This window comes from Rhodopirellula sp. J20-39 (assembly GCF_057365095.1).
This window is the reverse complement of sequence record NZ_CP195123.1, coordinates 1488945-1604287: the sequence shown is the minus strand read 5'-3', so window position 1 is coordinate 1604287 and position 115343 is coordinate 1488945. Positions and strand designations below refer to the sequence as shown.

At 54.1% G+C, this 115343-nt stretch carries 69 protein-coding genes and 1 pseudogene (2 of these 70 cut by a window edge); 33 read left to right on the top strand and 37 right to left on the bottom strand.

Annotation, left to right across the window (positions count from 1 at the left end; genetic code table 11):
- Positions 1 to 605: the 3' portion of a Gfo/Idh/MocA family protein gene (locus ACR3ZL_RS05790; RefSeq protein WP_486173270.1), read on the top strand. It extends 802 nt beyond the left edge of the window; the window shows 605 of its 1407 coding nt (coding positions 803-1407); the start codon falls outside the window, past its left edge; its stop codon occupies positions 603 to 605.
- Positions 606 to 768: 163 nt separating this feature from the next.
- The gene (locus tag ACR3ZL_RS05785; protein WP_473648833.1) at positions 769 to 1908 is read left to right on the top strand and encodes a leucine-rich repeat domain-containing protein; all 1140 of its coding nucleotides are present in this window, start codon (positions 769 to 771) and stop codon (positions 1906 to 1908) included.
- 14 nt (positions 1909 to 1922) lie between these two features.
- Here the strand turns inward: ACR3ZL_RS05785 and ACR3ZL_RS05780 are convergent, their stop codons facing one another.
- The 4 genes from ACR3ZL_RS05780 to ACR3ZL_RS05765 all read right to left on the bottom strand — a co-directional run bounded on the left by ACR3ZL_RS05780 (position 1923) and on the right by ACR3ZL_RS05765 (position 18106).
- The gene (locus tag ACR3ZL_RS05780; protein ID WP_473648834.1) at positions 1923 to 3140 is read right to left on the bottom strand and encodes an aminotransferase class V-fold PLP-dependent enzyme; all 1218 of its coding nucleotides are present in this window, start codon (positions 3138 to 3140) and stop codon (positions 1923 to 1925) included.
- A gap of 5 nt (positions 3141 to 3145) precedes the next feature.
- Positions 3146 to 11602: a hypothetical protein gene (locus ACR3ZL_RS05775; protein WP_486173269.1), complete on the bottom strand. Its 8457-nt coding sequence runs from the start codon at positions 11600 to 11602 to the stop codon at positions 3146 to 3148.
- Positions 11603 to 11789: 187 nt separating this feature from the next.
- Entirely contained in the window at positions 11790 to 16223 is a 4434-nt protein-coding gene (locus ACR3ZL_RS05770; protein ID WP_473648838.1) for a hypothetical protein, read from the bottom strand.
- A gap of 380 nt (positions 16224 to 16603) precedes the next feature.
- Positions 16604 to 18106, bottom strand: a complete 1503-nt coding sequence (locus ACR3ZL_RS05765; protein ID WP_473648839.1) for a carboxypeptidase M32 — start codon at positions 18104 to 18106, stop codon at positions 16604 to 16606.
- Between the two features lie 575 nt (positions 18107 to 18681).
- Between ACR3ZL_RS05765 and ACR3ZL_RS05760 the strand changes: the two genes are divergently transcribed.
- On the top strand, positions 18682 to 20727 hold the full coding sequence (locus ACR3ZL_RS05760; protein WP_486173268.1) for a flagellin N-terminal helical domain-containing protein: 2046 nt from the start codon (positions 18682 to 18684) through the stop codon (positions 20725 to 20727).
- Positions 20728 to 21072: 345 nt separating this feature from the next.
- The gene (locus tag ACR3ZL_RS05755) at positions 21073 to 21663 is read left to right on the top strand and encodes a flagellar export chaperone FliS (RefSeq protein WP_473648841.1); all 591 of its coding nucleotides are present in this window, start codon (positions 21073 to 21075) and stop codon (positions 21661 to 21663) included.
- Between the two features lie 570 nt (positions 21664 to 22233).
- Here ACR3ZL_RS05755 and ACR3ZL_RS05750 read toward each other — a convergent pair.
- Complete coding sequence (locus ACR3ZL_RS05750; RefSeq protein ID WP_473648842.1) at positions 22234 to 23451, bottom strand: polysaccharide biosynthesis/export family protein; 1218 nt, start codon at positions 23449 to 23451, stop codon at positions 22234 to 22236.
- Between the two features lie 819 nt (positions 23452 to 24270).
- Positions 24271 to 24940 (bottom strand): annotated as a pseudogene (locus tag ACR3ZL_RS05745) (hypothetical protein); the annotation flags it as partial.
- A gap of 1519 nt (positions 24941 to 26459) precedes the next feature.
- Here ACR3ZL_RS05745 and ACR3ZL_RS05740 point away from each other — a divergent pair.
- The 4 genes from ACR3ZL_RS05740 to ACR3ZL_RS05725 all read left to right on the top strand — a co-directional run bounded on the left by ACR3ZL_RS05740 (position 26460) and on the right by ACR3ZL_RS05725 (position 33070).
- On the top strand, positions 26460 to 27161 hold the full coding sequence (locus tag ACR3ZL_RS05740) for a PilZ domain-containing protein (protein WP_473648843.1): 702 nt from the start codon (positions 26460 to 26462) through the stop codon (positions 27159 to 27161).
- Between the two features lie 342 nt (positions 27162 to 27503).
- Positions 27504 to 28265, top strand: coding sequence for a 5'/3'-nucleotidase SurE (surE, locus tag ACR3ZL_RS05735; protein WP_473648844.1), 762 nt, complete (start codon positions 27504 to 27506; stop codon positions 28263 to 28265).
- 983 nt (positions 28266 to 29248) lie between these two features.
- Positions 29249 to 31603, top strand: coding sequence for a PSD1 and planctomycete cytochrome C domain-containing protein (locus tag ACR3ZL_RS05730; protein WP_473648845.1), 2355 nt, complete (start codon positions 29249 to 29251; stop codon positions 31601 to 31603).
- 3 nt (positions 31604 to 31606) lie between these two features.
- Positions 31607 to 33070 (top strand): DUF1501 domain-containing protein, encoded by a 1464-nt coding sequence (locus ACR3ZL_RS05725; RefSeq protein WP_473648846.1) that lies wholly within the window; start codon positions 31607 to 31609, stop codon positions 33068 to 33070.
- 117 nt (positions 33071 to 33187) lie between these two features.
- On the opposite strand, the gene ACR3ZL_RS05720 is transcribed toward ACR3ZL_RS05725, so the two are convergent.
- Entirely contained in the window at positions 33188 to 34582 is a 1395-nt protein-coding gene (locus ACR3ZL_RS05720; RefSeq protein ID WP_473648847.1) for a sulfatase family protein, read from the bottom strand.
- A gap of 142 nt (positions 34583 to 34724) precedes the next feature.
- Between ACR3ZL_RS05720 and ACR3ZL_RS05715 the strand changes: the two genes are divergently transcribed.
- Positions 34725 to 35000: a hypothetical protein gene (locus tag ACR3ZL_RS05715; protein ID WP_473648848.1), complete on the top strand. Its 276-nt coding sequence runs from the start codon at positions 34725 to 34727 to the stop codon at positions 34998 to 35000.
- A gap of 59 nt (positions 35001 to 35059) precedes the next feature.
- On the opposite strand, the gene ACR3ZL_RS05710 is transcribed toward ACR3ZL_RS05715, so the two are convergent.
- From ACR3ZL_RS05710 to ACR3ZL_RS05700, 3 genes are all read right to left on the bottom strand, one after another.
- Positions 35060 to 38881, bottom strand: coding sequence for a 3-keto-alpha-glucoside-1,2-lyase-like domain-containing protein (locus ACR3ZL_RS05710; protein WP_486173267.1), 3822 nt, complete (start codon positions 38879 to 38881; stop codon positions 35060 to 35062).
- Between the two features lie 348 nt (positions 38882 to 39229).
- Positions 39230 to 39412, bottom strand: coding sequence for a hypothetical protein (locus tag ACR3ZL_RS05705; protein WP_473648850.1), 183 nt, complete (start codon positions 39410 to 39412; stop codon positions 39230 to 39232).
- A 152-nt stretch (positions 39413 to 39564) separates the two neighbouring features.
- A complete protein-coding gene (locus ACR3ZL_RS05700; RefSeq protein WP_486173266.1) occupies positions 39565 to 40791 on the bottom strand; it encodes a DUF1559 family PulG-like putative transporter in 1227 nt (408 codons plus the stop codon).
- A gap of 239 nt (positions 40792 to 41030) precedes the next feature.
- Between ACR3ZL_RS05700 and ACR3ZL_RS05695 the strand changes: the two genes are divergently transcribed.
- Together ACR3ZL_RS05695 and ACR3ZL_RS05690 are read left to right on the top strand one after the other, a co-directional pair.
- Positions 41031 to 41735, top strand: coding sequence for a sigma-70 family RNA polymerase sigma factor (locus ACR3ZL_RS05695; RefSeq protein WP_473648851.1), 705 nt, complete (start codon positions 41031 to 41033; stop codon positions 41733 to 41735).
- A complete protein-coding gene (locus tag ACR3ZL_RS05690; protein ID WP_486173265.1) occupies positions 41735 to 43492 on the top strand; it encodes a LamG domain-containing protein in 1758 nt (585 codons plus the stop codon). Before ACR3ZL_RS05695 ends, ACR3ZL_RS05690 begins: the two co-directional genes overlap by 1 nt.
- A gap of 132 nt (positions 43493 to 43624) precedes the next feature.
- Here the strand turns inward: ACR3ZL_RS05690 and ACR3ZL_RS05685 are convergent, their stop codons facing one another.
- Complete coding sequence (locus ACR3ZL_RS05685; protein WP_473648854.1) at positions 43625 to 44965, bottom strand: DUF1552 domain-containing protein; 1341 nt, start codon at positions 44963 to 44965, stop codon at positions 43625 to 43627.
- A 12-nt stretch (positions 44966 to 44977) separates the two neighbouring features.
- Complete coding sequence (locus ACR3ZL_RS05680; protein WP_473648855.1) at positions 44978 to 47425, bottom strand: DUF1588 domain-containing protein; 2448 nt, start codon at positions 47423 to 47425, stop codon at positions 44978 to 44980.
- 660 nt (positions 47426 to 48085) lie between these two features.
- On the opposite strand from ACR3ZL_RS05680, the gene ACR3ZL_RS05675 reads away from it, so the two are divergent.
- The 3 genes from ACR3ZL_RS05675 (at position 48086) to ACR3ZL_RS05665 (ending at position 51977) form a co-directional block, all read left to right on the top strand.
- Complete coding sequence (locus ACR3ZL_RS05675) at positions 48086 to 48673, top strand: response regulator (protein WP_473648856.1); 588 nt, start codon at positions 48086 to 48088, stop codon at positions 48671 to 48673.
- A 235-nt stretch (positions 48674 to 48908) separates the two neighbouring features.
- A complete protein-coding gene (locus ACR3ZL_RS05670) occupies positions 48909 to 50264 on the top strand; it encodes a sensor histidine kinase (RefSeq protein ID WP_486173264.1) in 1356 nt (451 codons plus the stop codon).
- Between the two features lie 108 nt (positions 50265 to 50372).
- Complete coding sequence (locus tag ACR3ZL_RS05665; RefSeq protein WP_473648858.1) at positions 50373 to 51977, top strand: ABC transporter permease; 1605 nt, start codon at positions 50373 to 50375, stop codon at positions 51975 to 51977.
- 113 nt (positions 51978 to 52090) lie between these two features.
- Here ACR3ZL_RS05665 and ACR3ZL_RS05660 read toward each other — a convergent pair whose 3' ends face one another.
- Positions 52091 to 52807, bottom strand: coding sequence for a YceH family protein (locus ACR3ZL_RS05660; protein ID WP_473648859.1), 717 nt, complete (start codon positions 52805 to 52807; stop codon positions 52091 to 52093).
- A gap of 240 nt (positions 52808 to 53047) precedes the next feature.
- Here ACR3ZL_RS05660 and ACR3ZL_RS05655 point away from each other — a divergent pair, with 240 nt between their 5' ends.
- On the top strand, positions 53048 to 55336 hold the full coding sequence (locus ACR3ZL_RS05655) for an AMP-binding protein (RefSeq protein ID WP_473648860.1): 2289 nt from the start codon (positions 53048 to 53050) through the stop codon (positions 55334 to 55336).
- 98 nt (positions 55337 to 55434) lie between these two features.
- On the opposite strand, the gene ACR3ZL_RS05650 is transcribed toward ACR3ZL_RS05655, so the two are convergent.
- Together ACR3ZL_RS05650 and pdxH are read right to left on the bottom strand one after the other, a co-directional pair.
- The gene (locus ACR3ZL_RS05650) at positions 55435 to 55992 is read right to left on the bottom strand and encodes a DUF4416 family protein (RefSeq protein WP_473648861.1); all 558 of its coding nucleotides are present in this window, start codon (positions 55990 to 55992) and stop codon (positions 55435 to 55437) included.
- 10 nt (positions 55993 to 56002) lie between these two features.
- Positions 56003 to 56659: a pyridoxamine 5'-phosphate oxidase gene (gene pdxH / locus ACR3ZL_RS05645; RefSeq protein WP_473648862.1), complete on the bottom strand. Its 657-nt coding sequence runs from the start codon at positions 56657 to 56659 to the stop codon at positions 56003 to 56005.
- Between the two features lie 190 nt (positions 56660 to 56849).
- Between pdxH and ACR3ZL_RS05640 the strand changes: the two genes are divergently transcribed.
- Positions 56850 to 57692, top strand: coding sequence for a YqgE/AlgH family protein (locus ACR3ZL_RS05640; RefSeq protein WP_473648863.1), 843 nt, complete (start codon positions 56850 to 56852; stop codon positions 57690 to 57692).
- A gap of 43 nt (positions 57693 to 57735) precedes the next feature.
- The gene (locus ACR3ZL_RS05635) at positions 57736 to 58173 is read left to right on the top strand and encodes a cold shock domain-containing protein (protein WP_473648864.1); all 438 of its coding nucleotides are present in this window, start codon (positions 57736 to 57738) and stop codon (positions 58171 to 58173) included.
- Between the two features lie 194 nt (positions 58174 to 58367).
- On the opposite strand, the gene ACR3ZL_RS05630 is transcribed toward ACR3ZL_RS05635, so the two are convergent.
- From ACR3ZL_RS05630 to ACR3ZL_RS05595, 8 genes are all read right to left on the bottom strand, one after another.
- Positions 58368 to 59201 carry a sugar phosphate isomerase/epimerase family protein gene (locus ACR3ZL_RS05630; protein WP_473648865.1) on the bottom strand — a complete coding sequence of 278 codons (834 nt, stop codon included), beginning with the start codon at positions 59199 to 59201 and terminating at the stop codon, positions 58368 to 58370.
- A complete protein-coding gene (locus ACR3ZL_RS05625) occupies positions 59194 to 60279 on the bottom strand; it encodes a DUF6807 domain-containing protein (RefSeq protein ID WP_473648866.1) in 1086 nt (361 codons plus the stop codon). Before ACR3ZL_RS05625 ends, ACR3ZL_RS05630 begins: the two co-directional genes overlap by 8 nt.
- Before the next feature lie 362 nt (positions 60280 to 60641).
- Entirely contained in the window at positions 60642 to 63317 is a 2676-nt protein-coding gene (locus tag ACR3ZL_RS05620) for a glycosyl hydrolase (protein WP_486173263.1), read from the bottom strand.
- Between the two features lie 127 nt (positions 63318 to 63444).
- Entirely contained in the window at positions 63445 to 65040 is a 1596-nt protein-coding gene (locus tag ACR3ZL_RS05615; protein WP_473648868.1) for a rhamnogalacturonan acetylesterase, read from the bottom strand.
- A 322-nt stretch (positions 65041 to 65362) separates the two neighbouring features.
- Complete coding sequence (locus ACR3ZL_RS05610) at positions 65363 to 65551, bottom strand: hypothetical protein (RefSeq protein ID WP_473648869.1); 189 nt, start codon at positions 65549 to 65551, stop codon at positions 65363 to 65365.
- An 87-nt stretch (positions 65552 to 65638) separates the two neighbouring features.
- Entirely contained in the window at positions 65639 to 66802 is a 1164-nt protein-coding gene (locus ACR3ZL_RS05605) for a DUF1559 family PulG-like putative transporter (RefSeq protein ID WP_473648870.1), read from the bottom strand.
- Positions 66803 to 67085: 283 nt separating this feature from the next.
- Entirely contained in the window at positions 67086 to 68528 is a 1443-nt protein-coding gene (locus ACR3ZL_RS05600; protein WP_473648871.1) for a FecR domain-containing protein, read from the bottom strand.
- Positions 68525 to 69064 carry a sigma-70 family RNA polymerase sigma factor gene (locus ACR3ZL_RS05595; protein ID WP_473648872.1) on the bottom strand — a complete coding sequence of 180 codons (540 nt, stop codon included), beginning with the start codon at positions 69062 to 69064 and terminating at the stop codon, positions 68525 to 68527. Before ACR3ZL_RS05595 ends, ACR3ZL_RS05600 begins: the two co-directional genes overlap by 4 nt.
- 452 nt (positions 69065 to 69516) lie before the next feature.
- Between ACR3ZL_RS05595 and ACR3ZL_RS05590 the strand changes: the two genes are divergently transcribed.
- The 4 genes from ACR3ZL_RS05590 to ACR3ZL_RS05575 all read left to right on the top strand — a co-directional run bounded on the left by ACR3ZL_RS05590 (position 69517) and on the right by ACR3ZL_RS05575 (position 75734).
- Positions 69517 to 70845, top strand: a complete 1329-nt coding sequence (locus tag ACR3ZL_RS05590) for a right-handed parallel beta-helix repeat-containing protein (RefSeq protein ID WP_486173262.1) — start codon at positions 69517 to 69519, stop codon at positions 70843 to 70845.
- Positions 70846 to 71323: 478 nt separating this feature from the next.
- Positions 71324 to 72517 (top strand): FIST signal transduction protein, encoded by a 1194-nt coding sequence (locus ACR3ZL_RS05585; protein WP_473648874.1) that lies wholly within the window; start codon positions 71324 to 71326, stop codon positions 72515 to 72517.
- Positions 72518 to 72570: 53 nt separating this feature from the next.
- Positions 72571 to 74307, top strand: coding sequence for a putative bifunctional diguanylate cyclase/phosphodiesterase (locus ACR3ZL_RS05580; protein WP_473648875.1), 1737 nt, complete (start codon positions 72571 to 72573; stop codon positions 74305 to 74307).
- Positions 74308 to 74552: 245 nt separating this feature from the next.
- The gene (locus tag ACR3ZL_RS05575) at positions 74553 to 75734 is read left to right on the top strand and encodes an endonuclease/exonuclease/phosphatase family protein (RefSeq protein WP_473648876.1); all 1182 of its coding nucleotides are present in this window, start codon (positions 74553 to 74555) and stop codon (positions 75732 to 75734) included.
- Between the two features lie 150 nt (positions 75735 to 75884).
- On the opposite strand, the gene ACR3ZL_RS05570 is transcribed toward ACR3ZL_RS05575, so the two are convergent.
- From ACR3ZL_RS05570 to ACR3ZL_RS05560, 3 genes are all read right to left on the bottom strand, one after another.
- A complete protein-coding gene (locus ACR3ZL_RS05570; RefSeq protein ID WP_473648877.1) occupies positions 75885 to 77069 on the bottom strand; it encodes a hypothetical protein in 1185 nt (394 codons plus the stop codon).
- A 90-nt stretch (positions 77070 to 77159) separates the two neighbouring features.
- Positions 77160 to 78251: an S-methyl-5-thioribose-1-phosphate isomerase gene (mtnA, locus tag ACR3ZL_RS05565; RefSeq protein WP_486173261.1), complete on the bottom strand. Its 1092-nt coding sequence runs from the start codon at positions 78249 to 78251 to the stop codon at positions 77160 to 77162.
- The gene (locus ACR3ZL_RS05560) at positions 78251 to 79792 is read right to left on the bottom strand and encodes a Gfo/Idh/MocA family protein (RefSeq protein WP_473648879.1); all 1542 of its coding nucleotides are present in this window, start codon (positions 79790 to 79792) and stop codon (positions 78251 to 78253) included. Before ACR3ZL_RS05560 ends, mtnA begins: the two co-directional genes overlap by 1 nt.
- Positions 79793 to 80397: 605 nt before the next feature.
- Between ACR3ZL_RS05560 and ACR3ZL_RS05555 the strand changes: the two genes are divergently transcribed.
- The 3 genes from ACR3ZL_RS05555 (at position 80398) to ACR3ZL_RS05545 (ending at position 83575) form a co-directional block, all read left to right on the top strand.
- Positions 80398 to 81048 (top strand): class I SAM-dependent methyltransferase, encoded by a 651-nt coding sequence (locus tag ACR3ZL_RS05555; protein WP_473648880.1) that lies wholly within the window; start codon positions 80398 to 80400, stop codon positions 81046 to 81048.
- 129 nt (positions 81049 to 81177) lie between these two features.
- Positions 81178 to 82764 carry an anthranilate synthase component I family protein gene (locus tag ACR3ZL_RS05550; RefSeq protein WP_473648881.1) on the top strand — a complete coding sequence of 529 codons (1587 nt, stop codon included), beginning with the start codon at positions 81178 to 81180 and terminating at the stop codon, positions 82762 to 82764.
- 169 nt (positions 82765 to 82933) lie between these two features.
- Positions 82934 to 83575 carry a DUF3467 domain-containing protein gene (locus ACR3ZL_RS05545; protein ID WP_473648882.1) on the top strand — a complete coding sequence of 214 codons (642 nt, stop codon included), beginning with the start codon at positions 82934 to 82936 and terminating at the stop codon, positions 83573 to 83575.
- A gap of 54 nt (positions 83576 to 83629) precedes the next feature.
- Here ACR3ZL_RS05545 and ACR3ZL_RS05540 read toward each other — a convergent pair whose 3' ends face one another.
- Entirely contained in the window at positions 83630 to 85030 is a 1401-nt protein-coding gene (locus ACR3ZL_RS05540; RefSeq protein WP_486173260.1) for a dipeptidase, read from the bottom strand.
- Positions 85031 to 85254: 224 nt separating this feature from the next.
- Between ACR3ZL_RS05540 and ACR3ZL_RS05535 the strand changes: the two genes are divergently transcribed.
- Positions 85255 to 85623 (top strand): ATP-dependent Clp protease adaptor ClpS, encoded by a 369-nt coding sequence (locus ACR3ZL_RS05535; protein ID WP_473648883.1) that lies wholly within the window; start codon positions 85255 to 85257, stop codon positions 85621 to 85623.
- A 9-nt stretch (positions 85624 to 85632) separates the two neighbouring features.
- Positions 85633 to 86943, top strand: coding sequence for a tRNA (N(6)-L-threonylcarbamoyladenosine(37)-C(2))-methylthiotransferase MtaB (gene mtaB / locus ACR3ZL_RS05530; RefSeq protein WP_486173259.1), 1311 nt, complete (start codon positions 85633 to 85635; stop codon positions 86941 to 86943).
- Between the two features lie 5 nt (positions 86944 to 86948).
- Here the strand turns inward: mtaB and ACR3ZL_RS05525 are convergent, their stop codons facing one another.
- From ACR3ZL_RS05525 to ACR3ZL_RS05505, 5 genes are all read right to left on the bottom strand, one after another.
- A complete protein-coding gene (locus tag ACR3ZL_RS05525) occupies positions 86949 to 87086 on the bottom strand; it encodes a hypothetical protein (RefSeq protein ID WP_473648886.1) in 138 nt (45 codons plus the stop codon).
- A 90-nt stretch (positions 87087 to 87176) separates the two neighbouring features.
- Positions 87177 to 89273, bottom strand: coding sequence for a sulfatase-like hydrolase/transferase (locus ACR3ZL_RS05520; protein WP_473648887.1), 2097 nt, complete (start codon positions 89271 to 89273; stop codon positions 87177 to 87179).
- Positions 89274 to 89598: 325 nt separating this feature from the next.
- Positions 89599 to 90915, bottom strand: a complete 1317-nt coding sequence (locus ACR3ZL_RS05515) for a sulfatase-like hydrolase/transferase (RefSeq protein ID WP_473648888.1) — start codon at positions 90913 to 90915, stop codon at positions 89599 to 89601.
- Positions 90916 to 91194: 279 nt separating this feature from the next.
- Positions 91195 to 96354, bottom strand: a complete 5160-nt coding sequence (locus ACR3ZL_RS05510; protein WP_473648889.1) for a glycoside hydrolase family 2 TIM barrel-domain containing protein — start codon at positions 96352 to 96354, stop codon at positions 91195 to 91197.
- Positions 96355 to 96395: 41 nt separating this feature from the next.
- Entirely contained in the window at positions 96396 to 96881 is a 486-nt protein-coding gene (locus ACR3ZL_RS05505; RefSeq protein WP_473648890.1) for a sigma-70 family RNA polymerase sigma factor, read from the bottom strand.
- Positions 96882 to 97201: 320 nt separating this feature from the next.
- On the opposite strand from ACR3ZL_RS05505, the gene ACR3ZL_RS05500 reads away from it, so the two are divergent.
- The 5 genes from ACR3ZL_RS05500 (at position 97202) to ACR3ZL_RS05480 (ending at position 107961) form a co-directional block, all read left to right on the top strand.
- Positions 97202 to 98440 (top strand): DUF1559 domain-containing protein, encoded by a 1239-nt coding sequence (locus ACR3ZL_RS05500; RefSeq protein WP_473648891.1) that lies wholly within the window; start codon positions 97202 to 97204, stop codon positions 98438 to 98440.
- Between the two features lie 57 nt (positions 98441 to 98497).
- A complete protein-coding gene (locus ACR3ZL_RS05495) occupies positions 98498 to 98662 on the top strand; it encodes a hypothetical protein (RefSeq protein WP_473648892.1) in 165 nt (54 codons plus the stop codon).
- 159 nt (positions 98663 to 98821) lie between these two features.
- Entirely contained in the window at positions 98822 to 103105 is a 4284-nt protein-coding gene (locus tag ACR3ZL_RS05490; RefSeq protein WP_473648893.1) for a sulfatase-like hydrolase/transferase, read from the top strand.
- A gap of 340 nt (positions 103106 to 103445) precedes the next feature.
- Positions 103446 to 106682: a hypothetical protein gene (locus tag ACR3ZL_RS05485; RefSeq protein WP_473648894.1), complete on the top strand. Its 3237-nt coding sequence runs from the start codon at positions 103446 to 103448 to the stop codon at positions 106680 to 106682.
- 490 nt (positions 106683 to 107172) lie between these two features.
- Complete coding sequence (locus ACR3ZL_RS05480) at positions 107173 to 107961, top strand: hypothetical protein (RefSeq protein ID WP_486173258.1); 789 nt, start codon at positions 107173 to 107175, stop codon at positions 107959 to 107961.
- Between the two features lie 46 nt (positions 107962 to 108007).
- Here ACR3ZL_RS05480 and ACR3ZL_RS05475 read toward each other — a convergent pair whose 3' ends face one another.
- The 5 genes from ACR3ZL_RS05475 to ACR3ZL_RS05455 all read right to left on the bottom strand — a co-directional run bounded on the left by ACR3ZL_RS05475 (position 108008) and on the right by ACR3ZL_RS05455 (position 112814).
- Positions 108008 to 108931, bottom strand: a complete 924-nt coding sequence (locus ACR3ZL_RS05475; protein ID WP_486173257.1) for a dihydroorotate dehydrogenase — start codon at positions 108929 to 108931, stop codon at positions 108008 to 108010.
- A 22-nt stretch (positions 108932 to 108953) separates the two neighbouring features.
- The gene (locus ACR3ZL_RS05470) at positions 108954 to 109574 is read right to left on the bottom strand and encodes a phosphopantothenoylcysteine decarboxylase domain-containing protein (RefSeq protein ID WP_473653396.1); all 621 of its coding nucleotides are present in this window, start codon (positions 109572 to 109574) and stop codon (positions 108954 to 108956) included.
- Positions 109575 to 109588: 14 nt separating this feature from the next.
- Positions 109589 to 109996, bottom strand: coding sequence for a tellurite resistance TerB family protein (locus ACR3ZL_RS05465; RefSeq protein WP_473648897.1), 408 nt, complete (start codon positions 109994 to 109996; stop codon positions 109589 to 109591).
- Between the two features lie 149 nt (positions 109997 to 110145).
- Positions 110146 to 111999, bottom strand: a complete 1854-nt coding sequence (locus ACR3ZL_RS05460) for a hypothetical protein (protein ID WP_473648898.1) — start codon at positions 111997 to 111999, stop codon at positions 110146 to 110148.
- Positions 111999 to 112814, bottom strand: coding sequence for an ABC transporter ATP-binding protein (locus ACR3ZL_RS05455; protein ID WP_473648899.1), 816 nt, complete (start codon positions 112812 to 112814; stop codon positions 111999 to 112001). The genes ACR3ZL_RS05460 and ACR3ZL_RS05455 overlap by 1 nt, the downstream gene beginning before the upstream one ends.
- Positions 112815 to 113149: 335 nt before the next feature.
- Between ACR3ZL_RS05455 and ACR3ZL_RS05450 the strand changes: the two genes are divergently transcribed.
- Positions 113150 to 114427, top strand: coding sequence for an MFS transporter (locus ACR3ZL_RS05450; protein ID WP_486173567.1), 1278 nt, complete (start codon positions 113150 to 113152; stop codon positions 114425 to 114427).
- A 426-nt stretch (positions 114428 to 114853) separates the two neighbouring features.
- Positions 114854 to 115343 carry the 5' portion of a TIGR03546 family protein gene (locus ACR3ZL_RS05445; protein ID WP_473648901.1) on the top strand. 416 nt of this gene lie beyond the right edge of the window, so 490 of the gene's 906 nt are visible here — the first part of the coding sequence; it begins with the start codon at positions 114854 to 114856; its stop codon lies beyond the right edge, outside the window.

The following is a 115343-nucleotide window of genomic DNA, read 5'->3' as shown; positions in this document are numbered from 1 at the left end:
GACGTTGGTGGGACTTCGGGCAAGGAACGCTCGGTGACATGGGTTGCCACTACATGGACTTGCCATTTTGGGCACTGGATTTACACCACCCGATTTCATGCGAAGCGGAAGGCCCAGAGTTGCATCCCGAAACCTGCCCTTTGGGTTTGATCGTACGCTACAAGTTCCCAGCTCGAGGCGAGATGCCACCGGTCGACCTTACTTGGTACGACGGACAACACACTCCTAAAACCGTCGCCGGACAACGCGTCCCCGGCAGCGGCGTGATGTTCGTCGGCAGCGAAGGCAGCATGTTTGCTGACTACAACAAGTACAAGCTATTCCCCAAAGAGAAGTTTGCGGACTTCCAGCCACCGCCCCAAACAATCGAAAACTCAATTGGCCATCACGCCGAGTGGATTAAGGCTTGCAAAGAAGGCACGCCCACCACATGTAATTTCGACTATTCCGGCACCCTAACCGAATCTGTCTTGCTTGGAAACGTTGCGTTCCGCACTGGCAAGAAACTGGATTGGAACGGCGAGAAGATCCAAGCGACCAATTGCCCCGAAGCGGATCAATATCTGCGCAAGGAGTATCGCGAAGGTTGGGAAGTGATCGCTTAATACGGTCCGCTCCCAACGATTCCCAACATGACGGCGATCTTCGGGTCGCCTATAAATCGACACTGTATTGCCCAATGTTTGCACGACGCTCGTTTGTCCGTGCAAACCGGCTGGGCTATTCTTGACGCCACCTTTGGCCACCCACCTACACACGAGTTTTTCGTTGCGACATTCATTTTTGGTTTTCGCTGGTATCAGCGTCTGTTGTCTGACACTCTCACTGGGTTGCAATTCACGGGTTGCCGAACCGGACGGCGCACAATCCGATACTAAGGTGACCGCCCCGGCGGATACCAAGTCTTCGGTGACACCTACAGATCCTGCCGATACCGTCGAAGCACTCCAGTCGCTGTCGGCGAAAACGCGTCAAGACGGTAACGGATCGATCATCGAAGTCGATCTGCGGGGCACAGAGGTTCAAGACAACGATTTGAACTCGCTCTATACGTTGCCACGACTTCGCTCACTACTGCTAAGCGGAACGCCCGTGACGGACGCCGCCATGACGGCGGTCGGCAAAATCTCTACCCTCGAAAACCTCGACCTTCGTGACTGCGCGATCACCGACGACGGACTTGCTCCACTGGAGGGATTGGCGAAGCTAAAAGCCCTACGACTTTCGGGAAAAAGCGGTGCCTGCGATGTTGGCGATGACGGCATGGAACACGTCGCGAAACTATCCAACCTGAAAGTCCTGGCCGTTGATTTCCTATGGGTCAGTGAGGATGGCCTAGCCGAAATCACCGGACTGAAGAACCTACAAGAACTCTACATGGCGGGCACGACGATCGGCGACGACGCAATCGGGTTGCTGGCCGAATTCCCGAACCTCAAGAAGTTACGAATTTCCGGTACAGGCATCGGCACCGAGGGAATGAAATCCCTTCCCAAGCTGACCCAGCTCGAAGAGTTGGACCTAAGCGAATGCTCGCAAATCTTGGACGAAGCGATGCCACCCTTGGCTGAGGTAACCACCCTTCGCAAGCTAAATGTGTGGCGATTGAATATCTCCGACGAAGGAATCAAGCCGGTTCGCAAACTGACCAACCTGCAGTGGCTAAACCTGGATAACACAAGGCTCTCCGATGCTGGCATGCCCTATCTAACCGATCTGAACAAGCTGACGTTTTTGCATCTCGGCTCGACCTTGATCACGGATTCCGGACTAGAACACTTACAGGGTCTTACCACACTTAAGGACCTTAAGGTCACGCGTACCGCAGTCACGGCCGAGGGCGTCGAGTCACTTCAAAAATCACTTCCCGAAACCAACATCCAGCTTAAGTACATCGCCGGACAGTAGTGGCTGACTAAGCGTCAGACAGGGAATGAAAGCGACGATGCAATCTCGGCGATCGCGTTAACGACTCGGTCGATATCGGCGTCCGTTGTGGTATGCCCGCAACTGATCCGCAGCGTGCCGCCGGACTGGGTTCCCAAACAATCGTGAATCCTTGCGGCGCAGTGGAACCCCGCTCGCACATCGATACTGAAATCGTGATCGAGGATCGCGGCGGCGTCCGACGGTGGCAGCATCGGTCCGAAATCGATGCTAGCGATGGGCAGGTCATTGGATTGACCACTCTCACGACCACACAGGACGCGCACGCCAGCGATAGAGGCTAAACCGTCGAGCAACCGGGCTGCTTGTTCGTCGAGCCTCGCCGAAACTGATGGCCAACTGGCGGTAGCATCAACATCGACAAGGGCCGCGTTCCAACCGGCGATTGCGGGAATGTTCATTGTGCCCGGCTCCAATCGGGATGGCATCTCTGTGGGCATCGTTTCCAATAGCCCATCGTGGCCGCTGCCACCTTGAATTAGCGGACGGATTGAAGCATGCAGCGACGGATGAACATACAACGCCGCAATCCCAGACGGGCCACCACATCCCTTGTGGGCTGGCACGGCCAATAGCTGGACTCCCAACTCACTCACATCAACTGGCAGATAGCCGAAGGTCTGGGCCGCATCACACAACACCACAATTTGACGATCGGCCGGCCGGTCCAGGTTTAGCTTGGTAACCTCAGCCGCTAGCTTGCTCACGGGCTGCACAATCCCGGTGACGTTGGACGCGTGTGACAATGCAATCAGGCGAGTTGAATCACGAACCGAGCTAACAATGCGGTCCACCTGCATAAGTCCATTGGAATCGCCGGGGACGATATCGTGATGCCTTGTGGCAGCAAACATCGGTCGCAAGACAGAGTTGTGTTCCACCGCTGATGCGATCACGTGATCGTCGGGACGAACGATTCCATGAATCGCAACATTCAACGCCACCGTGCAACCGGGCTGGAACGATATGCATGTCGCATCTTCGGCATTCATAGCCTTGGCCAACCGATTGCGAGTTTGCTGAACGAGCGAACTCGCTTGCCGGGCCATCGCATATTGACCTCGCGACGCGCTGGCACCGCACTCCGTCATGAAGGTGGCCATCGCCTCGATCACCCCCTCACGCTTAGGCCAACTGGTGGATGCGTGATCGAGATACAGCCGCTGCGATGAACGGTCGTTAGAAGCGGGCATCGAGGTCATGATTTTTGAAAGGGACGCCAATCACGCCACAAACCGGTCCCGAGCTGAAAACCTCCCAACACGATTCCTGCAAGCATCAACCCTAATGCCATCGGTATCGGCATCGACACCAAACCGACCGCCCCCAGGACGAACAGCCACGACGCAGGGTGCTGCAACGAAGCGAGCAACGTTTGTCGCCGTCCTGTTCGGACTTTCTTAACCGATGAGTCTGTTTCGCTTCGCAAGTCATCATCGCGATCATTATCGAGAGTAGACACTCGTCGAGACACTGGGCTCGGAAACAATGCTGACACAAGCACGAATCCGGCAATGGCAACAAACAAGAAAGCTCGCAAGATTTGCTGTCGGGTTGATTCAGGAAGCGGCAGATGATTTTCAGCCAGCCGGGTGACTGGCACAAACGGTTGGTCCCATTGAAACGTCCAACGCGGGGAATAACCAGGTGGCGGCATAACTGATAAGAAATCAGCCCACGTTGCATCGGCCTCGGGATCCATCGCCATGACTTCGACTCCCGCTTTTTCGGCATCCGCAAACGCTTCTCGCTCAGCAGAAAAATAACGCGTCTCTTCGTTTAAAATATAGCCATCCATGTCATCCCAGTTCAGCACGGAATCATCGTCTTCGTTGATAATGGCGGCAAATGCGATCGCCCCCGCATCGGAAGGCGATGCTTGGTCACCGGGCAACCTGCCGACCGAGCGAGCAAGCATTCGGTAGCGAGCGATCCAGGTTCGCATCCAGGCGGCGACTTCCTCGTCTCGCCGTTCAGCCAATGCATCCGACGAAGCTGCAATCGCTCGAACGACGCTCGACGCGAGTATTTGGCAACGTTGCTCAGTCGAAATCGGCGAGTGTATCCATGATGACGTTTCAAGACGATTATGCGTATGACCTCGCGTCGGAATTTCGCACCAGTTCACCGTTACGTTGGATTGGGAGGATTGCGAAACAGGCGAAGTCATCCCAAGCAATTCCGGCAATTGATACTGCGAAAACTGGCCTGCAAAAGCTTTGCTGGCCAGATCAATCTCCGTCAAAACCTCGACGCTTTGGCTAAGTCGACTGTAGGGAAGTGAAACCTCCCATTGCGATGGCTCCATGTCTTCTACTTCTCGAGGTCGCAGACTTGCTGGTCGCCCCGCCGCCCACACGCCTTGCAGCTTAGCGGAATCCGAAACCAGCAAACGCAATTGTGTTTGATCACCCGGCAATACATCGAACCGACTAACAATCACTGCGGTTGCATCTTGGGGACGTACTAGAAATCGGTGATCGGTGTGCAACAGTTCGGCACGTCGATCGGTGCGTGGCAACGTCTCTAGATCAATCGACCAACCAGGACCGGTGATGGCGTACACCGACAATTCCACATCATCGGCGGCCTGTTTCGTGGCATCGCCAGACCAGACAAAGTCCGCTATCCGCCAACGCGGCTGCTCAATTGGCCCAGCAAAGTTGCTACGCCAGCGAACTTGTTCATTCGTCAGCCGGGTGGGAACCACAACATCAATTCGGTGTCGTCGAGCATCGAGCACTCGAATGCCCGGCACGCTCACCCGAGAAATTTCGCTGACGGCCAATCGTCCAATCAGCCGGAACTTTCGCACCGGATCCCCGCCCGGTGTGCTGGGCTGCAAATCGATTCGCATGACCTGCAAAGCAGGATCCAATGTCGGCTGGCGTGACGAGACACACTGCGGTTCGATCTGAAGCGAATCACACCATCGTGTTGGAATAGCGATATCAATAAAGTCAGGACAGTGCGGGCTGGTGATCAGACAATCCGTTTGTGCCGTCCAACGTCCCTCGTCCCAGCGAAGTGAAATTCGCGAATCGAGATCCAAGGGCTTGGTGATTGTCTTCACACGACAAGTCGGCTTGCCCAGTGCTGTTTCAATCGCACCGGTCCCAGTGACTCGCTGCACGAGGACTTTACCAGCGGTTAACAACGATGCATCGTCTTTGCCGCTGTCTTCGACCAATTCACCTGAAAGTGCCTGATCCCAATCCAGCGTAACGTTCACCGCACGTGTTACCTGGACATCATGGATATCCAAGTCTTGTGAGTCCTTCGACTCGGCGACACGCCGCAACCTTAACCATCCTAACGAAACGGGCTTCCCGCCCGTTAGCTGACGCTTGCCAGCCTCTTGACTCGAAGCCGAATCTAGCTGCCCCGATCCATCGGTCAGGTTCAATGCCTTAGGGTTTCGATTGGCAACCGGATGCGGCATCGACGCGTCTACTTCGACAACAAATCCACCCGCCGGTCCGACTAAGTAAAGTATCGTTTGATCGTCTTCACGTACAACACTCCAAGGATTAACACCTCCACTGGTCGACGTAGGAGTCGATGCGTTAGGCGTGTCAACATCCGTCGGATCTACCGATGGCGATACCGTACCGGTTCCCTGCGCCGCGTAACGCCAATCCAGTAAACGAGCCCCTTTCGGTAATCGCAACTCGTAACGGGTCGCCGATAAATCATCATCATTGGCAACCGCCGGTGGCTTTACCTCGGCCAGGTATTCGATGTGCTGTTCAGTGGGCGTGATGTGAATGTCATGGCGTGTCAAACACTGCGGGCTGGAAACACTCACCGATTGCAGCACCAACTCTTCAACCCGCCCCACGGTGGCCCGGTCAATCGAGCGCAGATAGCCAGTCCATTGAGCATAAAACTGGTCGACCGATAGCGGTTCAAGGCTCACCATCTTTGCCCAATCGGGACGGACGTCATTCGCGAACGACCAAGCAATCCAAGGCGGCTCATTGGAAGGCGTTCGAGCTACGCCAGCGTCTGCAGCCCCAAGAGTACTTTTACTGGAACTGCTAGCGGAAACCGCGGATCGCTTCGCAGCGGAACCCGCACCTGATTCGACTCCCGAACCTGGGACGGCCGCGTTCCGATCTCGGCCGTCATCACCGATGAATGTTTGCGGTAAACGAACAACCCAAGATCTCGACTTCGCCGCATTGGCTGCGTTGGAGTCGGATTCAGTGGTTTGATTTGCCGGGCTTGGATCAACCTGCGTCCGAAGATCGTCGGCTAAAACGACCTTTCCAGCAGTCGAATCAGAGCCGCGTCCACCTGCTGATTGCTGCTTGCTCGAAATAGTCCAACCCAAACGAATGGGGCGAATCGGCCATGACAACGCGGTCAAACGAAGCACCTGATCACCTTGACTCTTTTCCTCCATGGTCCCATTCACATTCTTAGAATCGGACTGCGGAACGATTTCGTTTTCCTTCCCGATTGCATCGCCATCGATGGGTGAGATTCGCCAATGTTCCGACAATAGCCTTGCATCGCCACCACGCGATCGGATCGTGACCATCGCCCCCGGGGGCAATGAAACCGTCGGCTGCATTTCACATTCGACGACTGACATATCCTTTTGCACATAGACCCAGTACCGAGTCTTCCAAGCGGAAGAACGATCCCAGGGCAATGTCACTTTCTCGTCGTTGGTAAATTGAAAACGCAGGTCAAGACGCTTCATCGTTCCCAACGGGATCAGCTCACTGTCTTGAGCAAACGGGTCTACTGTTGAAGGACGATCCGTCGCCACCGACCAACTCGAAAAGCCATCCTGCATCAAAATGCCACCGATCCCACGCTGTCGCTGGACAACAAGATTCGAAACGGCCAACGAAGGAAGATCGACTTCCACAGATGCCCAGGGATCTTGCCAGTCAACTCGACAACGCAATGCAATTTCGACGTTCAACGAATCGGCACCACGGGTTTCAATCCATTGCCATCCATTTTCGTCAGGGCCTGAACGCAGCCTCGTTTCGGTCCCTTCATGCTGAAACGCGCGGATCAACAAGACATCATCCGCTTGATAGGGCAAACGTACCCGGCGTGCGTTCTTCGGAATTCGAACACGCAGTTGCACCGTCAAACGGACGCTCTGATTCCGCTGCATGGATTCCAACACTGACTCGGGCGGCCCAGTCGCCTGCACCAAAATCGGACTGAGTTGCAAACGGTAGTTTGCTCGCTCAATCATCGCTGATTCTATCGGTGGCCCCGGTTGCTGAAAGAACAACTCGTTGAAAAACGCTTCAGGAATATAGACCTTGTCCCCTAAGACCTGACCATCCGGTTGCAACGGCACCAGTACATCGACCGCTCCACCGGACAGGTTCTCAGGCGAAGTCGACGACGGCGTTCGAGACGCATCGGATGTCGTCCCGTTCGCAACTCCACCGCTCTCATCTCTACCGGAACTATCCGACGACGTGTTGTCTCGTGAGGTTGTCTGCGCAATCGCGGTTGGCCCCCCCAGAGTCAAAATAAGTAACAAGAGGGTTCGCATTACGGCCGACGTTGAAAAGTCACTGTCGGTATTGTCGCGTCCCAGTTCTACGTTTCGGCTACTCTTGACCGGAGCCTTTTCAGCTACTCCAGGATCCGTGGGGCCGGAATCCACTGGCTTGGACTGCCTCAACCAGGTTGACGTGGTCATCTGCATTGCCGCGATCGTTAGCGGTAAAGCGATAAAAGTAGCCATGGCGACCAAAGTCTTTGGCCAAAGCAATCCGGCAATAAACGCCAACACGATCCCAAGGGCGATGATACGCATTCCATCGATGCCAACCATCCGCGCCATGCCCAACAACACCAATGCCGCGATCCACCCCACGCCGCCCAGAAACCCGGTTGGAACTAGCAGCACGATGGGACTGCCCGGTTGTCGCCAGCTTATCGCGGTGTCCGTCAACAAGGAATCGGAATTCGACTCCTGGGATGCGGTGAAGTATCGCGACCATTCCAACAAACGACCCAACAATTGCAGGTCGGGAGTAAACAACTGGGTTCCCGCGGCAGCGACAATTTCGTCGCTCGCATCGATCACCAACTCATTGATTTGAATTCGTGGTACTGAGTAGTACCGAAACCAACCATTGTGCCTGGAAGACGCTACCCACTCCATGCTGAGCAGTTGCCAACGGTTCAACTGATCCGAATCGAAAGGAATCAAGACTTCACTTTCGCCACCTAAGTTCGTCCGTTCAACCCGCTGCAAATCTATACGCTTACCATCGACTTGGACTTGCATCAGATGCAAATGGTTAGGAAAGGTGACACTCACTTGAGAATCCGCTTGCACCAAACAAGTCATCTTCAGACTGTCCGTGCCACTGACCGAAGCTAAACTTCGCAATCGCTGTCCAAGCACCAAACCCTGGGGTGGGTTGTGCAAACGTTTCGTCACCACAATGGAGGGCTGGTCGTCTGCTTCGTAACGATATCGTGAATACTGGTTATCTGAAGTCTCCAATGTGGGCACGCCGACCAATGCGTTGAGGTGGTGATCCAATTGCAAATCGGAATCAATCCAAACCTCTGCCGCTTGCGAGACAGCCTCGGGAATGTTCGGCAAACCAATGACAGCAGACCTTTGGTCCAGTTGGTTATCAGCATCGCCCCATCGAATCGCGCGTCGCCCTACCAACCACGATTGATGCGAATGCGATGTAGGCAGCGAGATCCGCATTTCCCAGACGCCTAATGACTTGATCCATCTCTGTCGAACTTGGTTCGCCGCAATTGGCAACTCCGGATTCCCCGGAAGCACGCGAATCGACCAATCGAATTGGGGCGGACTCTGTTCGCCCTGACTGTCACCAGCAACCCGCAACCGCATCACGGAAATCGTTCCAGAGGTACCTTCTGTCTTGACCTCTACGGTTTGTCGCACGCCAGGCGATTTCGTTTGCTGAGCCTTACGCAATGAACCCTTCGTGGCTCGCGAAACCGGCTTCGCGGTGGGCAATAATTCTAGCGTAGTTCGAATCGATACCGACAAATCGACATCCGGTCGTTCTAACTCGATTTGCGGCGTTTCCTCGATCGTGTTCCCCAGTACGATTGCATCGCCAGGAAGTGGAGCAAAGAATCGTCGCTGCCCCGCTGTTAATTCCGAAAACTCCATCCGCGCCGGGTGAATCGCCGCCCTCGCTGTCCAACTTAGATCCGCAGGCGGAATGATCGTAGCCAAAAGTTGCCCCGGGCAGTTCGCGACCCGCATCATCCACAACGGACGTACGGTCTGGCGCACGTCATTGGACGCCGTAGGACTCTCACCCGATCGTGGCCTTTTGGCATCCTGACCGCTCACTGAATTGGCTTGTGGTTTGGACCGCAAAGCCGACACGCTTTCGGTAACGGAAGTCGAAACGAGGGTGCTCGCATCCGATTGGCCTGAGCTTAAAAAGCCGTTTATCTCGGCCAGCGGTGGGCTTACCGAGGGTTGCGAAACACTTTCCGGTTTATCCAACTGACGGCGGCCAATTTTCTGCACCCGTTCCGGCGAATCTGCTTTCCTACTGGAGCCCAACACCGCCCGTCTTGCTTTCGCGGTTGCATAGATCGTCACACGCCCATCGACAATCTCACTTGCATCGGGCCAAATGATAAGCCGTCCTCGCTCATCCGCGTTGAGCTGAGTCGTTGCGTTGCGACGGCTTTCTCCCACGCCCACAAACTGAAACTGAAATCCAGGTTGCGTTTCCAATTCAATCGGTTGGATGGAATTCGGAGGCAGTTCGACGATCAACTTTCCGCGTCCCTGAATGAACGTTTCATCCATTTCAAAACGAATTTGATGACGCGCAAAAACCAAGTCCGACTGCCGGCGGATCGCAATCGACCAAGGATCCGATGGCGTGAGAGCAGGACCAACGCCCACCCAGCGATTCATCACCGTCTGCTCCTCAGCGGACCGGGAATCGGAAACCCGCGCATCTTGCAAACGCTGATCCGTCGCATCGACCACCGCCGCTGCAGATTCCAGTCCAAGTTGATCTTTCGCTGCTGCCCGTACAGCCCAATCCTCTGGCGTCTTCCAATCGGTGACGTCGAAAGCGGCTGGCATGTCCAGTTGCAATTGCCAAACCTGTGGCGGTACCAGCCACTTGTCGCTCGGAAAGAGCGGCGTCGGTAGCGAGACGCGAGACTCATTCGGGTTCGGAATTGTAACACCTTGGTAGGTCAAAATCGTTGAAGTGGAACGGGGCTGGGAAGCACGACGGTCCGCCGCCAACAACGCACCTGTAGACTCCGACGCGTTCGCGAAATCTCTTCGTGGCGCCCCCGGCACCATTGCTTGGCCGTCCTGGGTAACGCTCGTGACCTCACCGTGATTCCAACGCACATCAGGCAGACGATCTTGGCGATCAATCGTCAACCTTGCCGTCCATTGCAAACGATCGCCTGCCCACCGGGCCGAGATACGGCAACCTCGAACAACCGCCAATGCCGTCGATTCCGCCGTCTCGGGTCGCACCGTCAATGTCCACAGCCCAGCCGGCTTTGGCTCCACGCGGTACCACCGACCTTCCATCGCCCGCTTACCGAAATCCAAATCGACCTCGTGCATTCGAGCCTGTTTTTGGATGAACGACGAAGTTACCTCGACGGCAAGTTGACCGTCGACTTCTACAATCTCTTGGTCACCAACCTGCAGATAGAACTCCGTCACACTTGATTCAGGTAGTCGGACATTCCACTCATGTCCGCCATCAACCAATCGAGACCGCAACGTCCAGTCCAAGTCGACGATCGCCCCCGGCTTCGCCGACAAAAACAATTCACCAGTTTGGCTAGAGATCGCAGCCTGTTGACCTTCTGCAATAGCGGTCGACGCACCTTGCCGAGGAACGTAAGTTTCATAAACAGGCTCAACAGCCAAGTTGACCGGCCCAAGCCGATAGCGTTCCAAACCTGAACGCGGATCCACAGCCACCGATGACACCGCCACCCCGGAACTGCTCATTGAGCCTGTTTGCTCAGGACAAATCAACTGGGTCGATAGACTTCGAAGCGTCGCGTTGACCTGGGCTCCTCTCGAACGACCGGCGACGGATTCTAGGGATAGGTCGCGTTCAGAATCCGGCGATTTCTCAATTGATTGAGCGAGAGCACGAGGATGCTCCACAGTGGCAAACACACGACAGACTGCAACCGGCAAAAACGTTTCACGTTGCCCTGTTGTGCTGCTCTGTTCGATCGCCGCACCGAGTTCTTTGATCGAGATTGGCCGAAAATCAAACGGCACCAAATCCGCAATCTGCGAACCATACATCCCGATCCATCGCGGTGTACGGCCTCTCCATTTGGGAGCCGCCAAGCGGTTTGGTGGAAGTTCCACCGTCGCCGGAACCGGGGCGATGGTTGATCGCGACTCGCTTTCAGAATCTTCTACGTTCGCCTCGTCCCGAATTTCCTTACCATTGTCGGACGTTTCATTTGCCATGTCGGTATCGTCACCAGCGACAACTTCACCATCGCTTGAATCATCACCCTGCTCGCCAGCGGTTGCACCCGCGGGTTCATCAAGTGGTACCTCGCCTGACTTCTCTCTCGATCGTTCGGCTGAACCATTATCTTTTGAGCCATCATCATTGGAACCGCTAACCGGTGACGAGTCCGGCACGGATGCTTCCGCGCTGCTTGAAGTGACTGGATCTTTCCCGTCAACCTCTTGAGCCCCCACCGACATTCCCCACCCGGGAATCAGTATCCATAACAAGCATATCGCTACGCGCACCCTTAGCAGGCACCCTCCGGCATTTCGCTGCGATTGTTGAAAAAAACGCAGCGACAGAACATTCCGCTGTGTTTCAGCTTGAAACATCGTCGCCGGTTACCTCAGTCTGCGTGGGCGATCCCAGTTTCGACTTCAAATCGACATCGTGCAGTGAAGCGGAATCAGGCTCGACCGATGGGGCCGCTGGCTTTGACATCGGCGTGCTATCCGTCCCAATGTATTCCCGCGTCGTGCCGACCGTCGGGCTCCCCTCGTAGCCAACACTACGCGTGGGTGAGTCATTTCCTCTTCCCGCGTTTTGGTCATGGATACCGTTTCCATCACCGCTTGCCCTAGATGGTTTGTCGATCGGGGATGCGCTGCGGCGTTCATCATCACTGCGTCGCCGTTGGCTAGCTGAGTCCGACCGACGTTCGTCTCGTTCCATTTGTGACCCGCGAACTCGCTGGCTACTGCCGTTGGCACCCGACGCCAAAACACGCTGACCATTCCGTGGGACCACAATGGCCGATATGGCGTAGAACACCGCGACCAAACTAAGCGAAATCATGACGAGTTGGGCTGTCAGAACGACACCGTCCGGTGCCAGCACTAAGATACCAGCCAAAAAGATAGCTAACACGAAAGCGGTAAGCGGATGATGCAGTGAAGGAAACCATTCGAACGCAACCGCCAAAATCAGCACTAGCGAACCGACGCCGAGCCACAACAACGTCCGTGAAACGGTGATCGCATGGAATGAGTGTGAGCTTCCCGCGAAGAACAAATATCGATTCCCCGGAACCGTGAAAGAGGAATCCGACAACGATTCACGTACCATTTCAGCCGTCAGGGAATCGGCCATCGAAGCGGAACCGTCGACCGGCACCCTCGCGTCCTCACCGAATTGCCAATTCAAATCGCTGGTCCAGCGGATCAATTCTCGATCGGTCATGGATGGCAAACGCGCCATCCGCAATTGATCACGCTGCCAATGCATCGCGCGTCCCGATTGCGACGAGGCCCAAAACAAATGTGAGTCTGTCGGCACAACCAATTGCCAGTACTGCAATCCCGACCCCACGGGTAACCGAAGCATTGGTCGAATCTGAGACCACCAGGGGCTGCTAGCCGTCTCGGTCCAAATCCGAACGTCCAACAAGTGCGCCGCTTGTGTCGAGCGAGGTGAAAGCTGCCCCTCTTCCATTGGTTCACCGTCGGCTGGTTTCGTTTTTAAATCGACTGCCGATCCACTGGCTTGGCTACTTCGATTCGCAGCGTTCCTCGCATCCAAACTTGCCGAATCAAGCTTCGGCAGATCAATCCTCAAGCCTGACGCATCTCGCGTACTGGCGATCGGCTGTCCATCCAATCGCACTTCCACACGGATGGTCTTCAGCGTCGGCGGCAATCCCAATCGAACCCGTTGCCCTCGCTGCACCAACGCCAATAGGTGTTCATGCCGAAAGTCTTCACCAATCAAGCTTCGCAAGAACGAACGAGGAACCTCGGTAAGCTGCTCTTCTCCATCACGGTTGCGCAATGTCACCGGGATCGCAAAATCGGGGAGCACTCGAAAAAGCCACTGCTCACTAGTTCGACGAGACGAACCGACATCATTGATCGATGCATCCCCCGTCTCTTCACGCTCGACCGAGCGTTGTTTGAAATCGCCGGCGGTGATTAGATCCGACAAGATTCCGTCAAAGCGTGGCGTCAAACGCCAAACATATCCGCTCGCATCAGCAATCCCGGTAGGAATGCCAACCGCCACAGGCGTAGGAATATCGACTTGATCAGCGACGGGCGTAGGGACCACTAGTTTACTAGCAATCATCCCATTGGAATCGCCTCGTCCGACAAACGCGGAGTCGTCCGACAACAGTGGGATCGGTTGACGGAAGCTAAGTTCGACTTGATGAGTTCCTACGGCAAGCTCGGGTGAAACGATTTCCCATAACTGCCGCTTCGTAAGACCGGCGTTACTGGTCGGCGGCGTTTTAGGCTTGTTCGTACCGAGCTGATCCACGGTTGCACTTGATGACACATCGCTGGCCGAGTTCACCGTTTCCTCTTCGTCGACATCATCCGGGACATCGACTGGAGCCTCGTCGTTCAATGATTCCCCACTGTCCACCAACCGCACGATAGCCGGCGTGCCATTGACCGCGACCGACCATTGCGGGTCGACGCCGGGCATTGAAAACCGTAACCGTCCCTCTAAATTCGTATCGCTTTGTACCGACCAAATCGCACGTGTTGCCCACTCGTTGCCCGACTGCAATAGCGTGACGTTCGCTGTCCAGCTCAATTTTAATGGCTTCGTTGCAAACTCGCCTTTCAAGGTCCACGGTGAATCGGGACTGATCACTCGAAACTGGATTCGGCGTCCCGTCTCCAATCGTTGAAGCGTGGGGCTTTGGGCAAGATCAACCGTCCACGATTCGCGTCGCCGATCGACCAAGTTCATACGCACATCGGAAACGACTACCGACGGAGTCGTCGAGATCAACCGAGGCAAATCGAGCGTGCCAAACAAGCTTTTTGTGCTTTCAACAGCAACCGGATCCGCATCGTCCTCTTCACTTAAAGGAAGCTGAAGCGGAGCGGGCAATTCAGCGAGTATCCGATAAGTGTCCGGCCACTTACCATCGGATGTATCCACCTGCCATTCAACGATTGAATCCGATGCGCTGATATCTAGCTTAGGGTCGGACGACTTGATGGAGGTCGAAACGGCGGTTTCTGACGTACGTATATCCAGCAAACGCCAATCCCCCATCTCCATCCGCAAGCCCTTCGGATCGATGCCACTTCCGTCGGCTTGCACCACCAATTCCACGCGGGCCGCTTGCCGAGTGACCTCGAGTTCAACGTTCACGTTCAACCGTTGTTGCTGCTGTTTGGCGGATAACCAAACCGGCAACTCAAAGCGATTCTGACTGAATCGGAATGGATAACTTAGATCACCGTTTTGGTCGTCCGCCTGCAACGAAACGATCGCATCAATCCCGAGCCGAGGCCGCCATCGCAAACGATGGTCTTCCGAAGTGCGGACCGTCACACTGCCGCGGTGCCCGATTGAGCGATCGACTTCCGGGATGGTTAAAACCCAAGGCTGCCCCGCGGACGCTTCTACCGCCGACTGCCTAAGTTGCAACCGAAGCTGGGCCGCCGACGGCGCCGCTGCGACGGAATCATGGCCTGCCCAACGAGCGACCACCTTTCGCGAGCCCGGTTGTTCTCCTGGAACGACATGCACTTCCCACAGCAAATTGCTTTCGCTGCCGATCTTCGCACTGGAACTACTGATAGTGGCCCCCGGCGTGGCGTCACTTCCGCTGCGTCCATTGGAGTTCACCTTGACCAACTCCGGTGGTGACAACAACACCATCCCAGCGGGTATCTGGGTTTCAAACGACCGCAAGGGTCCACGTAGGTTGCGAGTTAACAGCCGGATGTTCATTGCCACCGGATCACTGGGCGAATCCCACTGAACTTCGGCCTCCGATTCAACCTCGATCAAGTCACCGGTCTCGTTGAGCGACTCCGGCAAGGTTAACCAATTCAACGAAACATCGCCGCCGGCGCACTCGATCACAAAACGATCGTCCAAGTCCACTCGCCGCACCACTTCGCGTCCCGTGCCAACCATATTCAGCGATACCACTGGCCGTTTCTCGCCAGCGTTGGCATCAGGTTGTTGTGAATCCGAACGGTCGGGCGACGTGAAGTCCAAGTTCATCACGGTCGAGACGTTAGGCAAATTCAATTGCATCACCGACTGCCGCAGTGAAACGCCATCGACTCGGTTGGAAAACTTCATCGTCAGCGTAACCAAGGTGGTCGATTCATAAGCGTCGACGTCCTTCGTTGGGTCTTCGCTATCCAAACCAGGGTCCGTTTCTTGCGATGCCAGCGAATCTTCGTCGGGGGAATCTGCATCGTTCGCGGCATCGGCCGGTCCCATCAAAGCTTCAACCGGGATCACCAATTGGTAACCGCCACCGGGCTGATCCGAATCCTCATCAACCGGCTGCAGGCAAACGTAGGCATCATTGATTGAAGCTTGACGTTCCAAAATCTTTACGTCCGCCGCCTCAAGCAGATTCGAACCTTCGAACCCGAGATCAACGACTGCGGTCGGTTGTCCGGTATGTCGCAGCACCGATGGATCAAACCGGATGACCAACGTGGCTTCCAGTTCGGCACGCTCCGGGCTGATATGTCCATTGAGGTCCAACCGTTCCAAAGTCGCGATCTGCTCGCTCGCCCGAAGACCACGATCTCGTTTAAGCAACCGATCGATCTCTTCAAACGACATCCGTGGGATCACGACCGGCGTATTTGATTCGTCCTGGAACAAGAACGCATTCGGGCGAATCCCCTGCAACGGGCCGGTCCAAGGTGCCTCCGAGCGCAGCAATCCTGATGGTGGCATCGTCCCGGGTGGTTGAGCCGCAACCCGTGGATGATCGACTGAGCTGAACACCAAGAATGCCATCAATACACCGGCAAATCGCAGCATTCGATCTACGCCGGTGGTGGTCCGAGTGCGGCTATGCTCCGGCTCACGCCGCGACTTTGCAACAGACGACGGAGGTCGTATCGGCAATCGACAAGCGGAATACAAAGCAGATGAAACCACGAGGGCAGGTGGCCGCTTCTTAACGAGGCGACGAAAACAGAAGGAAAAGTGCAGTTTGAGCCCCTTCAGTCTACGTAAATTGCCCCACCCGCAAAGGCAAAAGTGGAGCAATGGCGGGCTTCCCCGCCCAGACAACAGCCCGTAATCCTCCCAACCGGCAAAACAGGAGACGGAGTGCCCCCGTTATTTTGTCCGCACTGGCCAATCCGCCCCGATATCATCCGTTTCTTAGCCCGTAGGTTCGTCCCACCAAAAGCTGATCAAGCCAGATAACGTTCACGCAGGCTGCCCATCAACGGTTCGGCCGACAGCGGACGCCCAGTCGCGTTTTCGACCAATTCATCAGGGGTGTAATTACGTCCATGGCAGTGAATGTTCTTACGCAGCCAGTCCAACAGTGGTGCGAAATCCCCCTTGGAAATGCAACCTTCCAGATCACTGATCGCGTCTTTCGCGGAATCAAAAAGCTGAGCCGAGACCAAGTTTCCAAGCGTGTAGGTGGGGAAGTACCCAAACAACCCGGCACTCCAGTGGACATCCTGCAACACCCCATCGGCAGCCGATGGCGGACGAATGCCAATCATGGATTCGTAAAGATCCGCCCAAGCGACCGGTAGATCGTCGGTAGACAGATCGCCCGACACCAACGCTTGTTCCAACTCGAATCGAACCAAAATGTGCAGGTTGTAGGTTACCTCATCCGCTTCCACCCGAATCAGCGACGGTTGGACTTGGTGAAACATGGTGTGGAGCTGATCCGTGGTCACATCGCCCAGCAGATCCGGAAACGTCGATCGCATCAAGGGAGTGAAGTGCTGCCAAAACGCGTGCGACCGACCGACCAAGTTTTCCCACAAACGCGATTGGGATTCGTGGATTCCCAGTGACGCATATTGTCCTGGCGGCAACCCATACCAATCTTGTGGCAAGCCCTGTTCGTACAAACCGTGCCCCGCTTCGTGAAGCGTTCCGAAAATCGAGGTAGGCAGAAACCCTTCTTCGTACCGAGTTAGGATTCGGCAATCCGACGGCCCTAGAGTCGTGCAAAACGGATGCGAGGTTTCATCCAATCGGCCGCGTTCGAAATCGAAACCGATCGCTTCGGCGAGTGTTCGGCTGAGGGCTTTCTGAGCCGCGACAGGGAACTTCTGATCCAACAGAGGTGCCGCTTGCCTTGGTCGACCTTGAATTTCGTCAACCAAAGCCACCAAGTCTTTTCGCAAATCGGCAAACACCTGCGTCAGGTGAGCGACCTTGGCCCCCGGTTCGTACTCATTCAGCAAAGCCTCATAAGCGGTCTGGCCCGATTCCGCGATTGCCTGTCCCGCCTGACGCTGCAGCGAAATCATTTCGTCCAAGGCAGGCTGAAACTGTGCATAGTCATCCGCGCGTCGGGCTCGTTCCCAACTTCCTTGACCGCGAACGGTCGCCGACGCAATCGCTTCGACCAAATCTTGGGGCAGCTTACGATGCTTGTCAAAATCCTTCCTCAACAATCGAAGTGTGGCCCCGATAGGCTGGTTCGTATCCGCGGCTTCATCCCAACCGTCCAGTTCCGCTAGCCAGCCTTCGATCTTCGGCGAAGTTCTTTTCTCATGAACCAAACCTCGCAGGTGCGATACCTGGCGAGCTCGGAAGTCACCGCCGCCGCGTGGCATCCCCGTCCGTTCATCCCACTCAAGCAATTCCGCCGCGGATTCAATAAGCGATGCGTCGCGAAAGTGCTGGCACAGGACTTCGAACGTCTTGGAAGAATTCGTCATGATCGATTTCGGTGATAGGGCAACAACGGGGAACCGCTCCGGAAGGTTCACCGGGATATCATCCACCCGCCGCTGCATCAACCCGGCATGGATTCTTGCCCTTCGGCTTCACCTCGGTACCGGTTGAATCGATTGGCGAAACCTTCGGTTCTCGGTTGACCTGAACGAAGACCAGTGACCTTGTCGGTTCGACCGACTATTCAACGCATTCGGGGGCCAGGTTTTCAAATCCACGAACGATCACTGGATTCCGACCGCATCGCCCATCATTCTCGCTGGCGCTGGTCGGGAAAACTTTGCGGGCGTCATAACCGGCCTGGCGGCCTATCGGCGCCCGCCACCCGAAGTGTCGCAACGATTGTAGTGATCGCGCAAACCTAGCCGTTTCCTTTTGCATCCGTTCTGGGCAAATCCGTGATGGTGTGCACGCCTGTTTCGTTGTTGCGTCCCATGGTTGACATGGACGCTGAGCTTCCTAGCGGAGTGTTCCAGACCGCCAAACTTGACTCGTCTTTTTGAGTCGGAATAAGCGGCCTGTTCCAACTAAACATCAACCCACTTTTGGGATTTAAAACATGACTCGAATTAACACTAACGTTTCGTCTTTGGTCGCTCAGAACCGTCTACAAAGCAGCAACGCTGACCTGCAAAAGTCGTTGACTCGTCTTTCCACCGGCCTTCGCATTAACAGCGGCAGCGACGATCCGGCCGGATTGCTAGCCAGTGAAGCTCTACGTAGCGAAATCACCGGTTTGACTAAGTCGATCAGCAACACACAACGTGCCAGCCAAATCATCAGCACCGCTGACAGCGCCCTGGGCCAAGTCAGCAACTTGTTGAACGATGTTCGTGGTCTTATTGTCGAAGCCGGTAACTCGGGTGCATTGTCCAGCGACGAAATTGCTGCGAACCAACTGCAAATCGACTCATCACTTGAAGCCATTAACCGAATCGCACAAACAACGACTTTCCAAGGTCGTAAGCTGCTCGACGGATCCCAAGACTACGTCAGCACCATCGGTAGCGTTTCAAGCATCAAAGACTCGTCGATCGACCAAGCCAAGCTAGGATCGACCGGCAAGATCGACGTCAGCGTCGACATCACCAAAGCCGCTGAAAAGGCTTCCGTCGACATCTCTTCAGATGCATTTAATGCTGCTGACATCGATCCAACTTCCAACAGTGAAGTTGCTGTCAACGAGCTGACCATCACGGTAGGCGGCGAAGACATCACTGTCCGCGGTAACGCTGACTTGCTTGCTAGTATTGAACTGGAAGTAAACGACACCCTTGACGATGTTGCAACCGTGAAAACGGGTGCGGAATCCGGTGACATTGTAATCGAAGTCGATAGTAATTCGAACGCATCGGACGTTGATGACGTCTTGGCAGCTCTGAACGGTATCGACGGCCTTGTGGCCACCAGTTCCGGTGATGGATCAGGTGCCGCTACCGCGGCCGTCGCGAAAGTCGACGCGGCCGCCGGCGAAGCTGCCAATATTGCAGTAACCGGCGATGGCCTGGATGCCGTCACTGTCAATTACGTTGCCGGTGCCGACGCTGCTGCCTCGGCAAGCTTTGATGCCGACACCAATACGGTAACCGTTTCCCTGGGTACCGATGCTGACGCCAACACGCTTTCAAACATCAAGGATGCGATCACGGCATCGGATGCTTCCATCACAGCGGATATCGTTGACGCTGCTGGCGATGCCACATCCGACAACGACGACATCACGATCTCCGCTACCGACCTTCCTGCTGAAGCAACCGCGACGAAGGTAACTGCGGGTTTGAAAGACGATCTTGTCTTCCAACTAAGCGGAACCGACGGTGCAGAAACATTCAACTTCGGTGCTGGCACGACCTTGGATCAAATCAAATCCGCCGTCAACTTGGTCAGCGATGCAACCGGGGTCGAAGCTTCCGGAACAAGCGACTTGACATTCACCAGCACCGCGTACGGCACAGACGCTCTCGTTAGCGTTGATGTGATCAGCGAAGGTGATGACGGAGCTTTCGTCACCAGCCTTTCCGCAACCCGTTCGTCCGGTAAAGACATCGAAGCAAGTGTCAATGGCGTGCAAGCCAGCGGCAATGGCAACAAGTTGTCGATCAACACATCGACTCTTGATCTAAGCCTGACCGTCGACGAAGGCAGCAGTACTGACTTCTCGTTCAGCATCACCGGTGGTGGAGCGACTTTCCAGCTCGGCCCAGCAGTGAATAGCACACAACAAGCTTCACTCGGTATCGGCAGTGTTTCGACTGGTAAGCTCGGTGGTGCATCCGGTCGTCTTTACGAACTGGGCAGCGGACAAGCCAAGAGCTTGACCAACGACGTTAACGGTGCCGCCAAGATCATCGATGAAGTCATCAAGAAGGTTGTCGGCACACGAGGCCGCTTGGGATCATTCCAAAGCACGACTCTGGAAAGCAACCTGGTTTCGCTCAACGATACCAAGGCCAACCTTCAGGAAGCTGAAAGCTCGATCCGCGACGCTGACTTCGCACAAGAATCAGCTAACCTGACCCGTGCTCAAATCCTGGTTCAGTCCGGTACCAATGTGTTGTCACTGGCTAACCAGAACCCACAAAACGTCTTGTCGCTGTTGCGTTAAGACTAATTGGGAAATTGGTCCGGGGGGACTCATTTCAAAGCTCGAAACCCGGCAGAGGCCTTTGCTTCTGTCGGGTTTTTTCGAACCCATCGGGTAGCGTGCAGTTCCCATCAAATGTGGTGTCTGTGTTGCCCCAGTATTTGTCGCAGTGTTCGACCGAGGTGTTTGCCGCACACACCTTGATCAAAGCCAGCAAATCCCAACACGACGAAGATGCCGATTACGCAGGTTCCGATTGTAACGACCAGCTAAACGACAACAAAGACTTCAGTTGCACATGCCGATACAACCATTGGGTGTGTCAGACTCCAAAACAATTCCGATCCTTTGAATTGACTCAAGCTCATGAATTATTCGGCCGACATGATCACGCATTCGCCTTCGGATTCAACCGTCAACGGTCCCGCCGTGTCTCACTACGCCGCACCTGCGTTTGACGGCAACGAACGACGCCTCGGTGTTGACTCCAATCCACCCGGTAACGACGGTTCGATCAATTTCGGTCGACGCAGCGGTGACACCTACCTCGAATCCGCGATCGCCTCGGCATCCCCCGCCAAGTTGCGAATGATGCTGATTGAGCGTGGCGTGGAAGTCGCACGACACCTCGCTCAAGTTTGGCGAGAAAATCCTGGCAAACGGGGTACCAACGAACACTCTCTGAAGCTTTTCGAACTGCTGACCGAACTGCTCAGTGGCGTAACGGATGATTCCGTCGAAGTGTGCCGTACCGTCGCCGATCTTTACGTCTTCCTTTGCCAGCACCTGATTGGTGCCGAAGCGAACGGCGACGCCACCATGATCGACGAAATTCGTCTGGTACTGGAAACCGAAGCCGAAACCTGGCGAATGGTCTGCATGCAGGAATCAGGCCATTCACCGGCCAAGAACCGAGCGACAGAATTGCTTTCTGGCGGTTTGAACCTGCAAGGCTAGGCAGCACCTACAAGACTGCAACACCCCGACAAGCTGCCAGCACCACGACAGACTGCAGCACCACGACAGACCGCAGCACACGGGGGGGACCAAGCACGACCTGCGGTGCGTCCGCAACCAGCAGTCGAAAACGAATCCCGTTTGAGCGACTAACGCTTAGCCAAGGCTAGGACGTCAACCGAGCACTCAAGCGTACTACGCTTTTCTGAAATGCTCGGCGATTGCCTGGAATGCTCAGCCATTCTGCAACGCTCCGTTTTGCCGGAACGCACGCGAACCACGTCTTCGCGTTCCCTCTTTCAACTGAGTGCCAGACCTGGCGAAACGATCCCCGTGATTCCTTAGGATGACTTCGTCACGTTGGAAAAGCGTAGGTGCCGCTGCATCGCTGTCCCATCGAATCACACGCTATGGGCTTCTGCCTGAGCTTGCGTTTGTTCCGCAAACATCAACAGCCCAAGAGCTCAGCAGAACCAAAACTCTGCAGCCTGGTCATGCCGTGATACGGTCCCTGATGTTGATGTATTCACACGGGGCTACTCCACAACTGAAGCGTCCTCGTTGGGACGTCTACAGCTCGCGTGACAGCCCGAATCCGGTAAACGGTACAATGCCGTAAATTCCCTCGGTGAAGACCTGGTTGACGAACTGATTGAACAGTTGAATCGGGCGTTCCGGCACGATCACGACGTCGCCGTCACGCAACCAAATCTCATCGGCAGGCGTCGGTCGTTTGCCACGAATCGCTCCCTGCAAGTCGAGCATTGTCGAAACCAACCGCCAATCCTCGGCGCGACGAAAAATCACGACCTGACGGAGGTTTCCGCCCTGCAGATGACCACCCGCTGTCGCGATAGATCCTAAGACAGTGGTGGGTGCGGTGAGTTCTTGCCGTCCAGGAGTCCCCACTTGGCCGAGCACGTAAACAAAGTGCGGAGCTTGTTGCGTTAGAATGGGCTCGACTTCCAGCCCAACAACAACCTCGGCATAACGCAAATTGATTTCACGTTTGAGCTGTTCTAGCGTGAATCCTTGCACGTTCACGCCGCCGATTCCTGGCAAGCGAATATGGCCATCAGGCATCACCGTCACGGTAATCGCCTGGGCCGTGAATCCACCCAGTCCGCCCACCGCCGCGCGAATGTCTTCGGCTAGAGTATTGGTGCGAACCGGCGTCACGTCGATCGATGGGTCGTCGTAGAATGCCTTGTACTCGCGTTCCAGCAACTCACGTAATCCCTGGACGGTCAGTCCGGCCGCTTGTATCTGGCCAAGCAACCGCACCGTGATCGTTCCGTCAGGCTGAATCAGCAACCCGTTTTCCAGCGTACCACGATTCAAATCAACGTCTGCGATGGATTCAATTGAAACCTCATCGCCCGGCATCAACCGGTACTGGCCATTGTCCTGACGACGTGTAACCAGATAGACGATCTGCACTTCATCACCAGGACGAAGATGATAGCGGGCCAAATGCTGCAAACGCGAAGGTCCTGCGTACCCTCCGGGACCGTACGCATCAAACTTCATCGGACGCATGTCTTGCCATCGGGCTTCGCTGCCGCAAGCTGTCGCACAATCGACACCCATCATGCACTTCGGGCAACCGTATCCACCCGACGTTGCCGTCATCGCCGTTCCACACTGCTGACAACCAACCGGTGCCATTTGCGGCGCTACGATCGTGGTCGCTGAATGCCGATGGGCAAGCAGTTGTGGTTGGGCGACGACCATGTTGCCGTGGCAAATGATGGATCCCAGAACGACGACCCATGCGATGATTCGCATAAGCCCATTCGACTGGGCTTGGCCAACGGATAGTGAGTGGTGCAAGAACATAATCAAACGATTCGAAAAGAAAGGAAATCTTGCGGTGCGAAATAATTCAAAATGGCTGCATCCCTAAGCCGTCTTGGAGGGCTTAGAGACAAGCGATGTCGGGTCGTGAACCTCCAACCATTTCCTACCACCATCTTTTGAGCGATGGTAAAAAGCGTGAGCTGACCTTTTGAGTTGCGACAGGTGACGCGGGAGGCACGTTCCCCGGATAGGCATTCGGCATCATCGTATTCGGCGGCTGCCTATTGGGTGACATCGCTTGAGACGTTCGCGTGTTCGGATCAACAATATTGTTGGCATTCGGTTGTTGCGTCATTGCGTTGGGCAATAAAACCGGTGCGTGGCTGCGATCAAACGAGGCGGTTCGTGCGGGAACGGTGGCGGTGGATTTCGGTTTGGAATGAAAGTTCGCTGCCAGCGATTTGATAAACGAGGGACTGGCCGGTTCGGACACAACTTCAGTTGGCTGGTTAGCGTTAGCCACAAGCACTTCGTTGTCCGTCATTGGCGTCGACGGGTAGTGATCCCCGGTGTTCGACGGATAATTTTCGCCCGAATGAATCTCCGTGGAATCCGCAGGACGTCCAGGCATCACTTGCGTGCTGATCGATGCGAATTGTTCTGGTGACATCGTGACGACATCGGGTTGGCGTCGGACACGAGAACGTGTCGCGGCCAAAATCGATTGCCCATAATTCGCGGGTGCTGGCCGGGTCGCGACCTGATTCAAACTCGCCAAACGTGCTGCATTGGCTGCGTTAGGTTGGATCGCCAGCGAATGCTGGAGCGCCCAACGTGCTTCATCCACCAGCCCGACATCTGCAAGGTGATGGCCCAACTTGGCGACCAAGTCAGCATTCCCACTTTGTCCCTGCACCGCCGCTCTTCGCAAACAGATGGCGGTAGGACCGGGCAAACGAGCTGAATCCTTGCGTCCTAATCGAATAGCAGCTAACAAATCCATTGCCTGGGCCGCCAACAAGCTTTCTGACGCGACACCGCTCATTTGCATCCGGGCATAATCGAGGTACCGATCAACCGCTTCACTAGCGGTCGGCAACGCAGCAGAATCTTCGGCGATCAACGAATAGCTCATTCGCATCGGCGGTAACGATTCACGAACCACGGGTGTCTCGTGCGCCCGAGCCAAGCGTGCGATTGCCTGACGGTTGTCTTGGGCATAAGGCCCCACAAAATCGCAAGCTTCGATGATCGCCCGATGTCCTCGGTGCAACTTCGCGATCGCAGTTTCCGCTGGCACGTGACCAGAACTCGACATCGAGTGCGACAGGTCGATTGCCTGGGCCAGTTTTTCCAGTGCCTGCCACGCCGATGTCTCCGCCGAAGCGTAAGCGGCGCAGTCGTACTCAAGACGAGCTTGCTCGAGCAACTTAGCGGCAATCGCTGATTGAGACTTCGCGGTTTGCGTCGCTAAGTAGACCGGTGCTCCCGCCATAGGCTGTGGAGGCTGTTGTTGTAGATAAGCGGAACGTTTTCGGGCGGCACTGGCTAGCTTCGCGGTAGGGCTGGCGAACTGCATGTTCGGATCAGGCATCGTATCGCCATAGATCACGACCGACTCTTGTTCACTGTGGACCACACCGGCATCGTAACTCGGCGGCATTCCGTAAGCTTGCGCATCCACACTTTCGGAATACCCGTGCTCGGAATACTCGGCTTCCGAGAGCACGGAATCGGCATGTTGGGTCGCACCGAATTCATTTGCCGCGAACTCTTCCGCTGAATACTCTTCGGCCGAAAACTCATTCGACGAGAACTCAGTCGAAGAGAACGCTGCGGCCGGGAATGCTGAGTCTGGGAAATTTTCAGCGGGGAACCCAGGATTCGGAAATTCGGAAACCACTAATCCATCAGCAGAAGCATTAGAATGCGGAACCATCTGGCCTGGCAAATCTGGCACGCCGTCGTGCAGTTCGGCGTATCCATCGAACGTTGCAAACGCTTCGTTTTCCCCGTCGATCTGAACTGGTACAGCACCGTCAAACTCACCATCCACAAAACGATTTTGTTGGGGCAGTCCGTTCACTGCATTCGATTCCATCCCCTGCCCATAAAACTCACCTGCCACCGGCAGGCGTTCGGGCTGGTGCGAGCTCGCTGTACGATTGGGTTGGACGTGATGGTCTTGAAATGAGTCCGGCTCAAACGCATCGAATGCCGGCCCCAAAAATACGGTGTCGGACTTCGATGATGCGGCTTGAACTCGTGGAAGCTGCAACGTTGCTTGCGCAGTTGGCTTCAATTGAGCCGCTAGCTTCGCTTGGTTCGTTGGCGACATCAGCGCGTGAAACTGCTTAACATCGTGGCGCTGAAACGATGTGTTGGGGGCCGCTGCCGAGGACGGGTCGGGCGATGATGCGACGAACGGATTGTATTGGTGTCCGCGCGGCGCCGTTGCCTGCGGTTCCGCTGCTAAGGCGACGTTTTGGAATGCGATTAGGCCGAGCCCACCAACACTTTGCAGCACCATCAAACCGCTAGCCAAAACCCGACGGGCTCGACGGGTCCGACGTTGCCGTGCACCCAATGGTAGGCGAGATTGAACGGTTGCGAGTGTCGCCGATGATAGGTTCGTCGATGGCATTGAAAATCGCTTGAAAATGGGTGGTTTCCTACAGAATCGAATGTGAAGTTGAGCTTCGCAAAACTGAGGGCGAACCGAATCGACATGCAGGAATCGTGCTACCGGCACGACGATGCCTAACGTTTCCATCGGTTGGCGTCCCGGTCCCGTTGTGATGATTCTTCCGGTCATGCCACTTGAATGTCCAATGCCGTCCAAACAAGCGATACAACCGTTACAAGTTGACATTCGGTGGCCTGGCTTTTCACTCAAATCACGCGTCTTCAACGCATTTTGGGCAAAATCAGGCGACTTTCGTGGCCTAAACTTCTACTAAACACTTGTTATCGTCCGCCCACCGACATCGCTCACCATGCCCGCTTCATCAACGACAATCAGTTCGAGTCAAAATCGAATTTGCGATCGATTCGTTGCCAAGAATTCTGCTGCATTGACCGCAGAACTGCTGGTGCTGCGCGATGACGAGGTCGTGACCTACCCGTGCCAATTGGCCGACATCAGCTCCGGCGGTTGCGCCGTCCGAGCAACATTGATCCGGCCCGATGAAGTTTCCGTTGCCGTCCTGCGCGTTAAAGACACTTCCGGAAGCGTCGACCTCGAAATGGCTGGGCGATTGTGCTGGAACCAACAAACTTCGGTGGGCAGCAACACGTTTGGATTTCGCTTCCGCCGTGAAATGGCTTCCGAGACAATCGACTTTTTAGTTTCACACGGATTCGTGACTCGGCGACAAGAACAGCGTATTTCTGCGGGTACCGCTGTGCAAATCCGTCGAGCATACGGCCTACCCAATATTGAATCAGCCACCCTAGAAGATTTCTCGACCACAGGCGTGCGTCTGCATCTCGACTGTCCAGTCGAAGCTGGCGAGCGATTGCTGGTCAGCACAACAGCACCCGCCCCAGCATCCGGAGACGACGCCAACAAAAAATCCAGCGGCAGCGTTACCGTTAAATGGGTTCGTCCGCTTGCTGGACGATTTGAATGTGGCTGTGTATTTCAAAACCTGGCCTCTTCGCGAGCCATCAACGACATATTCGGCGCACTCGCATAGAGCCAACATCGCGACTTCTCTACGCCACTTCTTGCCGCCGCTTCTATTACGCGACCCATGCTTGCCAAATCGTGCGGCCTGTCACGATGCTTCACATTGCGGTAAACCTAGTGCATTGCCAAGATTCATTTCCTGGTTGGTGGACGCGGCAACAAGTCCGTTTGACTTGAACTAAGCGGCGGGACTCGTTACTTCAGTCCACTACGGTCGAACCTGAAATTCCAGACTGAACGAAGCCCCGATACGCGACCGGTCAACTGAACGCGAATCGGCGTAATCGGACGCTGTGTTCGGACTGGTCCTATGCAAGTCCTCTCTAGAACCCGCGAAGGTTGAAACACGATGCGGATATTACTAACAAACGATGACGGTGTTTACGCTCCAGGTTTAGCCGCACTTGGGCAACAACTTCGCCATCTCGGGGAAGTCATCACGGTTGCCCCGGCTACGGAACAAAGCGGGGTCGGCCATTCGATCACCTACCTGACTCCCTTGGTCCCCAAATCCATCCATCGCGACGGTCGGCACTGGGCCTGGGCAGTGGAAGGATCCCCGGCGGACTGCGTGAAACTATCGCTGGCCGAATTATTCGTTGACGAGCCCATCGACCTAGTTGTCAGTGGCATCAACAGCGGCCTGAATGCTGGCATCAACGTGCTCTATTCCGGCACCGTCGCGGCGGCCATCGAGGGTGCATTTTTTGGCGTTACCAGCGTGGCGGTATCGCTGGAACATGACGATGACGCCGACTTCGATGCTGCGGCGGTGATCGCCAAGAACGTCATCAGCCAACTTATCCAACATCAAGAGACCCAAGGCGGGCTCTTCAATCTCAACATTCCAACCGCAGCGACACAAACCACGCGCGACGTGAAGGTCGTCCCCATGGGGTTGGCTCAATACGGCCGACGCTATGAGAAACGCCAAGATCCCGGGGGACGTGACTATTACTGGGCGTTGTGGTCCGAACCCAATCAGCCACCACCGAACCTGACCGACGTGGCTCAGCTTCGCGAAGGCAACGTCACATTGACGCCGCTGCATTTCAACCTAACGCGTCAAGAATTACTCGAGCCGATGCAGGACTGGGGACTTCGCGGTTAGCACGCATGATTGCCCCCAACACATGATTGCCTCCAACATGCGGTCTGCCATTCGCCCATGGGCACTGCAAGGCCGCCCGCAGGCATTGCATCACGCACAGCATCCCGTCACCCTCAGGGATGCCAATCGGAAACGCCACCACCCCGTTGAAGACTCATGGCCGAAACCCCAGCGTTCACAAGACGCAGCGACGTCTCGTCGACAACTTAGTCGAACCTGTCTTCAGAGGACCACGCTGCAACGCGGTAGGCAATTTCCCTAGCACGGACGTGCATCTATCACTTGATAGCGCCTTCATGCGTACAAGCGGATTCCCTAAAGCCGATATCCGCATGAAGTTACGCATTTTGTGCAGCCGGCTTCAGGCACGATTAGCTCAATAATCGCGACCAATCTTGGTGAAAAACCTCCGGAATCCCCAGAAATAGATCGCTAAATTGCGGCATTCAACGGGGAAGGCAAATAGCCACTTCTTCCGCTCTCGATCTGTAGCGACGTACTCCGCATACAACGTGAAATCGAGATATTCGCGATACGGTCCAAATCGATTTGAGGGACGATTCAGTGTCCATTCGGCACCGGATACATTCCTGCATTGATTTAGGGCCAACGCCAATCCTTAAAGCAAACTGACGTTATAATAACCGCCTGCAATTTGCGTTATCTCGCTCTGGCAAAACGTCACGACTGCGATAACAACAATCTGAATTGCCCCCACCGAAAATCCCCACCTCCCCACACAATTGCAAATAGGAAGCCCCGTGCAGCGCATGACACTTCCACTTGAAAACGTGCAAAGTTCGGCAGCCCGCTCGTGCCTTTTCGTTTGGCGTGATCCACTTAAAACGACGCTTAGCATAACCCTGGTTCTAACGTTTTTAGCGTCTAAAGGTTTCGCGACCGATCTCCCAAAAGACAAAACCCTGTCGGGAACAACGAGCGAAGTTACAGAAGTATCGTTCAACCGTGACATCCGATCACTTTTGTCGTCGCGATGTTTTTCATGTCATGGTCCCGACGAAGAATCACGCGAAGCAGGACTGCGATTAGATCAAGCCGATGGGGACGAAGGTGCAATCGGCCTAGCAATTGAGCCCGGTTCGGTCGAAGACAGTGAGCTATGGAATCGGATCACATCCGATGATGAATCCATGCTGATGCCGCCACCTGAATCGCACCTGAAACCGTTTTCCAAATCAGAACAACAATTGATCCGGCGCTGGATTGAATCGGGAGCGGACTACGAGGATTACTGGGCGTTCTCGCCGCCGACCAAACCAGAGACACCGGAACTCCCTAATGCGGATCCGCCCTGGAGCGATCAAAGCATTGATCGCTTTGTTCTGCGCAAACTGCGAGCCGAAGGAAAATCGCCTGCCGACGAAGCGGCCCCCAGAACTCTTATTCGCCGGGTGTCATTCGACCTAATCGGGCTTCCACCGACACGTGAAGAAATTCGCAAGTTCAGCGACGCTTACGCGAAGGCCCCCGAAATTGCTTGGGAAAAACTGGTCGACGAGCTAATTGCACGACCGCAATTCGGCGAACACTGGGCACGCCATTGGTTGGACCTGGTTCGATTCGCAGACACCAATGGCATGCACAAGGACTTTTATCGCAATCACGTGGCATATCGTGACTGGGTCATCCGAGCATTCAATAACAACCTGCACTATGACGACTTTGTCCGTTACCAAATCGCGGGCGACTTGTTCGATGAGCCGACCAAGGATCAACTCGTCGCCTCGGGTTTCCACCGATTGCACCTGATTATTGACCGAGGTACCGCGTTACCCGAAGAAAGCCACGTGAAAAACGTACTCGATCGCGTGACTGCCGTCGGAACTGCATTTATGGGACTAACCGTACAGTGTGCTCAGTGCCACGACCACAAGTTTGACCCGATAACTCAAAAGGACTTCTTTTCTCTTTACGCGTTCTTTAACAACATCGACGCTGATCCAGAAACCAACCCGAGGGCAATCACGCAAGGATTACAAGAACCAATCGCCCGTTGGCCGACGGAAACGCAAGCGGCGAGCTTAAAGCAGCTCGAAGAACAACTCGGCGAAGCCGCCGAAGAACTTCGTAGCGTCGAAAAGTCGATCAAGGACTTGGCTAAACAAGTATCGAGAAACGCCAAACTTGACGCCGATGTCGCCGATGACGCGGATGAAGAAACCGTCGGGCTGGAACAAAAGCAAGCCGCTCTAAAAGAGCAGATCGCCAAATTGAAACGCCAGCAAGACGACATTGAACGGGATGTCGACAAGGCGATGGTGATGAAAGAACGCAAGGATGCACGCGAGACGTTCGTCTTGATCCGTGGGCAATACGATGCCCCAGGTGAAATCGTCCCAAGAGATGTTCCTGGATTCCTGCCGCCGCTGAAAAAGTCTGGTGAGATCGCATCGCGAATGGACTTGGCCGAATGGCTCGTCGCACCCGAAAACCCATTGACCGCTCGCGTTGCAATCAACCGTTTTTGGCAATCGTTTTTCGGTGTTGGGCTGATTAAAACGGCCGAGGATTTTGGCAATCAAGGCGAGGTCCCAAGCCATTCCGAATTGCTGGACGAACTTGCCGTCACGTTCATCGAATCGGACTGGGATATGAAGTCGTTGGTGAAACGGATTGCAATGACCAAGACCTATCGCCAAGCGTCACACGCGACGCCGAAAGAATTCAAGGCAGACCCCGAGAATCGTCTGCTCGCTCGGGGTCCGCGGTACCGGTTAGATGCGGAGATCATTCGTGACCAAATCTTGGCCACCAGCGGTTTGCTTTCCACCAAGATGTTGGGCCCGAGTGTAAAACCGCCGCAGCCGGACGGATTATGGAAAGCCGTCTCCATGATCGGCGAACGATTCAAGCCAGACACGGGTGATTCAATTTATCGGCGCAGCGTTTACACGTTTTGGAAACGTGCCATGCCACCGCCACAAATGACAATTTTGAACGCACCGATTCGCGATGCGTGCATTGCCCGGCGTGAGCGAACCAACACACCTTCGCAAGCACTGTTGCTGCTAAACGAAAGTGAATATTTAAAGGCAGCTCGCCACTTGGCGCAACTCACACTAGAGCGTCCCGCCGACGAACGTTTGCCATTCGCATGGGAAACCGTCACCGCAAAAGTACCTGATGCTCAAGAGCAAAGAATCATGACGTCACTACTCGATGACTTGCAGCGTGAATACCAAGCTGCCCCGGAATTGACGAACGAACTGTGCCGCGACACAGCGTTGTCATCTCAAGAAGCGAAGGCCGAACTGGCTGCGTGGACGGTTGTCTGCAATACGCTCTACAACCTCGATATCACCAAGACAAAGGACTAAACCATGAATCCTTTTCACTTGAACGAAACACTTAGCAATCGTCGCCGCTTCCTAACCAACTCGGGAATGGGACTTGGTACCGCAGCGATGGCCTCTTTGCTATCGAACACACAACCAGCGTCTGCCTCCACCGCCGTCGCGACCGCCGGTGTGCCTGCGGGCTGCCATTTCGCCCCCAAAGCCAAGCGAGTCATATTCTTGTTCATGGCCGGTGCGCCAAGTCAAATCGACTTATTCGACCCCAAGCCCGAACTTGAAAAGCAGTTCAATCAACCCTTGCCTCCTTCGGTTAGCATGGGTCAACGCGTGACCGCCATGACCAAAGGAAAAGCCCAACTGGTGATGCCGAGCCCCTTCAAGTTCAAGCAACAGGGCGAAAATGGCATCTGGATGAGTGAACTGCTGCCGCAGTTATCGACGCAAGTCGACAAGCTCTGTTTCATCGATTCGATGCACACCGATTCGATTAACCATGATCCGGGCAAAACAGCTTTCTGTACCGGATCTGAAATTCCTGGCAAACCCAGCATGGGAGCTTGGTTGAGCTACGGCCTGGGATCGCTAAACAAAGACTTGCCTGACTATGTGGTGATGCCGTCGGCATACTGGGCTGGCAAGGTGAACGTCCAGGCTCTGTACTCGCGTCTTTGGGGCAGCGGCTTCCTGCCATCCAAGCATCAAGGAACTAGCTTTCAGACATCCGGCGACCCCGTTTTGTTCTTGTCCAACCCTAAAGGTGTGGACGCCCAAGTGCGGCGACGCATGCTGGACTCGCTCGGACAACTGAACCGAAAGCACTTCGGAGAAATCGGCGACCCCGAAATCGAGACTACGATCGCTCAGCAAGAGATGGCTTTCCGGATGCAAACTTCGGTACCGGAACTAACGGACATCTCCGACGAATCGCAAGAGACGCTGGAAATGTACGGCCCTGAGGTAAACAACCCAGGATCGTATGCACGCAACTGTCTATTAGCACGACGAATGGCTGAACGCGATGTGCGGTTCATTCAGTTGTTTCACCGCGGTTGGGATCATCACACTAAGCTGCCGATCAATTTGCGTGGCCAGTGCCAGGACGTCGACCAGCCAACGACCGCGCTGCTGCGTGACTTGGAACAACATGGACTACTAGAGGACACGCTTGTCGTGTTCGCCGGCGAGTTCGGCCGGACGGTTTATTGCCAAGGCAAACTCGATGCGGAAACTTATGGACGCGACCACCATCCCCGATGCTTTACCGCGTTACTCGCCGGTGGTGGCGTGAAAGGTGGCATCCGATACGGCAAGACTGACGAGTTCAGCTACAACGTCGTTTCCGATGGCGTGCACGTCCGCGACCTACATGCCACGATGCTGCATCTGCTAGGTGTTGATCACCGTCAACTCACTTTCCCGTTCCAAGGGTTGGACCAAAAGTTAACGGGCGTCGAACCTAGCCGGGTCGTCAAAGAAATCATGGCGTAACCCAACGGCATCGAAGCAATCGCAGCGGTTCCTATTTCAGGTTCCGCGTGATCAACCGTTTCCAAGTGGTGCGTGCCGAAGTGCTGGCGAGCTGATCTCATTTCGCCCCTTCGCGGTCTACTTGGCCGCCGCTTTCAGTTCCGCAAAACGAGCTCTCATTTCCTTCAATTGAGCCGCATACTCTGGATTGGAAGCAAGGTCCTGTTCCTCGATCGGGTCCTTCTTCAGATCGAAAAGCTGTTCACGGTCAAATTCCGGCCAATAAAAATACTTCCAATCCTTGCGAACCAACGCCTCCGATGCAGGAATGAAGTCAGCGTTTTGGAGAGTTGGGTGCTCATAGAAGAACTCGCTACGCCACTCCGGTGAATTTTCGTCAAGATACAGCGGACTGATGTCTTTACCCTGCATCGTCTTCGGCGCATCAATATTGGCAGCGGCGAGAATCGTGGGTGCCAGGTCCACATTCAAGGTGAACTCTTCTTTGACCAGACCGTTTTGCTCCGCCGCCAGTCGCGGATCGTCTACGATCAACGGAACGCGAATGCTTTCCTGATGGGGATACCACTTGTCAGCCAGACCGTGTTCGGCGTGGTAATACCCGTTGTCGGTTGTAAAGATGACCAACGTATTGTCGTCCAACCCCTGGGCTTTCAACTCTTCCAAGATTCGACCACACGTCGAATCAACCTCCGTAGCCAAACGATAGTAGTTCTTCATCATCGTTTGGTATTTTTCGGGTGTGTCGAAACGCCAGTGCCAGCGATTGCGTCCTTCGTTCTTTTCATTACCGACGAACTTCGGCAAGCGTTCAAACGAGGCCTGTGTGGCGTTTTCCGGGACGGGAATCGTCACGTCTTCGTACAACTTCATGCTTTCCGACTGCGGCAGGAATTGAAGCGGACTGGAGTCTTCCGCGTGGGTAGCGAAAAAGGCTACGGTCAGGCAAAAAGGTTTGTCGGCTGGACGACTCTTCAAAAACTCCAACGCGTCTTTTTCGTTCTTTTGAGTGACATGGATCTTTGTTCCATCGGGTTGTTTGATCCAGTGCTTCCCGTAATAAGAACGACTGAAGTCAAAACGTTCCGCCGGAAGCCGGCCATTGTGCCACTTACCAACATGTCCAACGTAATAGCCATGATCACGCAGTAACCCTGGATACGTTTCCGACCAATCCGTCTTCCAAGGCTTAAACGACCTGTTGCCATGCCGCGACATCCATTGCCCGGTGTACAACGACGCTCGGCTAATCCCGCAAATCGAGGTGGTCACGCAGTTTCGTGTGAACCGAATGCCTCGACTTGCCAATCCATCTAGATTCGGCGTTTTCACCACTGGGTTGCCGGCCACACCCAATGTGTCGTGCCGCCAATCATCGGCGTACAACACCAGAATATTCATCGGACCAGTCTGCGTTTGCGTCTCGCTCGCACCGACAGGTTCGCTCGTGTTTACGGACAAACTTGTGATCACGCATAGGTACGCAAAAAGCACTAGAATCGGTTTAGTCATCAATTTTCCTCAAAGGTGAAGGCACTCGTATGTCACGATCGAAAAAGTCGCTTGCGACTGAACGAGAACGCTAGGTTCAGCACAACGCCGACTTCGAAAGCGGCGACAATTCGGCACCCTGGTCAGCCAGCGTCAGTTCTCTATGAGTCATCGCGGCATCCGAGTAAACGAATTAGCCGGGCTGGAATATTACAACACCGCTGTACTCAACATACTCGGGACGATTCTCAATCCATTTGATTATTGCGCAGGGATGTATCTTGGCCCGTTCTCATTTGATGATGGTGGTTTGCTTGCCAACACCACGATGCTCGAAACAGCCTTCCAACGCTGCAGAACCCCAAACGATGCATTAGCAGAAACCTGGAGGTTGCCGCCGTTTACAGGGTGGTGGCACACCCCATGCCAGAAAACCTGACCACGCGACCGCGGGCGAAGACCGCTGCGTCGGTCGCGTGTCATGATTGGGTGACCAACCTACTTGCCATATACCTTCGCTTTCGCATCACCGCCCGACAACAAGTATGCGACGAGGTCACGAACTTCTTCGCCATTGAGCGAATCGAGCATGGATTGAGGCATTTGTGAAACAGGGGAGTCCTTGATCATTTCGATTTCTTCCGCGTCAACAACGACCGCCTTCATCTCTTCACCGGCCTTCATTGGCGGATAGATTTCGACCTGATCGTCATTCTGAATCACCAGTCCAGTCAACAGAGTACCGTCGGCTAGCAACACCATCTTCGAGCCATACTGATCACTGATGACTTTGCTGGGTTCGATGATTGATTCAAGCAAGTAGCTTGCATCAAACTTGTTCTTTACTGTCGTTAAGTCAGGGCCAATGTCACCACCGAGACCATCAAACCGGTGACAACTGGCACACTGGATTGAGTGGAACAAATTGCGCCCACTTTCGAAATTGGCGTTACGAAGATTTGCGGATTCGGTGTGTTGACCAGCTTCCGCTTGCGTCCATTTTTTGCCTGGACCCTTCGGTGCGGTAATCGGAAATTCGGGAACGGGGTTGAAGTCTTCGCCGCTAATATCAGCCAACTCAGCACGTTGGTCGTTGCTCAAGTGCCCCAGCACCTCATCACGCAAGTTCGCCAGGAACTTACCGTAACTGTTGCCGCCACTGAACTTGGCCGCTTTGTTGATGAACTCGATGTAATGACGAAGCTGATCCATCGTCCAACCCTCACGTAAGTTACGAAGCATGAACGCATAGTTCACTTCATGCGACGGCGGCTGATTCGCCAACATCTTTTTGATGCGAGATCCGTAACGTGGGTTACTGTCAAAATCAATATCAGCAGCCCATGCCGGAGACGTCGACTCGGCTTTGGCCATCAGGTCGATAGTTCGCTCAATCACGTTCGGCGCATTGAGGTACACCAGCACACGCACCAATTCGGTGTTCACATCCTTATTGGCATGGGGAAACAAAGGATCGATTTCAGTAATCACTTGCTCACGCTGATCAGCGGTCGGTTCCCCCAACCGAATGAACGTCAATGCATAAGCACGCAGCAACCCGAGCAACTTCGAGTCGGATAGTTCATCTGGACTCAGCTTTACCAACGCAGCCAACAAGTCACCACGATGCGATTCATCACCACGACGAGCCAAAGCTACCGCACCAGAAATACAAGCTTGCGGATTGGATTCCGCTATCGCTTTAGCTGCCCACTGCTCAACGGGTTGAGATTCAATCGCGATACGAGCGGCGTGTCGAAGCCAACGATCGTTGCTGGAAAGGTAAGGCCAAGCGATATCGACCGCACTGACATCTTCACGGCCATGGAAAGCTTCCAGATGGCGACGCAAACTTCTCGCCTCCGCGCCGGCCAACTCATCGGTTACCGGCTGGGTCGATTCATCACCGATATACGTGATGCGATAGACGGCTGAATCGGTACCGCGACCTCCCGTCGTGAAGTAGAGGGCTCCATCATGCCCAACAATGGCATCGGTCACCGGCAAGGGCGAACCCTGACAGATTGGCTCTTGAGTCCCACGCCATCCGGCACCATCGGGCGTCAGGTGGATGGCATAGATCGTGCCAAAGGTCCAATCCAACGCGAAGATCGCGTCCTGGTATTTAGCCGGAAACTTGGCTCCCTGACCACTGACAACTCCAGTCGGACTGCCTGGGCCAATATTTAAAACGGCCGGTAAACTATCTTCGTAATACTCAGGCCATTTGCCTGAACCGCTACGCCATCCGTAATCTGAACCGCTAGCCGCGAATGTGATCCGGGTCGGACGATACCAAGGCGAACCAAGATCCCATTCCATATCAGCGTCATACGTGAACAAGTCGCCGGCCCGGTTCAGCGTAATGTCGTACTGGTTTCGATATCCGATCGAAAAGACTTCATGCTGTTTCGTTTCAGGATTGAACTTGGTAATCCAACCGCCTGGGGCGAGTCGTCCTCGAGCATGACCATTGGCATCCCATTCCCGTGGCAAAAGCAAGTCTTCATCCCACGTGGGAACCCTCGAACCGGAAATTTCGGATTGCTCGGGAAGATTGGTGTGATTGCCAGCATCGACGTACAAATGCTTCCCATCCGGCGCCATGATCACAGCGTGATTACCATGCTCACCTCCGCCACGACTTTGGGAAAGTTTTTCTGCATGATCGAGTAAGCCGTCTCCGGTAGAATCCGTCAACTTATACAGCGGCGTGCTAGCACGATTGAAATACAAAGCATCGTCATGCCAGACCATCCCGTGAGCTCCGGAAACGGAGGCCGGCATTTTTTCAACCTTCACCTTCGGTTTGTTTGATTTCGCCGAACCAACGGATTCGGTTACCGTCAATCGGTAAAGCCCAGCCTCGCCTTGGTCGCTCGCATAAAGTCGGCCTTGGTCATCGGCGGTTAACGAAACCCAGCTTCCTTGTTCGCTCTTGGGTACTTCGTAGATAAGCTCGACCTTGAACCCGTTCGCAACCGTGATCTCGTCCGCGGCGACGGCGCGAGTTTTTCCTTTTCCACGTCCTGGATCGGCCGAGGTGACACCGGGCTTGTTCCAGGGCCCGACACCGAAGTCCCCTAATTTTTTTGTTGCCAATGTCCAAGCCGAATCGTTGAAGTCTGCGGATTGCCACCCATCCGATTCGTGATCACTTAATTTCCAATTAGGATCGGTAGCAATACGACGTTCTTTGCCGTCAACGGTCTCAATCGCCAACTTCAATACAAAACCAGCACTGCCACCTCGGTTAGCCGCCTCGACGGCAATTTGGTTTACACCCGCATGCAATAGACTTCCGACATCGGCCTTAATGACCGGATACATCCAGTCGCTACAAACTCCAGCAGCCTTTCCGTTAATCCAAACCGAAGCTCCGTTGTCACAGGTGAAATACAGACGAGCCGATTTGACTTCACTATCAAGCTGGAACTGCCTCCGAAGGTAAAGCGGATCATTCGAGGTTGGACGATCCTTGCGCCAAATCCAACTCGGCAAAGGGGCTTCGGAAACCCAGTCGAGTGACATTCGCTTTTGACTGACCTGATTGGTTTCATTCTTCGCCGCGACAGCAGCGGTTGCTTTCCTTTTGTTATCGACAGCTGCATTTATCGCCTTCGTTGCATCCCGACCCGCAAGGTGCTGCAACTGAACCTCCTTAAATTCAACCTTCATCGCTGGCCCCGCATGCAGTTGCAGTGCAAGAATGCCTTGCCGCTTGGCGTCGGGATGGTTGTCTGTCAAATCCATCGTTGTGACGCCATTGACTTGATGAATTTGGCGATTCCCAACAGCGATGATCGTCAACTCGTTCCACTCGGAATCCACCAGTTTTTGGTCTCTGTCGCCCACTTCGCCAACAACCTTAGGTTTGCCATCGGCATCCACTTCGACACGTTGAAAACGCTGAGCCACAATGCCTCGCCATTTTTCGGCGTAGAGCATTCCGAAGTACTTGGGCGATTTGTGCAAATCGGCTTGATACCCTTTGACAACGAAGTTGGCTGGATCAATGAGCTCGCTGCGATACTGGACGCCGGTATTGTTTCCTTGGAAACGGACCTTCGTCTTGAAAACAAAGTCGGCGACGTCACCGCCTTGCCAAACTAAAAAAGTGTTTCCTTTGGTTGGATTTTCTTTCGTCGTTTGCCCCACGATGACTCCGTCTTCCACTGACCAGAATCCTTCCTTGCCGGCCCAGCCACTGAGATCATGTCCGTTGAAGAGTTCCAAATAAGAATCATTCGCTAAAGCCGTTGCTGAGACCGTCAACAAAAAGACAAATAGAAATCTCTGGATCACGTGGGTGTATTGCATCGAAAGAACGATAGGTGGGAAGGGCGTGGGGAAGGAAAGCAGGTGGGGGAGGAAAGTTGAAAGGGCCGCGTGCACACGATAGGTTTGCCGGAAGGTTGATTCAGGTCGGCAGCATTAACATGCTCAAGTCGCGATGCATCCAAATCAAAAATCAGTTGGACACATCGTATCACTGTCCCGAGTGGATTGTCGTGCGCAGGTAGCCGGCCATTCCCTCTTTTCGCAAAAGATTGACATTTGCAGCATCAATAGTGGTTTTGCCCTTGGTCGATTTTGTCTCGTGACGAGGCCATGCGTTTCGTCAATAGGCGGTGGCGTTTAGAACGTTTGATGTTTCGCTACTTCGGCCTATTTGTCCACAGCCTCGACTTCTGCGAAGTCATCAGCAGTTACCGGCTCTACTGGATTCTCTTGGACGTACTTATCGAGAGCACTTTTTTCGATTGGCAGCGACGTCGAATTCGAATCCTCGCAACCCACAATCGCTAACAGCACAACAAACGAAGCGACAACAAACGCAGGTAATTTCATCTTCTTGATTCCGACTCTTAATGCAGACAGAGAGTTTAAAAACGAGGACACTCACAAGTTGAGTGTCCTGGACCTAGCCAATCAGGCCAAACATGTGCGGCCAAGCCAGCGGGCCAATACCAGCCCGCTGGCGATCGTCGCGATCGATGCGACTAGAACTCTTCTTCGATCGTTTCTTTGTAAGCCCGTGAGCCCAGACTTCCCCAAAGCCCGAAGGGACTTTCGGAGCCTGCAGGTAGAGCAGGACCACGCCAGCCCACATGAACGCTGCCTTGGTCGCCAGCTTCGATCGAGTCGGTCACGAACTTGACTGCACCATCACCCATCAGGATGTGAACGCCGCCTTGGTGTCGGCTACTTGCCGATGCCGTTGCATCGCTTAGCCCAAGGCTGCCACCACAGTAAGCACCGTTAGGTGGAACGGTCGTGTTCATCCCAGAAAACAGGATCCGACCGAACGCCCACTTGAAGCCTCGCTTCACTTCACCTAGCGGGCCGATGCTGTTGTTGAAGTCGGTCTCCACCAACCCCGAACCCCAGAACTGGGGACGAGCGGAATCTACATACGAGTCACAAGCTCGGTTCGTGCCAACCTCACCCACGAAGGACGTGAAGGCTCCATAGGCTGGATGCGTTCTTTTATCGCGGTCACCCAAGTCGGTAACAATCTCGCCAGCCATGATCGTGTTAGACAGGCCATCGAGGATGTCGCGGAACCGAGCCTCTTGGCGGTAAACGAAGACACCACGGCATGATTCACGTTGCCGCTCGGGTCCGTTGTTGTTCCAGTCGCCGTTGTCCTTCCTTCCACCGTGAACATAGATCGAGGAATCCCCCATGCAGGCGGCGTAGTTCGTGCGAGCGAAGGCGGGCAGTCCGATTCCGGGGTCACTTGGGCAACGGAAGCCAGGCACTTCGGTCACCCAAGGATCGTAAGCACGACCAGCGTGATCGTTCAGTCGGCGCCGAGGCGTTGGGCCCATCGATTGGAAGCTGGCCTTACCGGGAACCAAACGTGGGTTGGAGATTTGTTCCCACAAAGCTTGCTGTTCGATGAACGGAGTTAACCCTACCAGCCAGCTCAGTTCCAAAGCGTTGGTAGCCGTGGGGATATCGGCATCGGTTTGAGCAAGGCCACCGGCCGATGCACTACCGACAAGCGTCGTTGTACCGCCACCCTGGGTGGGCAACTTCTTGTAAGCGGAATGGTAGTTGTGAACAGCCAAACCAAGCTGCTTGAAGTTGTTGCTGCAGCTCATCCGGCGAGCCGCCTCACGTGCCGCTTGAACGGCCGGAAGCAACAAACCGACCAGCACACCAATGATCGCGATGACCACCAGTAATTCAACCAAGGTAAATGCAAACCGATTACGTCTCATGAGAAACACCTAACACTCAAAAATAGAACAGCGTAAAAAAAACATCTGAACTCCCAACGACTACGGTCATTGGGCGTCACCAATAATCCCGCCTTAGAGGGAAACTTTTGCGCAAAAACCCAGATTCCCATCAAATCTCTGGCTGTTGTTCACGCTACCAGAGCTTCATTCTGAAACTTTCTTCGAAACCGCATTAGAAAACGCGCGAAAGTTTGCTCGTTTCGCGGGTAGATGCGTGCGTGAGCATTCAAGTTTTGCTTGCTGAACTCCAGGTCTTGCTTGATCCGGATCTCGCTCCAATCACGCCGTCCGTTTTCAACCGCCGCTGCTGCCTTGGTTTGCACTCCGACTTCGGCTCGGCCTTTGGCTTTGCTTGCACCGACACGAGTCCGGCGACCTATTTCTCCAACGCACAAATCAAACCCATCAACGAAGAACCTTCACAAGACGAATTTGTGCGGTTGTTGGCAACTCACTCGAGTCGGCTGATGTCGTTTATTCGCATCATCACCGTGAATCGCCATGATGACGCAGAGGAAGTGTTTCAACGAACATGCATGGTCCTATGGCAGAAATACTCGCAATTTGATGGCGATAATTTTCTTGCATGGGGATGCCAAGTGGCTCGGTTTGAAATGCTAAAACACCGCGACACCCTGAAACGCGTCAAGATCTTCTCCGACGAAACCATCGAGCATCTTGCATCCGCTGCTCTTCCATTTGTCAGCGAATGCGGGGATCGGCATTCCGCATTAGGTGGCTGCCTGAAAAAGCTACCTGATGCCGACAACGCCCTGATACGCCGCCGGTATTACGACGGATTAAGTGTGAAAGAGATCGCCGATCGACTAGGCCGATCATCGCACGCTGTTTATCGAGAACTGAGCCGCGTCCACGGTGTTCTCTCCCGATGCGTCGAACGCTCCTTAGCTGAGGAAGTCTAGTGGTACCCGACAATCGCGACCTCGCCGCATTACGCAAGTTGATCCTGAAATCACATCGTGAGCCCTTGAGTGATTCCGAAATCACCGAGATTAATCTGCTGGCACAAACCGTCGCCGGATCAGAAGAGGCAGTCGCCTTGATTGATCAGCTCTGTCTACTCGATGACCAGCGATCGCTGGACTCGCCATCGGTTGCCAGGGAATTGTTCGCCGCGCTGAATGATAAGACGGAAATCAGCACCCCCTCCGAGCCTTCGCAATCTGTGATCCAGCCCCAATCAATTGGCGCGAATGCGATCAGCCATACCGCATCGCAGAAGAACAACAACCTGGGCTGGCTGCTAGCTCTAGTGGCAAGCAACATTCTAATCGCCTCACTGGCTTGGTCATTTGCCAAGCGTTTGTCAGTTGAACAAACCACGGCGAGCATCACCTTGCCCGTTGCTTCGCCGCAGATGGTTTCCATGACTGCATGCGTGTGGCGTCCTTCCAGCGATTCGATCCCAATGCCAGGAAGCCAAATTCAATTAGGCAAAACGCTCAATCTTGTCGAAGGGATTGCAGAGATTCGAATTGGCGAAGGTACACCCGGTGAAGCGTTGGTGCGGCTCGAAGGCCCCGCGGGAGTGTTTGTTCGCGGCGACGGTCAGCTTGGTTTGCGATACGGAAGCCTTACCGTCCGGTCGCTCGGTACAGGCAGTGGCAACGTCATCATCAACGTCCCCATCGGTGACGTATCCATCGATGGGCAAAGCTCAATTGGCTTAATTTCTAACGACAAGCTCAATGAAGTCCATGTGTTCTCGGGTCGGGCCGATGTGCAACCTTATCTAGCGACATCCATCTCCAGCTCGATTCGATTGGCAGAAGGCGAAGCGGTTCGATTCTCATCCGAGTCGGAAGGCGATTTTGGTGTCATCATGCTCGAAGCATCGATGTCCAAATTCGTATCAACTCGCTCGCCCGGGTTTGACCCACTTAATTTGGGTGACCGTTACGAGGACGCGGTACACGCATCCAAACCGAACATCTATTGGCGGTTCGAAGAACAAAGTGTCCAGTCCCCTCATCACATCGCCAACCAAGGCAGCACACCCAATATGGATGCGGCCATCATCGGCGAGCCCGGATGGCGTCAGTACGGTGAAAATCGAGTTACCGAACTAGGCAAACTGGGAGCCTCCTCTGGCTTTCACGCCACCGGACTGTGGCCGCCAAAACCACTTGCCGAATACACGTTTGAATTGTGGATCAAACCGGAACTGTATCATCACGGCGAAGTGCTCTGCATGCACCGAAAAGACAGCGAGAAAGATGGCCGCTATTCCCATGGGTTGATGATCGAAACCTTGGCGACAATGCCGCTACTTTTTCAGAACCACCTGAAGATTCACCGACCAAACACTTTTCGCTTTGTGCATCGCGCGCCGGCATCCGGGATCGCCACCGATGGCAGTAACGTGGCAGCGCAAGCACCCTACCAAGGTCGAATCTGGCAACACTTAGCGGCAACTAAAAACAACGACACGGTTTCGCTCTGGATTGATGGAAGCCTTGCTGCAAAGCGACCCGACCCAACGTTGTTGGAAAATGACCTGCAAATCGTGGTTGGCCAACTTTACCGATCAAGGGCGGAACGCCGATTCGTTGGGCAGATCGATGAGGTCGCTATCTACGATCGTTGCCTTTCACCAGAAGAGCTTCAGACCCATATCCAAGCTGCCGGGCGCAAAAACGCTCCTAAGATCTCGCAGTAGTTTCGAGGACGATTCTGCTTGGTCGACTCTGAATTTGCTTCCGCCTCACGGGGGCATGAAAAACAACTGCGTGCACCGAAAACGCGTCCCTAATCAATCATTCGCGGACGATCCAGACCAGCGAATACATGCCTACCCCAATCCAGTCAGCACTCCATCGCCACAGAAGTCTGGGTTACCGAAGGTATTCTGAGGATGTCCCATTCGCTCCGCCACCGTTAGCAAGAAGCGGTTGTGCGAAACTCGTCCGAAGTCGAGTGCTTGATCACCAGGAATCCCGAGTCCGCCGCCCACTAAAACAAACGGGATATTGTCGCGAGTGTGCGAATTACCTTTTCCTAGTTCATTAGTCCAGATGATCGTCGTATTGTCGAGCATCGAGCCTTCGCCGCCTGGTTCAGGTGTTTCTTTCAAACGTTTGGCCAAATGCGCCACCTGCTCGCAATACCAAGTATTGATCCGAATTAGTTTCTCGTACGATTCGGCATTGCTGTCGGGTTCGTGCGATAACCCGTGATGGCCCTCGGGAATGTCCAACCACCGCATCTTGGGTTGGCCGACACTGTTGGTGATTTGGAAAGTTGCAACGCGAGCAAAGTCAGCCGCCATCGCGTTGACTAACAATTCGGTTTGCATCCGAGTGATCTCGGGCATGTTGTCGTTCTGGTCTTCGACGTTGGGCGGCAACTCGGGAACGGCATGACCGATTCGATCCGTTTGCGTTTCCAGTTCGACCTTCAATTCCTTTTCAACCTTGCGGACCAAATCCACATGCTGCCGCAGTAGATGCCTATCCTCGGAACTAATCATCGATTCCAACTTTTGGAAGTCGCCAGATAAGTCGTCCAAAACGCTCGCCAACAGTTCACGGTTTTTCGCTTGCCCGTAGAGCTTGTCAAACATTTTGTAAGGATCGTCGATCGGCGCGACCGGTTGATTGGGTCCGGAGTAGCACATCCGGGTCCAAGTATCGGCTCGCTCAGGAACCAGCACGCCGAATTCGAGGGAACCAAACCGAGTACGAGTCGCGGCATCAGCCTGCAAACGATTCTTCAGAAACTGATCAATACTGATTCCCTGTGACCATCCCGCTGGAGTGTCACTACCGCCTTGCACATCCCCTGGGAACAACTCCACACCGGTCAGCAAGCAACCAATGCCTCGCATGTGTCCATCGCCGTCACCTCGAATTTGGTTGCACAAACCGTGCATGGTGACTGTCTGGTCACGAAACGGTTCCAGCGGTTTCAAGATTCGTTTGAAATCCAACTTACCCGGTTTCCCGGGTTCCGGCCGATCCGGCCAAAAGTGTTCGGGGATTACACCGTTGGGGCTGAACACAATGATCAAACGTTGGCGTCGACTTGCCTGGCCAGCAAAGGCGAGGCTCGGAAGATTCCAAGCGAAGTTCGCTGCCGCGGCACTAATACCCGCGTTGCGTAGGAAACGACGTCGTGAACTGCGATTTGACATTTTGAATTCCACCTAGATTTGATCGCCTGGGACCGACGAGTCCTGGGCTGCGATGACGGCAACTTCGACAATCAGTTCGCGGATGTTGTATCCCGAGTCCTGAAACTTCTTGGAAAGCTCAGCCAACCGGTTCACGCCATAGGCGGCGATCGGTTGCTTCGTGAAATATTGAAACACTCTCGAGACAAACGCGTTTCTCGCGTCGTCACTGTGGGCGACGTAATCGCCCAGTTCCCGAGCATTCTGAAAACGCACTTGTTCGTCGTTTCGAGTTAAATATGAGCCGGAAGCGTCAATAGGACGATCGCCTTCAAGCTCTCGGTAATGCCCAACCGCGTCGAACTGCTCCATTGCGAAACCCAACGGATTGATCTTCACGTGGCATATCTGGCAACTGTCCGCACTCGTTTGCAAAGCAACTCGCTCACGGGTCGTTAGATCAGGATGCAGGTCAGGACTGAGTGGAGCAAAAGCGGCATTCGGGGGCCGCAACGTGCGTCCGAAGACATGACGAATCAAGAACACGCCTCGATGAATTGGCGACGTATCTTTGTGATGGGCTAACTTGGCCATCACCAGTGGGTGAGTCAGCACACCAACGTGGGTTCGCGGATCACGCACCGTTTGCGAAAAGTGATGATGAACTCGTGGGATATCGGGATTGCTAAGCGTGTCGCCGCTAGGTTGCCATGCATCGCCATAGAACTCGGCAATCCGCGGGGTCGTCAAAGACCAATCCGCATTCAACAACAACCGAAAGTCGCTCGCTTCACTCCAAACCACTTCATCCAAAAACGCGTTCAAGGACTGGCGTAGGTCACTGACCAACTTATCGTCGAAGCCAGCGAACAAAGCGTCGTCTTTACGGAGATCGTCCTCCATCGACAATTCCAACCAATGATGGAACATCCCCCTGACTTTCGCTCGAACGCGGCGATCGGTCACCAACTCACGGGTTACCTGTCGAACTTGATTCGCGTCCTTCAAGTGATCCTTTTTGATGACATCGGTCAGCCATGGATCGGACGGGACCGAGTCAAATAATGTCAACGCCAGCCGAGCACCGTTCTGCCATGATTGGGTTCGATCGGAATTCACGGTCGGATACAGAAACCAAGGTGACTTGACCGTCAACAGAACCGCATACTTGATAATTTCTAGTTCGTCTTCCGTCTTGGAGAAAACTCGGTCAAGAGTCGGCTTCGTTCCCACCTGTGCCTCATCGCCTCGGTGAGCAACGCACATCAATTCAGTCAAGAATTGACGTAACAACTCCGGTCGTGGTTTCTTTTCCTTCTTATGCCGGTCGATATAGTCTGGCCAAAGCTCATCCGCTGCGAGTTGAGCAAATTCGATCGCGGCGGAAGTGACCGCATCGTCCCACGCTGCGTCAACGCTGATGCCTCGTTCAAACCCATAACTGCGATCGTCCGGCGGCATCTTGGTTTCGATCCGACCAGTTGGCGGCATCCAGCCCGGAATCATTTGCGATGCTGGAATGATCTCTTCCACACCACCAGGCGGCACCCAAGCCAATGAGATGTTCGAGGGTGGCGTTTCACCTTTGCGTTTGCGTTGGGTCAGTGAAATCTTGAATGGATAGACATAGCCAGCGGCCAACCACACCGTGCGCCGAAACTCGTTACGACCGGCGGACTGGACATGATTGTCGATCAAAACATTTCGCCAGTGCCCAAAAGACATTTCAAATGAGCTATCGCTGCGCACCACAATTTCATGGCGGCCCGAATTGTCGACTCGAAGCCCACCTTCGAAACGGGCCAGAAATTCACTGCCATCAATTCCGAGGTCTGTGCCATCGGGATGACGTGGTCCGTCGAGTTTAAAGTCGAAATCGATAACATCGACGTTCCCGTCAAACTTCCGCTGCTCCTGCTTGGCGTGCTTCCCGTTGTAGTAACTGGCTTTCACACCATTTTGCGTCACGCGTTTTTTCCAGCGATCATCAACGCGACCACCGAAATGGGAATACAGGTCCATCAAGCTGTTGCGAAGTTGATTGCCCGTCATTCGTTGCAAAACCCGACGCGGCGGTCGGTTACGCAACTGGGCAGCTTCGCTGTAAAACGCGTGATGGATATACGTCGCAACAGCCCGTGCATCCTCACCCTCACACAGTTCAGGATCTTCCTCCGGCATTGTGTCACCAATCAACTGTGACAACTCGCCTATCGATGAATCACCGACCAGCGGATCCGGGTAAAAATCTTCGTTGCCTTGTCCGACCGTTCCATGACACGTTGCACACTGCGTCTGAAAGATCTTCTCGCCAATCTTGCGACGAGCTTCATCGGTCGGCTCGTTGGAATCTTCAACGGCAGTGTCCTGTTCATCCTCTTGAGCAGCAACAGTCACGGCGAAAACCGAATCTGGGGCCGCAAACATCGACCAAAGGCCTGCGGCAGCAGCGATCGATAAGATCAAAGATCTCAGCTTCATAGCGAAATGCTTGTCGATCATGGGAAGGATGGGGCAGCTAAATCAGCGGTGGGACTTGCCAGGGCGGCAACGCGAATTAGCTGGGGAGGGACTGACATTATAGGTTTCGGCTACCTAATTGCTAGTCTTTGTTGTTTCAAACCACGGTGGATTGATGGTTTTCGCGTCAGGAATCGTCGCACGCCAAGAACAGCGAAACCGGTCCTGAACCCAGGGATTTGGGCTGCCGCGTCTCCCGTTGGATGCCCACGCTTTACCGCGACGACGTACCGCCAGTTCGGCTACCAAGAACCCACCCAATGCGTTCATCCAGAGCCCCCCTAGATCAATCTTGACCCAGATTGCCAAAACGCTATCATTCCTCACGTCTGGCAAAACAGGCAAACAAGGGCGACTGCAGCATTCGCGGATGTCACGAACCTTGCGTGCAAGGCGAGCCTTGCGAACATCACGAGGCCTGCGGGCATCGCGTTGTTTGCAACCAGCCGCGGGATATGCGAAGCTTTAGAGGTCTAGGGCTGCCAGCTCGACTAGATGAGCTAAGTGCTAGTGCATCGTGGCCGAGGTTTTGCTAAACGAAGTGACCGAGTGAAGGTAGGTCGACCCGATCTTCTCTCTTTTAGGTAATGGTACTACCCCACAGGGAGGATGGTTCCGGCCATGACCACTAAGACAGTATTTACGACAGGCGAAGCCGCAAAAATTTGCAAGGTTAGCCAACAAACAATTATCCGTTGCTTTGATAACGGTTCGCTGAAGGGATTTCGTGTCCCTGGAAGCAAGTTCCGTCGCATCCCGCGTGAACACCTATTTCTGTTCATGAAGGACAATGGCATCCCCACCGATGCTCTTGAAAGCGGCAAGAAAAAGCTCTTAATTGTCGATGACGATCAAGACTTAGTTGACCTGATGCAAGATGGTTTCCAACGCGATGGTCGGTTCGAAATCCGCACCGCCAACAATGGCTTTGATGCCGGCATGGGCGTGAAGGAATTCCGACCTGACCTGGTCGTCTTGGACGTGATGCTACCGGACATTAACGGTAAAGAAGTTTGCCAGCGAGTGCGGAGCGATCCTTCCATGGACTCGGTCAAAATTTTATGCATCTCCGGTATGGTAGAGCATTCCAAAGTCGACGGTTTGAAAGCCGCCGGTGCGAACGATTTCATGCAAAAACCATTTTCGATCGACGATCTCGTCGGACGAGCTTGTGACTTGCTTGAAATGGAACGCGGCGTGATCGGCTGATCAACTTCAGCAACTCGCATTGTGATCGCAAGGTTCGAAATTTTCGTTTCGAGCCGCTCGCGTATCGGTGATACTCGTATCAGCAATAACGCACGACCAGCAGTGTCAAACAGTCAATAGGATTGCTTGACAGTGCGGAGTGCTGCTGTCAGCGACACCGTTGAGCGGCAGTTCTTCAAACTAGCGGCTCTGCCGTACGAAATGTGCGCAAGCCGAACGAAAGGAAGGCCTCGTGTTGCAACGCCCACAAACGCATCTCCGGTCTCGGGCTGTCGCGTCGAATAATCGTCCTACCACCACTGCATTCAGTGGCTGGTTGCCCGCGATTCGCTGCAGTTCGTCAACGTTTTGGTTGCCACTCGCGGCGACATCCGTCGCGGCGATTACCGAATCCGTCGATCGACGATCCGCTGCTGCGGACTTGGTCGCCGATGCCATGTCGACCGATCCATCGTTTGCGATCGCGGCTACCTTCCACTGGATCAACGCATCAACTGATCTAGCCGATGACCAGCCGGACACTCCACATCTTGATGAGTTTCGGCTCTCGCGATTGGCTGACCACTGGTGTCGTCATGTTCGTGCCATTTGGCGGTCAACGGACTGGTTGGAATGTCCCTCTGGGTCGGATGCTGATACACGGTGGGAGCGTTTCGCCGAATTGGATCAGTATTTCCGAACATTGCCGATTGGGCGATGGATCGAACAATCAGGAGTATGGATTGAAGCCGGCGGCGGTCACGCAGCGACCTCTCGACTGGCATCACATGGACGGCTCGTTGACGATCGCAATTCAACAGCGGAATCACCCAATCGAGCATCCGCGCACCAGATGATCAATCGACTGGTTGAACAAGTGGATGCGGACGCCTTGACCTCCGATTCATTGGCCACGGCGATTGACGTGGCGAAACGAGATTTGGCGCACACGCTGGCCTACGGGCTTAGCCATGAAATTAACAATCCATTAGCAAACATCGCGACCCGCGCCGAATCTTTGATGCGTCGCACGAAAAACGCCGACCAGCTTGAATCACTCCAGCGGATCATTGATCAAACATATCGTGCTCATGCGATGATCGCGGACCTGATGTTCTACGCTAATCCTCCAAAGCCCCACCGACAGGCATTTGATTTGCGGTCTCGAATCGACGTCGCAATCGAATCGGTTGCCGCGGTCGCGAATCGGCGTTCGATTCAAGTCCGCTGCTTGGTCGATCAAAACATTGATTCTGTAGTGGCCAACGGCGACCCGGAAATGATTGGCGACGTTATCGTGTCATTGATTCAAAACTCAATCGACGCGATTGGCATGGACGGGACGGTGGAGATTCATCTGAATTCGATTGCCCATACAGCGGAATCCGGTACAGCGGAGTCCCAAACTTGGCAAATCCGGGTTTGCGATAGTGGTCCGGGAATCACGGCCGAACAAGCCAGCAAGGCATTCGATCCGTACTTCAGCGGCCGAGAAGCGGGGCGGGGACTCGGACTTGGACTTTGTCGTGTCCAGCGGATCATGGAACTTCATAACGGTACGATTGAGCTGCAATCAGCTCTGGCCGGTTGCGTAGCGACGCTTGCTTGGTGACACGCGAAAGCAACGTGTAGGCTCGGTGACAAGAACGAGCAGGGAAGGCTGCGACCGATTCTGGCTGTAAAGGTCGCCCCGGGCCTCTGACTTCGGTAAACTTATCGCATGAGCACCGCCGCGATCTCCAACGAAACAATGTCGCCGGACGCCCCCTCGGGCTCGGTCACCCCAGCCCCTTGGTTAGAAAAACTCGATGATTGGGCGGAGTATCTTGGCGACAAGATGAACCCGATTCTGATCAAAGAAACTCGCCAAGCCCTAAAAAGTCGACAATTCGTCATCACATTCTCGGTGCTGTTGATCGCTTCGTTTGGTTGGACGGTCGCCGGTAGCTTGTCGCTGATGCCGCTGATCTATACGACCCCGTCCGCTCCGCGAATGTTGATCGGGTACTACGTCGTACTGGCACTGCCCATGCTGATTGTCGTACCGCTGGCGGCGTATCGATCTCTTGAATCGGAAATCGACGATGGCACACTCGAACTGCTTTCCATCACCGCGTTAAGTGCGTGGCAGATTGTGTTGGGTAAGTTGGCCAGTGCATCACTGCAAATGATGCTGTATCTAGTCGCCTTATTTCCTTGCGTCGCCTACGCATACACGTTGCGAGGCGTTGATTTGCCAACGCTGGCATTCATGATGTCGACACTGATCGTGACGGCATTGACGTTAACCGTTGTTGCACTTGCATTCGCCCCGTTGGCTCGCGGTCGCACTGGACGGATCAGCACGCTGTTGGTCGTGCTGGGCGTGCTGCTGTTGGTGGCTTACCTCATAAGTTTTGCCATCATTGGCATGATCACTTATGGCAATCCGATGTCGACGCAGTGGACTGTGCTTTTGTTGGTTTCGGCGTCGATCTTGGCCGTGTCGGTGAGTCATTTGCTGCTAACGACGACTGCGTCCATGCTGACGCCCGAAAGCGAAAACCGCAGTAGTGGAATTCGGTGGGCGTTGTTGATGTTGACGGCATTGGTGATGGCCATCAACGCGTTTGCCATTGAGTGGATGGCGGGCGACGATGAAGTGCTAGCCGTGTTCTTCCCGTCGTTGATGATCATGGGGCTGTTGTGGACGTTCGCCGGTTCGATGATGGCAGCGGAATCCGATGTGGTGACGCCACGAATTCAGCGTGAATTGCCTGGCAATTTTGCCAGTCGATTGCTGTTGGTCTTTTTCACCCCGGGGCCTGCCACGGGTTTGGTGTTCGCTTGTTTGGGCGTCATCACGCTTTTAATTGCGACGTTTGTTGCGATCGAGCGAATGCAAGACATCGGTAGCGTGATGCGGGCTCGCGACTTCGACATCCTGCGACACGCCGTTTTGGCGTACAGCAGCTACTTGGTTGTCTTCCTAGTCTTAGTACGCTGGATCGTGGCGATATTAAGAATCAATAACCATCCACGAGTCGAAGTGGGTCTGGCCGCGCTGATCGCCGTGGGCGTGTTGTCGTCGTTGGTGCCCTATTCGATTGGACTGCATTACAACGACTATCGCCCGTATTCCTACTCCGCTTGGCAGATCACGAATTGGGTTTGGACCCTCGGTACGATCTTCGACAACAGCAAACTGTACTGGGTCAACGAGGTTGCCGTGGGCGGATTGATCATCGGCTTTTTGATCGCGATAGCGGGTGTGGGACGGCGGGCACTTGCCATGCGTACCGCAACACCCCAAGCCGTCCTAGCGGAACAAGCCAAGTCGGCGTGAAGGTTCGTTAAGTTCATCGCTCGCCCGATCGTCCGAGGCGGCTCGTGCTTGCTCGATGAATTCGAAGCGACTACGCGTGCCAGACGCGAATTCCTGCCTGGACTCCAATCCTCTTAGGATTCCAAGTCAGCTAACTTGGCTTCGAGAGCTTCCAATCGGGCGGTGACTTCATCAAGTCGGCTCTGAATTTTGTCGATGCGACTCTCATTGGCCATTGAACCTGGCGAAGCCGGACTGGCCGGAGTCGGTGATTCGGTTGCAGCTCGTTTTTCGACTTTGGCGGCCAAATGCTGTCGCTCGGTCGGTGTATACAGACAATGCGCAAACGTCTGGCCCCGTCCCGCTGGCGTGATTGCTTCGACAAGCCCTTTGGAAATCAGCGTATCGATCTCTGCCTGAGTCGCCGTGAGATCCACGAACGGGTGCATCCGGTTGGCTCGCGTGCGGATCTCTCCGAGCGTTTGAGGACCACGCAGCAGCAACTCCGTCATGATGGCGGATCCAGGGCTATCGACATCAAACCACTCGTAGGCCGCATGTCGATACTTCGTAACCCGGCCGCTTCCCTGGATTTCGCGAACAGCACCGGCCTCGCGAAGTTCATCCAAAGCCCGCAACGCGTCCCCTTCGTCGACGTCCATCTTGGGGTCACGATTGGATTTCTGATTGCATCCGGTGATGATTCCAGCCAACGACAGCGGATAATTGTCAGGTGTGGTCTTAGCCTTTTCGACAAGAACGCCTAAGCAGCGGCGGGCGATCGCAGTGATCGGACGGGCGGGCGGTTTGGAGGCCGATTCGGCATCCGGGGTTGGGGAATCGTCACTCATGGATGAAGACTGCCTGTTTGCAATACGGAATGAAAGCTCGTCAACCGATGTTAGCATCCCAAGACGGGGACCGGGTAGCGGTGCTGCTTAGCCGTTTGGTGCGGGTTCACCATACAATTATCGCTGCTGGAAGCTGTTTTCGGGCGCTTCGCCCTCTGCGCGAGGGGCACTTCAGGGGTATCATCCCGCTTTGGGTGGTTCGCCCGGTTTGCAATTGATTGTTGTTTGGGAGCATTTTCGTTGAATACGCTGACCGCTGTATTGTGTCTGATCGCGTTGGTTCTAGCCGTTGCTGTCTTCATGGCAGTAAAAATGCCTAGGTTATTCGTCCGCTGCCTCTTCCGACCATTTCTGGAAGTGTTCTATCGCGGCCGCACCGTCGGACTGGAAAACTTGCCAGCCGAAGGTGGCTGCTTGCTGGTCAGCAACCACATTTCTTGGATCGATGGAATTCTGATTTTGTGGCTCCTGCCGCGGAACGTGCGGTTTGTCGTCGACGGAGGCAATTTTAAATCCAAACTTGCGGATTACCTTGCCGGCGCTTTTGGGACCATCTTGATGATGGGCGGCCCCAAATCGATTGGTCGAGCCATTCGGTCCGCACGCGAGGGCCTTAATAACGGCGACATCGTCGGCATTTTCGCCGAAGGAACCATCACACGAACGGGGCAGCTTCAGGCATTCAAGCCCGGGATGACCAAGATCTTACAAAAGACCGATGCCCAAATTCTTCCAGTCCATATCGAAGGAATGTGGGGCAGCATCTTCAGTTTTTCAGGCGGCCGATTTTTCAAAAAATGGCCGACCAAGTTTCGACGTACGATCACACTTTACGTCGGCAAGCCCATGCCCGTCGACACACCGATCAGTCTAGTCCGCACCCGAGTTCAATCACTGGGATCGCAAGCTCAAGTCGACAACCGAAAAGAACTTCCCGTTCTAGCCACACGTGCATTGCGAGCCTGGCGACACCGCGGCAAACGAATGCAAGCGGCCGACACAACCGGTGTGGAAGCGGGCGGCCGAACCTTGCTGATCCGAACACTCGCACTGCGTCGATGTCTGCGTCGTGAAGTGTTCACCAACGACGAAAAGTATGTCGGTGTTCTTTTACCGCCCAGTGTCGGTGCCGTTGCGGTCAACGTAGCGTTGGCGGCAGACCGTCGTATCAGCGCTAATCTGAACTACACCGTCACCAGCGAGGTCATGAATCACTGCATCGCCGACATCGGGATCAAACATGTCCTGACCAGCGATCGCTTTTTAGAAAAGATCGATGTCAAACTGGATGCGGAAATCGTTTCGCTGGACCAGCTCAAAACCAAAGTCTCCACCGCCGATAAGGTCATCGCGTTCCTGCAGGCAACCGTTGTCCCAGCATGGTTGCTCGAACGTATTTTGGGTCTGAATCAGGTTCAAGCGGATGACTTGTTAACAGTGATCTTCACCAGCGGTTCGACCGGCATGCCCAAAGGCGTCATGCTTTCCAACGCCAACGTCAGCCATAACGTGGATGCGATCGACCGAGCAATCCGCTTAAACAGCGAAGATATTGTGGTGGGCGTGCTGCCATTCTTCCACTCCTTTGGATATGCGGTCACCTTATGGGCGGCCCAAACATTGGGTTGTGCCGGGGTCTACCATTTCAATCCGTTGGACTCAAAGCAAATCGGCAAGCTGACCGAGAAATACAAGGCGACCGTCTTTCTGGGCACGCCCACGTTCCTACGCGGTTACATTCGCCGGGTTCCAAAAGAACAATTTGAAACGTTGGACGTGGTCGTGGTCGGCGCCGAAAAGATGCCGCCGGACTTGTTTGATGCATTCGAAAAGAAGTTTGGCGTTCGCCCCGTCGAAGGTTACGGGACTACTGAAATGAGCCCGTTGGTTAGCGTGAATATCCCGCCTTCGCGATCGCAAGCGAAGTATCAGCCCGACCGCGTCGAAGGCAGCGTCGGACGTCCGATGCCAGGTATATCCGCACGCATTCTTTCACCGGACGATGGCACTGAAATGGGAACCGGAGAAGATGGGTTGCTGATGGTCACCGGACCGAACGTCATGCGTGGTTATGCGGGCAAAGATGAACTGACTGCGAAGGCCGTCGTCGACGGTTGGTACAGCACCGGAGACATCGCCCACCTCGATGCAGACGGTTTTCTTCACATCACCGGTCGCCTAAGCCGATTCTCAAAGATCGCCGGCGAAATGGTTCCGCATGGTCGAGTGGAAGAGGAACTCGCCAAGTTACTTGTCGAAGGCGACGAAGACGATCAATTACGAGTTTGTGTGACTGCAATTCCAGACGAAAAGAAAGGCGAAAAGTTGATCGTCTTGCACACCGACACGTCACGCTCAATCGACGAACTGCGTGAAGGCTTACGCGCCGCCGGCCTACCCAACTTGTTCATCCCGGGTGCGGATGGTTTCCATCGGGTGGACGCCATTCCAATGCTGGGCACTGGTAAACTCGACCTTAAGGGCGTTAAAGACTTGGCCGTCCAGCAAACATCCTCGACTGCGTCCTAAAGCAAGATCGTCCCAAAAATCCGATATCGTCCCTTCGTTTCAAGAAGTTCGTTTGATCGAACTTACCGCTGAATCGATTAGGTGCATCTTGAGGTAAATCAGACGCGTCGAAATTGACCGGTCTCTTGTAAATGCTTGCGAAGTCGTTGCCGACACTGCATCGCAAATTCGGCCACCTCCTCGGTCCGGTAATCGGGATACGTCCAACGGTGATGAATCCATTTGCCGCCCATGTAGTTCAGCGTGACTTCCGCAAAGATTCCTTCACGCAGATACAAACGGTGGTCCCGATCCTTAATCGTAGCTAGAACTAACTTCGCTTGCGTGATGTAACCGGGATCCAGGTTCAGCGGACGCTCTTCCGCGTGATCCGACAGATCGGCATATTCCGCTTCCCATTGATTAGTCAACGTCTTCCAATCAGCTAAGCCGGCAGGATCCGTCATGGGATCCATGGCCACCAGGACTTTCGTCAAATCGTTCCCCATCGACTCGCGATAGAATCCGCCTTGATCGAACGTTGTCGCAACGCTGGTTTCGGCCGAACTTCCCCACCGACTCGTTAGTCGCTCCATCGCCCACTGATGAGCTTCTTCGTGCCGCGAGATCACCGCACAAAACCGAATGACCGGTTCAATCAACCTGAGTTCTGACATAGTGCTTGTGCTAGGGAGAAAGACGCTTGGTCGACCAGGAATCGCCGCTACGGGAGTAGACCAGCCGATCATGCAAGCGACTCGTTCGGCCCTGCCAGAACTCAATCTGGACCGGCGTCACCGCGTAGCCGCCCCATTGTTCAGGCAGCGGCACTTCGCCGGATTCGGGATACTGCATTTCCAATTCAGCAATGCGACTTTCCAGCACCCCCCGAGACTCAACCACGGATGATTGGACGCTTGCATGCGCTCCCAACTGGCTTGCATACGGGCGAGAATGAAAGTATTCCCGTGATCGTTCGCGACTGATTTTCGCAGCGTGACCGTCAACCAAAACTTGTCGTTGAAGATGCGGCCAAAATAAACATAACGAGACCCTCGGGTTGGCCGCGATTTGCTTTCCCTTGGTCGATTCGTAGTTGGTGAAAAAAAGGAACTGGGCATCTTCAATTCCCTTTAACAGGACCGTCCGACTGGTCACTTCTCCATTGGGTGATGCGGTCGAAATCGTCATCGCATTCGGTTCGAACCATGCCGGAATTTCGCCCGCGAGTGCTTCTTCAAACCACTTTTGAAACTGAACCATCGGGTCCGCATGGGCGTCTTGTTCTAAGAGACCGCCGAGCGTGTAATTTTTTCGCATTTGATCGATGCGTGTTTCGGACATGGTGCGTTTGCGTGGGTTTGAATATGAATCGAGATGCGATTAACGCCCAATTCTAACGAAAAGTAACCAAAAACGGCATCGGGCCCAATCCGAACGGCGACTTTGGCGCGCCGGTTGCCTTGTCTATGTACAAAGATTGGTTGCTGCCAACGTGGCATCAACTCGGTTCTCTCTTCTACTTAGGTTTGAAATGCGAAATTCGCGAGTGGGTGACCTGCTGGTCGCTTCTACGATCGTTGACGGCACGGTGCTGAACCAAAGTGTGTGCCTATTGGTTCATGAGGATGCCGAGAATGCGATTGCGCTAATGCTGAACCGCCCGTTGCAGCTTGCGCAGGTTTTGGTGGACGACGGTCAGCAGAAAACCAGCCCCAATTTGCCGGCCGATTCCTCTTTGGCCGATCCTACATTAAGGGAAAAAGCCGACGAACAGACCCAATCCGGCATTTCCCATCCAACACAGCCTACAGCGACCAATCAGCCTCAAAATGGACGATTGCCCAAGTCAAACCGGCTTCGTGATTTGGTCTCGCCCAGCACCACAACGTCGGGCGTTAAGACACCGGGCACCAAAACACCAGCGACTTCACCTGGTGGTGGGCACCCTGCGTTCGTCAAAGTAGTAGGACCTGCGGGTGATCTCGACGCGGGAAAGATCCTGGCTGGCAAGTCGCTCCATTTCGGGGGCCCCCTATCAGGACCAATCGTGGCAATCCATGGTTCCCCTGAATTGGGTGAAGCGGAAGCGGGCGAGGGCGTTTTCATGGCAGCTCAACGCGATCATCTTGAAGCCTTGATGCAAAACGACCAATCGCATCCCTACCGGTTGATTATCGGCCACCTCGGTTGGACCCAGGATCAATTGAATCAAGAGATTGCTGAAGGTATTTGGCATCGGGTCCCCGCAACGAGCGACATTTTGTGGACCGATGATGGACTTTTATGGCCTGCACTGATCCGCCGGGCGACATCCAGCAGTCTATCGCGCTGGTTAGGCACTTCACACGTTGCCGATGCACACATGTTGAATTAAGCTCGCGTGCAGATTCCCTTCCTGTCCTCATTGTGAAATCAAAGTGTCACACCGACCGCTCTCTGGATTTTCGTCGAACAACCGTGGCGATCGGAAACCGAACGACGATCGCCGCAAACGCGGAGACGAAGAGAAAGAGAAGCCTTTTCGAATTCAAAAGAAACGGCTAGGCGAAATCAAGTTCATGAAGGAAGACGGCGAATTCGGCTTCATTCAAGCTGAGGATTTCCGCGAAGACGTCTTCTTTCATAAAATGGCGTGGGATTCCGAACAGAATCTACGTCCGCAGGTCGAGATGTACGTCGAGTTTGAACTGGATGACGACCACTACGAAGAAAATCAAAAGCTGCGAGCCAAAGTCGTCCGTCCTACGGATCGGCCAGCCGGACGCAAGCTGAAGGCCAGCGATGCTCCCTTTGAGTTCACTTTCCATCATCCGAAAGCGCGTCGGAAACGTCCGACCTGGCGGGACAACCAGTAGACGCCCTCGAAAAGGGCAAACAACGACCACAGATTCGAGCAACGCGAAGCACACAGCTTCGCGTTTTTTTGTGCCTAGTCTGAGTTCGCCAGAGGTTGGCTCGACCGTTTTGACGGCTAGATCTGAGCAAGTCATCCCGCTGGACTGAAGATTCCTGCAAAAGACGTAAGCCGCAACGCGACGTTGTCCCGACGCTATTTGACCATCGTTTTAATGAGGTCGGCTGAGCTTTTACAGTCGGATTCTAGGTTACCAACAGTTGCCTCGACCGAGACGCCACCGGAATAGCCGATTTCCACTAGGTGCTGAAAAAAGATATCGAGGCCTGGAATCTCATCGCCTAATCGCGGAAAACATCGGCCTTCTGGATTAGCCAATTGCACTGCGCAAATCAGGTCACCTGCATCCAACATGATTTCGGTAGCCTCGTCCTCCATCGCAAAATGATAGAAGTCTGCCGCCAGTCCAATTTCCGGCCGATCCACCTCTCGCACCACTGACAACGCTTGGCGAAAGGTATTGATGAAGTTGGTCTCAGTATGATTAACGTGTTCAACAGCGATCTTTAGATCCCAGCCATGATCACGAATCACATCTGAACATAAGTGACAAAACTCAACCATTTGTCGCCGGCCCTCTTCCTCACTAAACCCTTCGGGCAATGACCGGGATCCAGGGCTTCCAAACACCACCGCTCGAGCCCCTAGTCGAACCGCTCGTGAAAGAGCGTGCTCCAAAAACTGTTTCGACTTGGCGTGATCGACGTTGGGTCCGGTGACTTTCAAATCAGGTGGAAGAAACCAGTTCGCCGACAAAACGCTTATTCCGGCCGCCTGAATCCGATCCGCGGCCGCATTGAAATCAGCTTCCGACATGGCTGCGATTTTCGCTAGCCCCGGTTCGATGAACTCCATCCCACTGGCAATGATCCGCTCTGCATTCTGCAGCGGTTCACTGGTCGAAAAATCCGAAACACCGATCTTGAATTGCCGTGTTGCGGAGTGCTCTGCATTGCTCGTTTTATTCATCTGCACTTCCTTCCTTTGCGTACGATTGCCAAGCCTGTTCAATCCCGCCTTGAGTAGCATCGCCTTCGTGAAATACGAAACGGTGTTTCAACGTGATCTGCTCGCCATCTTGAAGTGTTGTGGTTCCGTCCGGAAGGCTACCGCTGAAGGCCCGCTGAGCGAATGGGTTCGCAGCAAACAAACCATATTCTCGAACGTGCCAGCGGGTTGGGAAACGATAGCTTGTAGGGTGATTCAAGATCGCGATCCCAAGATGTTCACCATCAACAGGACCGTGGTAGTCACACCATTTTGCCGGTTGGCTCCACGCCTCACCGTCAGCAAGCCCATCACTATTAATCACATGCCCGCCCTTATCACTTTGGACCGCCATTGTCACGGGAACTCGAATGCTCAGACCTGCGTCCTTCCGATCATCAAGCACCACTTCACCATCACTTGCAGTGAACACTTGGTGAAAGTCGATCAGGTGAGCATCACTTGTGACAAAGAACACCATACGACGATGTTCGGTAAGAAAACGTTTTCCGTCTGAGTCGATGTAATCGCAGTTCTCTGCAACGACCGCCTGATCTTCGGATGCTTTGATTTCAGTGAACTCGCGATGCACGATACTGGCAAGGTTGGCCAACTGACGCATTCCTTCGTTAGCCGTCTTAGGATTCTGTGCACGTCCTTCGAATGTGGCTCGTTCGTGCCACGTGTCACCACCGGTAAACTCCGATCCCGATTTCTTCCCGATGTTTTCATGACCGAAAAGTAGCCCGCGATGGTGCGGGTGATCACGTTGCTGGCGACCTTCGCTTTCGAGCGTTTGCATTGGATAGGCTCGAGTCATCGCCTTACCTGTCGGACCATGAATCGGCCATAGGTAAGGCTTATTGGCTTGGTCAATAACATATTTCGCAAATAGCTTTCCATCCACCGTGATCGTCAAACCGTCGCTACTTTCAGACACGGCGAATCCGACCGACATGTCGCTTCGAACAACCGAAGAAAGCAATTCCTGCTCGGCTCCAACATTTGCCGCAGCAATGCAAAAACAAATGGCGTGGACAACGGCAAAATAGATTTTCATGAGGTGTCTCAAGTTCAAAAGGTGGGAATAGCGTTCAGAGAATATTGGCATGTCTTCGTCAGCACAAAGCAACGGCAACCACTGCAACGATGTGAACCAACCGATTAAGCCAATTACTCTAAGCAACTACTTTTCATACGAATTTCAAGTTGACATACGAACCGTCAACAAAGGTGGGACTGGCAGAAGCCTTGAACAAAAAGCAACGGCCAGGGTAGTTAGTCGGGATCCATAGACTACCAACAATCCGATGCATCGTCACCGGTTTTCCAGAGTGATCCAAACGATGAACTTGGTGGGTAATCACACTTCGCACACGGCGATGGAATAAGTCGTTGCATCAGATCTCAAAAGCGTCTTTTTCACTCGTTTCGCCGTGCGTCAACCGCATACTGATAAGGGACTAGTTTCACTGGCCCAAGTAACCCCGAAGGCTCCCAATCCCAATCGGCAGCGTCAAATGCCTTGTATCGATGATCAACAAAATTGATGTCATAGAACTTTTTCCATCTTACGTTTCGAATATCGAGGTCACGAACTCGATTCGCCGAAAGATTCGTGACCTCAATGGTGAGTTTGTGCGTTCCTGGTTTCAAGTTTTTCCCTAGATCCACTCGAAATGGATGAGCGACGACGGCACCAACCGGTTGATCATCAAGCCAAACGCGTGCACTCTCTCGAACATCGCCAAGATCCAGCAACCAGCCTTCAGCATCGCTCACCGGCACATTGATATCGATCGAGTACCGACCGGCGCCAGCGAAACACTTAGCATCTTTGTCATCCAAGTCCGCCCAAGATTCAAGCTTGGTGATCATCGTTGGCTTTGGCAGATTGGGGCCACCTTCGACGAACCGCAAATTCCATTCGCCTTGAACCACAAATCCTTCACCGACCGGCGACATCGCTTTCCAGGCGTCACCTTGGAAATACCCCGTATCGCGTGTGCGCAACACACGTGTCTCTCCTGGTTCCACTTGTAGGTGAACGCGGTTCCCGCTTTCCTCGATACGCACCGAAGCGATGCCAGTCCGACCGGTCATTGGGTCCATCATCAAGGCCGATTGAAACGGCTTTCCTAACGAGAGCCACTCGTCGATCTTTTGTGCGGTGTGATTGACAATAAAGTATCTAACTTCGTCCGACGCTTCACGACGAATGAACTGTAATCCTGAATCCACCAACGGCTCGCGTGGCACCTGAGCCACTCTAAGTAATTCATCGAGATGCTGGCCAATTAAGATTTGCCCGTTACCCACGGTTGCTTTCCCGGCGTCATTAATGCCAATCCTCTTCACTAGGTCATCAAATTCCTGTCGACGTTCTTGGTAACTCGCCCACCCCGGAACATCGCTCGGCATCTGATTCCAAAACAATATCGTTGCGCCCTGACTAGCGAGTTGCAGTAACTGCTGGAGTGTCTCGATGGGTAAATACTTGGCGTCCGGGATTAGAATCGTTTCGTAAGAAACGCCGCCCAAAGTGCGAAGTCGATTGTTTTCGACTGTCGTACCAAGCAACTGCTTGTCGGATATGAAATCGAAGGCGTAACCACGCCCAATCATATGCCGTCCCGCTTCGCCACAAGCGGTCTGTTCGATCCAATCGGGATGATGCACGGTATACCTTTGAGACCCCGTTCCACCGTTCATCCACAAGTCATGAATTGGCCAATACAACAACACATCCCCGGAAGGCTTCCCTTCCTGAAGGACACTTTGGCAACGCGTGATGTACGCATTTAGAACCGGTACATCGCGGAAGATCGAATTGCGAGGATTCACCTGTGTCGATGCGTAGAAGAGCCACCCCGGCCAAGCCGTTTTCGCCGGCGAAAAGCATGCACCATGATAGTAGATACCGTTGATTCCATTGATCAGCAGTTTGTCGGTTTCCGCTTTTATCTGTGACAACGATGTGTGGAAGTGATTTCGCAACCAGGTAAAACTTTCTGACGTTACCAACGGGTGCCCAGCCACATGGGCTGCCGAAGAGGCGAAGCGATTGACAAGATCGCTTTGCTGATCGTTTCGGATCCACTTAGGATCACGGCGAAAGTTCGGGATATCGAACTTCGACGCACCGAAAACCTCGGTCTCGGGAATGCCGCCAGCAGCATACATATCCAACAAATTTGCTGGCGATCCATGGGCCTGCATTCGCAAACGGCTACCTTGTTTGACACCCCAATCTCGGATTTGATCGACGCGATCAATCAGCAAGCTCGACAAAGTCGAACGGTAATCAGCGACGACCCGCCGCGACTGTTCGGTATCAGCCCGACCCGCCAAGGCCTCAGCATGCTTTTCCAAGGAATATCCGTGCTGCTCCTCGAAAGCGTCCAATAACTCGGGACACCAATCGCCCGTGTTTTCGAACGAGTCGTAATAGAACGCTCGGGGAGCATGATGCCCTTGGGTTGACGACAGCCCTTTTGCCGACAATAGCTCCTCAAACCAATTGAGATGGAACGCCACGGCGGCTTTCGAAAAAGGATTGACCGTCAGACCTGCGCTGCCGGGCCCAGCCCGCTTCACTTTGTCCCGTTTGGTTTGAACAACAATCCCTGCATCGGTTACGGCATAAGATTGTTCGGCGTATTGCTCGATCACATGCGGTCCACCCCAACGCCAGCCGCCACCAGGCGTGAGGTCGATGTTCATCCCCAGCCGTTTCGCTTCATCGATCGTGTGGTCGTACATTTCAAACCATCGCGGCGTGAACAGCTCGATCGTACGATCTTCTTCCCCACGCACGCCATAGATTCCAACAATCCCAAGACTGCCCCAACCCGCATCATGGTAGGTTTGCAAGTTCCAAGTTAAATCGTCCTTGGTTACCGCGCTGCCAGGCCACCACCAAATCGCTCCCGGTCGTGACGTTGACGTCGTTGCTGGCCACGGACTTTCTTCGACACCACCCGGTACAGCTTCACCGTTCGAAGAAATGAATTCATTGGGCAGTGTCCAAGACGCTGTCGTTGTCCAAGACGTTGTCGTTTCAGGCTGAACCGACTGTCCCCACAGCGGTTCCGCCATCGGAAAATGACTTACCACTAAGATAAGAAAGAGTGAGTGCAGTCGTATCACGCGGTTAGTCCAAGTTACTTAAAATACTTCAATTTCTCACAAGCGACTCACGCTCATCCGAGGAAGCGTCGGCCTACTACTTTGTATTGACAGGAGCGAACGCAACGTCGTTCCCGCTTGGCTTGACTGCAAGACCAGCCTCTGACAAATAGCGATCAAGCGGATGAGACGGTAAAGACCGGATCGCCGAAATGACACATTCCGCGTTCACGATCGCACCGTCCGAGTTTGTATGTGTTCGGGCATCCGCGAAAAGTGTGTCGACTTTTGCCTCACCGAGTTGCTGATAACGGTCTCCGACGATGGTAGTTAAATCAACGAAGCAAGCTCCGGTAGCCTCCGCAACCAACCGACACCAAACTCGATGGTGTGGAAAGTCTGGTGCAAAACGACCTTGTCGCCAATTGTCTTTATGCGGGACCGGCGAGCAAACGATCGGCACCGCACCTTTACGAATCGTATCGTCGCAAAACTTCTTGAGATACCATCCATAAGAGTGAACAATTTCTTCCGATCCGTCATCAAACACCACATCTCGCACGTCTTCATCAACACCGGGCAAAGACGATCGGCGTTTAAAACGGGGATCGCCGATGACTCCACCATCATTGTGACCAAACTGCATAATAACGATGTCGCCTTGGCGTAGTTGGTTGCTCAAGTCTTGCCAACGTTTCTCACGCATGAAGGATCTTGTGCTTCTTCCGCCCATGGCTCGGTTGCAGACCCTCACTTTGTCTTCATCTAAGTACGCTCCGATCCGCTCACCCCAACCAACTCCATTCTGATGACCGTTGCGTACCGTCGAATCGCCAATGAGGAACAAAGCAGGAAGGTCTGCTTTGTCGCTCGCAGATGATTGTTCCAGACCACCCGACAGGTCGGGACAAAAATCAGGCACGAAGACTTGGCTACTTTTCGCGTCTGGTATTTCCTTGCCTGCAGGGGAAAGAAATTCAGTCAACGAGACTAGCGAGAGTGCGTGAAGTCCTGAAACCACCGCCACCGCATTGAGTTGGGCACCTTGACGCGTTGTATGAGTATGTTTGTCGGCAAACAATCCATCCACTTTGGCTGGACCGAGTTCTTCGTAGCGGCCCGCAACAATATCGTTGAGATCAACGAATGGAACCTGTTCCGCCTCGGCGGCCTCTCGTGCCCACCGACCATAACTTTCGGTAGCACGATTCACTCTACCGTCGGTCCAAGATTTACGAGGGACCGGAGAACACACGATTGGATAGACACCCAATTCTCGGGCTTCGCGAATGTAGTGTCGAAGATACCAACCATAGGTGTGTACCGTTTCGGCCTCACCAGTCAACAGGTTTATGATGTCTTCGGACTCATCACCACCACCGCGAATGGTTCCACGTGCTCGCTGATCATCGTTTAACGCAGCGGCATCGTTGTGTCCAAACTGCATGATCATGAAGTCGCCAGGTTTCAGATGCGCCTTCGTGCTTTCCCAGTAACCGGCGGTCAAATAGGTTCGGCTACTCAACCCTCCGACGGCTCGGTTTACGACATTGATCCTGGATAAGTCAAACAGCGTTTGCGCTGGATCTCCCCAACCCCATTGACCGTTCCCGCCAGTCCCATCGCCATTGCGAACGGTCGAATCCCCGATCAGAACCAAACTAGGTAATTCAGCGTTTACAGGCTCAGGCAACGAACGCAATTCAGCTCTTATAAGCCCCTCATTCGCAAACCCAATAAGCAAAAACACCAATGCGACTAAACGAAAACCGTTTGAGCGCATTCTCGGTTTAGCTAGCGAACGACGACTGACCTGACCCATGATGAACCACATTAATAACACCAAACAGAATTACCCTAGCACCGGAGCATTCCGGTAAGCCAACGTGCTTGAATGTTCCCGCACGACGAATGCAGTGAATGGCTCACCGGGAACCGCCCGCTGCAGTACGTGATGCACATCATCAACTCAACCACCCCAAGGCAATCACCGGACAAACAACCACGAACACATGCTAGTGCTCGTCACGGCGCAAACTCTCTTTGGCCTCCTGGATTACCAACTCTTCTTCTGGGGTCACGGCGGGGTACGTTTTCAATTCAGCCGGACCAGATGAATTGCCACACCCGATCGTTAGAAAAGTCGGCGTAACGAGGATGAATAACAAGAGAGCATTCAAAAGATTGGTTTGTTTAGTCATCATTTTCAAAAAGTTTTCGAGTGAACAAAAAAGAAGCATCTAGCCACAAAACCCGTGACTAGATGCAACAAGTCATCAAACCATCAAGTCTTACTCGAGACCTTGAATGGTTTCCTTAGTGTTCTTTGTCCCCAAAGAACCCCACAATCCAAACGGACTGATGTGCCCCGGCTTGTAGTTTGCCGAGCTGTAAGCAATCGTCCCAATTTGGTCGCCCGCCTCGATTGAGTCAGTGATGAACTTGATCGCACCATCACCCATCAACACATGGCAACCGCCTTGGTGGCGACTTGCTGCGGAGTAATAGCCACGGCTATCGGGGTACTTCCCGACGCAAGCCCCGTTCGGCGAAACGGTCGTGGTGAACCCAGTTTCGAATGGTCGCCCGAGGGCCCAGTTGGTCCCGCGTTTACCACGGATCGTGGCACCGGCTCCCCAAAAGGTGGGTCGATCACTATCGCGTTTATCGTCCCAATTCTTAGGTGGGAATCGGTGCACGTTTCCTTCGATATGCATATGGCTGTGAACTTCGCCCTGACCGTTACCGACGACAATTTCACCGGCGGCAATCGTGTTGGAAAGTCCATCCAACACATCGCGGAATTTGGTCGTATGACGGGGAAAGAAGAATCCGCGATCCAAAGGCTTCAAGTAAGCTTCGCTCCAAGTGGAACCACCCGTTGATGTATCCGGCACCCCGTTCGCCCCGACACCGCCGTAGGAGTGCTCGTGAATCGTGTCACCTTGGCATGCAGCGTAGTTGGTATAGGCGGTCTCAGTGTCAATCTTGACTGTCGGATCACTTGGACAACGCAGCCCAGGAACCTGAGTCAGCCACGGAACATAGTTCGTCTGCACCGGAGTTGGCCCCATCGCTGGGTAGGGTGGAGTCCGCGGCGTGCCATCTCGATTTTCGCCGTAAGGATTCGCGATCGCTTCCCACAATGCCTGCTGCTCCATGAACGGAAGCAAACCAGGAATCCAGCTTAAGTCGTTGCCATTACTGTCGTCCGCGTCCGAAGTCAACGCATACGAACCGCCCATCTGTTTCGGAAGGCGATTGTATGCACTGTGGTAATTGTGCATCGCAAGACCGATTTGCTTGAAGTTGTTGCTACAACTCATTCGGCGAGCCGCTTCGCGGGCAGCTTGCACAGCGGGCAACAATAAACCAACAAGCACGCCAATGATGGCGATAACGACGAGCAGCTCAACCAGCGTAAACGCTCGCCGAGTCAAATTTGCTTCTCTCATCACATAAGCTCCAGTATCGAGATTTGAGGGGATAGAATTCCTTGTATGTAAGGCTTCCCCACTCGATCCCCGAATCTATCGAATCAATTTCGATTTATTCGTAGTTTCTTCCTGAAGCGGCTCCGCGTTCTGTATCGCGTTCTCGCAACCAAGCGAAAGCCTAAAACATCTCTAGTTACCAACTGCTTCACCCGATCACAAGAAGGCAAACCGAAAAGCACATAGCAAGAGACTTACAAGAGCAACCCGAGGCAGCACATAGCACCTCAAACCCCTAGAGGGACTAAATCGCAGGCGGCAAAACGGGCGTTGGGATTGCCAAAATGCCGTACATCGACAGATAGAGATGCTCATTGCTCAAGCCACCCAACGTCACCTCGCCTACAGCAGGCAGTTTCCGCTTCCAAACCGAAAACGAATAGTCGATCGAATTACCAGCACCTTCACCAAGGGTTCGCAAATCTTCCGGTCTTCCGGGACGCTCACCTTCATCCATCCCCACAAGCATTTCGGTTTGGACGTAATCTTCGGAAAGCCAATCCGGAACAGACACCCGTTCATCTAGCAACACATATATATCAGCCTGCCGAGCCAGTGTTACCGTGACTTCAATCTGCTGAACGTACTTGTCTTCATTAAATGGCATGATGTAGTCAGCACCAATCAACTCCTTGGGAAGCCCCTCGCCACCAATACCGTTCCATTGATGCACCCGGTCGACATACGCAGGCTGATCTTCACCAAATCCTTGATTGACGATTCGGTAGTACCCAAACTCATTGCACGATCGAATATTGTCTTTCACCGAAGTCACCAGGGGGCCCGATGGACCGAGCGATACCAACGATGTTTCGAACGAGTCGGGTTTAACAACCGACATCCGCGACATCAATCCTCGGCGACTCACCGAAACCGCCTTCCCGACGGACAGTTGACGCTGCTGCGCTACCGAAACCACATCGACTTCACCTTCAAACACCGCCACATCGGTGCTGCCTTCGGACGTCACCGAAATTCCGAAACGCGTCCCGTGATCGATGACTTCCGAGTGCCGCGTCGACACGCTAAAGCCTTTCGCTTCCTCAGGCACTTCCGCGGTCATTCGCCCCCAGCGAAGATGAAAACGCATCGCATCGACGACGTCAAAACTCGCCGGCCCTGCCAGCGAAAGCTTGACTCCATTTTTGAGAGCGACCACACACTCTCCTTCACGAAACTCCACTCGCTGCCGTTGTGTGACTGGCGTCATGGAAGCGTCCCCTACCGATGCAGCGTCGTTGTTCACCAACCGCATTTCACCTATGACAACTGGCCGATCGGCTGACCGCATCTCGTAATAAGTACTCCCACCAACAATCACCAAAGCGATTGAAGCTGCGATTGCCCACAGTTTCGCATGCGGAAAACCTCCTGATGTCGATACGGGGCTCGAAACTGCAACACGTCTGACACCCTCATCCGAACCGGACTGTCCGACCGAGGCGGTATCCTTTTGCATTGATTCTTCCGGCAACTCGACCGGAATGTCCGCATACGTCAACAGCTGGCTATTTAGCGTCGAATGAGCGATGTAGTAGTCACGCACCTCCAGCGAGCTTTGAATAAGCCGCCCCAATTCCGACCTCTGCTCGACCGTGGCGAGCCCATCACAACAAGCATCGACAAGCTTGCGAACGGAAGGATCTTGGCACATGCCACCGAATGCTTGGAAAGGCTCATGTTTCATTGGTCGGTTCCGTCTTCTGCGATGGTTTTGTCAACACACTCATGGAGTATCTTGCGGGTTCGCTGCAGTCTTAAATACAAGTTGTGAGCCTTTGTTCCGGTCGCCGCGGCGATGTCCTTAATTTTCTGTGTTCCCGAGTAACATCGCCGGACAATTGCCCGCTGTTCCTCAGGAAGCTTTTCCATACACCCCTCCAACGCCAACATCCTCTGATCCAATTCCCCCGACACCTCCAATGTCCTGGCCTGAAGCGTGTTCATGACTTCGTCGTCAAACACCTCCTTCCGCCGACTTCGCTCGGTGATGAACTTCAACACTTCAAGACGAGCGATGCCGAAAGCCCAAGTCGCAAAATCGCGATCTCGATCGTAGTCCGACCACTTTTGCCACAACACAACACTTACCCGTTGAAAAATTTCATCCACCTCACCCCAATTAGGTGAAATCGAAACGACAAACCCAAGAATCCTTCTTTGGTTCGCCGTAAACTGTTCCACAAATTCTTGTTGCGGGTCTTTCAAGGGAGGTGAGTTCATTCTTCGTTCGGGTACGCGAATCGACGATTTGCATGGCAACAACGGGCGAATTAGTCACTCTCTATGAAGGAGCGCAACCAGGACCATCAACCTGAATTGTACCGTTCTTGATCACTGCAAAGGCTTAACGCCTAGAACTCGGCCTTCCAATGAGTCGCTTTGACAGACCTAGATTCCGTTCATTGGCTATCCCCGCAAAACGCAAAAATCTATCGCGGATTCTGGCAATTAGTTGAGAATTTTGATTTCGCTTCAAAAACCAAGAATCCGAATTCAATTCCCGTTTTCGCTTAGCGTTGTCGTGGCTACGGTAGAGCTGCCAACCGTTCGATCCGGTCGGGGCAGAAAACGCGGTGAAAAGACCTTCCTACTTCCACGACGATCCCGGCGTTTTTCTCGCTTCAAACTGCGTCGACCATTTTGGTGCTCACGTCATTCAAAAGCGGCAAACCATGACATTTCCGAACTGCTACACCATCTTATTTCTGGCCATTTGCCAGTATCTCTCGTTGGCCACTCTAAACACTGAACCTTTGAATTCGGTTTCTGCCGCAACCTGGCATGTCTCCCCGATGGGCGATGACGAATCAGCGGGATCAATCAACGCACCGTTTGCGTCAATCAAGCGAGCCCAAGAAGTGGTGTCACCTGGCGACACGGTTTTGATTCGCGGCGGTATCTATCACATGGATACTGGCGTCCGCATGCGAAGAGTACGCCACATCGCTGCAATCACACGGTTAGATCGCAGCGGAGAACCCGGCCAGCCGATTACTTACCGGAACTACCCTAACGAACAACCAGTCTTCGACTGCTCAGCTTTTCAACCGGTGGGAAAACGTGTCGACGCGTTTTATGTCACCGGTTCTTGGATCCAACTTGTTGGTCTCGAAGTAACCGGAGTCCAGGTCACGATGAAAGGGCACACCCAATCAATCTGCTTCCACAACGAAGGTAGCCACAACGTTTATGAGCGACTGTCCATGCATGATGGTCAAGCCATTGGAATCTACACCGTTGGCGGTTCTGACAATCTGTTCCTGAACTGCGACGCATGGAACAATTGGGACTTCACGTCTGAGAATGGAAAGGGCGGCAACGTGGATGGATTCGGGGGTCACCCCACGCCGGGTAGTACCGGAAACGTGTTTCGCGGGTGCCGAGCATGGCTCAATAGCGACGACGGTTTCGACTGCATCAATGCGAGCGAGTCGATCACATTTGAAAATTGCTGGGCGTTTCAAAATGGTTACTCGGCCGACGGCGAACGTCTCGCCGACGGCAACGGCTTTAAGATCGGTGGCTTCGCAAGCACACCGGCCCATCGTTTACCAAGTCCGATTCCACGACACACGATTCGAAACTGCATCGCTTACAGAAACAAGAACTCGGGCTTCTATGCCAACCACCATCCCGGCGGCAACGACTGGTTTTCCAACACAGCTTACAAGAATGGCATCAACTTCAATATGCTCGGCCGACTCGCGGACAACCGCACCGATGTTGATGGCTACGGGCATCGCCTAGAAAAGAACTTGAGCTATCAATCCAAACGACTGATTTCGAATCTGAACTTCGACCTAAGCCAGCTTTCAAACAACTCGTTCGAAAACCAAGTATCGCTCCAGGACTCTGACTTCGTCAGCTTGAACACGGACGAACTGAAAGCTGCTCGGGATTCCGACGGCAACTTACCAGCCATTCGTTTCTTGCGTCCTGTCGAAGGCAGCCCACTAACCGGGATGGGCGCTGACACTGAGCCAAGCGTCCTTCGGCAATAGCCCAAAATCGGCTAGCCACACTTCTCAAACTTTCTCGCTGATCACCTACCCAATGCAATACTGCGTTACCGGTACGGCGAAAACAATCTGACTGGTCCAGTCACCACACGATGAGAAGGTGAATCGGCCACCGGAGTGTTCTTCCCGCTTCTGTCTATCGAGCGTTCTGGTTCATATTACGTGATCTCGCCCCTGCAACTTCCATTGCCGCAGCCACTCAATTACCCGTCGATCCGCTATTTGAAATCATCGCTTCGTCTTATTGAACAGGAAGGATCACCGCCGCACCGAACATAGCGTTCGCCCCTATAAAGACGGCTTGGACAACCGCATGTCCATGGCAATCCGTATAACCGTGCGAATCGAAACGGAGGCGTCTGGAGAAGGGTCTGCCTTATCTGCATGAAGCGTTTTCTTAGCGTTAGCCACGCAGACAAACCTAATTTTTGGTTGATCACTACCAAGAAGGGGCCCCTTAATGACAAGATGCAACACCGAAGCGTTTGTGGCGAACGAGCCGTTTGCAAGATTTCCCGAGCAAACCGAAACATACTCGCTTTCCTACGATTCATTGCGAGGTTGGTCGACGCCGTTCCCGCAGGTCGATTCCGCAAGCACTTTGGTGCTAGTCTTTGCAGCTTGTGAATTTTGCACCCATCAAGGCCCCCTTCTAGAAATTCAGAACGCCTTTCCCAACTCGGCAGTTGTAGGTTGCGGCACGCGTGGACAGGTCTTCGAAGGCGATCTGCAAACCGAATCGATATCTGTTGGAATCATTCGTTTCCGCAACACGACCATCAAAACGGCATTCGCTTCGGTCGAACACTTCGACCAATCTCGGCAAGCCGGAATCAGCTTGGCCGAAGGAATTGCGGACGAACATCTCAGTGGCGTCCTCTTGTTCGCAGACGGCTTGCTAACCGAAGCAACCGATTTAGTACGTGGAATTCAGGACGTTTTGGCCCCGAACATTCCCATCGCCGGAGGCATGGCGAGCGACCAACGCATGGAACACACGTGGATCTACCGAGATGGGCAATCAGTTCACGGGATGGCCTGCGCGATCGGCTTGATTGGCGAGAAAGTCGAGCTTGCCTGCGCGACTGGCGGTGGCTGGAAAATGATCGGCGAAGAACGCACAGCGACTCGCACCAGCCACAAAACGATTTTCGAGATCGGTGGCCGCCCCGCTTTAGATGTCTACAAAGAACACATCGGTCCGGACGCCATCGCCGGCCTTCCACAATCCGTAATCCGATTCCCCATCGCACTGAAGATGGACCTGCATGAAGTCGTCCGAGACGTAATGGGTTTCGACGAGTCTACCGGCGCCATTCATTTGGCCGGTGACGCACCCCAAGGAATCGGGATCCAGTTCATGACCACGACTCGCGAAGACATTCTTGACGGCGTCGATGAGGCGGTCGACCGGATCCGGATGCAGACACTCGGTGTCAACGAAGGCTCCCTTTGCATCAGCATTAGCTGCTCAGGTCGTGGCGAGATCTTGGCTGATCAAACCAACGAAGAACCTCGGCTACTACGCGAATTGCTCGGCAAGGATATCAAACAGGTCGGCATGTACGCCTATGGTGAAATATCGACCACGACCTCAGGCTATCCACAAATCCACAACCAAACCATGACCATCGCGATCATTCGTGAACGTTAGAAATCATCGACGAGATGGGCGTCGCCTGGGCCATCGGGGAGACCAATAGGGCAGTGGAAAACGACACCACCGGTCAGGCTGCATCCCTTGATGCGATCCTGCATCGCAAACTCAATCGAATCATTCGACGTTCCGGTGTACAAACCGACGAACCGCCGACACTTGCGCGTTGGCAGGACTTCTTGAAACGAGTCAATCTGGCTTTCGTGGAACACCAAGACAACCGGCTAATTCTCGAAGATTCCGTCGCGCGGTCTTCGCAAGAGATGCGCGCGTTGTACGAAGAACTGCGAGCAGAATCCAACCTGCGGCTTTCACAAAGCAAAGCTCATCAAGAAGAACTCGAAGGGTTGGTCAAGGAACGAACAACAGACCTTGAATCTGCTCATTTCGAACTGGAACAAATCAACAAACGTCTGGAATACGATGCGACGCACGACGGGCTGACCGGGATTCACAATCGGACCCATTTTCTACGAGTCGTCAACACAAGACTCTCTTCCAAACCGAAGCCGGCACTGCGAAAGAGCCTCGCACTCTATTTTATCGACTTCGACCGATTTAAGCAGATCAACGATACCCACGGGCATGCCGTCGGAGACGAGGTGTTGATACAGGTATCCAATCGCCTGTCGCGGCTAATCGGCAAGAACGACTGCTTAGCAAGATTGGGTGGTGACGAGTTTTCGTTGCTAACGACCGTCAAAAATACAGACGATAGTATTGCCATCGCGAAACGCATTGGCGACGCCTTCCAAGCGCCGTTCCACGTCCGCGACTTGAAAATCTCCCTATCCGCTAGCGTGGGATTTGTCGTCGACCATGCAGCGTACGAGGCCGCCGAGGTCATGTTGGGCGATGCGGACTTAGCAATGTACCGCGCTAAGGAATCCAATCTGCCGTTCTATTTGTTCGACGACGCCATGCGTCAGGACTACCTCGATCTGCTGGAACTGGAACGAGAACTAGAAACGGCAATCAATGAGGAACAGTTCGTCGTCAACTTTGAACCTATCGTTGATCTCCAACAACAGAACCTCTTTTCAACGGAATCGCTTGTCCGCTGGATCCATCCGACCAAGGGTGTTATTTCCCCAGCTAAGTTCATTCCGCTGGCCGAAGAACGCGGTCTCGTTACCGCGATCGATCGAATTGTTTTCAAGAAGACTTGCTGCGTTTTCGCCACTTGGATCGAAGACCAGGTCGCACGCGATGGACAAAAGATCAACGTTAATTTGGCCAGCGGACAATTGGTTCGCTCCGACCTGATTCCATTCTTGTTGACGACGCTCGACAAAACTGGTTTGACCCCACGTCATGTAGTCTTGGAAGTGACCGAATCTCATTTGTTAGAAGATTCCGAAATTGTCAGTCGTCAAATCAACGAACTCAGCGAGTTAGGATTCGAAATATTCATTGATGACTTTGGAACCGGCTACTCGTCTCTGAGCTACCTAGCCAAGTACCCAATCGATGGCATTAAGATCGACCGGGCGTTCATTCGCGATGTCCGTTCTAATCCCGAACACATCGAACTCATTCGGTCGATCATCGCGATGGCCGAAGCACTCAACGTGAAGGTGGTTACCGAAGGCGTCGAAACGCTGGAACAACTCGAGCTCGTTAACCGTCTCGGTTGTCACCTGATTCAAGGCTTTTTGTTCACTCACCCCATGAACGAACACGAGGCAGCGGCACTGCAGGTGTCGCATTCCTACGTCGATGTCATCGCGCAGCTACCTCAGAAAAATTCACCTGCGTTGCTGGATTTCCCCTCCTATGTTCGGTAGTTAGCACTCCTAGCGTGGCACCCATTTTTTCGGCTTGCGTTGGAGCTCAGCAATTTCGTAGTCCCCATACCGTAGCGTTGTCGCCATTGTGCGTCGGCGTGTACCTCGACAGGAGTCGAGTTTGACGTCTTTGCGATCCATTTCAGGAGGAAACGGATTGTCGAACTTCGCCTTTTCATCGTGACGCGATGGATGGGTGACTGAATCGTCCTAGTCAACGAATCCACCACGGCAGGGAAGCCAACGTGATCAAGTGGTTGTGGTCCATCATTTGGGGAAAGAAGCGTAGCACGCGGCGACGGAGCAGCGGTTTGAAATCGTTGCTGCGCTGGTTCACGCCAGGTCTAACAGTCACCGGCGTCTTTGGTGCGGTCATTGCGATCCTGACTGGCCAAGTTGACTTGCCCACTCTCGATTCTCTGCGTGGCACCGAGCCTCCCGTTTACGAAGATCCGATTGCAGAATCCGTTGGAAATGCAGGCTCTCCCTTGCGTCCAACTGGGTACACATCCGCCCGCGCCCCCGCCAACACACCAAACGGAACCCCAATTTCGCCAGTCAGTCTGACGACCACTGCGCCGGGTTCACTTGCCGCCGGTTCGTCAAATAAGTCGCCCACCACGATTCGCATTGCCACGTTCAACATTCAAATGTTTGGTGATAAGAAATCCAGCAACGCTGAAGTGATGGACAAACTGGCGCAGATTTTCTTGCAATTCGATGTGGTTGCGGTTCAAGAAATTCGCGGTAATCCCGACCTGCCAATCGAACGCCTCACCCAAGCGATCGAACGTCGGGGTGGTCGTTACCAAGGCATCCACGGACCACCACTGGGTCGCTCATCACAAACCGAATGTTATGGATATTTCTGGGACCGAACACGAATCGCTCTGATCCCTGAATCCAATTACGTCATCGATGACAGTGCTGATCGCATGCATCGTCAGCCGATGGTCGCTAGCTTCCAAACCATCTTCGCGCCTGCTGAATCGCGAGTTCCATTCCGATTCACGATGATCAACGTCCACACCGATCCGGATGAAGTTCGCGGCGACACGCCTGAGAATGAACTGAATGTCTTGGACGATGTGTTTCAAAGCGTTCGCAACTTCGAGTACGAAGTCGCCGGTGAAGACGACTACATTCTTTTGGGTGACCTCAACGTTGATGTCGGCGGCTTGAAGGAACTCGGCGCGATTCCTGGTATCGTTTCCCTTGTCGGCGACGTTCCCACCAATACTCGCAAAACCAAGACCTACGATCACATCATGATCGATAGTCGAGTCACCACGGAATACGTTCGACGTAGTGGTGTGATGGACCTGGAATCCTTCTTCCAAATCGATACCGCTTCGGCGGTCGAAATCAGTGACCATCTTCCCGTGTGGGCTGAGTTCAGCGTCCATGAAGCTCCGCGAGCGTTCTAAAACAAGAATCGCCTTAGTTCGGCCTCGCCTGATCGCTGCGATGCATTGCTTTCCGGGAAGAACAAACGGGGCACGAAGTCAACTCGTTGCCAACCGCTTGCGCACTGCATGCCAAACGCTGCACGCAACCTACTTCGTTTTCGACCATTGCTAGGATTGCGTGATCACAGTTCTCCATCCCGCTCGTTCGGCAAGCGGGGCCACCCTATTTGCCGCCGAACTGTCAGGCACAAAGACCAACACCTGTCTGCTCTCATAGACAGCCAGATCCACGTCACCAAGCCCTCGGTACTCTCGCTCCGCCGTCCAATCTTCCGTTTTCCCAACGGCTTGATATCGATACCGTTGTTGGTCTGGCATCGCCGCAGCGGTCTTCTTATCTCCATAGACAACGGGCGAAATCCCCTGTCCTTCTGCAGCCTCGCGATTAACCGCGATGCCAAACGGTTCGTAGTCCCACCGGTGAAGATGACTTCGATAGGCACGCCGAGCCAACAGTTCGGGCAAAGGCACCGCTGAAAAACAAACAACGGGACTGTCCTGTTTCGATGTTCGCGCACCCGCGATCAGTCGTCGTTGCCGCAAGATATGAAGTAGTGTTGCCAGCGTATCTCGTGAAGCAGCGTCTCGGTCGCCCAACAACATGTCGGCGCGGTACTGCGAAGCCGACTGTCCCGGCCAAGGGCCATTGACCGCCCGCGTGCAGTGAACGAGATACTCTGACCAATCTACCTCGCCGAGCCCCAAACAAACCGTCTCTTGCTGCTCATCCGATTCAAGGTCTTCCTTGGGTAGGTAGCGCCCGACCGCGCCGCAGCTCAACAAACTGCGAGTAACCGAATCGATTGCGACGTGGACCCAACCGTCATTCAGTTCCATCCGCTGACGCAGCAACCGCATGACCTTCCCGTTGGATCGAACATGGACCGCATCCACACGATCGGCAATCGCGATCAGCCTCGCATCGCGATCCGGCGAGTCCGATAACACGATGATTGGAACTCCAAACACACTCGCAGCTTGTTTCGCCCAATCGCAAATTGCGGTACCGTCGGCGACCAGCAACGTGGCCCCCTCTTCCCGACACGCTTGCAAGGAAGCGGTCAGATAACGAGCCATTTGGCGATGCCGATTGGCATCATGCCCTAAACGACTCGACACAACACTGACTAGCTTTCCAGCGTGATTAATTGCGGCGTGAAGACTCGCGGCCTCATTCGATAACGTTGCAGTGGAAGCTAAAGCCCCGGAAGCGAGTGAATCCGCGACGTTCAATCCCATCGCCTTACAGCGATGCAGCCGTCTGACCGACTCGGGATTTTGACCTGCGGACACGCAACGATCGCCTCATCAATCGAGAAACCAACTTCGATCAAGCAACTTATTTTCCTGGCAACGACCGCAAGCAAGACGATCGCGTATGAATTACCCCTGCACGACCTCAGCGACACTGGCATCACTTGGTGACGGGATTACTCCGCGTTCAGTAATGATCGCTGTAATCAACTCCGCCGGAGTCACATCAAACGCAGGATTGGTCACCGACGCGGAAGCTGGCACGGTCGTGCGACCTGACGGACCACCGGGCTGGGTCACTTCCGCCGGATCTCGCTGTTCGATCGGAATCAAATCACCCGAAGCCAAAGCCATGTCAAAAGTGTTTGTCGGCGCGGCCACATAAAACGGAATGTTGTGATAGCGAGCCAACACGGCTAAGGGGTAAGTCCCAATTTTGTTGGCAGCATCTCCATTGGCTGCGATGCGGTCCGCCCCCACGATCACCGCATCGACCTTACCCGCTTTCATCAGTCCGCCGGCCATCGAATCGGTGCAAACCGTGACAGGGATTCCGGCCTGCGACAATTCCCAGGCCGTCAATCTCGCTCCCTGCAATAACGGCCGAGTTTCATCGGCAAAGACATGTAACGTCGTGCCATTTTCGTGCAAATGATAAATCGGCGCTAAAGCAGTCCCGAAAGTCGATGTTGCCAGTCCGCCAGCATTGCAGTGCGTTAACACGTTCTGGCAATCTTGCAGGTAAGCAGCACCGTTACGGCCGATCGATCGGCACATCTCGCGATCGTCTTGATGAATTCGAATCGCTTCGTCAGCCAACCGATCCGGCAGCGACGCGATGTCCGCATCCTGGACCGATTGCACGATCGCCTTCATTCGATCGAGCGCCCAAAACAAGTTTACCGCCGTGGGACGACTGGTCGCCAAGTATTCGATCGTCTTGATAAAGCGGCTACGCACTGCGGTCGCATCAGCGCGAGGGTCGATCTTGGTCAACGTAACCCCGTAGGCAGCGGCGATCCCGATCGCCGGCGCGCCACGCACCACCAACCGCCGAATCGCATCGTGCAATTGCTCAGGCGTTTCACAAACTAACCGGCTTAACGTTTCAGGAAGCAGCGTTTGATCCAGCAAATCGACCGCGACTGAATGAATTCCATCACTTCGTCGATACCGAATCGTTTCCGCTGCTTCGGCGACCTGAAAAGTTGAAGCTGACATTAAACTTCTTCCGCTGATGGGACTTCAAAACCCTTGCGATATTCTCGGCCCAGCCATGCGTTTGCATCAACGTTGTCGACATAGACCTCGGCGTCCGGATCAAATCGCAACGCGGGTCCAAGGGACAGCTGCTCAGTTGCCGGATCCACACCGTTATCACGTAAGTGCTGCAGCGTGCGACGCAGCGTTTCGGAATCGTCGTCCTGAGATGCAAACGAGCCAACGGCCGCTTCAATCGCGGATGGCTCGACTCGGTTCTGTTCACCCATGTAATAGGACGTATTGCCCAGGTGAGCGATCGCAGCGGAGAGATGCCCGCAACGAGCATCCGCGTTGAGCATCGATGCATCCCGAGAGACAACCGCGTCGATGAAGTTGCTCATATGAACGTTGTTCAGTTCGCCACTTTCTTTCGAATTGTGCTGGAACGTTTTGACCAACTCCATGTTGCGATCGAAGATTCGTCCGGTCGCGTAATTTGGTCCTTGAACGGCGTACCCTTCTGTCCCGTAGAATACGACACCGATCTTGTTGCCCTTCTTGGATCCGAACAACGCATTGATTTCATCGTCGCCAGAGTTGTCAACGCTTAAGCCTCGCGTTTCAAACACGATGGTCTTGTCGCCATAGTCATAAATTGAAACTTGAGTGTTGGCGGTGTCACCAGCATCAACGTAGTTCGGATCTTTGCGTTCGGCTTGATATCCCAATCGTCCGGCATAGGTCAGGATCGCGTTAGGATGACGATCCAATTGCAGGCCCCAACGAGCAACGTCGGTTTGGTGCGGCCCTTGGTTTCCCGAATCACCGTTGCCGTAATGACGTTGCCAGTGCCAATCGTAGTGGAATCGTTGACGGGTCAACTTGGGATCGGTCAGCGTTGCTGGACCACTCCATAGATCAAAATCAACCGAATCCGGAATCGCATAGTCGCCCAGCGGCCCAATCGACTTACGCCGCTTGTAACACAGACCGCGTGCAAGCTTCACTTCGCCGATGCCGCCCGAGGCGATGTAGTCCATCGTCTCGCGAATCCCGACGCTGCTGCGGCACTGGGTTCCGGTTTGCAGCATACGGCCATACTTTTTTGCCGCCGCCACCAAGGCACGGCCTTCGTGAATGTTGTGGCTAATCGGCTTTTCAAGATAAATATCTTTCCCCGCCTGCATGGCCCACACGCCTATCAGAGCGTGCCAGTGATTGGGTGTCGCACAAGTCAGAATCTGAACATCATCGGAATCAAGCACATCGCGAACATCACGCACCACTCGTGGCCGCGAACCTTGGACTTTGGCGACCTGTTCGGCCTTCTTTTCACCAACTGCTTCATCGATATCCACCAACACGTTGATCTTGGTGCGAGGATCATGATTGAAACCGCCCACGTGCGCCATTCCACGTCCATTGACGCCACAGATGGCGACGCCCAATGATTCGCTCGGGGCATCCGTTTGAGCCGAAGCGGAACTGGTGTGAACTCCAACGGAAACCGCCAACGCGGAAGCTGACAAACCAAACTGACGACGATTAATTGATTTCATGGAGAGATAACCAGGTGTAGGAGTACAAAAAGCCGTGGGGGACACGGGGCTGGCATTCTATGCCAACAATGACGGGATTCCAACCAAACAGGACATTGCGCGACCACAAAAAGGCGCACCCCCGCCACCGGGTGAACAGGCCAGTTCTCATGCCCTATTGCATGACTAGATGACAAAACGGGGCTGCTCGACCGAAAGATCAGTGAATGAACCGCACTACGCACCCGATCGAACGGGCGGTTCGCGAAAATGAAATGAAGATCTCACCAGGCTGAATTCACCAGGCAACGCGAAACGAGGGATCGGGGCTTCCAATCCAATCCCATTGCCTTTGGACCGGGACGGCCACGATTCGCACCCGCAACCAGCGAGACGGTCACCGTTGGCCATTGAGTTCTCTTTTGCGACAGATTGCTGCCGAGCACCGATTTCAACAAGGTGAAAAAGAGAATGCATAGTGATCAAGGAAATGAACTGGAACCAAACCGCCCACCGCCTGCCCAAGTGCTGATATCTTGAGCGTGTGCAACTTCGCAACCCAATGGCGTTTACCAGTTGGTGTACGTTATGGAATAGCCTGCCACACCACTTTCTTCGATGTTGTCATGCACCAAACGAACCAACATTTCTACGATCGAATTTCAACAGCGTACGATGCGATTGCAGATTCCAATGAACACGCGGCGAGAGAAACAGGGCTAGCCCTGCTGAACGCACGTCCCAGTTGGCGAGTACTGGAGATCGGATTTGGTACCGGCAATAGCCTTGTCACGCTTGCTCATGCGGTCGGCGACAGCGGTCATGTATGCGGCGTGGACGTTTCACCGGGAATGCAAAACGTCGCACACCAAAAGCTGGCCAACCTGAATTTGTCGTCACGTGTCACGTTAAGCGTTGGTGATGCGGTGGAACTCGACTACGAAGACGATTCCTTTGACGCGGTCTTCATGAGCTTCACGTTGGAATTGTTCGAGCCCAGTGACGCGGACAATGTCCTTATTGAAACGCTGCGAGTCTTAAAACCGGGTGGCTACATTGCCAACGTTTCCATGTCGACAGTCGTTGACGATCAAAAGGAAAGCGTGCTGGAAAAGACCTACCAGTGGATGCATCGACACTTCCCGCACATTGTGGATTGCCGACCGATTGACGCTGCCGCCTTATTGAACGACGCCGGTTTCGCTGTCCAGCAAGAAACCCGCATGGAAATCTGGACGATGCCCGTGTCGGCCGTGCTCGCGCAAAAGCCTGCTTGATTCAACCCATAAGCGATCGTCTACCGAATTCTCAATTCTCGAGATATGCTGGATGTTTGCGGGCGGCAGCAGGTGTGGTTACAACAATGTGACGCCGGCCGGTTGGTCTTGATTAAGCGCGAGTCCCCTTTGTCATCTTCATTAACCAACCTTCGCGTACCAGTCGTCCGCCGATTGGATGTATCGACGGACCTGACCGAGTGTTTCGATAAACTGTCGGCACTGCCGCACTGTGCCTGGCTCGACGCAGCTTCGGATCACGAATGCGATCGCGGTCGGTATTCTTTTTTAACCGCCGATCCAGTGGCGTGGTGCGAAGCCAGCATGGACGCCCCCGACCCGTGGCCTGTGTTCACGCAGTGGTGTCATCAACTGCAACGATGCGCGACTGATTTTTCAGCCCACAGTGCTTCCGAATCTTCGGTCGTCGATGATACTCAGGATCCACTTCCGCCCTTTTGCGGGGGAATCGTCGGAGTCCTGGCTTACGAATCGTCGTGGTGGCTGGAGCCCACACTTCGCCCGACGCCAACAACGCCAGGGTGGCAAACGACAGATCACATGGCCGGTATGGCGATTGGCTTGTACGACTGGACGATTGCGGTCGATCATCAACGCAAAGGTGCCTGGCTTCTCAGCACAGGCCTGAATGAACTCTTCGAAATCGACGTTGAGCGAGCCAATCGCCGTGCTGACGAAGTGCAGCGACTACTCAAAAGGACTCAAACGAAAAATCCCCAAGCCAATACCGCCGAACACACGGAAACATCAGCAACCAACGACTTCGCTGTCACAAGCAATTTCACTGACGAATCCTACCAAGCCGCCGTCGCGGAAGTTGTTCGCCGCATCCGAGCGGGGGATTCATTTCAGGTCAACTTGGCCCAGACCCTAAGCCACCCGAGCACCTGCTCGGCCACGCAACTCTACCGGCGTTTACGGGCAAGCAACCCAGCACCGTACGCGGGCTACTTCGACGCCGGCCGTTATCAGGTACTGAGTTCGTCACCCGAAGGCTTCTTGCAGGTGCGTGACAATCAAGTCGTCACACGCCCGATCAAGGGAACCGTTCCACGAACTGGCGATGAGACCGAAGACAAGCGACTTGGCGAAACGCTTTTGCGCAGCGAAAAGGACCGTGCCGAGAACACGATGATCGTGGACTTGATGAGGAACGACCTTTCGCGAGTTTGCCAAGACGCAAGCGTGGAGGTAACGGGGCTGTGCGAATTGGAAAAATACCAACGGGTTCAACACCTTGTTTCCACTGTACGTGGCACGCTTCGCGACGATGTCGGCATCGCTGACCTTCTGGCAGCCTGCTTTCCTGGAGGAAGCATTACGGGGGCACCCAAGATCGAAGCGATGAAGACAATCGCCGAACTCGAAGGCTCACCGCGCGGTCCTTACTGCGGATCGATGGGATATGTCAGCCTGAGCGGTTCGGCAGATTTCAATATTCTGATTCGCACTGTGACCCAACGCCCCAAACCTTCGCCAGCCGAAGCTCAACCCATTCAATCGGCGAACGCACTACCGTCCACGAATGCTACTAATCCAGGATCGGTGTGGGAGTTCCCGGTAGGCGGTGGGATCACCGCTCGCAGTGACCCGCATCGGGAAACGGAAGAGACCTGGACGAAAGCAGCCAGCATGATCGAAGCGATCACGCAAACCAGCGGCGATGATCATCGCAAGGCCGGGGCCGACGTCTGAAATCTATTGGGCCAATAAGACGCTCGTCTAATCCATTCATTCGGTTTGGGTCACGGTTCCACTGGCAACATCGGATCCTTGCAGCCTGCTACTTTTCAAGCCTATTCTCAGGTAGCGTAGGAGCCTGCATCCTCGTGCAACGTTTACTCGAAGAATCATAGAGACTGCCATGACGTCAGAACCACCGTTTCCTGAACAACCAGATCCAGGGCAACCTGATTCAGGGCAGCCGGATCCTTCTGGCGAAACACCTCAGCAGGAAAATCCTGCGTTGCGAGCTCGGGTGCCCGATAAGGTGGCCGATGGTTGCTTCAGCACAGGTGCGATTGTGATGACGGGCCCCAGTGAGTTCATTATCGACTTCCTGCAAACGATCGGTCGGCCGCATCGCGTTGCCACACGAGTGGTCATCCCACATCCGGTGATGCCGCAGTTCGTCGATGCACTACAAAAGAACCTGGATATCTATCGCGGACGATTTGGCGATCCCCAAGCTCCGCCAACAAATCCCAACCCGGACGCTCGCCGCCCCAGTCCGCAAGAGATTTACGACGACTTGAAGCTGCCCGATGAAGTTCTTAGCGGGGTTTACGCTAACGGAGTTATGATCGGCCACGGTGCAACCGAGTTTGGCCTGGACTTCCTGACCAGTTTTTTCCCCCAGTCCGCGGTCAGTGCCCGCGTATTCCTGGCGTCGGGACAAGTACCTCGCCTTCTCGAGTCGCTCAAAGGAGCCGTCAAGCAACTCCAGGATCGCAAACAAGGGCCGCCAACGAACGGTCCGCCACAACCGCCGACGGACCCCGCTTAAGACCACTGGTTCGTCAGGCTAAAAGCCTAGAGTAACGAACGAAGCAACGCCGGATTACTGAACCATCGTTTGCCACAAAGCAGCCGACGCGTGGACACCGCGGTGAAAGTCCTTCAGCGAGAACTTTTCGTCGGGGCTGTGAGCTCCGTCATCGTTCTGCCCCCATCCCAACAACAAGACGTCGCATTTCAACGACTCTTGGAACGTAGCCAAAATGGGGATCGAGCCACCCTCGCGGATCATCACGGGAGCAACTCCAAAGGCTTCTTCGATCGCCAGCGACGCGGCTTGAGTAAACGGGCTATTCGCGTCCGCGAGCATCGCAGCGGCACCGTGGTCAGGCTTGAGCATCAGCTTAACACCGTCAGGACAATGCTCCTGCAAATGTTCTTGCAGCATTCGCGTCACCTTCTTGGGATCCTGGCCGGGGACCAGTCGAAAACTGAACTTCGCTGACGCCTTCGCAGGCAACACCGTTTTGACACCTTCGCCTTGATGCCCGGATGTCAAACCATTGATATCCAATGACGGTCGAGCCCAACGGCGTTCATCGGTCGTGAACCCTGGCTCGCCGCCCACATCGACCGCACCCACGCTCTCAGCAAAATCGTCATCGTTGCTGCCCAGTGACTTCCACGATTCACGCTCGATCGCGGGAATCGGTTGCACATCATCGTAAAATCCCTCGATTGCGATAGCGCCTTCCTCATCCTTCATGCTCGCCATCAACCGGCACAAAGCCATCGCTGGATTGACCACCGCACCACCAAACGAACCGCTATGCAAATCATGGCTCGGTCCCTGGACGTTCAGTTCATAGGTCGCGATTCCTCGTAGCCCGCAGGTGATCGCCGGCCTTCCCACCGCGTATTGACTCGAATCGCTGACAACGACCACATCGCACGCAAGCTTTTCAGCCAACTTCGGAAGGTGAGCTTCCAGATTCAGACTGCCCACCTCTTCTTCCCCCTCGATCAAAAACTTGACCTGCATCGGAAGCGGCTTGTCGCATTGCAGCCATTCACAAACCGCCAATACGTGTGTCAACACTTGCCCTTTGTCGTCCGTCGCCCCACGAGCGTAGACTTTTCCGTCGCGAACCGTAGGCTCAAACGGCGGTGTAGTCCACAAATCCAGCGGCTCGGGGGGCTGCACATCGTAGTGCCCGTAAACCAGCGCGACGGGTGTCGGCGAGCCCTCATTTTGCTCCGGAGCCGGCGTTTCCGCATAGATCAGTGGGAAACCATCGGTGGGGATCAATTCAGTTTTCAAACCCGCCGCTTGCATCTTCTTCAGCAACCAATCCGCCGCTTGGTGCGTCTCTTCTCGGCGGCGTGAATCGCTACTGATACTGGGGATTTTCAGCCATTCAAACAAATCCTCTTCGTATCGCGCGGCATTGGCATTCAGGGTGCTTGTAAGGTCCTGAGGAAGCACTGAGGGGCGCACAGACATAGCTATTGAATTTGGATGGAATGAAATTGAACTGGACTACGATAACGCTGGCAATTTGAGCGGATTGCCGAGTGCTTTACCGAATCGGGAATGCCTATCGGCTGGGGAATTCGTGCTAGCACGAACTAGCAACCTTCGGAAAAAACCTCATTTCGGGTCTAACAGGTGCAATCCGACCGCGCTACAATAACGGGCTGATCGAGGATCGAGCAAGGAGTTTATGAATGTCCGACGAACAAAGCATTTTTGACGAAGTCGTTACGGTAGCGGTGGCGGAACCGGAAACCGAACGACAACAACGAACCGACAACAAGCCTAAAAAGCAGCCTCCCTACCATGTGATTTTGTGGGATGACGCCGATCACAGCTACGAGTACGTCGTGCTGATGATGAAGCGGTTGTTTCGCATGCCCATCGAAAAGGGATTCCAGGTAGCCAAGGAAGTCGACCGCAGTGGTCGTGCGATTTGCATGACAACGACGATGGAATTGGCTGAGCTGAAACGCGATCAAATCCACGCATTTGGCAAGGACGAATTACTGTCGCGATGCAAAGGAAGCATGTCTGCAACGATCGAACCGGCCGAAGGTTAATCAGTATCGATGACGGCGAAGCTGCGCGTTCACACGCTTGGATGTAAAGTCAATCAATACGAGACTGAACTGGTTCGCCAGGGGCTGTCAACGATTGGCTACGAAGACGCCAGCGGCCAAGACAAGGCTGATCTGTGCGTCGTAAATACGTGCACGGTGACGGATACCGGCGACGCTAAAAGTCGCCAGGTGATCCGCCGCATGGCGCGGGACAATCCTGACGCCCGGATCGTCGTGATGGGTTGCTACGCGACCCGAGCGCCCGACGAAGTTGCCAAGCTACCTGGCGTCGTCGAGGTCCTTGAAGACAAACGCGAACTGGGCGACCTGATGGGCCGCTTTGGCGTGATCGACATTCCAACGGGCTTGCGCGGATTCGCCGGTCGTAAGCGAGCCTACGTGAAGGTCCAAGACGGTTGCCTGTTGCGATGCAGCTACTGCATCATCCCAATGGTGCGGCCGAAACTGGCCAGTCGCCCGATGGACCACATCGTTGCTGAAGTCACCGATCTGGTCGACGCTGGGCACCGCGAAGTCATCTTGACCGGAATTCATCTAGGCCATTTCGGCGTGGATTGGAATCGTAACCAGCCTCGTGAAAACTGGATCCGGCTGTCACACCTGCTGGTCCGACTGGCAAACATCCCAGGCGAGTTCCGAATTCGCTTAAGCAGTATCGAGGCCACTGAGGTAACTCGAGAGTTAATCGGTGTGATGGCCGAACACGCTGACAAAATCGTTCCGCACATGCATTTATGTTTACAAAGTGGTAGCGACAGTGTGCTTCGCCGCATGCGACGCCGCTGGAGTTCCCGGATGTTCCTGGATCGATGCAACCTACTGCGTCAATCGCTGGACAACCCAGCGATCACGACCGATGTCATTGTTGGCTTCCCCGGCGAAACCGACGACGAATTTGAACAGACGTTGCAGACTTGCCGACAGGCCAGGTTTTCCAAAATTCACGTGTTCCCGTTTTCGAAACGACGCGGAACCCCCGCAGCCGACATGCCCAACCAAGTCGATAAACAACTCAAGGCGGAACGGGTTGATCGCTTGCAGGAACTTGAAGCCGAACTACGAGGCGACTACTACCAAACCCTCCTAGGCTCAAACGCCGAACTGCTGGTTGAAAGCGTCGATAAAGAGAACGGCTTCCTGGTTGGCACCACCGACCGATACGCGACGGCCACGCTACCACTGGCTCAAGCTATCCAGCTGGAACCTGACACCGACGTGAATCAGTTCGAAAACCGACTACTGCAAACCAAGGTCGTATCGGCGGACCAGGACACGCTTGGCCTGTCAATCGAATCCTAGCAGCCTCAAGCAAGAGCCTTCTTAGATAGCGTCGGCCGCTCTTGAGTCGTGAATCCGCCGCCCCAGTAAATGAGGCAAAGTGTGGTGAATGAGGCGAAGTGAATTGCGGCAGGAAGACGTGCGATCGAATAGATGGATCTCATCCCACACTCGAAGAGCTAACTTCGATCAAAGCGATAACTCGGCTAAAAGGTAGAATCGAATTTTGATTCCCTTCAAAACGAGAGATCGAACTACCTGCCCGTTGGTATTCGCCACTTTCCCGAAACGATTTCTTCATCGGGTTGGCCAACAAGTGAACCGGTCAGTTGCCAAGCTGGCTTGGTCTCATCACCCAAGATCGTTATTTCAATGGGATGGCTCCCCTGTTCAAGCGATAGCCGAGTGGAACGCTTTCGATCAGCGCGGTGTTGAAAGTCGTTATCGATCAAAACGGTTTTGTGGATACGGACAAAGGCGGGTGTGTCCGAGCGGAATTCGAAAGCAACTTCGCCCGTTTCCGGCACCGTGATGTAGCCCTCAAAGTGATAGACATCTGCCAATTGCTTCGTGTCGAGCGACGCAACGTATTGATGTGGATCTTGGACAATTTGCAGATTGCTGGCTCGATCCGATAGCGAATCAAAGGCGGGCACGTATTGAAACGCACCGGTTCGCGAATCGACCAAAATACCCGGTCGAGTTGGCTGCGACGGTAACGCAGCGATTGGTTCACCATCGTAAGGTCGCGGTGCGGTCGGATTGGTTCGACGCAATCGCAAAACCTCCGCTCGCATTTGTTTCTGCAACTCCCTCATCGCACTGGAAGTGTTCGCCAAATTGTTCTTTTCACTCGGATCCTTATGCAGGTCGTAGATTTCAAATGCGGAATCGTGACTTTCGATGTCGGTCCGGATGCCTTTAAATCCACCCAGCATCAAGACCTGCATCTGCTTTCGACGCCGACCTTGCTTGCGAGCTTCAAAGTCTTCAAACGCTGGTGTCTTGCCGCTTTGCGAGTACTCAACGTAAACGGTGCTTGCATCCCGATCGCCAGAGTTCGTCAGCGTAGGCAGCAATGTCACACCGTCACAAATCGCGGGCGGTGATGTGCCGGCAACATCAGCGAAAGTCGCCATCCAATCATGAAACTGGCTGGGACTGGTATCGATCGTCTTCGCGGGAATTCTGCTAGGCCACCACGCCAACGTTGGCACTCGAATGCCGCCCTCCCAAGTATCACGTTTGATTCCGTCAAAAGGACCGTAGGATTGGAACGAGGTTGGGTTGTAGTTGGCACCTTTGATATAGGATTCTTTGTGAGGGCCATTGTCACTGCTAAAGACGACCAGCGTATTTTCCGCGATGTCAAGTTCCTTCAACGTTTGCAATAGATCGCCTACCGAATCATCGATCCGGCGAACCATCGTTGCGAAGCGTTCTTCCACGTCGGACCAGCCCTTCCCGGTGTACTCTTCATGGCGATACGAGTCGATCGTTCCCTTGGCGGTGTTGATCATCTGACCTTCCTGACCGATCCACTGCACCCCACCGTGAACACCCTGTCCTTCGGGGTAAGCCATCGTGGGAACCTGCAACGCGGCGTGCGGCGTGTCATAGGCGAGGTACAGAAAGAACGGCTTGTCACCTTCATCAATTTGCTTACCAATCCAATGTTTTGCATAGGCAGTAAACAGGTCGGTCGAATAGCACTTATCGAGTTTGGCCGAGATTTCCTCGTCGTTATGCCAAACCTCCTTGGTACCTTGATGCGGCTTGGAATTACCCAACGGCCAATTGTTGGCCGCGTAGTGCACGTGCCCGTCGGCATGCCGAACCGAACCGAGAAACTCATCAAATCCTCGCTTGGTTGGATAACTAGCCCACCTTTGCACGCTTCCCTGAAGGTCTTTCTTCGTCCCCTTCTTCTCTCCTTGCTGTCCGTACTTTCCGATGATTGCGGTCGCGTAACCAGCCGATTTCATCACCGTACCTAACGTGTGATTGTCCGGCAGCTTTTTGTCGAATTGGTTGTCGCGAATTTCGCAGTTACCTTGATGCACACCCAACAACAGCGATGCCCGACTGGGGGCACAAACCGGTGCAGGACAGTAATGGTTGCGAAGCTGTGCACCGTCACTGGCCATCTGGTCGAGATACGGAGTCGAGAACTTTTTGTCGTGTTTGGATCCGTTCTGGTGAAAGACGCCCAGGTCTCCCCATCCCAGATCGTCACAAAGAATGAAGATCACGTTGGGCTGTTCTTTGGCCTCCGCTTTCAGCGCCGTCGTCGAGAACAACTGCGCTAGGATGACAGCGACTGTGATGGTCATGGGTTGAAAGTGAAACATCAAACTTTTCGTTTTCGGTTAGCGGATGCCGTTCAAATAGCTCATCTGGCAACATTTCATTCAATGACGCCGACCACTCATATAGAGTCCGTGAAACAACGACTGATACAAAGAGACAGGTCAGTCGAAAGCAAATCAAGAAGTAAGCGGAGATGACGAACCAGATCGGCTTCCCAGAATAACACGAACACGGTTGAGTCGCACTGGATGTTCGAGGCCCGAATCAAATCCGTGGGCGATTCAAACTCATCGAAACGCGGTCCCGATTTGCCGGCGCAAATCGGCGAGAGTTCGTTCGATCTCTCTTAACTCATCCTGACTAAGCTCATAAAGATTTAGCATGAGGCGGAGTGTTTTCAAGCCATTTGTCCATCCTGTCTGACAAACGAGCAACATTCGCTTGATCCTCCGCTGACAGGTCTTTGCGGTCGTCGAGATCACTCTTCAGATCAAACAACGCGACCTTGCTTGGATAACGAATCAGCTTATCCCAGCCATCGATGACCACCCTCGCATGCAATCCGCTATCGAGATCATCGAGTTGATCCAGATCGCTATCATGATCATAGACATCCACAAAAACTCGATCGCGAGCTTGCAATTGCTCAGGAGATCGCAAATCCAAACCTGACATTTCAGCAGGCGGCTGAATGCCACACGCTTGCAGGATGGTGGTCGCAATATCGATGTTGCTCGCCAAGGTATCGGTGTCACGCTGCGGCTGAATACTTTGGCTGTGCGTGACAAAAATTGGCGTGCGAATTCCTGCTTCAACAGGCTCACGTTTCGACCGAATGAACCTGCCGACTCTCGTTGGATCGGGCAGCCATCCGTTATCGCACGTGTATACGAAAAGGGTGTCCTCGTAGAGACCTTTCTGCTTCAGATGATTGACGATTTGACCACAACCTTCGTCCAGCCACTCGATATTTGCCCAGTACTTCGCCGTCGACTCATTGGGTGCGATATCTTTGTACTTGTTAAACAATCGATCCGGTGCATTGTGTGGCGTGTGCGGTAAGAACACTCCATACCAGATAAAGAACGGCTGGTTGCTTGCGTCTGCTTTGTCAACAAAATCATAAATGGGCTTCATCGTTTCGCGACCAATTTTCAAACCGACATCGCCATGTCGACCACCACGTGTCGGGTCGCCATGCGTCATTGCGTCGGTGAAACCATGATCTAGGGGATTGCCCTCCCACCACTTGCCGGTTTGCAATGTGGCGTAGCCGTTTGCTTTCAACAACTGAATGAACGATGGCAACTCAGCCACCGGAGCCGTCATTCGATTTCGATATTCCGTTGCAATCGCTCTGCCACTGGCATCACGACGACTTGCTCCTTTGGGCAGGACAGGATCATTGCCACGTATTCGGGTTTGATGCGGGTAAAGCCCGGATGCCAAACTCGCCAACGAAGGACGGCATAAAGGCGCCGTCACATAACCGCGTTCGTATAACAATCCTGAACTTGCCAACGCATCAAGATTCGGCGTCTGAACGTGGGGGTGTCCCATGAACCCATAGTCGTTCCATGCTTGGTCGTCGCTCAGTAAGAAAACAATATTCGGCTGACCGGCATCGACCCACTGACACGAGAAGACAAACAACAAAGCGACTAGCGAACAGAATCTTCTCATTTGAATCTCATTGATGTTTTGGATGCGTTCTACGTCGGGACTCACGTTTCGACGCTGTCTATCCTCGCCAGCTTAGCCCGATCTTAAAAGACGTCTCCACATTTTTCTCACGATGACAAATCGACACAGAACGCGCACCTCGAACCAGAATGCGGGTGCTAAACCCACTGAATCGTGCGTGAAGCCTCATCCAAACCAATTGGTCGCTGGACTGGTGGTTAGCAAACAACTCTATTGCGTTTGCTGAACCTAGCCGTTCGATCGCCGGGATTTTGCAAACTACGGTAAGAGCGGAACAATCGCAAATGCGAGATGGTGCGGTTGGTCACCGGGCAACGTGTACTGCGGATGCGTTTTGGCCCCCCAACTGTTGTCGCCACCGACACCGTGAAGTTTGGAATCGATATTGAAGACATTGAAGTCTTGCCGCCGCAAGTTATACGGGTGCGTCGACGTTTCTAAGTCCTGCACATTGCAAGGCAAAACGCTCGCACTAAAGGGCGTGTCACTCATCACCTTGATTCCTTGCCCGCTCGCCTCCGTCAGCGTGATCCAGCGCACGTCGGTCCGGTTCCCCGTGTCTTGCGTCCGGCAATACGGAAAGATCATTTGGTCAGCCGAAAATTGGTACTTGGCTATCTCTCCGCTAGTCTTGCGATCGCTGTAAGTTTCATGAGGTCCGCGTCCGTACCAAGACACTTGGTCCATCTGGCGTGGAACACTCCACTGCATCCCAAACCGAGGTAACGATGGCAGCTTACCTTCGCCAGGTTCGTAGCTCATCTCAACCTGAATCTTTCCGTCGCCGGTAAGGACATACTTCAATTGATGCTTGGACGAACCGATTGGCAGGGTGGAATCCACTAGCACCACCACGCGACCGACTTCCTTTTCAACAATAACTTCAATCGCCTGACGCCGAGATGATTCTTCCCGCCAAACACCAAGTCGCTGAACATATTGGTTGCCGTATTGATTGTCGTTGGGCGCCTTCCAAAAGTTGGGACGCACCGGTTCAATCAAACACTCTCGGCCAGCGATTTCGATGGATGTTAGTAGCCCCGAGCGTTTATCCACGACGGCTCGTGTTTGATTGGCGGCAATTCGGATGCGGTCGTCATTGTCTTCGATCACTTTCACGTTACCGGTCTCGATACTTTGTTTTTCGACCGCTTCACTAGGCGTCGATTCTTTACCTGAACGAATTTGAAACTGATCCCAAGCAAGTCGATGTCCGGTAGGAGCCCAAGCGGTATCGTCGCCAAGGGAAAATGAGAGCGTTAGCAGACACTCACCTTCTGGCATATCCAGATCCGCGATCGGCAAAACAATTTCCTCGCTCGTCATTGGCGGAACGCTCAGCGGTTCCAGTTCCCCCGCTTGAAAGACGGCTCCGTCACAGCGGATTTCCCACGTCGCCTTGAACTCGTTCAGGTTGGTGAAGACATACTTGTTTTGGACTCGGAACTTTCCTGCCTGCACGTTCACCGCATCAGTCTTGATGTTCTGATGCACCTTTTTGACTTCCCAAATATGGGGATTGAGCTGGCGATCGGGCTGCACCAATCCGTTCATACAGAAATTAGCGTCATTGGGCTGATCACCAAAATCACCACCGTAGGCAAAGTAGGTTTCGTCGTCCGACGAGGCTTCCGACACCTCCGTCTGGCGAAGGTCTAAGTCCAAAACCAATCCGGTATCGGATCGCGACTCGACAACCGCGACCTCCTTCGCCGTTAACGATCGGTTGTAGATTTTCGCCTCACGAATAGGCGTGATGGCAACTCGTTCGGTCACCTCCGAATTGCGGCCAATATTGACGGGGTAACGACTGGTCGCGATCTTCGTCTCCAATTCGACTTCGCTCTTCAGCTTGCCATTGACATACAACCGCATGGAGTGACCATCGTAGGTAGCGGTGATTCGACTAAATCCATCACTTAGATCCACGTCGGCTGACAAGACTCGCACAACGTACCAGCCGTCGGAGTACAGCGAGAAGCAGATACCGCTGCTATCCAGACGCAACAGATACTGGTGATCTCCTTTGGAGATCAGTGGGCAATACGTCTCGACATGCTGACCTTTGACGACCACTTCCAGCGTGAGTTCATCCACGATTTGCAACGCCTCGTCCGATTCGACAACCACCGGCCCAGTGACGCCCTGGTTTTCGTCCAATTTCCCAATCACCGTTGCATACTTGGCCGCATCATTTTGGTGTCGAACTCGAATCACCGGTGGTACCGGCTTACGGATTCCCTGGTCCACCCAATCCCAAATGAATCCACCTTGAAGGTGCGGGTGCGATTCGATGGCGTCCCAGTAATCTTGAAAATCACCAACGCTATTGCCCATTGCATGAGCGTACTCGCACTGAATCAACGGTCGATCGGGTTTGCCAGTTGCGTACTGCACCATCCGCTTGATTGTCGCATACATGGGACAGCGAATATCCGTGTTGCGACCATTGAATCCGGCTTGTTCATACTGAACCGGGCGTGAAGGATCGCGGGCTTTAATCCAGTCGTAGTCCGCTAAGAAGTTTACCCCGTTACCAGCTTCGTTCCCAAGCGACCAGATAATGATCGAAGGGTGATTCTTGTCACGCTCGACCATACGCTGCGTTCTTTCCATATGAGCCAATCCCCATTTAGGATCTTTCGCTAGCGACTTCTCACCATAGCCCATTCCATGCGATTCGATGTTGGCTTCGTCGACGACGTACAAACCATACTGGTCACAAAGCTCGTACCACTTCGGCGTATTGGGATAGTGGCTGGTCCGTACCGCATTGATATTGAATTGTTTCATCAACTTGATGTCCGCGATCATCGAGGCAATTGAAACAGTGTGCCCGGTGTCTGGATCGTGCTCGTGTCGATTGACGCCTTTGATGACAATTGGCTGGCCGTTGACATGCAGTCGCTGGTCCTTGATTTCCACCTCGCGAAAACCGACTTGGCAAGTTGCGACTTCGATCACGTTGCCCGCTTCATCTTTGATTGTCAGCAACAACCGATACAGATCAGGTTTTTCAGCGGACCAAGGTCGGGGCGACTGGACAAGTTGGGTCAAACTTAATTCGAGCTTGCCGTCGGGTTGGACGGTCCCGCTTTGCACCAGTTCGTCGAAGACGACTCGTTGATCGGCATCGAGTAGTTCAGCCGTTACAGAAATGTTTTTCGGTTGAGTCGAAGTGCTGGCGATCTCGACATCAATGTTCAGTGTTGCGTCACGGTAGTTGTCGTCGAAGTCCGTCGTGACAAAAAAATCACGCATCCGCACCGAGTCCGCCGACCACAAATACACATCGCGAAAAATGCCACTAAGTCGCCAGAAATCTTGGTCTTCCAAGTAGCTACCATCGCAATAGCGATAAACTTCTGCGGCGACGATGTTCTTTCCTGGCTGTAGATAGGTGGTAATATCGAACGTCGCTGGCGTGCGACTGTCTTGGCTGTATCCAACCCGGTTGCCATTGATCCACAAATAGAAAGCCGAGTCCACACCGTCAAATTGAATGAACGTTTGCCGTCCATCCCAGGATGCCGGCACCGTGAACTCACGCCGATAGGATCCAACCGGGTTGCGATCGGTAAAACTGGTGAAGTGATCAAGCGGTTCCCCCATAACGTTGGGCGGATCCACATGAAAGGGATAGCGAATGTTGGTGTAAACCGGCACGCCGTACCCATGCATTTGCCAATTGCTAGGAACCGGCAAGCTGTCCCATGCACTCGCATCAAAGTTCGATTCAAAGAAGTTTACCGGTCGCTCGCTGGGCTGGCTTGACCACTTAAACTTCCAGTCGCCATTAAGGGTTTGGAAATATGGCGTCGCATGTGGCGTCCCTAGAATGGCGGATTCACGATCCGGATAGGGCAACGATGTGGCACGAGGCGGCTCTTTATTGATACCGACGACTTGCTCATTTTCCCAGTCGTGGGGCTGCGTGGGCTGGTCGGACACTTCACTCACCCCCAAACGCAAGGTGGGCGGTGTCAATTCCGAATGCCGCTTGCTGGCGAAGCCATGCACATAGCAACCGTCCACGCCGCTGGTTTCGGACACCAAGATCAAGGTCGCACCGCCGTTAGTATCGTTACGCAAAAAATTGAGCAACGCTTGAGTGTCCATTCGGAAGGTCCGTTCCGTTTCAGAAACCGGCACCTCGAAAGTCCCCAGCCTTTTGGTCGCAACAGGATCCAAGGTCACACGATCGTTCATCATCCCCGGACAAGTTTGCCAACTCAGTGACTCTTCGGTCCAATTTTCTTGCGACTCATCAATGAGTCCATAGACGGCAAACGTCGTATCTGGGGTCAGCGACAAAAATCCGATCCCCGTGGAAACACCTTGAAGTTGAAGGCTAGCCTCGCAAATATCTTCGCCTGCTACAAACGACAGATCAAAGTGCATGTAAGCTCGGCGACGCCATGGCCTTCCCCACCACTCATCAGGCGGCTCCTTGACCAACAACGTATCGGGAAGTCGCTTACTCGCCGGTTCGTTCTTAGCGGCTAAGACATAGCCGTCTCGCCCGTCGCCAATCGCGGTCGAGATTTGAACGATCTCGCGATTTGCAGAACGCGATACCGTACTAGCGATCGAGTCGCGAATCTCGGGTTCACCGACAGGACCACTCGGTGACTCGATGCTGGTTTCGGTAAAGCGGACGGTTCCTTGGGAGGTCACCGAGATGCTCTTGCCCGTTCGGTGATGTGTCGCATCCACTTGCCCTTTAATTAGCGTTAGATCGGACGTTCCCCAAGGCGTAACGTTGACACCGAACTTCGTCCCTCGATCAATGAACGTGGAATTGGGCGTCTTGACTTCGAACCCTTCGCCGCCAGGAAGCACGTCAGCGTAGATGCGACCGGAGTGAACAACGCAACGAGTCTCGCTGATCAGTTCCAAATCAGCGGGGCCTTCCATCGTCAAATCGACCAATCCCACTCGGATGTCCGCGATGCCTGACGCTAAGACAAGACGCCCCGGTGTGAGCGGCGAGCGAGCGACAATGGGAACCGTGGAAAAGCTCCATCGGCAGCTTTGCAAACGTGTGATTTCGCCAATGTTCGGCACCGTCATTGCTTGCTGATACCCCCAAAATCCAACGATTGCAAAGACAATCCCCGCGGCGATCCCGGTCGACGAACTGACTAGCGAACGCATCCATGATTTCGACGAGGATTTAGCGTGAACCACGGGGACGCGGCTTCGTTCCGATGCCAATGGCGGCTCGCCTTGCGGATATGCAAGCACCGCTTGCATGCGGCACGATTCTGCGAAATCCCGACGGATTGAATCGTCGCCAGCAACCAATTGTTCCAATTCCGCCATCACCTCTTCATTGGGATGATCTTCGAATGCGCGATCACGCAGTTCGATATAACGATCCCATGTGATTGACGTTTCATCTGTTTTGTCATTCATATTTTTCACTCGAAGTGTTGGCTTCGGTTTTGAATTTCGCTTCATGAGTCTACTCGTCTGCTCACACATTCACGCAAAGACTTGCGAATGCGGCTAACGATCACACGGACCGATGCTTCAGGTCGATTGACTTCAACGGCAATCGCTTCAAATGGCATCTCTTGCCGACACCGCTTATCAATCAGGAGTCGTTGATGAGGTGGCAACTTCTCAACGCATTGGTCGAGAGCCTGGACATAGTCGTCGTAGTAGTCAGAATTCTGGAGATATTCGGCGGATAACAACTGAGTCATGTTGTCACTGAATTGCAGTCGCTCGCGGCTTTGCTTCGTACGCCAAGCCCGCACTTGATTGAATGCGATCGAGCACGCCCAAGCACCAAAGTTGGTCCCCAACTGGAACTGCTCGAACTCTCGCCAGGTCACCAAGCTGGTTTCTTGGAACACCTCGTCGACATCGTTAAGCGTTGGCAACAGACTGCGCAGGTACAACTGAATCACTCGACGACTTCCGTCAAAGAGAGACAAATATTGTTGTTCGCGGTCTTCCTCCGTTCGCGAGGAGTGGCTTCCGTTTCTGTCGATCGCCGCCTCCTTGTGATAGGGCCGAATAAACTTGAATGCTCAGGCGATTGTTGATTTCCACAGACTCGATCATTAGAAAAGAGCCGAACTCGCCATTATGCAACAAACTTTTCTGGAAAACATTGGACTCGCAAGTTTTGTTTATTCAGAACTTTTTTGTTGCGTTCTTCTTCTAGCTGTTCTTTCCATGTGTTGGGGGAACACATCTCCTCTCATTTCCGAGTGGGTCGTCATGATCCCGTCCAAAATTTGGAGCTAGACATTTGAACAATGCATCTTTCCGAACGCGAAGAGCGTTCACTCTCGTCGAGCTATTGGTGGTGATCGCGATCATCGGCGTGCTAGTCGGTTTACTATTGCCGGCCGTCCAAGCGGCTCGCGAAGCGGCCCGCCGCATGTCCTGCAGCAATAATTTCAAGCAAATCGGACTGGGAATCCACAACTATCACGCCGCCTTTAAGCAGATCCCGATCCATGGTGGCGGAACGGATTCTGGAACCGGTAGCGATGGCGGGCACAAGACAACCGGACGCGGCAACAACGCCCGTCGGCTGAGTTTCTTGGTCGGGCTTACCCCCTATGTCGAAGGACAAGCCCTATGGGAGCAAATTGCGAATCCAAGTCGTTTGAACGTCGAAGGCTCGACGATGTCGGGATCTTGGAGTGCGATGGGCCCCATCCCATGGCAAACGGAATACGTGCCTTGGATGACCAACATCCCCACATTCCGTTGCCCAAGCGATCCCGGCGTGGGGCTGCCTTCGATGGGGCGAACTAACTACGCCGCTTGCTTAGGCGATTCGGGGTACGTGTTGCACGAAGCGGCCTTGGATGCATTTGGTAATTCCAACACCGGCTTTGTCGAAATGTCACGTGCATCTCACCGTGGCGTATTTGTTGCTCGTCGGACCACCCGCTTTCGCGACATTCTCGATGGTTTGGCCAATACGATTGCGGCTGGCGAGATCGTGACCGATCTGGGGGACAACGACACTCGGACCGATCCCATCAAACGTCAACCACCAAGCAGCAGCACTACCGATCCATCGGGCGAAGGCAACGTCTACAACAATCCATCGGCTTGCGATGTGAACATCGATGCAAAACGTCCACAATTTTGGGATCCATCAACTCCGTCGAGTCGATACCTCACTGTTTCCGAAAAGCGAGGTTATCGTTGGGCGAACTACGCGCCAGTCTTCACCGGCTTCACCACCATTCGACCACCGAACAGCCCGGTTTGTCTCGCCCAGAACAACAACTTGTACGGCGGTTCCTTGTCGGCAAGCAGTCGCCACCAGGGAGGAGCCCACGTTCTTATGAGCGACGGTGCCGTCAAGTTTATCACTGATTCCATCGAAGCTGGGAACCAGACCGCTGCCATGACTTGGAAGAGCGAGTCGACCGGCAATAGCAACAACGTTGGCGGCCGAAGCCCATACGGACTTTGGGGTGCCTTAGGAAGTCGTGCGTACAAAGAAGTTATCGACGAAGAACTCTAGTCCAACACGTGGTATGTCACCCGCGTTGATCACCCACCATTTCGTGAAAGTATCTCTATGAAATTCCATCAAGTTGCGTGCCTTTGCTTTGTCCTATTTCCGCTCGCCATGACTGGCTGCGGAAACGGCGGAGAGAACACTGTCGTTGAATCAGCACCTGCTGACCTGCAGGCTGAAATTGAAGCGACCGAACAAAAAATGCTGTCCGAAAAAGGCCCTTGATACCGGCTACGAGAGGCTAAGTCTCTCCTGTCTTGATCTGTAAAAGCCGATGCCGCGGCGGCACACTGAACCGTCGCGGCATATGATTTCATTAACGGGGCGTCTCCCAACGCCACGTCGCCCGCCTGATTCCAGCCCCAATCCCGCCTTGGAACTCTCATGAATTGCCAAAAACAAACACCCGTTTTACTGACGTTGTTGTTTTTCGCTACAAGCGTTTTCTCGACCGCCATGGCGGAGCCGACGAAACCTAATATCGTTTTCATCTTGACCGATGATCACCGATCCGACAGCTATGGAGCGTCGAGCGATCAACGCATCCAAACGCCAAACCTGGACCGGATCGCAGAACAGGGAACCCGATTCACCGATGCATTCGTCACTCTGGCGATTTGCTCACCCAGCCGAGCCGCTTGCCTGACCGGGCGATACGGCAGCTCCAATGGTGTGACCGCGATCGGAAAAACCAAGCTTCATGCTGGTGAGATCACATTCGCCCATGCACTTGGTGATGTCGGCTATGCGACTGGGGTGACCGGCAAATGGCACCTTGGCACCAAGCCACACGAATGTGGCTTCGAATTCGCTTCGACCTGTTGGTCCAATGGTACCTGGTACGACCGCGTGTTCAACATTGATGGCAAGTCAATAAAGATACCTGGCTTCGTGGATGACGTTACCGCAAGCGAATCGATTCGGTTCATGCGTCAAGCCAAAACAAAATCGCAACCGTTTGCACTATGGATGTGCACCCAGGTGCCGCACATGGACGGCAAACACACCTGGCCCGCGAAACAACGTTACCTGGACCAGTACGATGTAGACAAAGTAACGCTACCGGAATCATGGAACGACAATCTTGCCGGTAAGCCGCAGTACCTGAAGTCGTCCCGTAATCGAACTCAAGCACTCAAATACGGGTACCAAGACCCCGACAACATTCGCCGACATACACGTGACTACTACGCCAGCGTTCAACAGATGGATGCGGCAGTCGGACGTGTGATCGACGAATTGGATGCATTGGGAGTTCGTGAGAACACGTGGATTATCTTCATGGGCGACAATGGCTGGATGCTCGGCGAGCACGGTATGACCAGCAAGGTGCTGCCTTACGAAGAATCCATGCGAGTGCCAATGGCGATCGCCGGTCCGGGCACACAGTCTCAGGTTCTCGATCAACTGGTTTTGAACATCGATCTGACCGCAACGATCTACGAACTGGCTGGCATCGAAATTCCAAAACAATTGCATGGTCGTAGTCTATTGTCGTTGGTTCAAGGAAAGCCGACTGACGATTGGCGAAAGAACTTCCTCTATGAGGCCCCCACACCGCAATTAGGAAGCCAACCGTTGTGGGCGATCCGCAACCATCGCTGGAAATACATCGAAACCCAAACCGACCAATCTTCGACCAGTCGCTTCGCCGAACTCTACGACCTGCAGTCCGACGCGGTGGAATTGAAGAATCTGGCGAACAGCTCCGAGCACCAATCCGTCGTCGCACAATTGTCGAACGAACTGCGGACGCAGCGGAAACGACTCGAGCCTTCGCATCGCGTTGCCAAGCAACCCGTTTCCGCGACAACGAAGAGTACGAACCGTTCGACCAACGAGAATGATGCTCCGGCACCAACGATCTCCGCCACGCCACCTGCGAAACCTCGGAACGACATTCACATCAGCGGCATCTATCCGCACCTGACCGCGTACGGCATCTACAGCCAAAACGGTGGTCACTACAAAGCTGGACATAACGAATGCGGCATCGGAGCGGTTGTGCCCTGGGCCGATCAACTCTGGATGGTCAACTACGCTCCTCATCAACATAGCAGCGAGCATAAGCTGTATTCGATCAGTGCAGACTACAAAGATTTGACGATTCATCCCGAGAGCGTTGGCGGTACACCAGCGGGCCGAATGATTCACGAAGAGTCCAAGCAATTGCTGATCGCTCACTACTTGATCGACGAGAGCGGCAACATTCGCGTGATCTCGCCCAAAGACATGCCAATGCGTGTGACTGCGATCGCTCGGCACCTGACCGATCCCGCCAACATGGTCTATTACATCGACATGGAAGGCAGCATTTGGGAAGCCAACGTGCATACCCTTGCGGTCAAGCGTCTATTTAAGAAACCGGTTCCCGGTTGGCACGGTAAGGGCGGCTATACCTCGCAAGGTCGGTTGGTCATATCTAACAACGGCGAATTACACGCGGGCAACTACAACGACTTACTTGTCGGTGGAAAAGCCAAACACAAGGAAGAACGGGGCGTCTTGGCGGAATACAACGGCAAAGATTGGAAGATCATCGAACGCCGTCAGTTCACTGAGGTCACCGGTCCCAAGGGAATCACCGGAGGCAGCGATGGCGATGATCCTATTTGGACAATGGGTTGGGATCGACGTAGCGTGCGTTTAAAGGTGCTTGACGAAGGGAAGTGGTCGACCTACTTGTTGCCTAAGGCAGCGTTGTGCAACGACGCATTTCATGGATGGTATACCGAGTGGCCTCGCATCCGCGAGATCACTGACGGTCGTTGGATGATGGACATGCACGGCATGTTCTATGATTTCCCCCAATCGTTTTCCGCCGACAATACCGCAGGTTTGAAACCGATCGGCAGCCACCTGCGATACATCCCAGACTTCTGTGCTTGGAATAACAAGCTGATTTTGGCAACGGATGAAACGAGCATCCAGGGCAACCCGCTAGCCGGACAACCACAAACAAATCTGTGGATTGGCGATGCTGAAGAACTTGAAAATTGGGGGCCAGCGAGCGGTTATGGTGGTCCATGGATCGGCGACAACGTGACCGCCAACACTCCTTCAGATCCATACTTAGTTGCTGGTTTCGACCGACGAGTGATCCACCTTTCGGTAGGACGACCAGTCGAAAAAGCGTCACGTTTGATGCGAGTCGCTGGTGAAATGCCAATGGAACCGTTGCCCGCGAAACTCGCCGCGTTGCCACTGGTGACGACGGAGCGAGGCAATTGGAGAAAACCGGCGACGGGATTCTCGTTCCACACCAACCTTCCCGTCACCGTCTACCTCGCTGTCGACGGTCGCGGCAACCAGAACCCGGGTCGTCTATGGCAAACGACTGACCTGTCCATCACGTGGCAGCACGGGGATGTGTCCGACATGGTTTACACACGCGACTTCCCAGCCGGAACGGTGACGATTCCTGCCAACGATAACCAACACCGACCCGGCTCCTACGGTCTACCGCACGCCGCTTTTGTTGACAGTGGTGGGAAGGCTTTGCGAATCGAAGCTTTGGAGTCAGCGACTCTTAAACGACCTAATTCGGAGGCTGATAGTACTTCAAGCTCAGACGCACCGGTGACCTTCAATCTGCAAGTCGATACCGAGGGAACCGGCCAGTGGCGAAACTATCGCAACATCGAAGTGCCAGCGGACGGATACATCTCCTATTCATTCCCGAACGACTTCGATGCCACATGGCTGCGACTGACAACCAATCGTGACTGTGTCGCGACCGCTGTGATGCATCAAACCACATCCAAGTTCGCTGATCCCCAGAAGGGTGAAACTCTGTTCGCTGGATTGGCCGATGTGGATGCCGACAACGCATTAGCTTCGCGCACCTATCCGGCCAAACGAAACCGCAACCTGCGTGTGATCGCCGACAATGATCGCTTCTATGAATTCGGAAAAGCCACGTTCGAGTTCCAAGCCGATCCCATCGATGAAGAACTTCGCAATCGACTCGCGGTCGAGCCAGAGTTCACCGTCGACGCGGCGTCGGTGGTCCTAACGTACAACGGACACAAGCTTCGCTTGCCCAAGGGCCACGCCGCTTTTGACAAACCGTTCGCCATGGGTTGGCCACGCGACTCGCGGGAGGTCGAATCGGAACGTCATCTCGCCAACATTCATGGCACGTTCTATGAAGTTCCTTTGTTGCTTAACGGCAAACCGCCTGCGTTCGAACTGATGCGTCCGGTCGCCAGCCACAACAAACAGATCAGCGACTATTGCACATGGAATGGCTTGCTGGTTCTTTCCGGTGTTCGCCAAGACGCCAAAGCGGACGGTCACGTCTTCATCGACGATGCGAAAGACGTTGGGTTGTGGTTTGGCGGGATCGACGACCTTTGGAAATTCGGAAAGCCCGTCGGCGTTGGTGGCCCATGGAAGAACACTCAGGTTGCCGCTGGCGAGCCATCGGATCCGTATTTAATGACGGGCTACGATTCGAAAACCCTGACAGTGTCATCGGACACCGATACGGTGATCACGATCGAAGTCGATTTTGATCACCAAACGGGCTTCCATGCCTACAAGAAAATCGAGGTCGAGGCGGGCAAAGCGGTCACCTTCCCGTTCCCGACATCGTTCAGTGCCCACTGGGTTCGGCTTCGAAGCAGCGAGGCGGCCACAGTAACGGCACAGTTTGTCTACCGGTAGCGAGCACGTAAATCACGTTGTTTTTCGTAATATAGGTGGCTCAGGGCTCCGGCTCTGAACGCCTATTTGCGTCGATACTCGGGGAACTCGCGAGAGGCTACTTGGGGGGCGAAGTCCCATGGTGGGCAAGGTAAACGCTCTTGCGATCGACCTGCACTTCTGGATAGGCTCGCAACTATCAAGTCAGTCAATCTCATTGCCCAGGACGGGCGAGCACTCTCATGGCCCAGGATGGGCAAGCAATAGGATTGCCGTGCCGATAGCATTTCCGTCACGAAAGATACTTCGCCAAAACGCTTTCTCGCGTCTCTGCTCGATAATTGTCATCGCCTTTCTCGCGATGCAATTTCCTGCCACCAACAATTTTTCTTCGCTATCATCGCCCCTAGTTTGGGCGGATTCGCCGGAAACGGACGAAGCAGGTCGCGGGCCTGCTGAAACCAAGCAAGTCCAACGCAACCTGACGTCCAGCGACACGCTTCCAAGCGTCGTTCAAACGGATCTGCAACCCATCAAATGGACGCTGCAATCCGGCGAGTCCACCAACACAGATGCCGCCAGCACAAACGCTCCTTTCCCGTCCCTGCAAAACTGGGAACTATCGGTAACCTCGGCATCAGGCAATCGGCTCATTGAACGGGTCGCGGTTGAATGCGAGACACCAGTCGGTGTTACAGACTCACTGCCAACCCAATCGGGCAATCAACAAACAAGCTCGGATTCCAAATCGACTACGCTCGAATTTCTCGGAGAATGCGAACTGAGCCAAGTTTTGGCACCTGGCGTCTATGAGATTCGTGTCGAACCGTCCAAAGAAGACAAGCGATGGACTCAATTGCTGTCTTGGGATCGCGAAGCAGGCGAATCCGACACGTCGTATTCGTGGCCATTGATCGTTTTGCCCAGCGAAACAAGCAGCGACGGTCTGACGACTCCACCGAGTACGGCCAGCCAACTGTTACCCATCACGGAACGAACGAGTCAGCGTCCACTTTTTGTGCACTGGAATACGGAAGGTCGAAGCACATCGAATTTCATTCGTGATGGGAAAAATGACCACGAAAACCGAGACGTTCTACGAAACTCGCTGGCTTGGATTGTTCCAGGAGACAGCAATAATCCTTCCACGCCAGCCCAACAATGGGCGTCGCGTTTAAGCAACGTTGACACACGGTTGCAAGCGATTCAGTCCATTCAGGCGACCGGGATCTTGGTCGAAAAATCCAAACCAGCTACCAATCAGACGAGCAAAACGACGCCATCGGAAATCGAGGCAATCGCAGCTCAACAGATCGAAAACCAATACGTCGTCGCCAAAGCCCAACAAATGGGTTTCGTGGTGGGCCATGTTCAGGACGTCGAAGCCGCCCCCAGCATTCTGGGACAGCCACCTCAATCGATTGAGATTCAAGCCCGCGATGGGAAGACCTATTCCGTCGCCGATTTCCGCCGAGACTCACCAAGTTCTTTGCGCGGACAATTTGCACCCTCAATGCACGCTGCAACCGATACCGACGTGATTTGGTTCGGGTCCAAACCGAGACGATGGAAGCCGCAAACAGTCGATTCCAATAACGAGACGGTTTCGGTTCCCGCTTCCCCGCTAATTCAAAAAGACAATCAATTTCAATCACAAACCTGGTTAACCGACTGGTGCTCCTGGGTAGTACAGTTTCAAGCCTCCGAATCAATCGACCGCCATGGTTTGATCGTGGACGAGTCGCTGTTGGTGCAAGACACGTTGCCTGAATCGATCTCAATCAAGCATGCCACGCAACTTTGGCGTACTTGTTGGCAATCAGATTCTTATTGGCTAAGTGCTACGTCACGTACGAACGCTACAGCTGGTTCCTCCGCACCGGACTCATCCTCGTCCAGTCGCCCAGGTGCTGGGTTAGTCCAAATCCGTCGCAGTAAGATCAAAAACAAAACGGTTCTTGTGTGCATCAGCCGAGCCCCGTGGGCGACGCGTGTAACACTTCCGCTAGGTGAGACGGTTACTTGGGAACCGTCGGGCAATTCGGTTGTGGCGGACCTGCCACTTACCCGTCCAACTGCTTCTAGCATGGGTTCGACCATCGTACTGGCCCCGATGGCCGTTACGATTTGCCAAACCAACCATCCTATTACTCAGGATTTTGCTTACCTGGCTCAAATAGACGGTGGCTCGCAAGCGGTCGCAAAGCTTACCAGCGAGGTCACTCAAATCGTGTCGCACCTTGGTTTGCTAGGTGAACTGGCCAGCATGACCAAGCGTCCGACATCTCAAACTAGTGAATCGCAATCTTGGGCCAAACAAAGTCGCCAACCACGCCAATGGGTTCACCAAGCATCTGACCGCGGTTCATCAGGAACGCAACGCACGCAGTCTTGGGGTGCCTCGTTTTGGTCTTCCGATCGATGGAGCATCGGGCATTCCGTAGCGTCCAGTTCCAGCGAATCTTCGGCGTCAGCTAACGCACCGTCCACTACCGCTTTAGAGCAACTCGGCCATTCCCGACCCGACACAACCTCTGAAACACAATCGCTGGACCGAACATCAAGCGAACAAACATGTCGCAATCTGTTAACCAATGGCGGATTTGAAACTCCCTATGATGTCGGCGTTCCAGGTTGGATGCATTCCCAGCACCCGGCCGGTGCGGTCGAGATCGATCACATGGTCCGTCATGCGGGAAATCAGTCCATGCGACTCAGCGGCAAAGATGCTCGCGGGGCAACCGCGTGGTTAATCAGTCGCGACATCACACCACCGGAAACCGGCCGATTGGGCGTTGCCCTAACCGTCCGTGGCCAAGCACCGCTTCAAAGTAGCACTGCGATTGGCGAGGCAAGTTCCTCTTCCAATTCAGCCGCTTCGAAGAACAAAGCGAATACATCTTCGCCCGCGGTTTTACCACTGCGTGTCGCATTAGAAGGGCAATGCAACGGTAAGCCTGTCCGGCATTCGGAAACCATCAATGTGCCCGCCAATGGTCAGTGGCAATCCGAACGGATTGTGCTGCAGTGGTTGGACATGGACCTAAATTGCGATAGCGAATTGCATTTGGCAATCGACAACTTGTCGGATTCATCGGTTTGGATTGACGACATTGTCGTGACCGACTATTTCGCTAGCCAAGCGGAACGATCCGAACTGCAAAGCCTCGCCTACTTAGCCGTCCAAGGTTTGCAACACGCTGAACTCAGATCGACAGCCCGCTTGCTAAAAAACTTCTGGGCCAAAGAACTATTGAGAGTCGCGAAGGACACTCCTCTTTCTTCATTGACGCATCAATCGTCGTTGGCGGCCGAAAGCAATTCAACGACACGTCCAGGTGACTGGGGACCGCAATCGAGCCCGTCACGAATTGCTGAAAATCAATCGAACCAATCTGACCAAAGTTCTCGCTTCCCTAGCTCCGCTGTCCCGACCTTTCCCAAGGCGATGTGGAACGCAGCATCTGATGAAGCCAAACCGGCGACTCCGCCGAAACAGGAAGCTCAACCCAAGAAGCAAGAGAACGTTCCGGACGACAAACCGACATCGATTTCCCGACGGATTCGCCGCTGGGTTCCCTCTGCACTACGCTTTTGAAGACACCCGAGTTTTAAACACACAGAACTTTTAGAGACACGAGGATTAGGCAGCCCAAAAGTAGCTCAAGAAGTTTTCAGTCGGTGCATCACACCGTCCGGCACTTTTGAACATTCGATGCTTTTGAACTTATTCCGGTTTCGTGTCGTTTAGAAGTTGAGCCTAGCGGGAATTCTGAACTAGCAAATTCGGTCAACATCTGTATTTTCAATACGACCGTTTGATGACGGCACGCTGAAAAGCCAGACGGTTGTGTGGGTAATTAATTGGTTACAAGGCGGTGGATTGAAGACGTGAAGCGATCAAAGTGCGCCGATGCAACGGCTTACTTTTGAGCGTTTTGCGAAAGGTTATTTGTCGAGGGCTGTTCACAGCAGGCTGGTCCGATACCCGCTCTGTGGATAACGCTTGTCAGAACCGAACCGCATGAAACATTGTGTTACATTGCGACCCGAGATTTTTGTTTTTCTGCCTTGGTTGAGTTCAAATCATGAAGCACTGCAAAAAGAAACGCGTTCTCAAATGGTCGCTCGGATTGTTGAGTGCGGTGGTGTTTTTGGGCGGCGCAGTCGGTGCCTCGACATGGTGGGCATGGTCGCAATCTCGGCGGATCCCGGAGTTCTATACGCGGGCCAGGAACCAGTCCGGCCCCGTTGGTGAGATCGCTCGCACGACTCTGCAACATGATGTTGATCGAGCACGCGATGAAGCAGCACGACACACTTTTTGGAATGCTTCTTTTTCTGAAGAAGAGATCAACGCTTGGATGCAGGCGGAGTTGCCAGAACGCTTCAAGCGTTTGAGCACGCGTGGTGTGAGTGCGCCTGCGATCGCGATTGAAAACGGACAACTGTTCGCGGCCGCTCGTTATCAGTCCAAACGCTGGGACACCGTCGTGTCATGCAAGTTAAGCGTTGAGATGACTGAAGAGCCTAACATGCTGGCGATCGCATTATCGGATTTAAAAGCCGGAGCGTTGCCTTTGCCACTCGAACCGTTCGTTCGCCGGATCAGCAAAGAAGCGGCGATGGGTGACCTCGACATTCGTTGGGACTTCACCGATCGCGGACCAATCGCTTTGGTCACGGTCCCAAAAGACGATCCACACTTTGCCTTTCAGCCACTTGTGATTGAATCGGTTTGTCTGGTCGCTGGGCAGTTGCAACTTGGCGGCCGAGCAGGCACCGAAGCGCCTGTCGAATACTCGCCGAGAGGAAGCATTCACCAGTTCGTTTCCTACCGCAGACCTTCACAGAGCGACGAAACGATAACCCGCTAGCATTTGCAATCTCGCGGCTGACGAATGGCATTTGCCGAGCCGACCGCTACTTTTGTAGAGTCCCGACTGCTTCGGCAACGGAACTCGCGCCGATCTCTCGAAGAGCGCCTGGCAACTCGTCGATCAAACGCATCGACAATTTTGGATCGTAGTAGTTCGCGGTACCGATTTGTATCGCCGAAGCCCCCGTGACGATGAACTGCATCACATCGTCCAACGAGGCAACGCCGCCGATACCGATGATCGGAATCTCAACCGCCTGACGAACTTGATGAACGCATCGCAGTGCGATTGGTTTGATCGCTGGCCCACTTAATCCGCCCATGCCGTTACCGAGGATCGGTCGTTGCTTTCGCCAATCGACTGCGATACCTAAGACGGTATTGATCAAACATACCGCATCCGCTCCGCCCTTCGCCGCACCGGCAGCGATTGCTGCGATGCTGGTCACGTTGGGTGTCAGCTTGGCAAGGATCGGTGTTTCAGTCGCTTCACGAACCGATGCCACCACTCGCTCGCACGATTCCGCATTGGTTCCAAAGTCGATCCCACCGCTAACATTGGGACATGACAGGTTCAGCTCGATTGCGGCTACACCTTCACATTGACCGACGCGGCGTGCCAGCTCCGTAAAGTCCTCCACCGTTCGCCCGGCGACGCTGACCACGATCGGGGCGGCAAGCGTACTTAGATAGGGAAGGTGATGTTCGATAAAAGCATCGACACCGTCGTTATCCAGTCCGATGGCGTTGAGCAGGCCCGCGGACGTTTCAACTGTTCGCCACGGTGCGTTACCAATTCGAGGCTCCGCCGTGATCGTCTTAGGCAAGATTCCGCCCAGGCGATGCAAGTCAACAATGTGCTCCATCTCGCGGGCGTAACCGAAAGTGCCCGAAGCCACCATGATTGGATTGGGTAGCGTTAAACGACCGAGCGTCGTTTCCAGTGAAATGGATATTTCAGTTGACATAAGGATCTAGAAATGAAGTGGCTTAACGCTGGATCAAGCGGTCATGAATGTGATGAATTAGGCGAGTCGCGACATGCGGCTTGTCGCCTTCAATGGTCTCGATAATCTTGCCTTGAATGTCGAGCAGTTCGACATGATTGTCCATGGCATCAATCGCCTCGGGACCGTTGCTGACCATCAGGTCACAGTGTTTCTTTTGAAGCTTGACAGTTGCTCGAAAGTGCCGGTCATCGGTTTCCAAAGCGAATCCAACAACCCACTGGTCGGCCCGCTTGGATTGTCCCAACTGGGCGATCACATCCGGTGTCTCGATTAGTTCCAACTGAATCGGGCGTCCGGTTTTAGACAGTTTTTCGTTAGAGACTTGGTGGGGCATGTAGTCACACGGTGCCGCCGCACCGATCGCCCCGTCACACTTGGGGAACAACTCACCTGCGACCCGCAGCATGTCGTCAGTGGTGACAACGTCAATCACTTCAGCACCATCGGGATAACGAACCGCGACCGGTCCGGAAACCACGACCACATCATGTCCCTTGGCTAATGCTGCTTCGGCCAAAGACGCCCCCATTCGTCCGCTGGACGCATTAGTCAGATACCGAACCGGATCGAGATATTGTCGTGTAGGGCCTGACGTTATCAGAATACGAGCCTTCGTCACGCCAATTCGCCTTCGTCACTGGATGGCTGACGAGTATTCGCAGGGTCGCGAATGACGACTGAGATCAATTGGTTCAACCGATCCAAGGGGATGTTCATTCGCGCCGCGGCGAGCGCAAAGAGTCGTTTTTCCGACTCATCGAGATGCCCGTCGGCTGCCATCATGCGAATCAAATCGGCAAGCAGTTCTTCTCGCTGCTCCGGATCTGCGGGCAATTCCAACGCGGCATCGTCGCCTAGACCGAACGACAACGCGGATTCCAGTTCGGCTTGGCCAAAGCCTAATTCCACACATCGTTCGCCGACCAGATCGACCTCACGTTGGCCAATCGAGCCATCCGCGAGCGCCATGACAACGAGATTGCGAAGTTGACGCTGTCGCTGGGTATAAGATTGCTCGCTCATCGATTCCGGCTATCAAGGGGGACGAAATCAATCGTCGAGAAGAAAGTCGCTATCTTAACAAAAGAGAACTTCCCGAGTACCACACTCCCCGATTCGTCCAGCGGTTTCTCGCCAGACTTTCAGTGACGGCTACCGAGTTCGCCGTTTGGCTATTCCGCAGGTGTGTCCGCAGCCGGATCGAACCGTTTCCAGGCCCAAACGCAAACGGCGATCGAAATCCCCGCCAGCGTCCAAAACCCGAGAATACTTCCCGCGTACGCGACCGCGGGACACCATTCCGCCGGGATCAGCGCGACGCAAAGCAGCGTCCAGGCATACAGAAGTGCAGGAAAGAGCAGTAGCAAGACGCCCTTCCACAGAAATGTCACCTTCGCCCGAATCACCATCGCGATGCCTTGATCGTGCACGTGGTGTGGAAACATCAAAAACAACGCGTTCTCAATCGCAAAGGTCATCGTGGCTAGTGCCGGCAACGTGATCGCCAACCAAGCCACTTGATAGACGGACGTCGCGGCAATCGCGTACGCCGAAGCCAACGTCGCCCATTGGAATAGACTTGTGATCAGCACCGGCATCGAGATCATCGCAACACACATCGCCAGCGGCTTGACCGGGAAGGATCGCAAAAGCCACATCCGTTTTAAGTCACGCCGGAAATCGATTTGCAACGCGGGCGGAGCGAGCAGCAATGTGCTTAAAGCAATGCCGCCGATGACGAACATCCACTGTCGATTCGCCATGCCCGCTAACGCACTGTCGTTGGTGAGCAGCGGGGACAACGAAACCAGCAATGGAATCGCGAAACTAACAAGCACGTTGGTGCGGTAGCGAACCACACAGTGCCATTGACGCACGAAAATCGCTGCGATGCCAGAATTGATTGATGAACCCGCACGGCGACCGGCCGTTGTATTGGTAAACACGCCCACAATTCGAGCGACGGTATGATTTGAGCGACCGACTGCATTTTGACCGCGGGATCGCCCATCCAAACCGACCGGCGATTGTGTTTCCGACACCAGTCGCTGAAGTTGCAATTGTTCGTTGGCGTGCCGCTGGCTTAACGACCATTGGTCCAAACGCACATAGGCAAATAGCACTGCCGCGATCCACGCGAACGTCCCCGCTAAGGAAAGAGCACAGTGCAGCACCAGCCAATCAGCAGGAAAGATCAATGTTGCCCACTGCATGGGTTGGCACACCGCCAAATGGGACGCCGGCATCAAAGGGGTTGCCATCCACTGCACGGGTGTGCTCATGGCAAACTCCGCGGCTTCGCCAATCAGCGAAACCATGTATTGGGCAGGATCGCTTCCGGCGGGAGTCCGATTCCAGGTTTGCAGCCCGACCTGGGCTACCAGTGCGATCGCAATCAAAGCGGCAGCACCCTGGATCACCTTGCGTTCGCGAGGATTCAGTGCGTCCACGAATTGACTGATCAGCCGCCGAATCCATTCCAAGGTGAACAATGCCGCGAAGACACCAATCCACAAGCAAATGAGGCTAGGAACGTCGCGGTACAAAACTACACATAACAACGAGGTCTTGGCGGCCGTTGACGGCACAAGTCGCACGACTTCATGCAACGAAACAATGTTCCGTGGAAGTGGACCACCGTGAATCCACAATCCCATCGCCGGTGTCAGTGGACTGCCGGTTAAGGGAACCGACGAGATGCCGCCTGGCTTGGACCAGGCGTACTTGACTGCATGATAGATGGCATAGCAAACCATGCCGCCGGAAAGCCACAATTGCAACCGACTGGGGTCAACCACATCTCGCCGCGCCAGCACAGTCAAGCCCGCCAGTAGATACAGTCCGACAAAGGCGATTGCCAACATTGATGCAAACGCTTGGCGAGGCGATCCCAAACGCGCCAAAAATCGTTTGACGCGATAGCTCGTACGGATCGTTTCCAGATGCCATAAGGTGGTCACGGCATGCCAAACCGACTGGCTTGTGTCAGGATGCGTTGTCCGCGATTGTGGCAGTGGAATGCTCATTAAAAGACCGTCAATGAGTCTGCTGTACCGACGGCACTGCAAACCCCCGCTAGGTTGGGCGAGATCGGCGTGGATGAAACGTCTTTATCGCTCGAGTCCGCCTCCTTGGCGATCGCGGCAAAAAAGGCTTCCTCCAACGAATCCGCCTCCGGGAAGGATCGTCGAAGTTCCGACGTGCTGCCGTGATACTTCACTTCGCCGTGATGCATCATCCAAACTTGGTCGCACACGTCGGCAATCATGGCCAACAAGTGGCTACTGATAATCACCGTCCGGCCACCTTGAACGTAATCGCGAACGGATTGAAGCAGCATGCGAATGCCCGGCGGATCCAGCCCCGTCAACGGTTCGTCGAGCAACAAGACTGGTGGTGCAATTAGATAGGCACACGCGATAGCAAGCTTCTGGCGCATCCCACGCGATAGCGAGGTCACCGAGGCGTCATATTTCGGCATCAGCTCGAACCGCCGCAAAAGATCGAACGCCGTTGGACGGTGATCGCGAATTTGGTACAGACGAGCGACGAAATCCAAATGCTGGCCCACGGTCAGGTCATCAAAGAGTGGCGGATCGTCCGGCACGTAGGCGACGCTTCGCTTCAGCTCGATCTCGTCGGTGATGGGATCAAAACCGTTAACACAGATGTTTCCTGAAGTGGGTCGTAGCAAACCGGCCAGACATCGCAAAGTGGTTGTTTTTCCGGCACCATTGGGGCCCACCAGCCCACAAACCACCCCTGCGGGAATCGACACGCTGATATTCTTGACGGCGAGGGTGTCGTCGTAGAGTTTTTGAAGATCTCGAATCTGGATCATAGCCGAACCACAGCGGGTGGAATGTCTCGATAGACATTGAGATTGAAAGGCAGTATTGCTGTTCGCAACGCTACCCCACCTAGAACGTTTCACCAAAAACATCGATCCTGAACGACCGGCACGACCCCATTTTCTTCGCAAGTCGGTCGATTGTGCGGGCTGAAAGGCTCGCATCGGTTGCCGCTATCCAATAGTTCTTAATGAACAAGACGATTCACCCGCCACGAAAACCCCACGCTGAGTCGCCTGATTCCCGGCCTGGCTTCACATCCGAGCGCCCATCATCGGGGCCAGGGTCTTCTACGGACCCAGCTTCGAAGATTTCCGGTGCTTCGGTGGTACCTGGGGCTTCCGTGGTATCCGGGTCTCCAGCGGAAACCACACCGACTAAAACCAAAGGTTCGACGCGTGCGTCAGCATGGGAACCGCTGCGTTTACCGCTTTTCCGAATGTTTTGGCTCGCGTCGTTGGCGTCCAACCTAGGTACCTGGATTCACGAAGTGGGCGCGGGGTGGTTGATGACAACCCTGGACGCCAGCCCTGAAATGGTGGCCTCGGTTCGCACCGCGATGACCTTGCCCATCGTTTTTTTGGCGATTCCCGCCGGCGTTTTAGCTGACCGAGTTGATAAACGACGGTTGCTCATGATGACCCAAGGGCTGCTGTTCGCGGTCACGGCCGCACTGGCGGTCTTAACATTCACCGGTCACATCACCGCTTGGGGACTCTTAGGCCTAACGTTTGTGCTAGGGCTGGGGATGGTCGTCCATGTCCCGACGTGGCAGGCAGCGATTCCCGAGCTGGTGCCACGATCTCAAATTCCCCAAGCCGTCGGTTTGGGAAGCATCAGTTTCAATCTCGCCCGCACCCTAGGGCCCGCCTTAGGTGGCGTGTTGATCGCAGTTCTGGGTTTATGGAGCACGTTCGCCTTCAACGCGTTCACGTTCGCATGTGTTGTCGGTGTACTGGCTTCTTGGAAGCGAACCACCATCGAAGACAGTCGTGGTCGCTCGTTCTGGGCATCGACCCGCCAGGGCGTTCGTTTCGTCGCTCGGCATTCGGTGATGCGAAACGTGATGCTCGGCGTTGCTCTTTTCGTGATCCCCGGCAGTGTGCTGTGGTCATTGCTGCCGCTGTATGCCAAGACTCAACTGGGCTGGGGTGCACAAGGTTTCGGCGTCATGGTCGCGTGTGTCGGAGCCGGAGCCGTCGTCGGGGCATCGATGCTGCCTCGTTTGCGACACCGGTTTGGCTCGGATCGCTTGGTCGCCGCTTCAATGAGCCTATATGCATGCGGTTTAATCGTGATGAGCTACTCACCATCGTGGCAGTACTTGTTGCCGTCCATTGTGCTAATGGGTGCGGGCTGGATGGCCACCCTCACCACGCTCAACGCAACCGCCCAAATCACATTGCCACCTCGACTGCGGGCCCGTGGGATGGGTTGCTACCTGACCATGATGGCTGGATCGATGGCGATTGGCTCATTGACCTGGGGACAGATCGCCGGCGCCATCGGCATCAATGGTGCTTTCCTCGCCAGCGGGGTGGTGATGCTCTTTACCGCAGCGGCTGGTTTGTTGCTCCCGCTCTCAACGCGTCTAGACGACTAGCGGATTGCCAGCGTTGAATTCGCGGGTCGCCGCAGTGAACGAGATGCGAAGATTCTTTCTTGCCTTTGCGTAAAGGGACGGGAGCGTCGCTTCGCCCACCGGCAAGATGCAAACGAAGATCACCACCGTGCTGAAAACCGGTGCAGACCGATTGCGTTACTCGTCACAAACCATGTGAAACTCGAACGCAACGTGAACACCAAGTGTTTCACGATCAATCCACGGCGCCCCGAGTGACGCAAATGTTCACTTTGCTCTGGCGGTGACGAATTTGCCGATTGTATTCAATGTTTGGTTTGTCGATGCCGATCAAACCGAAAGTGCTATCACACAATCGTTCATTCGTTTTGATCCACCGCATGGACTTCGCTGTCTTTGGGGCTAGCCAGTCCAGCAAATACAGCCCGTCCACAACGGAGCGGCCACATGATCTTGTTCATCGTCAAACTCATCAGCAGCATTCGCAAGGCGATTGCGGGACGGAAACATCCGTCTCAACTCGCCTGGGGAGTTGCCTTAGGCGTGCTGTTGGGGCTCATTCCTCACGGCAACTTGCTAGCCGTGGCCATGGTGTTGGTCGTACTGATGCTGCAAGTGAACCACGCGATGGTTGCCCTGGTGGGCGTGGGACTGACGTTCTTTGCCGCCAAGCTTGACCCGCAGTTCGACGCACTGGGCCGCTGGATTTTTGAACAACCCGATGTCGCACGAGCCCTTGCATCCGCTTGGCAATTGCCGCTGGTGCCTTGGACGGACCTGAACAACACCGTCGTGATGGGCAGTTTCGTTATCGGCCTTGCTTCGGTGTTGCCGTGTTTCATGCTGACCTATCCGGTTTTCAAACGCTGGGCCTTGGCACTCGACGAAGCCAACGAAGACGAAGTCATTCGAGCAGACGAAAAAGTCAGTCGCTTCA

What these genes read in the sequence shown, in the direction of transcription:
- ACR3ZL_RS05660 (WP_473648859.1), bottom strand. Translation starts at nt 52,807, where the DNA reads ATGAGTGACGATTCCCCAACCCCGGATGCCGAATCGGCCTCCAAACCG.
- ACR3ZL_RS05675 (WP_473648856.1), top strand. Translation starts at nt 48,086, where the DNA reads ATGACCACTAAGACAGTATTTACGACAGGCGAAGCCGCAAAAATTTGC.
- ACR3ZL_RS05765 (WP_473648839.1), bottom strand. Translation starts at nt 18,106, where the DNA reads ATGACGAATTCTTCCAAGACGTTCGAAGTCCTGTGCCAGCACTTTCGC.
- ACR3ZL_RS05485 (WP_473648894.1), top strand. Translation starts at nt 103,446, where the DNA reads ATGCAATTTCCTGCCACCAACAATTTTTCTTCGCTATCATCGCCCCTA.
- ACR3ZL_RS05460 (WP_473648898.1), bottom strand. Translation starts at nt 111,999, where the DNA reads ATGAGCATTCCACTGCCACAATCGCGGACAACGCATCCTGACACAAGC.
- ACR3ZL_RS05560 (WP_473648879.1), bottom strand. Translation starts at nt 79,792, where the DNA reads ATGAAATCAATTAATCGTCGTCAGTTTGGTTTGTCAGCTTCCGCGTTG.
- ACR3ZL_RS05625 (WP_473648866.1), bottom strand. Translation starts at nt 60,279, where the DNA reads ATGAAAATCTATTTTGCCGTTGTCCACGCCATTTGTTTTTGCATTGCT.
- ACR3ZL_RS05590 (WP_486173262.1), top strand. Translation starts at nt 69,517, where the DNA reads ATGACATTTCCGAACTGCTACACCATCTTATTTCTGGCCATTTGCCAG.
- ACR3ZL_RS05595 (WP_473648872.1), bottom strand. Translation starts at nt 69,064, where the DNA reads ATGAACTCACCTCCCTTGAAAGACCCGCAACAAGAATTTGTGGAACAG.
- mtnA (WP_486173261.1), bottom strand. Translation starts at nt 78,251, where the DNA reads ATGTCAGCTTCAACTTTTCAGGTCGCCGAAGCAGCGGAAACGATTCGG.
- ACR3ZL_RS05750 (WP_473648842.1), bottom strand. Translation starts at nt 23,451, where the DNA reads ATGCGAATCATCGCATGGGTCGTCGTTCTGGGATCCATCATTTGCCAC.
- pdxH (WP_473648862.1), bottom strand. Translation starts at nt 56,659, where the DNA reads ATGTCCGAAACACGCATCGATCAAATGCGAAAAAATTACACGCTCGGC.
- ACR3ZL_RS05555 (WP_473648880.1), top strand. Translation starts at nt 80,398, where the DNA reads ATGCACCAAACGAACCAACATTTCTACGATCGAATTTCAACAGCGTAC.
- ACR3ZL_RS05720 (WP_473648847.1), bottom strand. Translation starts at nt 34,582, where the DNA reads ATGACTAAACCGATTCTAGTGCTTTTTGCGTACCTATGCGTGATCACA.
- ACR3ZL_RS05760 (WP_486173268.1), top strand. Translation starts at nt 18,682, where the DNA reads ATGACTCGAATTAACACTAACGTTTCGTCTTTGGTCGCTCAGAACCGT.
- ACR3ZL_RS05605 (WP_473648870.1), bottom strand. Translation starts at nt 66,802, where the DNA reads ATGAGAGAAGCAAATTTGACTCGGCGAGCGTTTACGCTGGTTGAGCTG.
- ACR3ZL_RS05710 (WP_486173267.1), bottom strand. Translation starts at nt 38,881, where the DNA reads ATGCAATACACCCACGTGATCCAGAGATTTCTATTTGTCTTTTTGTTG.
- ACR3ZL_RS05535 (WP_473648883.1), top strand. Translation starts at nt 85,255, where the DNA reads ATGTCCGACGAACAAAGCATTTTTGACGAAGTCGTTACGGTAGCGGTG.
- ACR3ZL_RS05770 (WP_473648838.1), bottom strand. Translation starts at nt 16,223, where the DNA reads ATGCTGCGATTTGCCGGTGTATTGATGGCATTCTTGGTGTTCAGCTCA.
- ACR3ZL_RS05525 (WP_473648886.1), bottom strand. Translation starts at nt 87,086, where the DNA reads ATGAGATCCATCTATTCGATCGCACGTCTTCCTGCCGCAATTCACTTC.
- ACR3ZL_RS05465 (WP_473648897.1), bottom strand. Translation starts at nt 109,996, where the DNA reads ATGAGCGAGCAATCTTATACCCAGCGACAGCGTCAACTTCGCAATCTC.
- ACR3ZL_RS05620 (WP_486173263.1), bottom strand. Translation starts at nt 63,317, where the DNA reads ATGGCGGAACCGCTGTGGGGACAGTCGGTTCAGCCTGAAACGACAACG.
- ACR3ZL_RS05680 (WP_473648855.1), bottom strand. Translation starts at nt 47,425, where the DNA reads ATGAAGCTGAGATCTTTGATCTTATCGATCGCTGCTGCCGCAGGCCTT.
- ACR3ZL_RS05515 (WP_473648888.1), bottom strand. Translation starts at nt 90,915, where the DNA reads ATGAGAAGATTCTGTTCGCTAGTCGCTTTGTTGTTTGTCTTCTCGTGT.
- ACR3ZL_RS05610 (WP_473648869.1), bottom strand. Translation starts at nt 65,551, where the DNA reads ATGATGACTAAACAAACCAATCTTTTGAATGCTCTCTTGTTATTCATC.
- ACR3ZL_RS05630 (WP_473648865.1), bottom strand. Translation starts at nt 59,201, where the DNA reads ATGAATAAAACGAGCAATGCAGAGCACTCCGCAACACGGCAATTCAAG.
- ACR3ZL_RS05700 (WP_486173266.1), bottom strand. Translation starts at nt 40,791, where the DNA reads ATGAGACGTAATCGGTTTGCATTTACCTTGGTTGAATTACTGGTGGTC.
- ACR3ZL_RS05705 (WP_473648850.1), bottom strand. Translation starts at nt 39,412, where the DNA reads ATGAAATTACCTGCGTTTGTTGTCGCTTCGTTTGTTGTGCTGTTAGCG.
- ACR3ZL_RS05725 (WP_473648846.1), top strand. Translation starts at nt 31,607, where the DNA reads ATGAATCCTTTTCACTTGAACGAAACACTTAGCAATCGTCGCCGCTTC.
- ACR3ZL_RS05600 (WP_473648871.1), bottom strand. Translation starts at nt 68,528, where the DNA reads ATGAAACATGAGCCTTTCCAAGCATTCGGTGGCATGTGCCAAGATCCT.
- ACR3ZL_RS05650 (WP_473648861.1), bottom strand. Translation starts at nt 55,992, where the DNA reads ATGTCAGAACTCAGGTTGATTGAACCGGTCATTCGGTTTTGTGCGGTG.
- ACR3ZL_RS05640 (WP_473648863.1), top strand. Translation starts at nt 56,850, where the DNA reads ATGCGAAATTCGCGAGTGGGTGACCTGCTGGTCGCTTCTACGATCGTT.
- ACR3ZL_RS05545 (WP_473648882.1), top strand. Translation starts at nt 82,934, where the DNA reads ATGACGTCAGAACCACCGTTTCCTGAACAACCAGATCCAGGGCAACCT.
- ACR3ZL_RS05510 (WP_473648889.1), bottom strand. Translation starts at nt 96,354, where the DNA reads ATGAATGACAAAACAGATGAAACGTCAATCACATGGGATCGTTATATC.
- ACR3ZL_RS05455 (WP_473648899.1), bottom strand. Translation starts at nt 112,814, where the DNA reads ATGATCCAGATTCGAGATCTTCAAAAACTCTACGACGACACCCTCGCC.
- ACR3ZL_RS05495 (WP_473648892.1), top strand. Translation starts at nt 98,498, where the DNA reads ATGAAATTCCATCAAGTTGCGTGCCTTTGCTTTGTCCTATTTCCGCTC.
- ACR3ZL_RS05715 (WP_473648848.1), top strand. Translation starts at nt 34,725, where the DNA reads ATGAGTCATCGCGGCATCCGAGTAAACGAATTAGCCGGGCTGGAATAT.
- mtaB (WP_486173259.1), top strand. Translation starts at nt 85,633, where the DNA reads ATGACGGCGAAGCTGCGCGTTCACACGCTTGGATGTAAAGTCAATCAA.
- ACR3ZL_RS05780 (WP_473648834.1), bottom strand. Translation starts at nt 3,140, where the DNA reads ATGCCCGCTTCTAACGACCGTTCATCGCAGCGGCTGTATCTCGATCAC.
- ACR3ZL_RS05475 (WP_486173257.1), bottom strand. Translation starts at nt 108,931, where the DNA reads ATGTCAACTGAAATATCCATTTCACTGGAAACGACGCTCGGTCGTTTA.
- ACR3ZL_RS05665 (WP_473648858.1), top strand. Translation starts at nt 50,373, where the DNA reads ATGAGCACCGCCGCGATCTCCAACGAAACAATGTCGCCGGACGCCCCC.
- ACR3ZL_RS05685 (WP_473648854.1), bottom strand. Translation starts at nt 44,965, where the DNA reads ATGTCAAATCGCAGTTCACGACGTCGTTTCCTACGCAACGCGGGTATT.
- ACR3ZL_RS05740 (WP_473648843.1), top strand. Translation starts at nt 26,460, where the DNA reads ATGCCCGCTTCATCAACGACAATCAGTTCGAGTCAAAATCGAATTTGC.
- ACR3ZL_RS05520 (WP_473648887.1), bottom strand. Translation starts at nt 89,273, where the DNA reads ATGTTTCACTTTCAACCCATGACCATCACAGTCGCTGTCATCCTAGCG.
- ACR3ZL_RS05490 (WP_473648893.1), top strand. Translation starts at nt 98,822, where the DNA reads ATGAATTGCCAAAAACAAACACCCGTTTTACTGACGTTGTTGTTTTTC.
- ACR3ZL_RS05540 (WP_486173260.1), bottom strand. Translation starts at nt 85,030, where the DNA reads ATGTCTGTGCGCCCCTCAGTGCTTCCTCAGGACCTTACAAGCACCCTG.
- ACR3ZL_RS05480 (WP_486173258.1), top strand. Translation starts at nt 107,173, where the DNA reads ATGAAGCACTGCAAAAAGAAACGCGTTCTCAAATGGTCGCTCGGATTG.
- ACR3ZL_RS05585 (WP_473648874.1), top strand. Translation starts at nt 71,324, where the DNA reads ATGACAAGATGCAACACCGAAGCGTTTGTGGCGAACGAGCCGTTTGCA.
- ACR3ZL_RS05755 (WP_473648841.1), top strand. Translation starts at nt 21,073, where the DNA reads ATGAATTATTCGGCCGACATGATCACGCATTCGCCTTCGGATTCAACC.
- surE (WP_473648844.1), top strand. Translation starts at nt 27,504, where the DNA reads ATGCGGATATTACTAACAAACGATGACGGTGTTTACGCTCCAGGTTTA.